General features: G+C 61.8%; 111 protein-coding genes and 5 tRNA genes (1 of these 116 running past the window's edge). 48 read left to right on the forward strand and 68 right to left on the reverse strand.

What is annotated here, in order from left to right:
• Positions 1–110: 110 nt before the first annotated feature.
• The 7 genes from rpoB to secE form a co-directional block, all read right to left on the reverse strand.
• Entirely contained in the window at positions 111–4,247 is a 4,137-nt protein-coding gene (gene rpoB / locus AC07UC_RS22725; protein WP_494907469.1) for a DNA-directed RNA polymerase subunit beta, read from the reverse strand.
• Between the two features lie 262 nt (positions 4,248–4,509).
• Positions 4,510–4,887 (reverse strand): 50S ribosomal protein L7/L12, encoded by a 378-nt coding sequence (gene rplL / locus AC07UC_RS22730; protein WP_006202136.1) that lies wholly within the window; start codon positions 4,885–4,887, stop codon positions 4,510–4,512.
• A 54-nt stretch (positions 4,888–4,941) separates the two neighbouring features.
• Entirely contained in the window at positions 4,942–5,460 is a 519-nt protein-coding gene (rplJ, locus tag AC07UC_RS22735; RefSeq protein WP_019857958.1) for a 50S ribosomal protein L10, read from the reverse strand.
• 374 nt (positions 5,461–5,834) lie between these two features.
• Positions 5,835–6,533 carry a 50S ribosomal protein L1 gene (gene rplA / locus AC07UC_RS22740; protein WP_056568375.1) on the reverse strand — a complete coding sequence of 233 codons (699 nt, stop codon included), beginning with the start codon at positions 6,531–6,533 and terminating at the stop codon, positions 5,835–5,837.
• Positions 6,534–6,537: 4 nt separating this feature from the next.
• A complete protein-coding gene (gene rplK / locus AC07UC_RS22745) occupies positions 6,538–6,966 on the reverse strand; it encodes a 50S ribosomal protein L11 (RefSeq protein ID WP_010909262.1) in 429 nt (142 codons plus the stop codon).
• 189 nt (positions 6,967–7,155) lie between these two features.
• Positions 7,156–7,683, reverse strand: coding sequence for a transcription termination/antitermination protein NusG (gene nusG, locus AC07UC_RS22750; RefSeq protein WP_010909261.1), 528 nt, complete (start codon positions 7,681–7,683; stop codon positions 7,156–7,158).
• 28 nt (positions 7,684–7,711) lie between these two features.
• Positions 7,712–7,915 (reverse strand): preprotein translocase subunit SecE, encoded by a 204-nt coding sequence (gene secE / locus AC07UC_RS22755; protein WP_010909260.1) that lies wholly within the window; start codon positions 7,913–7,915, stop codon positions 7,712–7,714.
• A gap of 794 nt (positions 7,916–8,709) precedes the next feature.
• On the opposite strand from secE, the gene AC07UC_RS22760 reads away from it, so the two are divergent.
• Both AC07UC_RS22760 and AC07UC_RS22765 read left to right on the forward strand, forming a co-directional pair.
• Positions 8,710–9,771 (forward strand): linear amide C-N hydrolase, encoded by a 1,062-nt coding sequence (locus AC07UC_RS22760; protein ID WP_494907470.1) that lies wholly within the window; start codon positions 8,710–8,712, stop codon positions 9,769–9,771.
• Positions 9,772–10,153: 382 nt separating this feature from the next.
• Complete coding sequence (locus tag AC07UC_RS22765; RefSeq protein WP_494907471.1) at positions 10,154–11,179, forward strand: helix-turn-helix domain-containing protein; 1,026 nt, start codon at positions 10,154–10,156, stop codon at positions 11,177–11,179.
• Positions 11,180–11,273: 94 nt separating this feature from the next.
• Here the strand turns inward: AC07UC_RS22765 and AC07UC_RS22770 are convergent, their stop codons facing one another.
• The 6 genes from AC07UC_RS22770 to tuf all read right to left on the reverse strand — a co-directional run bounded on the left by AC07UC_RS22770 (position 11,274) and on the right by tuf (position 20,191).
• Positions 11,274–12,758 carry an amidohydrolase gene (locus AC07UC_RS22770; RefSeq protein ID WP_494907472.1) on the reverse strand — a complete coding sequence of 495 codons (1,485 nt, stop codon included), beginning with the start codon at positions 12,756–12,758 and terminating at the stop codon, positions 11,274–11,276.
• Positions 12,759–12,942: 184 nt separating this feature from the next.
• Positions 12,943–15,849: an autotransporter outer membrane beta-barrel domain-containing protein gene (locus tag AC07UC_RS22775; RefSeq protein ID WP_494907473.1), complete on the reverse strand. Its 2,907-nt coding sequence runs from the start codon at positions 15,847–15,849 to the stop codon at positions 12,943–12,945.
• A gap of 543 nt (positions 15,850–16,392) precedes the next feature.
• Positions 16,393–16,468, reverse strand: a tRNA-Trp gene (locus AC07UC_RS22780).
• 152 nt (positions 16,469–16,620) lie between these two features.
• Entirely contained in the window at positions 16,621–17,106 is a 486-nt protein-coding gene (locus AC07UC_RS22785; protein ID WP_494907474.1) for a group II truncated hemoglobin, read from the reverse strand.
• Between the two features lie 185 nt (positions 17,107–17,291).
• Positions 17,292–18,851 (reverse strand): COG3904 family protein, encoded by a 1,560-nt coding sequence (locus tag AC07UC_RS22790; RefSeq protein WP_494907475.1) that lies wholly within the window; start codon positions 18,849–18,851, stop codon positions 17,292–17,294.
• A 164-nt stretch (positions 18,852–19,015) separates the two neighbouring features.
• A complete protein-coding gene (gene tuf, locus AC07UC_RS22795) occupies positions 19,016–20,191 on the reverse strand; it encodes an elongation factor Tu (RefSeq protein ID WP_010909256.1) in 1,176 nt (391 codons plus the stop codon).
• Between the two features lie 295 nt (positions 20,192–20,486).
• Here tuf and AC07UC_RS22800 point away from each other — a divergent pair, with 295 nt between their 5' ends.
• Both AC07UC_RS22800 and AC07UC_RS22805 read left to right on the forward strand, forming a co-directional pair.
• A complete protein-coding gene (locus AC07UC_RS22800; protein ID WP_494907476.1) occupies positions 20,487–21,374 on the forward strand; it encodes a DMT family transporter in 888 nt (295 codons plus the stop codon).
• A 118-nt stretch (positions 21,375–21,492) separates the two neighbouring features.
• On the forward strand, positions 21,493–21,630 hold the full coding sequence (locus AC07UC_RS22805; protein WP_181179429.1) for a hypothetical protein: 138 nt from the start codon (positions 21,493–21,495) through the stop codon (positions 21,628–21,630).
• A gap of 150 nt (positions 21,631–21,780) precedes the next feature.
• On the opposite strand, the gene AC07UC_RS22810 is transcribed toward AC07UC_RS22805, so the two are convergent.
• Entirely contained in the window at positions 21,781–22,038 is a 258-nt protein-coding gene (locus AC07UC_RS22810; protein WP_056566410.1) for a GlsB/YeaQ/YmgE family stress response membrane protein, read from the reverse strand.
• Between the two features lie 130 nt (positions 22,039–22,168).
• Here AC07UC_RS22810 and AC07UC_RS22815 point away from each other — a divergent pair, with 130 nt between their 5' ends.
• On the forward strand, positions 22,169–22,627 hold the full coding sequence (locus AC07UC_RS22815) for a YidB family protein (protein WP_202322794.1): 459 nt from the start codon (positions 22,169–22,171) through the stop codon (positions 22,625–22,627).
• Positions 22,628–22,707: 80 nt separating this feature from the next.
• Here AC07UC_RS22815 and AC07UC_RS22820 read toward each other — a convergent pair.
• Together AC07UC_RS22820 and AC07UC_RS22825 are read right to left on the reverse strand one after the other, a co-directional pair.
• Positions 22,708–22,781 (reverse strand) — tRNA-Gly (locus tag AC07UC_RS22820).
• A gap of 90 nt (positions 22,782–22,871) precedes the next feature.
• A tRNA-Tyr gene (locus AC07UC_RS22825) sits at positions 22,872–22,956 on the reverse strand.
• 202 nt (positions 22,957–23,158) lie between these two features.
• Between AC07UC_RS22825 and AC07UC_RS22830 the strand changes: the two genes are divergently transcribed.
• On the forward strand, positions 23,159–24,007 hold the full coding sequence (locus AC07UC_RS22830; RefSeq protein ID WP_494907477.1) for a TrmH family RNA methyltransferase: 849 nt from the start codon (positions 23,159–23,161) through the stop codon (positions 24,005–24,007).
• A gap of 121 nt (positions 24,008–24,128) precedes the next feature.
• On the opposite strand, the gene AC07UC_RS22835 is transcribed toward AC07UC_RS22830, so the two are convergent.
• Genes AC07UC_RS22835 through gcl form a run of 3 tightly spaced genes read right to left on the reverse strand, consistent with a single transcriptional unit; the run spans position 24,129 to position 27,746 of the window.
• Positions 24,129–25,235: a 2-hydroxy-3-oxopropionate reductase gene (locus AC07UC_RS22835; protein ID WP_494907478.1), complete on the reverse strand. Its 1,107-nt coding sequence runs from the start codon at positions 25,233–25,235 to the stop codon at positions 24,129–24,131.
• On the reverse strand, positions 25,150–25,947 hold the full coding sequence (gene otnI, locus AC07UC_RS22840) for a 2-oxo-tetronate isomerase (protein ID WP_202322797.1): 798 nt from the start codon (positions 25,945–25,947) through the stop codon (positions 25,150–25,152). Before otnI ends, AC07UC_RS22835 begins: the two co-directional genes overlap by 86 nt.
• A gap of 17 nt (positions 25,948–25,964) precedes the next feature.
• Positions 25,965–27,746 (reverse strand): glyoxylate carboligase, encoded by a 1,782-nt coding sequence (gene gcl / locus AC07UC_RS22845; protein ID WP_494907479.1) that lies wholly within the window; start codon positions 27,744–27,746, stop codon positions 25,965–25,967.
• A gap of 212 nt (positions 27,747–27,958) precedes the next feature.
• Between gcl and bhcR the strand changes: the two genes are divergently transcribed.
• A complete protein-coding gene (gene bhcR, locus AC07UC_RS22850; protein ID WP_494907480.1) occupies positions 27,959–28,780 on the forward strand; it encodes an HTH-type transcriptional regulator BhcR in 822 nt (273 codons plus the stop codon).
• A gap of 178 nt (positions 28,781–28,958) precedes the next feature.
• On the forward strand, positions 28,959–29,390 hold the full coding sequence (locus AC07UC_RS22855) for a hypothetical protein (protein WP_494907481.1): 432 nt from the start codon (positions 28,959–28,961) through the stop codon (positions 29,388–29,390).
• Positions 29,391–29,456: 66 nt separating this feature from the next.
• Here AC07UC_RS22855 and AC07UC_RS22860 read toward each other — a convergent pair whose 3' ends face one another.
• From AC07UC_RS22860 to AC07UC_RS22870, 3 genes are all read right to left on the reverse strand, one after another.
• On the reverse strand, positions 29,457–29,762 hold the full coding sequence (locus tag AC07UC_RS22860; protein WP_056566846.1) for a BA14K family protein: 306 nt from the start codon (positions 29,760–29,762) through the stop codon (positions 29,457–29,459).
• 220 nt (positions 29,763–29,982) lie between these two features.
• A complete protein-coding gene (locus AC07UC_RS22865; RefSeq protein WP_494907482.1) occupies positions 29,983–30,195 on the reverse strand; it encodes a hypothetical protein in 213 nt (70 codons plus the stop codon).
• A gap of 161 nt (positions 30,196–30,356) precedes the next feature.
• Positions 30,357–30,524: a hypothetical protein gene (locus tag AC07UC_RS22870; RefSeq protein ID WP_140747078.1), complete on the reverse strand. Its 168-nt coding sequence runs from the start codon at positions 30,522–30,524 to the stop codon at positions 30,357–30,359.
• Between the two features lie 134 nt (positions 30,525–30,658).
• Here AC07UC_RS22870 and AC07UC_RS22875 point away from each other — a divergent pair.
• Positions 30,659–30,734 (forward strand) — tRNA-Thr (locus AC07UC_RS22875).
• A 76-nt stretch (positions 30,735–30,810) separates the two neighbouring features.
• On the opposite strand, the gene AC07UC_RS22880 is transcribed toward AC07UC_RS22875, so the two are convergent.
• The 3 genes from AC07UC_RS22880 to AC07UC_RS22890 all read right to left on the reverse strand — a co-directional run bounded on the left by AC07UC_RS22880 (position 30,811) and on the right by AC07UC_RS22890 (position 34,804).
• Positions 30,811–31,779 (reverse strand): sugar ABC transporter substrate-binding protein, encoded by a 969-nt coding sequence (locus tag AC07UC_RS22880; protein ID WP_494907483.1) that lies wholly within the window; start codon positions 31,777–31,779, stop codon positions 30,811–30,813.
• Between the two features lie 288 nt (positions 31,780–32,067).
• A complete protein-coding gene (locus AC07UC_RS22885) occupies positions 32,068–33,423 on the reverse strand; it encodes a sensor histidine kinase (protein WP_140767698.1) in 1,356 nt (451 codons plus the stop codon).
• 766 nt (positions 33,424–34,189) lie between these two features.
• On the reverse strand, positions 34,190–34,804 hold the full coding sequence (locus AC07UC_RS22890) for a TetR/AcrR family transcriptional regulator (RefSeq protein ID WP_140767699.1): 615 nt from the start codon (positions 34,802–34,804) through the stop codon (positions 34,190–34,192).
• A 91-nt stretch (positions 34,805–34,895) separates the two neighbouring features.
• Between AC07UC_RS22890 and AC07UC_RS22895 the strand changes: the two genes are divergently transcribed.
• Genes AC07UC_RS22895 through AC07UC_RS22915 form a run of 5 tightly spaced genes read left to right on the forward strand, consistent with a single transcriptional unit; the run spans position 34,896 to position 39,497 of the window.
• The gene (locus AC07UC_RS22895) at positions 34,896–35,987 is read left to right on the forward strand and encodes a polyamine ABC transporter substrate-binding protein (RefSeq protein ID WP_494907484.1); all 1,092 of its coding nucleotides are present in this window, start codon (positions 34,896–34,898) and stop codon (positions 35,985–35,987) included.
• A gap of 13 nt (positions 35,988–36,000) precedes the next feature.
• Positions 36,001–36,888, forward strand: coding sequence for an ABC transporter permease (locus tag AC07UC_RS22900; RefSeq protein WP_494907485.1), 888 nt, complete (start codon positions 36,001–36,003; stop codon positions 36,886–36,888).
• 2 nt (positions 36,889–36,890) lie between these two features.
• On the forward strand, positions 36,891–37,673 hold the full coding sequence (locus AC07UC_RS22905; RefSeq protein WP_494907486.1) for an ABC transporter permease: 783 nt from the start codon (positions 36,891–36,893) through the stop codon (positions 37,671–37,673).
• Positions 37,670–38,734, forward strand: coding sequence for an ABC transporter ATP-binding protein (locus tag AC07UC_RS22910; RefSeq protein WP_494907487.1), 1,065 nt, complete (start codon positions 37,670–37,672; stop codon positions 38,732–38,734). The genes AC07UC_RS22905 and AC07UC_RS22910 overlap by 4 nt, the downstream gene beginning before the upstream one ends.
• Position 38,735: 1 nt before the next feature.
• Positions 38,736–39,497 carry an MBL fold metallo-hydrolase gene (locus AC07UC_RS22915; RefSeq protein ID WP_494907488.1) on the forward strand — a complete coding sequence of 254 codons (762 nt, stop codon included), beginning with the start codon at positions 38,736–38,738 and terminating at the stop codon, positions 39,495–39,497.
• A 6-nt stretch (positions 39,498–39,503) separates the two neighbouring features.
• Here the strand turns inward: AC07UC_RS22915 and AC07UC_RS22920 are convergent, their stop codons facing one another.
• The 4 genes from AC07UC_RS22920 to AC07UC_RS22935 form a co-directional block, all read right to left on the reverse strand.
• Complete coding sequence (locus AC07UC_RS22920) at positions 39,504–40,205, reverse strand: TetR/AcrR family transcriptional regulator (protein ID WP_172373935.1); 702 nt, start codon at positions 40,203–40,205, stop codon at positions 39,504–39,506.
• An 88-nt stretch (positions 40,206–40,293) separates the two neighbouring features.
• The gene (locus AC07UC_RS22925; protein WP_494907489.1) at positions 40,294–41,721 is read right to left on the reverse strand and encodes an amidase; all 1,428 of its coding nucleotides are present in this window, start codon (positions 41,719–41,721) and stop codon (positions 40,294–40,296) included.
• Positions 41,722–41,815: 94 nt separating this feature from the next.
• Positions 41,816–42,850 carry an extracellular solute-binding protein gene (locus AC07UC_RS22930; protein WP_494907491.1) on the reverse strand — a complete coding sequence of 345 codons (1,035 nt, stop codon included), beginning with the start codon at positions 42,848–42,850 and terminating at the stop codon, positions 41,816–41,818.
• Positions 42,851–43,134: 284 nt separating this feature from the next.
• The gene (locus AC07UC_RS22935; protein ID WP_140767708.1) at positions 43,135–44,061 is read right to left on the reverse strand and encodes a hypothetical protein; all 927 of its coding nucleotides are present in this window, start codon (positions 44,059–44,061) and stop codon (positions 43,135–43,137) included.
• 189 nt (positions 44,062–44,250) lie between these two features.
• Between AC07UC_RS22935 and AC07UC_RS22940 the strand changes: the two genes are divergently transcribed.
• Together AC07UC_RS22940 and glf are read left to right on the forward strand one after the other, a co-directional pair.
• A complete protein-coding gene (locus AC07UC_RS22940; protein ID WP_494907492.1) occupies positions 44,251–45,171 on the forward strand; it encodes a hypothetical protein in 921 nt (306 codons plus the stop codon).
• A 22-nt stretch (positions 45,172–45,193) separates the two neighbouring features.
• A complete protein-coding gene (gene glf / locus AC07UC_RS22945; protein WP_494907493.1) occupies positions 45,194–46,378 on the forward strand; it encodes a UDP-galactopyranose mutase in 1,185 nt (394 codons plus the stop codon).
• Between the two features lie 36 nt (positions 46,379–46,414).
• Here glf and AC07UC_RS22950 read toward each other — a convergent pair whose 3' ends face one another.
• Together AC07UC_RS22950 and AC07UC_RS22955 are read right to left on the reverse strand one after the other, a co-directional pair.
• Positions 46,415–47,386: an NAD-dependent epimerase/dehydratase family protein gene (locus AC07UC_RS22950; RefSeq protein WP_494907494.1), complete on the reverse strand. Its 972-nt coding sequence runs from the start codon at positions 47,384–47,386 to the stop codon at positions 46,415–46,417.
• Between the two features lie 225 nt (positions 47,387–47,611).
• Positions 47,612–47,857, reverse strand: coding sequence for a hypothetical protein (locus AC07UC_RS22955; RefSeq protein WP_494907495.1), 246 nt, complete (start codon positions 47,855–47,857; stop codon positions 47,612–47,614).
• 287 nt (positions 47,858–48,144) lie between these two features.
• Here AC07UC_RS22955 and AC07UC_RS22960 point away from each other — a divergent pair, with 287 nt between their 5' ends.
• Positions 48,145–48,918 carry an NAD kinase gene (locus tag AC07UC_RS22960; protein ID WP_056566482.1) on the forward strand — a complete coding sequence of 258 codons (774 nt, stop codon included), beginning with the start codon at positions 48,145–48,147 and terminating at the stop codon, positions 48,916–48,918.
• Between the two features lie 192 nt (positions 48,919–49,110).
• Positions 49,111–50,688: a DEAD/DEAH box helicase gene (locus AC07UC_RS22965; RefSeq protein WP_494907496.1), complete on the forward strand. Its 1,578-nt coding sequence runs from the start codon at positions 49,111–49,113 to the stop codon at positions 50,686–50,688.
• A gap of 160 nt (positions 50,689–50,848) precedes the next feature.
• Here AC07UC_RS22965 and AC07UC_RS22970 read toward each other — a convergent pair whose 3' ends face one another.
• The 4 genes from AC07UC_RS22970 to AC07UC_RS22985 all read right to left on the reverse strand — a co-directional run bounded on the left by AC07UC_RS22970 (position 50,849) and on the right by AC07UC_RS22985 (position 53,349).
• On the reverse strand, positions 50,849–51,457 hold the full coding sequence (locus AC07UC_RS22970) for a hypothetical protein (RefSeq protein WP_494907497.1): 609 nt from the start codon (positions 51,455–51,457) through the stop codon (positions 50,849–50,851).
• 242 nt (positions 51,458–51,699) lie between these two features.
• A complete protein-coding gene (locus AC07UC_RS22975; protein ID WP_140767714.1) occupies positions 51,700–52,350 on the reverse strand; it encodes a YiaD family glycine zipper/OmpA-like lipoprotein in 651 nt (216 codons plus the stop codon).
• Between the two features lie 151 nt (positions 52,351–52,501).
• Complete coding sequence (locus AC07UC_RS22980; protein WP_494907498.1) at positions 52,502–52,870, reverse strand: GFA family protein; 369 nt, start codon at positions 52,868–52,870, stop codon at positions 52,502–52,504.
• Between the two features lie 101 nt (positions 52,871–52,971).
• Entirely contained in the window at positions 52,972–53,349 is a 378-nt protein-coding gene (locus AC07UC_RS22985; protein ID WP_056566494.1) for a hypothetical protein, read from the reverse strand.
• Here AC07UC_RS22985 and AC07UC_RS22990 point away from each other — a divergent pair.
• Positions 53,321–53,524: a hypothetical protein gene (locus AC07UC_RS22990; protein ID WP_494907499.1), complete on the forward strand. Its 204-nt coding sequence runs from the start codon at positions 53,321–53,323 to the stop codon at positions 53,522–53,524. The two genes, AC07UC_RS22985 and AC07UC_RS22990, sit on opposite strands and share 29 nt — an antisense overlap.
• Positions 53,525–53,640: 116 nt before the next feature.
• On the opposite strand, the gene prfB is transcribed toward AC07UC_RS22990, so the two are convergent.
• From prfB to AC07UC_RS23005, 3 genes are all read right to left on the reverse strand, one after another.
• Positions 53,641–54,772 (reverse strand): peptide chain release factor 2 gene (gene prfB, locus AC07UC_RS22995; RefSeq protein ID WP_096445560.1). Its coding sequence is split into 2 segments (ribosomal slippage): positions 53,641–54,705 and positions 54,707–54,772, totalling 1,131 coding nucleotides; the frame shifts between segments, so codons are not numbered across the junction.
• 126 nt (positions 54,773–54,898) lie between these two features.
• Entirely contained in the window at positions 54,899–57,343 is a 2,445-nt protein-coding gene (locus AC07UC_RS23000) for a penicillin-binding protein 1A (protein ID WP_202322816.1), read from the reverse strand.
• A 212-nt stretch (positions 57,344–57,555) separates the two neighbouring features.
• Positions 57,556–58,818, reverse strand: coding sequence for an N-acetylmuramoyl-L-alanine amidase (locus AC07UC_RS23005; protein ID WP_202322817.1), 1,263 nt, complete (start codon positions 58,816–58,818; stop codon positions 57,556–57,558).
• Between the two features lie 653 nt (positions 58,819–59,471).
• On the opposite strand from AC07UC_RS23005, the gene AC07UC_RS23010 reads away from it, so the two are divergent.
• On the forward strand, positions 59,472–62,426 hold the full coding sequence (locus AC07UC_RS23010) for an Rne/Rng family ribonuclease (RefSeq protein WP_494907500.1): 2,955 nt from the start codon (positions 59,472–59,474) through the stop codon (positions 62,424–62,426).
• Positions 62,427–62,562: 136 nt separating this feature from the next.
• On the opposite strand, the gene AC07UC_RS23015 is transcribed toward AC07UC_RS23010, so the two are convergent.
• Both AC07UC_RS23015 and AC07UC_RS23020 read right to left on the reverse strand, forming a co-directional pair.
• Positions 62,563–63,510 carry a glutaminase gene (locus tag AC07UC_RS23015; RefSeq protein WP_140767719.1) on the reverse strand — a complete coding sequence of 316 codons (948 nt, stop codon included), beginning with the start codon at positions 63,508–63,510 and terminating at the stop codon, positions 62,563–62,565.
• Positions 63,511–63,514: 4 nt separating this feature from the next.
• Positions 63,515–64,663 (reverse strand): pyridoxal phosphate-dependent aminotransferase, encoded by a 1,149-nt coding sequence (locus AC07UC_RS23020; RefSeq protein ID WP_494907501.1) that lies wholly within the window; start codon positions 64,661–64,663, stop codon positions 63,515–63,517.
• A 147-nt stretch (positions 64,664–64,810) separates the two neighbouring features.
• On the opposite strand from AC07UC_RS23020, the gene AC07UC_RS23025 reads away from it, so the two are divergent.
• From AC07UC_RS23025 to aat, 6 genes are all read left to right on the forward strand, one after another.
• Positions 64,811–66,202, forward strand: a complete 1,392-nt coding sequence (locus AC07UC_RS23025) for a M48 family metalloprotease (RefSeq protein ID WP_494907502.1) — start codon at positions 64,811–64,813, stop codon at positions 66,200–66,202.
• Between the two features lie 64 nt (positions 66,203–66,266).
• Positions 66,267–67,103 carry a DsbA family protein gene (locus tag AC07UC_RS23030; protein WP_494907503.1) on the forward strand — a complete coding sequence of 279 codons (837 nt, stop codon included), beginning with the start codon at positions 66,267–66,269 and terminating at the stop codon, positions 67,101–67,103.
• Between the two features lie 145 nt (positions 67,104–67,248).
• Positions 67,249–67,683 (forward strand): type II 3-dehydroquinate dehydratase, encoded by a 435-nt coding sequence (gene aroQ, locus AC07UC_RS23035; protein WP_096445540.1) that lies wholly within the window; start codon positions 67,249–67,251, stop codon positions 67,681–67,683.
• Between the two features lie 26 nt (positions 67,684–67,709).
• On the forward strand, positions 67,710–68,171 hold the full coding sequence (gene accB / locus AC07UC_RS23040; RefSeq protein WP_140767723.1) for an acetyl-CoA carboxylase biotin carboxyl carrier protein: 462 nt from the start codon (positions 67,710–67,712) through the stop codon (positions 68,169–68,171).
• A gap of 10 nt (positions 68,172–68,181) precedes the next feature.
• Complete coding sequence (accC, locus tag AC07UC_RS23045) at positions 68,182–69,525, forward strand: acetyl-CoA carboxylase biotin carboxylase subunit (protein WP_140767724.1); 1,344 nt, start codon at positions 68,182–68,184, stop codon at positions 69,523–69,525.
• A 12-nt stretch (positions 69,526–69,537) separates the two neighbouring features.
• Complete coding sequence (gene aat, locus AC07UC_RS23050; RefSeq protein ID WP_494907504.1) at positions 69,538–70,155, forward strand: leucyl/phenylalanyl-tRNA--protein transferase; 618 nt, start codon at positions 69,538–69,540, stop codon at positions 70,153–70,155.
• Positions 70,156–70,166: 11 nt separating this feature from the next.
• Here aat and AC07UC_RS23055 read toward each other — a convergent pair whose 3' ends face one another.
• The 3 genes from AC07UC_RS23055 to AC07UC_RS23065 all read right to left on the reverse strand — a co-directional run bounded on the left by AC07UC_RS23055 (position 70,167) and on the right by AC07UC_RS23065 (position 71,760).
• Positions 70,167–70,550, reverse strand: a complete 384-nt coding sequence (locus tag AC07UC_RS23055; RefSeq protein ID WP_140767726.1) for a hypothetical protein — start codon at positions 70,548–70,550, stop codon at positions 70,167–70,169.
• 76 nt (positions 70,551–70,626) lie between these two features.
• A complete protein-coding gene (locus AC07UC_RS23060) occupies positions 70,627–71,220 on the reverse strand; it encodes a DUF2155 domain-containing protein (RefSeq protein ID WP_494907505.1) in 594 nt (197 codons plus the stop codon).
• Between the two features lie 141 nt (positions 71,221–71,361).
• Positions 71,362–71,760: an NADH:ubiquinone oxidoreductase subunit NDUFA12 gene (locus AC07UC_RS23065; protein ID WP_056566539.1), complete on the reverse strand. Its 399-nt coding sequence runs from the start codon at positions 71,758–71,760 to the stop codon at positions 71,362–71,364.
• Between the two features lie 228 nt (positions 71,761–71,988).
• Between AC07UC_RS23065 and panB the strand changes: the two genes are divergently transcribed.
• Together panB and panC are read left to right on the forward strand one after the other, a co-directional pair.
• On the forward strand, positions 71,989–72,837 hold the full coding sequence (gene panB / locus AC07UC_RS23070; RefSeq protein WP_494907506.1) for a 3-methyl-2-oxobutanoate hydroxymethyltransferase: 849 nt from the start codon (positions 71,989–71,991) through the stop codon (positions 72,835–72,837).
• Entirely contained in the window at positions 72,834–73,685 is an 852-nt protein-coding gene (gene panC / locus AC07UC_RS23075; protein WP_494907507.1) for a pantoate--beta-alanine ligase, read from the forward strand. The genes panB and panC overlap by 4 nt, the downstream gene beginning before the upstream one ends.
• Here panC and AC07UC_RS23080 read toward each other — a convergent pair.
• The 4 genes from AC07UC_RS23080 to gatB all read right to left on the reverse strand — a co-directional run bounded on the left by AC07UC_RS23080 (position 73,682) and on the right by gatB (position 77,097).
• Entirely contained in the window at positions 73,682–74,071 is a 390-nt protein-coding gene (locus tag AC07UC_RS23080) for a VanZ family protein (protein WP_494907508.1), read from the reverse strand. The genes panC and AC07UC_RS23080 overlap by 4 nt on opposite strands.
• A 176-nt stretch (positions 74,072–74,247) precedes the next feature.
• Entirely contained in the window at positions 74,248–74,946 is a 699-nt protein-coding gene (locus tag AC07UC_RS23085; protein ID WP_140767731.1) for an AIM24 family protein, read from the reverse strand.
• Between the two features lie 155 nt (positions 74,947–75,101).
• The gene (locus AC07UC_RS23090) at positions 75,102–75,593 is read right to left on the reverse strand and encodes a GNAT family N-acetyltransferase (RefSeq protein ID WP_494907509.1); all 492 of its coding nucleotides are present in this window, start codon (positions 75,591–75,593) and stop codon (positions 75,102–75,104) included.
• Between the two features lie 4 nt (positions 75,594–75,597).
• Positions 75,598–77,097: an Asp-tRNA(Asn)/Glu-tRNA(Gln) amidotransferase subunit GatB gene (gene gatB, locus AC07UC_RS23095; protein WP_494907510.1), complete on the reverse strand. Its 1,500-nt coding sequence runs from the start codon at positions 77,095–77,097 to the stop codon at positions 75,598–75,600.
• A gap of 292 nt (positions 77,098–77,389) precedes the next feature.
• Here gatB and AC07UC_RS23100 point away from each other — a divergent pair, with 292 nt between their 5' ends.
• On the forward strand, positions 77,390–77,647 hold the full coding sequence (locus AC07UC_RS23100) for a YjhX family toxin (protein WP_013895772.1): 258 nt from the start codon (positions 77,390–77,392) through the stop codon (positions 77,645–77,647).
• 48 nt (positions 77,648–77,695) lie between these two features.
• On the opposite strand, the gene AC07UC_RS23105 is transcribed toward AC07UC_RS23100, so the two are convergent.
• Positions 77,696–78,127: a CBS domain-containing protein gene (locus AC07UC_RS23105; RefSeq protein ID WP_027051720.1), complete on the reverse strand. Its 432-nt coding sequence runs from the start codon at positions 78,125–78,127 to the stop codon at positions 77,696–77,698.
• Between the two features lie 88 nt (positions 78,128–78,215).
• Positions 78,216–78,974: a rhomboid family intramembrane serine protease gene (locus AC07UC_RS23110; RefSeq protein ID WP_140767735.1), complete on the reverse strand. Its 759-nt coding sequence runs from the start codon at positions 78,972–78,974 to the stop codon at positions 78,216–78,218.
• 406 nt (positions 78,975–79,380) lie between these two features.
• On the opposite strand from AC07UC_RS23110, the gene AC07UC_RS23115 reads away from it, so the two are divergent.
• The 4 genes from AC07UC_RS23115 (at position 79,381) to AC07UC_RS23130 (ending at position 82,665) form a co-directional block, all read left to right on the forward strand.
• Positions 79,381–80,013 carry a PAS domain-containing protein gene (locus AC07UC_RS23115; protein WP_494907511.1) on the forward strand — a complete coding sequence of 211 codons (633 nt, stop codon included), beginning with the start codon at positions 79,381–79,383 and terminating at the stop codon, positions 80,011–80,013.
• A gap of 119 nt (positions 80,014–80,132) precedes the next feature.
• On the forward strand, positions 80,133–80,750 hold the full coding sequence (locus tag AC07UC_RS23120; protein WP_056566564.1) for a PilZ domain-containing protein: 618 nt from the start codon (positions 80,133–80,135) through the stop codon (positions 80,748–80,750).
• A gap of 294 nt (positions 80,751–81,044) precedes the next feature.
• Positions 81,045–81,653, forward strand: a complete 609-nt coding sequence (locus AC07UC_RS23125) for a transglutaminase-like cysteine peptidase (protein WP_494907512.1) — start codon at positions 81,045–81,047, stop codon at positions 81,651–81,653.
• 259 nt (positions 81,654–81,912) lie between these two features.
• Positions 81,913–82,665: an NYN domain-containing protein gene (locus AC07UC_RS23130; RefSeq protein ID WP_140767738.1), complete on the forward strand. Its 753-nt coding sequence runs from the start codon at positions 81,913–81,915 to the stop codon at positions 82,663–82,665.
• 46 nt (positions 82,666–82,711) lie between these two features.
• Here the strand turns inward: AC07UC_RS23130 and AC07UC_RS23135 are convergent, their stop codons facing one another.
• Both AC07UC_RS23135 and AC07UC_RS23140 read right to left on the reverse strand, forming a co-directional pair.
• Positions 82,712–83,239, reverse strand: coding sequence for a gamma carbonic anhydrase family protein (locus tag AC07UC_RS23135; RefSeq protein ID WP_202322829.1), 528 nt, complete (start codon positions 83,237–83,239; stop codon positions 82,712–82,714).
• Between the two features lie 19 nt (positions 83,240–83,258).
• Positions 83,259–83,594 (reverse strand): DUF6949 family protein, encoded by a 336-nt coding sequence (locus AC07UC_RS23140; RefSeq protein ID WP_494907513.1) that lies wholly within the window; start codon positions 83,592–83,594, stop codon positions 83,259–83,261.
• A gap of 125 nt (positions 83,595–83,719) precedes the next feature.
• Here AC07UC_RS23140 and AC07UC_RS23145 point away from each other — a divergent pair, with 125 nt between their 5' ends.
• A complete protein-coding gene (locus AC07UC_RS23145; protein ID WP_202327442.1) occupies positions 83,720–84,451 on the forward strand; it encodes a hypothetical protein in 732 nt (243 codons plus the stop codon).
• A 49-nt stretch (positions 84,452–84,500) separates the two neighbouring features.
• Here AC07UC_RS23145 and AC07UC_RS23150 read toward each other — a convergent pair whose 3' ends face one another.
• The 3 genes from AC07UC_RS23150 to AC07UC_RS23160 all read right to left on the reverse strand — a co-directional run bounded on the left by AC07UC_RS23150 (position 84,501) and on the right by AC07UC_RS23160 (position 86,616).
• Positions 84,501–84,704, reverse strand: coding sequence for a DUF3126 family protein (locus tag AC07UC_RS23150; RefSeq protein ID WP_019857879.1), 204 nt, complete (start codon positions 84,702–84,704; stop codon positions 84,501–84,503).
• Between the two features lie 151 nt (positions 84,705–84,855).
• A complete protein-coding gene (gene cysE / locus AC07UC_RS23155; protein ID WP_056566866.1) occupies positions 84,856–85,704 on the reverse strand; it encodes a serine O-acetyltransferase in 849 nt (282 codons plus the stop codon).
• 267 nt (positions 85,705–85,971) lie between these two features.
• Positions 85,972–86,616: a VOC family protein gene (locus tag AC07UC_RS23160; RefSeq protein ID WP_494907514.1), complete on the reverse strand. Its 645-nt coding sequence runs from the start codon at positions 86,614–86,616 to the stop codon at positions 85,972–85,974.
• Between the two features lie 109 nt (positions 86,617–86,725).
• Between AC07UC_RS23160 and AC07UC_RS23165 the strand changes: the two genes are divergently transcribed.
• Together AC07UC_RS23165 and speB are read left to right on the forward strand one after the other, a co-directional pair.
• Positions 86,726–87,340: an HD domain-containing protein gene (locus AC07UC_RS23165; RefSeq protein ID WP_494907515.1), complete on the forward strand. Its 615-nt coding sequence runs from the start codon at positions 86,726–86,728 to the stop codon at positions 87,338–87,340.
• Positions 87,341–87,440: 100 nt separating this feature from the next.
• The gene (gene speB, locus AC07UC_RS23170) at positions 87,441–88,406 is read left to right on the forward strand and encodes an agmatinase (RefSeq protein WP_494907516.1); all 966 of its coding nucleotides are present in this window, start codon (positions 87,441–87,443) and stop codon (positions 88,404–88,406) included.
• A 22-nt stretch (positions 88,407–88,428) separates the two neighbouring features.
• Here the strand turns inward: speB and AC07UC_RS23175 are convergent, their stop codons facing one another.
• The 3 genes from AC07UC_RS23175 to AC07UC_RS23185 are packed head-to-tail and all read right to left on the reverse strand — an operon-like array spanning position 88,429 to position 90,401.
• Positions 88,429–89,196 carry an alpha/beta fold hydrolase gene (locus tag AC07UC_RS23175; protein ID WP_494907517.1) on the reverse strand — a complete coding sequence of 256 codons (768 nt, stop codon included), beginning with the start codon at positions 89,194–89,196 and terminating at the stop codon, positions 88,429–88,431.
• A 20-nt stretch (positions 89,197–89,216) separates the two neighbouring features.
• A complete protein-coding gene (locus AC07UC_RS23180) occupies positions 89,217–89,780 on the reverse strand; it encodes a DUF192 domain-containing protein (RefSeq protein ID WP_494907518.1) in 564 nt (187 codons plus the stop codon).
• Positions 89,781–89,804: 24 nt separating this feature from the next.
• Positions 89,805–90,401, reverse strand: a complete 597-nt coding sequence (locus AC07UC_RS23185) for a cold-shock protein (RefSeq protein WP_140767746.1) — start codon at positions 90,399–90,401, stop codon at positions 89,805–89,807.
• A 218-nt stretch (positions 90,402–90,619) separates the two neighbouring features.
• On the opposite strand from AC07UC_RS23185, the gene gloA reads away from it, so the two are divergent.
• On the forward strand, positions 90,620–91,060 hold the full coding sequence (gene gloA, locus AC07UC_RS23190; protein ID WP_202322834.1) for a lactoylglutathione lyase: 441 nt from the start codon (positions 90,620–90,622) through the stop codon (positions 91,058–91,060).
• Between the two features lie 140 nt (positions 91,061–91,200).
• A complete protein-coding gene (locus AC07UC_RS23195) occupies positions 91,201–91,488 on the forward strand; it encodes a DUF2218 domain-containing protein (RefSeq protein WP_140767748.1) in 288 nt (95 codons plus the stop codon).
• A 1-nt stretch (position 91,489) separates the two neighbouring features.
• Here AC07UC_RS23195 and AC07UC_RS23200 read toward each other — a convergent pair whose 3' ends face one another.
• Together AC07UC_RS23200 and ilvA are read right to left on the reverse strand one after the other, a co-directional pair.
• Positions 91,490–92,044, reverse strand: a complete 555-nt coding sequence (locus AC07UC_RS23200) for a DUF1697 domain-containing protein (RefSeq protein ID WP_494907519.1) — start codon at positions 92,042–92,044, stop codon at positions 91,490–91,492.
• Positions 92,041–93,297 carry a threonine ammonia-lyase IlvA gene (gene ilvA, locus AC07UC_RS23205; protein ID WP_140767750.1) on the reverse strand — a complete coding sequence of 419 codons (1,257 nt, stop codon included), beginning with the start codon at positions 93,295–93,297 and terminating at the stop codon, positions 92,041–92,043. Before ilvA ends, AC07UC_RS23200 begins: the two co-directional genes overlap by 4 nt.
• Before the next feature lie 200 nt (positions 93,298–93,497).
• On the opposite strand from ilvA, the gene AC07UC_RS23210 reads away from it, so the two are divergent.
• The 3 genes from AC07UC_RS23210 (at position 93,498) to AC07UC_RS23220 (ending at position 97,380) form a co-directional block, all read left to right on the forward strand.
• The gene (locus tag AC07UC_RS23210; protein WP_494907520.1) at positions 93,498–94,901 is read left to right on the forward strand and encodes an aminopeptidase P family N-terminal domain-containing protein; all 1,404 of its coding nucleotides are present in this window, start codon (positions 93,498–93,500) and stop codon (positions 94,899–94,901) included.
• 99 nt (positions 94,902–95,000) lie between these two features.
• On the forward strand, positions 95,001–96,074 hold the full coding sequence (locus tag AC07UC_RS23215) for an alpha/beta hydrolase (protein ID WP_140767752.1): 1,074 nt from the start codon (positions 95,001–95,003) through the stop codon (positions 96,072–96,074).
• Between the two features lie 142 nt (positions 96,075–96,216).
• Entirely contained in the window at positions 96,217–97,380 is a 1,164-nt protein-coding gene (locus tag AC07UC_RS23220) for an alpha/beta hydrolase (RefSeq protein WP_494907521.1), read from the forward strand.
• Between the two features lie 21 nt (positions 97,381–97,401).
• Here the strand turns inward: AC07UC_RS23220 and ade are convergent, their stop codons facing one another.
• On the reverse strand, positions 97,402–99,219 hold the full coding sequence (gene ade / locus AC07UC_RS23225; RefSeq protein WP_494907522.1) for an adenine deaminase: 1,818 nt from the start codon (positions 99,217–99,219) through the stop codon (positions 97,402–97,404).
• Between the two features lie 170 nt (positions 99,220–99,389).
• Between ade and AC07UC_RS23230 the strand changes: the two genes are divergently transcribed.
• The gene (locus AC07UC_RS23230) at positions 99,390–100,055 is read left to right on the forward strand and encodes an outer membrane protein (RefSeq protein ID WP_494907523.1); all 666 of its coding nucleotides are present in this window, start codon (positions 99,390–99,392) and stop codon (positions 100,053–100,055) included.
• 281 nt (positions 100,056–100,336) lie between these two features.
• Positions 100,337–100,422: transfer RNA gene (locus AC07UC_RS23235), tRNA-Leu, on the forward strand.
• Positions 100,423–100,467: 45 nt separating this feature from the next.
• On the opposite strand, the gene AC07UC_RS23240 is transcribed toward AC07UC_RS23235, so the two are convergent.
• Entirely contained in the window at positions 100,468–100,779 is a 312-nt protein-coding gene (locus AC07UC_RS23240) for a hypothetical protein (RefSeq protein WP_494907524.1), read from the reverse strand.
• 163 nt (positions 100,780–100,942) lie between these two features.
• The gene (locus AC07UC_RS23245; RefSeq protein ID WP_140767757.1) at positions 100,943–101,521 is read right to left on the reverse strand and encodes an NUDIX domain-containing protein; all 579 of its coding nucleotides are present in this window, start codon (positions 101,519–101,521) and stop codon (positions 100,943–100,945) included.
• A 153-nt stretch (positions 101,522–101,674) separates the two neighbouring features.
• Between AC07UC_RS23245 and AC07UC_RS23250 the strand changes: the two genes are divergently transcribed.
• Positions 101,675–102,778 (forward strand): NADH:flavin oxidoreductase/NADH oxidase, encoded by a 1,104-nt coding sequence (locus tag AC07UC_RS23250; protein WP_494907525.1) that lies wholly within the window; start codon positions 101,675–101,677, stop codon positions 102,776–102,778.
• Between the two features lie 27 nt (positions 102,779–102,805).
• Here AC07UC_RS23250 and AC07UC_RS23255 read toward each other — a convergent pair whose 3' ends face one another.
• The 6 genes from AC07UC_RS23255 to AC07UC_RS23280 form a co-directional block, all read right to left on the reverse strand.
• Positions 102,806–103,975: an iron-containing alcohol dehydrogenase gene (locus AC07UC_RS23255; RefSeq protein ID WP_494907526.1), complete on the reverse strand. Its 1,170-nt coding sequence runs from the start codon at positions 103,973–103,975 to the stop codon at positions 102,806–102,808.
• Positions 103,976–104,015: 40 nt separating this feature from the next.
• Entirely contained in the window at positions 104,016–104,846 is an 831-nt protein-coding gene (locus AC07UC_RS23260) for an ABC transporter permease (protein WP_494907527.1), read from the reverse strand.
• Positions 104,843–105,721, reverse strand: a complete 879-nt coding sequence (locus tag AC07UC_RS23265; RefSeq protein WP_494907528.1) for an ABC transporter permease — start codon at positions 105,719–105,721, stop codon at positions 104,843–104,845. The genes AC07UC_RS23260 and AC07UC_RS23265 overlap by 4 nt, the downstream gene beginning before the upstream one ends.
• Positions 105,722–105,724: 3 nt before the next feature.
• Positions 105,725–106,834 (reverse strand): ABC transporter ATP-binding protein, encoded by a 1,110-nt coding sequence (locus tag AC07UC_RS23270; RefSeq protein WP_494907529.1) that lies wholly within the window; start codon positions 106,832–106,834, stop codon positions 105,725–105,727.
• 82 nt (positions 106,835–106,916) lie between these two features.
• Positions 106,917–108,056, reverse strand: coding sequence for an ABC transporter substrate-binding protein (locus AC07UC_RS23275; protein WP_140767763.1), 1,140 nt, complete (start codon positions 108,054–108,056; stop codon positions 106,917–106,919).
• Between the two features lie 43 nt (positions 108,057–108,099).
• On the reverse strand, positions 108,100–109,443 hold the full coding sequence (locus AC07UC_RS23280) for a glutamine synthetase family protein (RefSeq protein WP_494907530.1): 1,344 nt from the start codon (positions 109,441–109,443) through the stop codon (positions 108,100–108,102).
• On the opposite strand from AC07UC_RS23280, the gene AC07UC_RS23285 reads away from it, so the two are divergent.
• The 4 genes from AC07UC_RS23285 to AC07UC_RS23300 all read left to right on the forward strand — a co-directional run.
• Positions 109,372–110,373 carry a helix-turn-helix transcriptional regulator gene (locus AC07UC_RS23285; protein WP_494907531.1) on the forward strand — a complete coding sequence of 334 codons (1,002 nt, stop codon included), beginning with the start codon at positions 109,372–109,374 and terminating at the stop codon, positions 110,371–110,373. The genes AC07UC_RS23280 and AC07UC_RS23285 overlap by 72 nt on opposite strands.
• 220 nt (positions 110,374–110,593) lie before the next feature.
• Positions 110,594–110,911 carry an SH3 domain-containing protein gene (locus AC07UC_RS23290; protein ID WP_172350725.1) on the forward strand — a complete coding sequence of 106 codons (318 nt, stop codon included), beginning with the start codon at positions 110,594–110,596 and terminating at the stop codon, positions 110,909–110,911.
• 156 nt (positions 110,912–111,067) lie between these two features.
• Positions 111,068–111,346, forward strand: a complete 279-nt coding sequence (locus tag AC07UC_RS23295) for a DUF982 domain-containing protein (protein WP_446720338.1) — start codon at positions 111,068–111,070, stop codon at positions 111,344–111,346.
• Positions 111,347–111,375: 29 nt separating this feature from the next.
• Positions 111,376–111,545: the 5' portion of a DUF2188 domain-containing protein gene (locus tag AC07UC_RS23300; protein ID WP_019857848.1), read on the forward strand. It continues 70 nt past the right edge of the window; the window shows 170 of its 240 coding nt (coding positions 1–170); it begins with the start codon at positions 111,376–111,378; its stop codon lies off the right edge, out of view.

The raw sequence follows: 111,545 nt of genomic DNA on the forward strand, positions 1-111,545 counted from the left end.
TCCTCGAAAACCCCTTGCATCTAACGCGAGCCAAACGCCCGCCGTCTTTGTCGGCCACTGGCCGTCGAATTCGTCTGGCGCGCCGCGGCTTGCGCGGCGCGCCGTAACCTTTACTCGGCCGCGTCGGGCAACCGGACAGGGTTGTCGTCGAGCTTGGTGTTCTCCAGCTCGACATTGAGGCCGAGAGACCGCATTTCCTTGACGAGCACGTTGAAGCTCTCCGGAATGCCTGCCTCGAACGTGTCGTCGCCGCGCACGATCGCCTCGTAGACCTTGGTGCGGCCGGCGACGTCGTCCGACTTCACCGTCAGCATTTCCTGCAGCGTGTAGGCGGCGCCATAGGCTTCCAGCGCCCAGACCTCCATTTCGCCGAAGCGCTGGCCGCCGAACTGCGCCTTGCCGCCCAGCGGCTGCTGGGTGACGAGCGAGTACGGACCGATCGAACGCGCGTGGATCTTGTCGTCCACCAGGTGGTGAAGCTTGAGCATGTAGATATAGCCCATCGTCACCTTGCGATCGAACGGCTCGCCCGTGCGTCCGTCATAGAGTTGCGACTGACCTGATGTGTGCAGGCCCGCCTGCTCGAGCATGATGTTGATGTCAGCCTCGTGTGCGCCGTCGAACACCGGGGTCGCGATCGAGACGCCGCGGCGCATCTGCTCGCTGAGGCGAACAATGCTCTCGTCGTCATATTCGCGAACCGGCTCGTTGCGGTCGTTGGCCGGCATGAAGCTCTCGAGCGTCTTGCGCAGCGGCTTGATGTCGCCGGCCGCCTTGTACGTGTCGATCAGCTCGCCGATCTTCTTGCCCATGCCTGCGCAAGCCCAGCCCAGGTGCGTTTCCAGGATCTGGCCGACATTCATGCGGCTCGGCACACCCAGCGGGTTGAGCACGATATCGGCATGCGTGCCGTCCTCGAGGAAAGGCATGTCCTCGACCGGAACGATGCGCGACACGACACCCTTGTTGCCGTGACGGCCGGCCATCTTGTCGCCCGGCTGCATCTTGCGCTTCACCGCCACGAAGACCTTGACCATCTTCATGACGCCCGGAGGCATTTCGTCGCCGCGCTGCACCTTCTCGACCTTGTCCATGAAGCGCTGTTCGAGCGCCTTCTTGGAGTCGTCGTATTGGCCACGCAGGGCTTCCAGTTCGCTCTGGAGCTTTTCGTTCTCCACGGCAAACTGCCACCACTGCGAACGCGGATACTCGTCGAGCGTATCCTTGGACAGCGTCGAGCCCTTCTTGAAGCCCTTCGGTCCGGCAATCGCTTCCTTGCCGACGAGCACGTCGGAAAGACGCGCGTAGACGTTGCGGTCCAGGATGGCCTGCTCGTCGTCACGGTCCTTGGCGAGGCGTTCGATCTCCTCGCGCTCGATCGCCATGGCGCGCTCGTCCTTCTCCACACCGTGGCGATTGAACACGCGCACCTCGACGACGGTGCCGAAAGTGCCCGGAGGCATGCGCATCGAGGTGTCGCGCACGTCGGAAGCCTTTTCGCCGAAGATGGCGCGCAGAAGCTTCTCTTCCGGCGTCATCGGGCTTTCGCCCTTCGGCGTGATCTTGCCGACCAGGATGTCGCCCGGCTGCACTTCCGCGCCGATGTAGACAATGCCGGCTTCATCGAGGTTCTTCAGCGCTTCTTCCGAAACGTTCGGAATGTCGCGCGTGATTTCCTCCGGACCGAGCTTGGTATCGCGCGCCATGACCTCGAACTCCTCGATATGGATCGAGGTGAAGACGTCGTCGGCGACGATGCGCTCGGAGAGCAGGATCGAGTCCTCGTAGTTGTAGCCGTTCCACGGCATGAACGCGACCAGCACGTTGCGGCCGAGCGCCAGATCACCGAGCTCCGTCGACGGACCGTCGGCGATGATGTCACCCTTGTTGACCCGGTCACCCATACGCACCAGCGGACGCTGGTTGATGCAGGTGTTCTGGTTCGAACGCTGGAACTTCATCAGCCGGTAGATATCGACGCCGGACTTACCCGGATCGAGATCCTCGGTGGCGCGGATAACGATACGCGTCGCATCCACCTGGTCGACGATGCCGCCGCGGCGGGCGCCGATGGCGGCGCCCGAGTCACGGGCGACGATCGGCTCCATGCCGGTGCCGACGAACGGCGCCTCGGCACGCACCAGCGGCACGGCCTGACGCTGCATGTTCGAGCCCATCAGCGCGCGGTTGGCGTCGTCGTTCTCGAGGAACGGGATCAGGGCCGCGGCCACCGACACCATCTGCTTGGGCGAAACGTCCATCAGGTCGACGTTTTCGCGCGGCGCCATCATCACTTCACCGGCACTGCGGCAAATGACGAACTCGTCGACGAAGCCGCCATTCTTGTCGAGCTCGGCGTTGGCCTGCGCGACATGGTGCTTGGCTTCTTCCATCGCCGAGAGATAGACGACGTCATTGGTCAGCTTGCCGTCGACGATCTTGCGGTACGGGCTCTCGATGAAACCGTACTTGTTGACGCGTGCGAAGGTGGCCAGCGAGTTGATCAGGCCGATATTCGGGCCTTCCGGCGTCTCGATCGGGCAGATACGGCCGTAATGCGTCGGGTGCACGTCGCGCACCTCGAAGCCGGCGCGCTCGCGGGTCAGACCGCCCGGTCCAAGCGCCGACAGGCGGCGCTTGTGGGTGATCTCCGACAGCGGGTTGGTCTGGTCCATGAACTGCGACAGCTGCGAGGAGCCGAAGAACTCGCGCACGGCGGCGGCCGCCGGCTTGGCGTTGATCAGGTCCTGCGGCATGACCGTGTCGATCTCGATCGAGGACATACGCTCCTTGATCGCGCGCTCCATGCGCAGCAGGCCGACGCGGTACTGGTTCTCCATCAGCTCGCCGACAGAACGCACGCGGCGGTTGCCGAGATTGTCGATGTCGTCGATCTCGCCCTTGCCGTCGCGCAGTTCGACCAGCGTCTTGACCACCGCCAGGATGTCGTCCTTGCGCAGCACGCGCACGGTGTCCTCGGCCTTGAGTTCGAGGCGCATGTTCATCTTGACGCGGCCGACAGCCGACAGGTCATAGCGCTCGCTGTCGAAGAACAGCGAGTTGAACATGGCTTCGGCGGTCTCGAGCGTCGGCGGCTCGCCCGGGCGCATGACACGGTAGATGTCGAACAGTGCGTCCTGGCGGCTCTCGTTCTTGTCGACGGCGAGCGTGTTTCTGATATAGGCGCCGACATTGACGTGGTCGATGTCGAGGATCTTGATCTCCTGCTCGCCGGTGCCGAGCAGCACCTTGAGCGTCTTTTCGTCGATCTCGTCGCCGGCCTCGAGGAAAATCTCGCCGGTGGCGTAGTTGACGATGTCCTCAGCCAGATAGTTGCCGAGCAGATCCTCGTCGGTTGCCTTGATCGCCTTGAGGCCCTTTTCGCCAAGCGCCCTGGCCTGGCGGGCGGTGATCTTCTTGCCTTGCTCGACAACGATCTCGCCCGTGTCGGCATCGACCAGGTCGCCGACGGCCTTGAGGCCGCGGAAGCGCTCGACGTTGAACGGAATGCGCCAGTGGTCGCCGGCGCGCACATAGCTGATCTTGTTGTAGAAGGTCGACAGGATCTCTTCGCCGTCCATGCCGAGCGCCATCAGCAGCGACGTCACCGGAATCTTGCGGCGGCGGTCGATGCGGGCGTGCACGACGTCCTTGGAATCGAACTCGATGTCGAGCCAGGAGCCGCGATAAGGAATGACGCGCGCGGCGAACAGAAGCTTGCCCGACGAGTGCGACTTGCCCTTGTCGTGGTCGAAGAAGACGCCCGGCGAACGGTGCATCTGCGAGACGATGACGCGCTCGGTGCCGTTGACGATGAAGGTGCCGTTCAAGGTCATGAGCGGCATGTCGCCCATGTAGACGTCCTGCTCCTTGATGTCCTTGATCGACTTGGCGCCTGTATCCTCGTCAATATCGAACACGATGAGGCGCAGCGTCACCTTCAGCGGCGCAGCATAGGTCAGGTCGCGCTGACGGCATTCGTCAACGTCGAATTTCGGTCCTTCGAACTCGTACTTCACGAACTCCAGCATCGAGGAGCCGGAAAAATCGGAGATCGGGAAGACCGACTTGAAAACAGCCTGCAGTCCCTCGTCCGGACGTCCGCCCTTGGGCTCGTCCACCATCAGGAATTGGTCATAGGATGCCTTCTGAACCTCGATCAGGTTCGGCATCTCCGCAACTTCCGGAATCTTTCCGAAGAACTTGCGTACGCGTCTGCGGCCATTGAAAGTCTGGGTCTGGGCCATCGTCGCTCCTTAGCTCTAAACTCGGGGCGGACCTCGCCGCGGTCCGCCTTGCATACCGAGCCGCCTGGGCGGCGGCTCTCTGTCTGTTCTCCGTCCGCCCAACGAATTGCTTGTCGGCGGCCGGCTAAAACGGGAGAAAACCCGTTTCCTGAAGGCCGGTTGCGGCCCTCAGGAAAGAGGTTCTCGTACATCTCGCGCTACGCGTCCTCCCTCCATGCGAAGGGAGTGGCGGACGGCGCGAGGCCGCCCGCCGCTTTTACGCTTACTTCAGGTCGACCTTGGCGCCGGCTGCTTCCAGCTGGGCCTTGAACTTGTCAGCGTCGGCCTTGGAAACGCCTTCCTTGACCGGCTTCGGAGCCGCTTCGACCAGGTCCTTGGCTTCCTTGAGGCCAAGACCGGTGATGGCGCGGACTTCCTTGATGACGTTGATCTTCTGAGCGCCAGCGTCGGTGAGGACGACGTCGAATTCCGTCTTTTCCTCGACCGGAGCAGCAGCAGCGGCAGCGCCGCCGGCAGCGGCAACCGCCACCGGAGCAGCAGCCGAAACGCCCCACTTTTCTTCCAGAAGCTTCGACAGCTCGGCCGCCTCGAGGACGGTCAGCTTCGAAAGGTCGTCTACGATCTTTGCGAGATCAGCCATTGTTGTATTCCTTCGTTAGGTTCGAACGTGTGTTTTTGATAGCGAGGAACGGCCTCATGCCGCCTCGTCCTTCCGGGCGTAAGCGCCGATGACGCGCGCGACCGAGGCCGCTGGCGCATTGACGATCTGGGCGATCCGGGTTGCCGGCGTGGCGATCATGCCAACCAACCTGGCGCGCAGCTCATCGAGCGACGGAAGTGTGGCGAGTGCCTTCACACCGTCGGCGTTGAGCGAGGTGGTGCCCATAGCGCCTCCGAGAATGACAAGCTTGTCATTTCCCTTGGCGAAATCGGACGCGACCTTCGGCGCCGCAATCGGATCCTCCGAATAAGCAATCAGCGTCTGTCCCTTGAACAGATCGATGATCGATGCGGAGTCCGTGCCCTGAAGAGCGATTTTGGCGAGACGGTTCTTCGCGACTTTAACGGTGCCACCGGCAGCGCGCATTTTCGACCGAAGGTCGTTCATTTGCGCGACGGTGATACCGGCATAGTGGGCCACGACGACTGAACCTGCGTTTCCGAACGCTTCGTTCAGGCCCGTGACGAGTTCGCGTTTTTCCGCTCTGTCCACTGCCTATCTCCAGTTGACCCCTGCCCTATTTCGAGGACAGGCGTCGGGTTGCCTTTTGCCGGCCGGGCCATCCAGTAACGGATCTCCCGAACGACGCTCGAGGATCCTGCCCCCTTTCGCCACACCGCCGGCAAGCCGACGATGCGCAGACAAAAGGCAAACACGGTTCGAACCTTTCATTGGAGCACTTGCTCCGTTGTCGGGTCTTCACCCGTCTCATGCAGGCCCACATGAATTAAGGCTTTTGGGCCGCCTGCAATCTCGGACAGGATGTCCGGAAGCCTTTCGACTTCCGGCACCGGGCCCAGGATAAATCCGGGGCCCGGAATTCAGTCACGGATCGGCCTTCCAGCGGCCGATCCAAATGGTCTTAATCAGGACGCAGCGAGCGTCGCGACGTCGAGCTTGAGGCCCGGGCCCATCGTCGAGGTGACCGACACCTTCTTGACGTAGTTGCCCTTGGCGCCAGCCGGCTTTGCCTTGGTCACCGCATCGGCGAAGGCACGGATGTTCTCTTCGAGCGCCTTGACGTCGAACGAGACCTTGCCGACGCCGGCATGAACGATGCCGGCCTTCTCGACACGAAACTCGACCGCGCCGCCCTTCGATGCCTTGACGGCGGCGGCGACGTCGGTGGTGACGGTGCCGACCTTCGGGTTCGGCATCATGCCGCGCGGGCCGAGCACCTTGCCGAGACGGCCGACCAGCGGCATCATGTCCGGCGTGGCGATGCAGCGATCGAAATCGATCGTGCCCTTCTGGACGATGTCGACCAGGTCCTCAGCACCAACGATGTCGGCGCCGGCGGCCTTGGCTTCCTCGGCCTTGTCGCCACGGGCGAACACGGCGACACGAACCGAGCGGCCGGTGCCGTTCGGCAGATTGACCACGCCGCGGACCATCTGGTCGGCATGGCGCGGGTCGACGCCGAGGTTCATGGCGACTTCGACGGTCTCGTCGAACTTGACCGAGGAACGGTCCTTGAGCAGCTTCAGCGCTTCACCCAGGGCATAAGCCTTGTTGGGATCAATGCCTTCGCGGGTCTTTGATACACGCTTTGCAATCTTTGCCATGATCTCAGCCCACCACTTCCAGACCCATCGAGCGGGCGGAGCCCTCGACCATGCGCATGGCCGCCTCGACGTCGTTTGCGTTCAGATCCTTCATCTTGGCGGTCGCGATTTCGCGCACCTTGTCGCGCGAAACGGTGCCAGCCTTGACCTTGCCCGGCTCCTTCGAGCCCGACTTCAGGTTCGCGGCCTTCTTCAGGAAGTAGCTCACCGGCGGTGTCTTCATGACGAAGGTGAACGACTTGTCCTGGTAGTAGGTGATGACGACCGGAACCGGCGATCCCTTTTCCATTTCCTGGGTCTGCGCGTTGAACGCCTTGCAGAACTCCATGATGTTGATGCCACGCTGACCAAGCGCCGGGCCGATCGGGGGCGACGGCGTAGCCGAACCCGCGGAGACCTGGAGCTTGAGCTGGCCTGCAATTTTCTTAGCCATCTCTTTTCCTGCCTTTGTTTATGCCGGTCCCACCATCAGGGAAAACACCGGCGGTTGCAGTCTGGTGGTGCGGTTCGCGTGGCCGGCTAAAGCCACATTCGCCTCCCACCGTTCTCAGGCCGTGCGTTTCCGCACCGCCTCCCCCGATCGCCGAGCCGGCATCGCCGGCCCAACATCGGGGATTTCGGATCAGCCCTTTTCGACCTGTCCGAATTCCAGATCGACGGGCACGGCGCGCCCGAAGATCGAAACTTCCACCTTGAGCCGCGCCCGCTCCTCGTCCACTTCCTGGACGAAACCGTTGAACGACGCGAAAGGACCATCCGAAACGCGGATCGCCTCGCCGATCTCGAACGTGACCGAGGGCTTCGGCCGCTCGACGCCTTCCTGCACCTGGTTCAGGATGCGCTGCGCTTCCGCCTCGGTGATCGGCACCGGCTTGGAGTCACCGAGAAAGCCGGTGACCTTCGGCGTGTTCTTCACCAGGGAAAACACGGCATCGGTCAGGTTGGCCTTCAGGAGCACGTAGCCCGGGAAAAACTTGCGCTCGGCATCGACCTTGCGGCCACGACGAACCTCGACGACCTTCTCGGTCGGAACTACGATCTGCTCGATATCGGCGGACAGGCCCTTCTGCTTGGCCTTGTTCTCGATGTCCTCGGCGACCTTCTTTTCAAAGTTCGAATAAGCGTGGACGATGTACCAGCGCGCAGCCATTTTTTAGACTTCTCCGTAATCGCCGGACTTAGCGTCCAATGCCCAGAATCTGTTCGATCGCGAGGCCCATCAACTGATCGGCACTAAAGAAAAAGATCATCGCAATCACAGCGAAGGCCAGAACCATCACCGTCGAGATCATCGTTTCGCGCCGCGACGGCCAAGTCACCTTGGCGGTCTCCGAGCGAACCTGCTGGAGAAAGACGAAAGGATTTGTGGTTTTCGAAGCCATATGCCGCCTGTCTTCAAGACCCGTTGGCCGGGCCTCCTGGATGATCCCGCTGGCCGGGACGTGCCGCCTGAGCCCAGTCTCACGCCGAATCAGCGCAATCACTTCGCCCATGCAAATCAGACGCGTAAAGCCGGCTTCCCAGCTTCACGCGTCGCGTGCCTGTTCCGTCTACATAAAACCGATTCTTGATCCACGCAAGTGGCAAGTGTCCGCTTTATGACCAAACGCCGCCTCGGAACCATCCAGTCGTTCCGTCCCGGCTATGGCGCCCTTATGCCCCAATCGGGCTAATATGGCAAGCGTGTCGCCGATTTTCAAAGGGCGGCCCGCGGAAATATCGTTTCTGGCAGCCATTTCGGAAAATGGCACGGGCAGCCGGGCTGGAACATCCTGCTCGCGCTCGGCTTGTCGTTGCGCTCTCGCGCCCGGGCGGGCATGGCACTGGCGCTCATCCTGCCGGTGGGGAGCGGCCGCCCGCGAAATTCAGCATTGTACCGATGGACTCTCGCCCACTTCACGGTGTTGTCGGGTTGGTCCATCTAGCCGGCGGCGTGTCCATTCGCACGGTCGCGGCTTCCGAACCAATCGCGGCATTGGCATTGAGCTGCCATCCTCTCAACATCTTCCGCTCTCCGAAGAGACGCCTGATCTGCCTGAAATCCTGCGCGATATGGATAGTTGGCACGGCAGGGCTGCCATATCCTCTCGAACCGGGCGCATCCGCCGGCCGATAGGGGTCGGCGCCAGCCTCGCCTCGACCGAAATGCCTTCGCAGCAGGGAGAATTAAGGGACCATGGGAAAGAGAACTACAAAATATCTCGCCACCATCAGCGGCCTCGCTATGGCACTTAACTTCGTAGCGCCTGCCGCTTATGCGTGCAGCCGGGTTCTGTGGGCCGACGGAGATCAAGTTTTCGTCGGTCGGACTCAGGATTGGACTGAGAAGGTAAATTCCTCTTTTCGCAAGTTTCCTCGCGGTATCCAGCGTGTCGGCGCGGTTGCGGAGAATCCGCATAAATGGACGTCGAAATATGGCAGCCTGGTCATCACTGGCTATGACATGGGCACGCATGAAGGTGTGAATGAAAAAGGCCTTAGCGCCCACGTACTTTATCTTGCGGAAGATTCCAGCTTTGGCGAGCGGGACCCCAAGCGAGAAGCAATCGGCATCATGCAGTGGGCGCAATATTACCTCGATAACTTCGCCACGGTTGCCGAAGCTGTAGATGCGATCAACAAGGATGCGATCCAGATCGAGCCAATGATCCTGCCGAATGGCAAACCAACGCTCATGCATCTGTCGCTTGAAGACAGGACAGGCGATTCCGCCGTGATCGAATATGTGGACGGCAAGCCGAAAGTTTATCATGACAGGCGCTTCACTGTCATGACGAACGAGCCGACCTATGACAAGCAGATCGAGAATTTGAAACAATATCGCTCATTCGGTGGCGACAAGGCGTTGCCGGGCGAGCGTACCCCCAGCGATCGATTTGTCCGTGCTGCTTATTACACCAATGCTCTGCCGAAACCTGAGAACGCCGATGTGGGTGCGGCCTACATGTTCAGCGTCATTCGCAACATCTCCGTGCCTTTCGGGGCGGCTGATCCCGATAAACCGAACGTGTCCAATACGATCTTTCGCAGTGTGATCGATCTCAAGAACGATCGTTATTTCTTTGAGAGTTCGTACGCGCCAAATGTGGTGTGGGTGGACTATGGCAAGTTGGATTTCAGTGAGGGCAGCCCTGAAATGGCCTTGCCGGTCGAGAAGAAAATCTTCTCGCTCAACGGCAATGTCACTGGATTGCTGGAGAAGGCGGGGCCGCTCGTTTTCGGAGGGGGCAAGCACTAGCTGGCTTGTCAAGACACGGTGTCCATAGAACTCTCCTGAAACAAGCTTGTAAGGCCTGAGACTTAGTGAAAGGCCTATGTGTGCGGCGTCGCCACGATCGCGGCGCCGCAAAGCCCAGGACGGTGAATGAAGGAAGCCTTGGTTTTTATGTGAAGATCAACAGCTTCGCCCTCAACCAGACAGGACAGCCTCCGCTACAACCGTCGATCACACGCCACGGCCGCTTCGCATCTATCAGCGAACAGGCTTGGCATGATCGGATTGGGCCGAAGAGCGAACCCGCTGCGCGAGATGGGCGCGTGCGGCGAGGTAGAGATCGCCGGGCGCATGGTCATCATCAAGGTGTTTGCCTGCCGGCGACAGCCGCGAGGAGAGCGGGACAATGACCGATGATGAAGAGAAACGGTTCTCGCCGACCGTCTCTTTTTCCAAGGAGTTTTATGATCGCGAGGCTTTCGCCTCCAGCATACCAGGCGGGAAATTCGACATCGTGCCGATGGAAGCTCGGCAGTTTCATGGCGTGGCCGGGTTGGTCAACCTGGGCGGTGGTGTGTCCGTTCGTACATTCGCGGCTTCCGAACCGATCGCCCTACGGACGGAGTTCACGGGCGGCAGTACGCCAAACATCACCTATATGTTTACCTTGAGCAGCCAGCCGAAGGCGGCAGTCGACGGTATTCACTTGAACGAAGTCAGCGTCTTTTCGCGAGGCCCTGGCGATACGCCCAGCCTAAAAACAGGAGGGGCACTCGAGATCGCCGCAATTTGCGTTCTTCACGAGTCGCTACGACGTACATTCGCAGCACTGACGGGCAAAGAAAACGCCAAGATCCTTCTGACGCCCTCGGCAGTGAAACAGGTCGGGGCAAGTCAATTGGCCAAGTTGCAAAAACACTATTTTGACGTGAGCAGGATAGTCAATGCCCCCCACTGGCAAACCCTGTCGGACAATCCATTAAATATCGCCTTTATACGCGAAGAGATCGCGGCCTCTTTGGTTGACGTTCTGGATAGCGGTGTTCTCAAGGTCGATCATATGGCCCATCAGCTGCAAACAGCGTCGATGCGGCGCATCGACCGTCTAATTGACGAACATTCCGACAAATTGATCGGGCTACAGGATTTGTGCGAGAAAGCTAATCTCTCGCTGAGAACAATCGAGTCCATCATCCGCAGGCGCATGGACATGACGGCGCATTCCTATTTGCAACGCCGTCGGCTCACGTTCGTGCGTAGAACACTACTCAACCCTACCACAGGTACGACAGTCACCAACGCAGCCTTGGATCAGGGCTTTACCCATCTCGGCCGCTTTTCCGTATTCTATCGGCAGGTCTATGGAGAATCGCCGTCCGAGACACTTAAGAAAGTCATCGGACAGCGATGGGCTTTCCCACATGGACGTTAAAGGTCACGCGGCCAAGGCATTCTTGTAGATGCGGCCGTCCTTCATGATCACTTTCAGGTTCTTTTCCGCATCGACCAAAAACCTTGATATCGGCTTATGCCTTCGCCAGAAGCTCCATCACGGCTGTCGTCCCTACTTTGGCGCCAAGAGGGATTGCGTTCAGGTCCACCCGGAAATCCGGGTTGTGGGCCGAAAACGGTAATTGACCGCTTTTGATGAGTTCCGGTGTGAAAAGCTTCGGATCGGCGATGCCGACCGCCATGTAGGTGATCTGGACCTTGTCGTTGCCTCCTGCCAGCAAATGAAAGTCCTCCGAGCCGGTCGCGGGCGGAAATTCCGTCACGACATTCTTCTCGCCCATGAGCGTCATGAGAGCCGGATGCAGCCTGGCGACCAGATCGTCGTTGTTGGTCAGGGGCGGGGAAAACCCTTTCATGACAATGGACGGCAACTGATCCTGCGGCATCCCGTAGGTTGTCGCAATGCCGTTGTTGATGCTGGTGATGCCATCGATCATCTGCTGGCGGACCTTGAGGTCGAAGAACCTGAGATTGAGCTTCAGCAGCGAACTCTCGGGGATGACGTTGTTGTCCGATCCAGCCTGGAAGGAACCTACGGTCAGTACCGCCGCGTCAAGCGGATTGAGAATACGCGACAAGATCATCTGATATTCGACGACGGCCATCGCACCCATGATGACCGGGTCCTTGGTCATCTGCGGCATCGAGCCGTGGCCACCGACACCATGAAAGGTGACATCCATCTGGTCGGTACCGGCCATGATCGTGCCGCCGCGCAGCGCCATGATGCCAGTCGGGATGGGCGCGGTGTGGATGCCGAGAAGATGATCGGGCACCGGCACCCCGTGCTTTGTGTAAAGCCCATCATCGATCATTGCCTGCGCACCAAGGATCAGTTCCTCGGCGGGTTGGCCGACCAGGATCAGCGTTCCGCTCCATCTATCCTTTGAGCCAGCCATCACCTTGGCCAGGCCGAGCATCCACGTGACATGGGCATCGTGCCCGCACATATGCGCAGCCGGGGCCTCGGTGCCATCGTCCTTCTGTACACGCACCTTGCTGGCATAAGGGAGGCCGGTCGCCTCTGCCACGGCATTGGCATCCATGTCGGCACGATACATGACCGTCGGACCATTGCCATTGCGAATGATGCCGACCACGCCGGTCTTGCCGATGCCGGTCTTGACCTCGAAACCAAGGTCCGAAAGTTGTTTGGCGATGATTCCCGCAGTGCGGACTTCCATGAAACCCAGTTCGGCGTTCTGGTGGATATCCTTGTAGAGAGCGACGAGGCGGTCGTTGTCGCCGTCGACGGCAGCCTTGATCCTCTCGGCGAGATCGCCTGAAATCCTGCTTGCAGGGGCAGAATTATCTGATTCCTGCGCGGGAGCCGGAGACGTGCCTCCCGCCAGGATGATGGGGGCGGCGGCGACAGCCGCGCCGCTTCCCATCAGAAAGCCGCGTCGCGAAAGTATCCCGGCCCATTGATCTGAATTGCCGCAGAGGCAGCCATTAGAACAGACGTAGTCCTGATATTTCTTGCCAAGCCGAAAGACCACCGCCACCTCCAACAACTATTCCCAGACAGGCAGACTTCTAGCCCGCGTCCAAGTTTCACTTTGGGGAAGGTAGCGCGCTATCCAGATCTCGCACGTTTTCCTGAATTTGTTTGGAGACCGAATAGCCTTGCCGCATCTCGTTGCGCCATGGCGATGACGAGAGCTACTGCTACCGCCCTTGCGGTCAGAATTGCGTTCGGAGACCGAAATTGGCCTTGAGGATGTAGCTGTTGCCGAAACCACGGAACGGCGTGTTGCCCGAGAACTCGCCATAGAAGGTGAGATCCTTGCGCCAGCTTACGCTCGCACCGAGGCCAAGTTCGCCCCACAGCCGGTCGTCGGCATTGATGATGGGTGTCCCCGCGACCAGAGTGCGCGTGCCATCGAGCCATTCATAGCTGACATTGGCGATTCCGTAGATGTGGCTGCGGCCGCCTTCCCAGGCGCCCTGATGATCGAGCGCGACGCCCCAGCGCGTTTTCAGGCTGTCGTTCCTGCCGGCGGCCACGTCGGCACCCGACGGATCAACGAAGTGATCGAACCGCACATTGGAATAGACGATCTGGAATTGCGGCGTGATGCCAACGTGCTCGCCGAACAAAATCCGCTTGCCCGCTTCGATGCTGAACGCCTCGCCGCTGCCGCCATTGTCGTGGGTGAGCGAGCCGAGAAGTTCGGAATTGAGGTCGCTGCCATAGCGGTTGAGCTGCGCCTGACCGTCGACATAGAAGCCCGTGACACCATACCAGGTCAAAGTCGCGCCAAGGCCGTAGCCGTCGGTTTTCACCGCACCATTGCCGAACGCCGAGTTGATCCGGCTGTTGGCCTCGCCATAGGAGACGTTGACGCCTGCCACCAGACGCCCGCTCGTGTCGCTATCGACAAGCACCCGATCGGCACCCGCCTGCATCTTCCAGGTATCGACGTCCTGATCCAAACCAGTCGCCGACACGGCGGCACTGTTGAAGCGCCCGTGGGAGCCTTCCGCTCGGCCCCAAATTCCATTGCCGTCGCCATTGGCGCCGGGGCCCCAGACACGGTTGCCGACACGTTGCTGCAGCGTCGGGAGAGTGTTGAGCGACTGCAGATTGGAGCCATAGGCCTCGTAAACCGGCACGCCGGGCTGATAGAGCGGCGCGCCGGGACCGCCCAGGGAGGAACGCAGATACCAGTCGCCATCCAAGGGAGTAGAGACGCCGCCCTGATAGAGGCGATAGGCATAAGCGCCGGCTATCACCGCCGGTGCGCCCTGGAAGACATAGTTGCTGTCGAGCACGAAAGCACCGTTGGACGCACCCGTCACGTCGACGATCTTGATGCCTTCCACCGTCGGCGCGCCAGGGCCGCCACGGTTGATGATGCTGACATGCGTAACGCCTGAAGTCGTGCCGTTCACCGCCAGGCGGCTGGTCTGCGAGCTGTCGTCGCCCAGAACGGTCGCGATTTCGAGGCGTCCGCCAGTGCTGACATAGTCGCCTTGGACAGTGAGCGTGCCCATGGCATTGCCATAGCCCGGCGCGACGACGCCGGTATTGACGACATTGCCCACGCCGCCCGTGCCGATGAGCCGTCCGCCGGTGTCGACCAGCATGTTGCCGCCCAGCACGCCGTTCACGGCCAGCGTGCCGGCCGACACGGTCGATGCGCCGGTAAAGCCGGAACTGTCCCCGATCAGCGTCAGTTGACCGAGGCCAAGCTTGTTGAAGTTCGACGAACCGGAAAAATCCGTGCCGATGCCGATGTCGTGCCCGTTGGTATCGAACCAGGCTCCTCCGGCTGCCACACTCAGTGCCGTGAAGCCGTTCAGGAAATCGGCTTCATCCCGGTTCGCACGCAGAATGCCGCCGTTGAGGTCGAGGATAGCGGTGGCGCCGGCTCCCTTGATCACGGAGCCGGTTTCGACAACGCCGCGTCCGGTGGCGTCGCCGTCGAGATGGAGCGTTCCAGTGGCTGTGCTGCCGTTGGCTATATGAACATCGGTACCGACGCTTACGAAGCCACCTTTTCCAACGGTCATCGTGCCGTCGCCATCGTAGCCGACATCGATGCGGTCGGTCGCGGTCAAGCTTGAGACGCTGCCCGTGCTGCTCGAGACATTGACAGTGCCCGTGCCGCCGTTCGTGTAGCCGATATAGACAGAGGCAGCGCCGCCTCCAGTTGCACTCGTGGCCACCGCGGCGCCGTCCGCGACGTTGAGTGTGCCGCTGCCGGAGAAACCCACGTAAATATTGTTGGCGGCGTTCCAGGCCGAGGCATTGCCGTTGATGTCGCGACCCGAGACGGTGGCCGTGCCTTCGCTACCGCTCCCGTAGCCGATAGAAGCCTGTCCACTGTTCACCAGCCCGCCATCCAGGATGTCGAGCTTGTTGCCTATGCCGCCGCTACCAACATAAATCTGGTTGGTAATGTTCAGGGTCGAGGCATGTTGGTCTATGTCGCGGCCCGTGACCGCAACCATGCCAGTGCCGGTGCCATTGCCATCGCTATTGTTGCCGATGACGACCAATGCACTGTTAACGATCCCGCCATCCTGGATGGCGAGCGAGGCTTTGCCGTTGTCGCCGACATAAAGCGTGCCTGTATTGGTCCACGTCGAGGCGTGACCGCTACCGTCGTGGCCCGAGACAGTGACATCGCTTTGGCTGGCGGCCGCGACGCCGATATAGCCGTCAGCATTGCTCACCTGGCCGCCATTTCCGATATTGAGCGTGCCGTTGCCGTCCTGACCGACAACGAGGTCACCGTTATTGGTCCAGGTCGAGGCATTGCCGCTACCGTCGGTGCCCGAGACGGTGACCGTCCCTTGGGCACCATAGCCGATAAAGCCAGTGTCATTGGTGACCGCGCCGCCATTCTGGATGTCCAGCGTGCCTGTGGCGATATTACCGACAACGAGATCGGCCCCGACCGTCCAATCCGGCGTTTGAATTGTGCTTACGTCCGGCGATAGATCACCGGTGCCTGACACCGACTGCGCGGACGCCGGCCGCATGCCGGCAATCGCGGTGACGAGTGTGATGATTGCCGTGGTCAAAAAAAAGGATCGGCGGAAGCCGACCGTATTGGCGCCGTCCTTTGCCGTTCGTCTCATCCCTTGCGCCGCTCCCCGCCAAGCCCCGCTTCACCATAGAAGTGCGACGCACCCGGCAAAGCCCGAGTCAATGACCGCTCGAATCATTGCCATGCGCTGTATTCGAGTAGATCAAGGTTAACCTTTGGTTGTAAATTGAGTTGTCCTCCCTAAACGCATTCTCGCCATCGCCTCAACTGCAGCGCGTACGTGCGGCAATGCTACTCGATAGCCATCAAATACGGTCGAGTGGATTGGCGATCGCCGTGGCCGGCCCTCGTCATTCAGGTCGAAATACCAATCCTCGGCCCAATCCTTGGCCTGGCAAGACTTCTTCCTTGATGGTGACTCGGCGGTTCTTGGCTTCGACATACCTCGAACAGTGCCAAATCGGGCTGTCGTTACGCCTATGGACGTGGACCTTGCCTTCGAGAATCGAATGTTCTTCCGCTATCGCCAGGCACTCCCTGCGCGCGTTCAAGTTTGTGCAAGAGATGTGTAAGGCGGCTTGAGGCGTCCTTGCCAAGCAAGACGATCTCTAAATGCCTGATTTCCCTTGGGAAATGGCACGGGCAGCAGGGCTCGAACCTACGACCTGCGGTTTTGGAGACCGCCGCTCTACCAACTGAGCTATGCCCGTATCGTGCGCGCCTCGGCGCAGCAGGGGTTTCCTAAAAGCTTCCGAGCTCTCTGTAAAGAGTGGTTTGCACGCAAACGCGCCTTCATCCCCTTGCCGGAAATCCGGACCACCGATGACTGGCCGCCGCTTCGGCCTGTTCGCAACGGTTGCGACTAAGATTTCCCGGCCGGCGGCTTGTATGGCCCGCCAGGCACGCCCCAGCCCCAGGCCGGCATCGGTTCGGTTTCCGGATCGCAGGTCTCGCCGAGATTGGAGTTCATCTTCGCCAGCCGCGATCCCCATTCGACATAGCCCATGAAGGCCGAACGGAATTCGGGATCGTCGGGCAGACCAACGGCATCGGCTGCATCGGCGAGCAGGTTGATCCAGCGGCGGCGCTGCTCTTCGGTCAAATGCTTGCCCAGATGATGCATGACCATCTCCCGGTGGCCGCCGAACTTTTCGCTGTAGGTCTTCGGTCCGCCAAAGACCTCGCCGATGAACGCCGCGACATGGGCGGGATGGTCTGGCGACATGGCCTTGAACACCGGCCCGACGACCGGGTCCTTTGCCACCTTGTCATAAAAGGTCCGCGTCAGCCGGTTCAGCGCGTCGCTGCCGCCGGCCCATTCGTAAAGTGTCGGAACATCCTTGCGCATGGCGGTCGCCTTGTCCTCGATCGCCAGACGGTAGCGGAAAGACCCGACCGGCCTCAACCTGCCTCGATGGCCAGTCCAACACAGGCGGCGTTACAATTTGGCCGGCATGTCGGCTTCGGCGTTGGCTGACGGGACGAGCCGGCAATTGTCCGGCCTCGGAACCGACCGGCATATGGTGGCGCCCGTCAGTTCGTCGGCGGACTGAGCCCGGTCGCCAGCCCGAATTTCAGTATCGCCTGCTGATGGAGCTGCCGTTTGGATGAGGAGAGCTGCATGGCGGCGAACAGGCCGGGTCCGATCGCCATCTCCTCGAGATACGCCTTGACCTTGTCGCCAAGCCCAACTGAACTCACGCTGAGGCGCACGGCAGGCCCGATGAAACGCCTGACGCCACCGGCAACCATGATCGGACAGGCCGAAGCGCATTCGCTCTCGGATTCAATGGTCAGCCCGCTATGGACGCCATCCTTGGCCAGGCACTCCGCCGAGGGATCGCAATCCGCGAAATCCGTGTGGGCGACAACGACATCGAGCTTGCGTTCCCGGATCAGCCTGCCGGCGGCGAGCGCGCTCTCGACATCGCCGCCCTGCGAGTTGATGACGATAGGCAGCCGCCGGCCGGCGATGGCATCGAGGGCCTGTCTAAGCTTTTCCGGCGTCTGCGCGGTGATCGAGCCCTCCGCCGAGATCCATTCCGGACAGTCGGGATTGCAGAGCGGGTTGCTGCCGCGGACAAGCACGAAGCGCATGTCGGCCTCCTTCGGCGTCGTGGCCTCGACCGGCGCAGCGAGAGTGGGTTTTGCCTGGGCGGTCGGGAGATTGGCCGGCGTCGCCTCTTTGTCAGCCGGTATCTCCCGGCAATTCGCCGGCATCGGGTTTGCCTTGCAGATGGTTCCCCCGGTGAAAAGCTCGACGCTGTCGAGGGAGGTTACGAGGTTCATGCGGAGCATGTTTTCGAGAACCAGTTGATGGATTTCACTGGCCGGCGTGTTCTTCATCGTTGTGAAGACGCCTTCGCCTATCCCCATCCCCTGCAAATAGGCCGAAAGCCTCTTCTCGACCGCCTTGCTCATTTCGTAGGTCTTGTAGCTGCCCGCGTTCTTGCGGCTGACGACCTTGGTGCTGATGATCTTCTTCTTGCCGTTCACGATCCGATAGGTCGTCCGGTAGAGCAGCTTCTCGCGCCTGTAGGTGGTGGTGACCTGATGAACGCCGAGATAAGCGAAATCCCCGACAACGCGGCGGACACCGCCGGAAAACATCAGCGGGCAAGCGGAATTGCACATGGCGCCGCTGTCATAGGCCATGCCAAAATATTCGGCACCCTTGCCCTGGTTGTCCCTGCAATTCTTCATCTGCGGCTCGCAGCCGGAAAACACAGTCGTGCCGACGGCGATATCGAGCTTGTTCTTGCGGATCATCTGGCCGAGCGTCACCGCAGCATCGACGTTACCGCCAGGGGAATTGACGACCACCGGCAATTGCCGGCCCTTGAGCGCCTTGAGTGTGCGCTTGAGCAACGACGGCGTGCCCGCGTCGATGGTGCCTTCCGCCGATATCCATTCCGGGCAATTGGGCTCGCAGCCCGGCGCGTTGCTGCGCACGACGGCAAACCGCATCGGGGGGATATCCAGCGACTGCTCCTGCGCCAGCGCCGGCGGGACAGCAAAGACCACGGCCACCAACAGCACGAGACGGACCAGTGCCCGCCATGCCTTCCCATCGAAACAGCGCCCTGGAACCACTCTTCGGCAAGCTCCCGCAATGCAACCTATACTAGTTGGCGCGATGGCGCTTGCAACAGCTTTGAAATGACCACGGCTGGCGGCTGTCCCGGGCTGCCCGGAAACGAAAAAGGGCGGCCCGAAGACCGCCCTTTCCTTGTCGATCCGGCTAATGCCGGTGTCGATTATTCCTTGATGGTGACGACGATGCCGGCACCGACGGTGCGGCCGCCTTCACGGATAGCGAAGCGCAGCTTCTCTTCCATGGCGATCGGCACGATCAGCTCGACATCGACCGTGATGTTGTCGCCAGGCATAACCATCTCGGTGCCAGCCGGCAGCGACACGATGCCGGTCACGTCCGTCGTGCGGAAGTAGAACTGCGGGCGGTAGTTGGTGAAGAACGGCGTGTGACGGCCACCTTCGTCCTTGGTCAGGATGTAGGCTTCGGCCACGAACTTCTTGTGCGGCTTCACCGTGCCCGGCTTGGCCAGAACCTGGCCGCGCTCGACACCTTCACGATCAACGCCGCGCAGCAGCGCGCCGATGTTGTCGCCAGCCTGGCCCTGATCGAGCAGCTTGCGGAACATTTCCACGCCCGTGCAGGTCGTCTTGGTCGTCGGACGGATGCCGATGATCTCGAGTTCCTCGCCAACCTTGACCACGCCGCGCTCGACGCGGCCGGTCACGACCGTGCCACGGCCCGAGATCGAGAACACGTCCTCGATCGGCATCAGGAACGGCTTGTCGAGCGGACGAACCGGCGTCGGGATGTAGGCGTCGACCTGAGCCATCAGCTCGCGGATCGCGTCCTCGCCGATCGTCTTGTTCGAATCCTCAAGAGCGGCCAGCGCCGAACCCTTGACGATCGGAATGTCGTCGCCGGGGAACTCGTTCTTCGACAGAAGCTCGCGAACCTCGAGCTCGACCAGTTCGAGCAGCTCGGCGTCGTCGACCTGGTCGACCTTGTTCAGGAACACCACGATCGACGGCACGCCGACCTGACGGGCGAGCAGGATGTGCTCGCGGGTCTGCGGCATCGGGCCGTCAGCAGCGGAAACCACCAGGATCGCGCCGTCCATCTGCGCGGCACCGGTGATCATGTTCTTCACATAGTCGGCGTGGCCGGGGCAGTCGACATGGGCGTAGTGGCGGTTGGCCGTCTCGTATTCGACGTGAGCCGTCGAGATCGTGATGCCGCGCGCCTTCTCTTCCGGCGCCGCATCGATCTGGTCGTAGCGCTTGTACTCGCCAAAATACTTCGTGATCGCCGCCGTCAGCGACGTCTTGCCATGGTCAACGTGACCAATCGTGCCGATGTTCACATGAGGCTTAGTGCGCTCGAATTTACCTTTTGCCATAGTCTCTTTCCTTGGACGGCCTTGACCTTCAGTTCAGTCGAATGCGGGGCGATTAGCGACAAAGGCCAAAAAACACAAGCGTCTTTTGGCCGGGTGCCGTCTCACTCAGTCTGAACCTGGGATCCGATTGCGGGGATGTGGCGATGATATAGGTAGTCGATGGGTGAAATGAAATGGGCTGGCCGGCCGATCGACCACGGCCTGCATCCCATGCTCTTGTCCGTCAGTCCCTGTCTCGATCACGGCCAGTTGATGGCCCATTGCGGCGGCCATCGAGGTCTGATCTCCTGACCCCATGCATTTCATCCCTACCTCGATCCGAGGCCCGCTGTTCATGATCGTTTCGACCGGGTCGTACCTGGTCAACGACACGATGATGAAGCTCGCGACCGCGGGGCTGCCCTCCTACGAAGTGCTGTTCCTGCGCGGGGCGGCGGCAACGCTCTGGGGCTTCCCGCTGCTGTTCCTGCTCGGCTACGGCAAACAGATTCCACTGATCTTCGACGGCCATGTGCTGCGCCGAAACCTGCTCGAGCTGGCGGCGATCCTCTGCTATGTCGTTGCGCTCGCCAACATGCAGATCGCGGATTCCACCGCGCTCGGACAAATCACGCCGCTGCTGATGCTGGTCGGCTCGTCGATCCTGTTTGGCGAGCGCATCGGCGGCCAGCGCATGGCGCTGATCGGGCTTGGCTTCATCGGCGCCCTGATGGTGGCGCAGCCGACCATGCAAGGCATTTCGATCTATGCCCTGCTGGCGCTCGGCAACGCGGCGCTGTCGGCCGCGCGCGACCTGGCCGGCAGGCATGTCCCGGCGGAAGTGCCGGGGATGATCGTGGCGATTTCCGCCGTCTTGGTGGTGTTGGTCGGCGCGGGTGCCGCGCATCTGATATCCGAGCGCTGGGTCATGCCCGAGGGGCGCCATTTGCTGCTGATGGCCGGTGCCGGGTTTTTCCTGATCTTCGGCCATTTCTTCATCTTCATGGCCTATCGCGTCGGGCCGACCAGCGCGGTGGCGCCGTTCTACTACTGCTTCACCGTCTGGGCCGTCATTTCAGGCCTGCTGGTGTTCGGGCAGTTCCCCAACACGCTGGCGGTCTGCGGCATCCTGCTGGTGGTGGGCAGCGGACTGACCATCGTGTCGCTGGATCAGCGCAAACGGAGGCTGACTGTCGTCGCCTAGTATCGGCGCCATTGCGCCTGTCTTCCGCCGCTGTTGCAGAGGCCAGATTGATCGTCTATTCGGCTATGTATCGTCTATCCGGCGAAGACATGATCAATTCAGCCAAGGGAGGTTCCCCATGACCGATTTTGACCAGAAGAAGAATTCCGACGCCGAGCACAAGGCCGCCATTCGCAAATCGCTGGTCGGCTGGGTGGTATTCATCGCGGGAACGCTGATCTTCTTCGCCGCGGCCGATGCGGTGCTGATGCCATAGGCAAGCCCGAAGCTGGTCTTGCCTCGGCAAAAATTCAAAATGTCAGACGCTTGGAGCGTCCGCCGTTTCGCGGAAACGGCGACCCCTCCAAGCCTTTTGTTTTGACGCAATTCCGGACGGAAACTGTTTCACACTTTTCCTGGAACTACGCTAAAGCGTCCGGCGTCCGCTGAACTGATGGTAGGCCCACAGGACAACCACCGCGCCAACCACCGCGACGATCAGGCTGTAGATGTTGAGGCCGGTGACGCCCGATGCGCCGAAGGCACTGAAGATCAGGCCGCCGACAATGGCGCCGACGATACCAAGCACGATATCCATTATCATGCCCTGGCCGGTCTTGTTGACGATCTTGCTGCCCAGGAAGCCGGCGATGACGCCGAGTATGATCCAGCTGATGATTGACATTTTTTCCTCTCCATCCCCCGCCGCCCCGACATTTTCATATGATTGTCAAAACCTCAAGCCAGCTTGAAATTCCGCCCGGATGCGCCATTGTTGTAGATGGGCTGGGCTTGGTCGAGATGGAGGATCCACTATGGGACTTTTTGACAACGCCGTTCCCGGCGGCAACATCACCAAACCGCTGATGATCGCGCTCGGCGCGCTGCTGGTCGGAAAGATGCTGAGCGGCAGAAGTGCCGAACAGCCTGACCAGCCTCAAGCACCGGCGCCATCCGACCCGGCCGCAACCACCGCCAGCGACGGCGGCCTGCTCGGCGGACTGGGCGGCCTGCTGGACAAACTGAAAGATGCCGGCCACGGCAATGTCGCCGATTCCTGGGTCGGCACCGGGCAGAACCAGTCGATCAACGCCAATGATCTCGGAACAGCACTCGGGCCGCAAGTCATCCACGAGATCGCGCAACGCACCGGACTGGACGAGCAGGAACTGCTCAAGCAGCTGTCCACCGCCCTGCCCGGCATCGTCGACAAACTGACACCGAACGGCCAGGTGCCGCACCAGCACCAGGTGGCTTCGGCGTTCAACAGCTGACGCGGCGCACATTGATGCCCTGAAGCGCTGCGCGGATTGCCGCGCAGTGTCCGGGCTTACCGATCGCGGGGATGAAAATCTGGAGCGGGTAGCGGGAATCGAACCCGCATATTCAGCTTGGAAGGCTGCTGCTCTACCACTGAGCTATACCCGCGCCTTGCACTGAAGTATCGGATTCACCCGAAAAGCGCCATGCACTTTTCGGCCCGATGCTTTTCTCGTTTCAGGGCTTCCGGGCCGGCAGTGGTGGAGAGGGTTGGATTCGAACCAACGTAGGCTAAGCCAACGGATTTACAGTCCGTCCCCTTTAACCACTCGGGCACCTCTCCAGTCTGCCGCCGGAGCCATGCAACGAGGCATTCTTGCCGATCCCGGAGCCCGAGATAGATGTCTTCTCCGAAATCAGCGAAGCGCCTTATGGCGGCAAGGCCAGTGGGTGTCAACCGCGCAGGAAGGGTTTTTCGATGTTGTTCGCCGGCTGCGGCGACGGGCCATATCCTTGGCCGCGGCAGACGGCTATAGAAGCCGGCCATGAGCAACAAGACCAATACCCCCAAAGACACCCATTACGCCAAGCTGCGCCGCGCGCACCGCGACGAGAAAAGCGGCGGCGGGCCTGCGTTCCGGCCGCGCCAACCCGTTCCGCCCGGCGAAAACGCCACCGACGGCCTGGTGCGGCTTTATGGCCTGCACACGGTGCGCGCCGCACTCGACAATCCGCGCCGCAAGATTCGCAAAATGCTGGTGACACGCAATGCGGCCGAGCGTCTTGAGATTGCCGATCTTGCCGCCCTGCCCTTCAAGGCGGAACTGGTCGAACCCAGGGACATCGACAAGATAACCGGATCGGATGCCGTGCATCAGGGCGTGCTGATCGAGGCGGAACCGCTGAAACCCAAGCGCCTCGACGCGCTCGGCGACACCAAGCTGGTGCTGGTGCTCGACCAGGTCACCGATCCGCACAATGTCGGCGCCATCCTGCGCTCGGCGGTCGCCTTCGGGGCCGGCGCGCTGATCACCACGGCGCGCCACAGCCCGCAGGAATCGGGCGTGCTGGCGAAATCCGCCTCCGGCGCGCTGGAGCATATCGACCAGATCGAGGTGAAGAACCTGGCCGACGCGCTCGGGCAACTGCATGAGGCCGGCTTCCAGACGATCGGACTTGATTCGGACGGGCCGGCGGAACTCGAGACCAGCTTTGCCGGTGACAGGATCGCGCTGGTGCTCGGTGCCGAAGGCAAGGGCCTGCGCCAGAAGACGCGCGAGACGGTGACGACGCTGGCGCGGCTCGATATGCCCGGCGCCATCCGCTCGCTCAACGTGTCGAACGCGGCAGCGGTGAGCTTGTACGCGGCGCGGGCATTCTTGAAGCGCGGCTGAACCGGAAACAAGCAGACTATTTGTTCCAAACGAGAAACGGGTTCCGGCGACAGACGCCGAAACCCGTTCTTCGACGGGCAGGAGTTGGCGGCTTGGGAACGTTACGCCGCCTTCTCCCGACCTATGCCGCTTTGCCCTTGATCGCGGCCACTTCGCCGCCGACCTCGAAATTGGCCATCCGTTCCAGTGCCCTCACCAGCGCCGAATGATCCTCCTTCGCGCCGCCATTGGCGGCGCAGGAATTGAAGAGCTGCTGCGTTGTGGAAGTGTTGGGCAGCGAGACGCCGAGCGCCTTGGCGCCCTCCAGTGCCAGGTTGAGATCCTTCTGGTGCAGTTCGATGCGGAAGCCCGGCGCGAAGGTGCGCTTGACCATGCGCTCGCCATGCACTTCGAGAATGCGCGAGGCCGCCAGCCCGCCCATCAGCGCCTGCCTGACCTTGGCCGGATCGGCACCGGCTTTCGATGCAAAAACAAGCGCTTCGGCGACGGCTTCAATGGTCAGCGCGACGACGATCTGGTTGGCCACCTTGGTGGTCTGGCCAACGCCGTTCGGTCCGACCAAAGTGATGTTCTTGCCCATCTTCTCGAAGACGGGTTTTGCGCGCTCGAAGGGCTTGTCCTCGCCCCCAACCATGATGGTCAGCGACGCCGCCTTGGCGCCGACCTCGCCGCCGGAGACCGGCGCGTCGAGATAGTCGCAGCCGAGCTCGTTAATCTTGCGGGCGAACACCTTGGTCTCGATCGGCGAGATCGAGCTCATGTCGATGACCAGCTTGCCTTTGGACAGGCCGTCCGCGACGCCATTGTCGCCGAACAGCACATCGGCGACCTGCGGCGTATCCGGCACCATGGTGATGACGATGTCGGCCGCCTTGGCGACGGCGGCGTGGCCGGAGACTGACTTCAGGCCCTTGGCGACGAGATCCGCCGGCGGCTTGGAGCGATGGTCGCTGGCGATGACCTTGTACCCGGCATCCAGCAGATGCCCCGCCATCGGCGCGCCCATGATGCCGAGGCCGATAAAGCCTATGGTTTCCATTGTTTTTCTCCGTCTTTTGTTGGGCCGCGTTCCTTCGCGCCCCCTCTGGCCTGCCGGCCATCTCCCCGACAGGTGGGGAGATTGGCAGCTTCGGCGCCCGATCTTAAGCCGCAGCGCTTCCCTGCCCGGCCAGATCCCGGAACCATCCAAGCCCGGCGTCGGTGCCGGCCCTCGGCTTGTATTCCGCACCGATCCAGCCGGAATAGCCGATGCGGTCGATGTGGTCGTAGAGGAAGGGATAATTGATCTCGCCCGTTCCCGGCTCGTGACGGCCGGGATTGTCCGCAAGCTGGATATGCGCGATGCGGCCGAGGTTGGCCTCGATTTTACGGGCGAGATCCCCCTCCATGATCTGCATGTGATAGATGTCGTATTGCAGGAACAGGTTTTTCGAGCCGACGCGGTCGATGATCGCCAGCGCCTGATCCGAGTAATTCAGGAAAAAGCCCGGAATGTCGCGGGTGTTGATCGGCTCGATCAGCAACCGGATGCCGGCCTGCTCCAGTTTCTCCGCCGCGAAGGCAAGGTTCTCGGTGAAAACATCCTCCAGCACCTTGCGGTCGGCGCCGGCGGGCGCGATGCCGGCCAGGCAATTCACCTGCGGGCAGCCGAGCGCCTGTGCATAGGTGATCGCCTTGGCGATGCCCTGGCGGAATTCCGGAACGCGGTCCGGCAGTACGGCAATGCCGCGCTCGCCCTTGCCCCAGTCGCCGGCCGGCAGGTTGAACAGCACCTGGGTCAGGCCGTTCTTCTTCAGTCTCGCCGCCACCACCTCGGGCGCATGGTCGTAGGGCCCGATATATTCGACGCCTTTGAAGCCCGCGCGTGCGGCTGCGTCGAAGCGATCGAGGAAATCATGCTCACCGAAGAGCATCGATAGGTTGGCCGAAAAACGTGGCATTCTTCTTGTCCTTCTTATCAGTCGAGCATCACGATAGCGGTCGGGGCGTCTTCCTGATGTTCGGCAAGTTCCTCGAATTCGGTGATCTTGTCGATCTCGGTGCCCATCGAGATGTTGGTGACGCGCTCGAGGATGAATTCGAGCACGACGGGAACCTGGTGCTCCTTCATCAGCCGCTGCGCCTGCCTGAAGGCACCCGCAAACTCCTCGGGCGTGCGCACCCGGACCGCCTTGCAGCCCATCGCCTCGGCGACCGCCACGTGGTCGACGCCATAGCCGGCTTCTGGATCGCCTGACCGGTTGATGTTCTCGAAGGCAAGGCTCACCTCGTAGTCCATCGCAAAACCGCGCTGCGCCTGGCGGATCAGGCCGAGATAGGCGTTGTTCACGACGACGTGGATGTAGGGCAGCTTGTGCTGCGCGCCGACCGCCAGTTCCTCGATCATGAACTGGAAATCATAGTCGCCCGACAGCGCCACGATGGTGCGGTTCGGATCGGCAGCGCGAACACCAAGGGCAGCGGGCAGCGTCCAGCCGAGCGGCCCGGCCTGGCCGCAATTGATCCAGTTGCGCGGCTTGTAGACATGCAGGAACTGCGCGCCGGCGATCTGCGACAGGCCTATCGTGGTGACATAGGTGACGTCGCGGCCGAACGCCTTGTTCATCTCCTCATAGACGCGCTGCGGCTTCAGCGGCACCTGATCGAAATGCGTCTTGCGCTTCATCGTCTTCTTGCGGCCCTGGCACTCCTTTGCCCAGCCGGACCAGTCGCGCAGCTTGCCTGATGTCTTCCACTCGGTGGCGACGTCGAGCAGAATTTTCAGCGCGGCACCCGCATCCGAGACGACGCCGAGGTCCGGCGCGAAGACACGACCGATCTGCGTCGGCTCGATATCGACATGGATGAATTTCCTGCCCTTTGTGTAGACGTCGACCGAGCCGGTGTGGCGGTTGGCCCAGCGGTTGCCGATGCCGAAGACGAAGTCGGCCTCGAGCATCGTCGCATTGCCGTAGCGATGCGACGTCTGCAGTCCGCACATGCCGGCCATCAGCCGGTGGTCGTCGGGGATCGCGCCCCAGCCCATCAGCGTCGGGATGACCGGAACGCCTGATATTTCGGCAAACTCGATCAGCAGATCCGACGCGTCGGCGTTGATGATGCCGCCGCCGGCGACGATCAGCGGCCTTTCGGCCGCGTTCAGCATTGCCAGCGCCTTTTCCGCCTGGGCGCGCGTCATCGCCGGCTTGAACGGCGCCAGCGGCTCATAGGCGTCGATATCGAATTCGATCTCGGCCAGTTGCACGTCGACCGGCAGGTCGATCAGCACCGGGCCGGGCCGCGACGAGCGCATGAGGTGAAATGCCTTCTGCAGAGCCATCGGGACGAGATAAGGCTCCATGACGGTGACCGCCCATTTGGCGACGGGTGCCGCGATCGCGGCGATGTCGACGGCCTGGAAATCCTCCTTGTTCAGCCGTGCCCGCGGCGCCTGCCCGGTGATGCACAGGATTGGAATGGAATCGGCTGATGCCGAATAGAGCCCAGTGATCATGTCGGTGCCGGCCGGCCCCGAAGTGCCGATGCAGAGCCCGATATTGCCCGCCTTGGCGCGGGTGTAGCCTTCGGCCATATGCGAGGCGCCCTCGACGTGACGGGCCAGCACGTGGCGGATCGTGCCCCTCGCCTTCAGCGCCGAATAGAGCGGATTGATCGCCGCGCCCGGCACGCCGAAGGCGCAGGAAATACCTTCCTTTTCGAGAACGAGAACCGCCGCATCGACAGCGCGCATCCTGGCCATTTTCCGGCCCTCCACTAGGGTTGTCATTGTTGGATGGCCGAGGATGGCAGCAAGCCGGCTATTTTTCAATTTTTTCAGAATATTTTTTCATTTCTAGAAAATGGCTCCTGTGCCCTGATTTTATTTGTTTTTCGGTTTTCCAGGATTTTCTGCCTCGCCTAATTGAAAAACTTTTTCATTGCGTGTTCGGTGAAATTTGCGAGACTGGCGCCATGGAAACCACTGAGAAACGGCAGCGTGGTCGTCCGCGCGCTTTCAACGGACCATCCGAGGCCGGTTCGGTGCAATCGCTCGACCGGGCCTTGCGCATCCTGGCCATCGTCGCGGAGGGCAGCGGCCTGTCGTTGAGCGAGATTTCGGCGCAAAGCGGCCTTGCCGCCTCCACCGCCTACCGCATGCTGACGACGCTCGAAAACCACGGCATGGTCGAGTTCGACACATCAGACCAGTTGTGGTCGATCGGCGTCGAGACCTATCGCATGGGCGCGGCGTTCCTGCGCCGCCGCAAGCTGGTCGATCGCGCCCGCATCGTCATGCAGGAATTGATGGAAAGAACCGGCGAGACCGCCAATCTCGGCGTCGCCGAGGATGATTGCGTGGTGTTCGTCAGCCAGGTCGAGACGCACCAGGCTATCCGCGCCTTCTTCCGACCGGGTACGCGCAGCCCCTTCCACGCGTCCGGCATCGGCAAGGCGGTGCTGGCGCATCTCGAACCGGAGCGCGTCGGGACAATCCTGCGCAAGGCCGGCCTGCAGCGCTTCACCGACAAGACGCTGTCCGAGATTCCTGCCCTCGCCCACGACCTGGCTATCATCAAGCAGCGCGGCTGGTCGGTCGACGACGAGGAGCGGCATCCCGGCATGCGCTGCGTGGCCGCCGCCATCTTCAACGAATTCGGCGAACCGATCGGCGGCGTCTCCGTATCGGGGCCGACCGTGCGGGTGACGCCGGAACGGCTGGCCGAGATCGGCCCGATGGTGCGCAGTGCCGCGGCCGAAGTGACCAGGATGATCGGCGGCGCGCAAGCCGGTTGATCAGCGGCTTGACCAGGGCAACGCGCTCCTGGTCGCAGTCAGGGTCCTGCTCGTCCAAGGTCACTCTCCCCTCTGTTGGCGCTCGAATGGCCGATTGGACGTTCGCAAAATCGCTCGACATCGCCGGCAGCATGACGCCGCCTTGCCGCGGCATTCGAATGCATGCGAAAGGGCACGGATGCGGAAAACGGTTCAGCTCTTGCTTACGGCTTCACTTTGCGGATGCGTGGCGGCGGCACCTCGACCTGATGCCGGCGGCCAGCGGGTCGATCCCATTCCGATCCCGCTTACCCTGGAGGAGATCATAACCACCGGCATCCGTCAGCACTTGCCGGATCCTGCTTCCGCCAGGTTTGGAAGGATGCTTGCCGGCGAGCGGACGCTGAACGGCCGCAAGGAGATCGTCGTCTGCGGCTTCGTCAACGGCAAGGATTCTTCCGGCCGCTACGGCGGCGACCAAGCCTTCATTGCCAAGATCTACCCGGATTCGGGAAGCAGCCTCGAACTCGTCGCCATGGGCGACGCTTCGGAAACGAGGCATATCGTCAGCAGCACATGCAACGCAGCCGGACTGCCAATCTCTGATCCCAGCTCGAAAACGCAACTGTAAGCATTTGTGAAGCAACGGAAAAGGGGCTCACGCGAGCCCCCCTTTCTGTTGTTGAACAGTCCTCCCTCAGAGCCGGCAGTAGTGGCGATAGCCGTCGTAACCGACATAGGTGTCCGAGTCCGGATCGTAGCTGGAGTAACGATCGAAGCAGCGGCGGACGTGCCAGGAACCGCCGTCTTCGTCGACATAGACGGTACGTGGCGGCTGCTGGGCGAGCAGGCTGCCCAGCACGAACCCGCCGACGCCGGCGGCGATGCCGATGCCGAGGTCGTGGTGATGCGAATGAGCCGCCGAAGGCTGAACGGTACCGACAAGCATGGTGGTGGCAGCGGTGGTGGCGATGAGGCCGGAAACGAGTGTGCGCTTGAACATGATGATCTCCTTGCTTCGTTGACCGAGGCGATCCATCCGCCTCTTGATCATCTGTCGTTGCCGCGCAGGAAAAGGTTCGCATCTTTTTTCGATTTTTTGCAGAGCCGGCCGATATCCCCTCACCAGGTATCTCCCACTTCGCCAGACGATCGAAAGGTGGGCGTGGCGAACGAAAAAGGGCGGCCGAAGCCGCCCTTTTGAGGAGAAGTGGGTCCCTCCATCAAAGGAAAATGATCACCTTGCCGTGCTTGTGGTGATGATGGTTGTGGTGCCACCACCAATGCTTCTTGAAGTGCTTCTTGTGGTGATTGTGGTGATGGTTGTGATGATGATTATGCATGCCGTGGGCAGACGATGTGCCGACGGTGCCGGCGAGCGCGCCGATGGCGACGAAAATGGCAACGAGGCCTGATGTCAGAGTGCGCTTGAACACGATGATCTCCTGGATCCTTGATCGAGGCGACCCATTCGCCTCCGAACCTCAGTCGGCGTGGCGCGGGAAAAGGTTCGAAGGTCGAGGAGATTTTTCGGTGAGGCGGAGGAGTAGCGAGAGGCGGATCACATGGGGTCGCGGACCACTACTGGCTACCCCCTTCACCCCATGCCCGTGATGTGGCGCAGCCAGAAGGCGAGCGCGATGAAGCCCACGATCGTGGTCACGCCGGTCCAGTCGACATTGGCCTTCTTCACGTCGCTGATGAGCTTCACCAGCAGCATCCAGGCGATGACGACGATGGGGAGAATGATGACAAGCCTGATCATGCGACACTCCAGTCCGAAGCGATTGCACCTGACATCCATGTAGGAACTGTCTTCGTGGATTTCAGCACGCTGCGGGTAACTGAAAATGGAGTTTTGTCTTTACTGGCGCACGAAATATGCTAACGGGGCGCCATGCCCTTGTAGCTCAGCTGGTAGAGCAGCGGTTTTGTAAACCGAAGGTCGCGGGTTCGATTCCTGCCGGGGGCACCAGTTCACCCGAGACAGTTCGGCTTTTGTTGCTCACTCGCCTGCCAAGCAGCGAGGATAAGACCCCAGCAGCAATCGGCTACTTCTGCTCCGACGACCAAGGGAAGTTTACGTATCTGTCGCGGCTGTCGTAGCAGATGTTCCCGTACGTTTTCAGATAGGCGTCCCGTCGCACCGCGTCCGCATAAACCGAGGCTGGGTCCTTCAGGTCGGCCTCATACTGCGCAAGGTTGGCGCTCGTCAGCGCTATGGGAAGGATGTCCATCGCCTGGGGAATACTTTTGCCTCCAAGCCAGTCGGCTGCAAACTCTCCCATGGCATACCCGAAAACCGGCGAGGACAACGAGATACTCGCCTTGTAAGGGCTGTTTCCTTTCCTGATTTCAGCGACAGCCTCCGGCTCGCCGTCAATTCCGCCGAGGAATTGGTCGGGCCGATCTTTCCCCGCCGCACGCAACGCCTCCAGCGCACCAAGTACGACCGCGTCGCCGCCGAGCACCACGTCGATGTCGGGATTGGCAAGAAGGACGGTTTGCATGGTGGCGAACCCGCCTTCCTTGCTAACCGGCTTCGGCGCGATATCCGCCACGATCGTCACGCCGGGCATCGCATTCAGGCCGGCGCGCATTGCCTCGAACCGAGGCGCCAGAAACTCCATCGTATCCTGGGTCAGCAGAACGACCTTGGCCTTCCCGCCGAGCTTGGTTTTGATGTGATCGATCGCTGCGTCGGTCAGCACCTTGCCCGTTCGATATTGCGGTGCATTGAGCAGCAGTGTTGCCGGCGGAGGTACGATGGTGCCGACAAACGCACCCGACCAGATTGCCTGCTGAAGGGCGGGACTGAAAGCCGCCGGATCCGGAGAGGTGGCAACCATGGCGCCAACCTTTGCCGCCACCAAGGACTGAACCTGTGCTATCGCCTTTCCCACATCATTTTCCACCAGAACTCTTCGATATTCCAAGCCCCGATTCTTTGCGGCCATGGTCAGGCCATGGTCGACCCCCTGCAGGAAGTCGCGGTCGTTCTCCTGCACATAGGCCAGCACTTTTGTGAGACCAGCCGGGGCGTTGCATGAGGGCGCGTTTGGATCGAAGGCGGGGAATACTGTCCGCTGCGTAATGCCCGGGCCGCCTTCCCCGGCACTCGCGAAAGTCCCGCTCATCGTGGCAATTAGAAGCAGAGCTATCGCTGACCCGGTTGGCCATCGGCAGGCAATCTTCTTATGATCAAACACGTCTGCCCCCGTCGGCGTCAATTGCTGGCGCCATGATTATCACATCACACGCCCGGTGCTGCTGCAGTCAATTTTTCCACCTCGCGACGGCGCGGTCTACTATGCGGCGGTAGAGCGCCGTGGTTTCGTCGAAAACTGCAAATGAGCGGCTGTTCCTGGCTGAAGCGTTCGATACTCGATCTTGGCACCCAGGCTGATGCACATGGCATGGATGATCCTGCTGCCAACACCGGTCCCTTTGGCGGGCGTACCTTCAACCTTTCCGACCCCATCATCTTCAACCACCAATTCCGCTTGCTCGCCTGGCAGCTTGCTGAGCCGGACGCGGACTTCTCCGACACCATCCGGATAAGCGTATTTGAAGGCATTGGTGACCAGTTCGGTGATCACCACGCCAAGGTTGATGCTGATGTCGGTTTCGAGCTTGATCTGGTCGATGTTGTAAGACAGGCCCACACCATGGACTTGGCTGCGCAGCGAGGTTCGCAGGTGATCGAGCAGCCCGATGAGATATTCGTCCAAATCAACCGAGCGGACGTCGGATGAGCCGTAGAGCCGCTTGTGAACGAGCGAAATCGCAAAGATGCGATCCTGGGTTTCGGCGAGCGCATCCTTCGAAGCGCGGTCTCCGACGGCCTTCGATTGCAAGTTCACCAGCGACGAGACCAGAGCCAGGCTATTGGCCACGCGGTGATTGACCTCCGACAAGAGCACTTCGGCCCGATCGCGCGCCTTGGCCAGGTCCTCGGTACGGGTGGCGACCCGTTGCTCTAGCTCGCTGTTGAGCGCATTGACCTCGTCGCGCGTGTCGCGAAGTTCTCTGGTGTACCGAGCGGCACCATAGGCTGCTCCGCCAACCACCGCGACGATGACGAACCCGCCGATTGCCGAAACGAGCCGCAGCCATGCGCTGTTGGCACGCTGTTCGGCGACCCCTGACGTCAGCCGGTCATCGGCTCGTCCAATGATCCCCGAAAAGAACACGTTGGCTTCGTCGGTCAGAGCCTTGCCTCTGTTGGTGCGGAATATCGCCAGTATCTCGGCGTCGCGCTGATCACGCTTGAGAGCTATCGTTTGGTCGAGCTCATTAAACTTGGTGGTTATGATCGCGGATAGCCGTTGCAGCGTGGATTGCGAATTGGGGTAGGATGTCAGCGAGGTTTGCAAAGTCTGCAGATGACGCTGCGCTTGCGCCTTGGCGGTCTGGTAAGGCCCCAGATAGATCTCGTTCCCGGTGATGACGAAGCCGCGCTCACTCGCCTCCGCCGTCTGCATTGCATTTCTCAACTCGACGGCCGCGATACGCGTGTCGCGCGCCTCAATCGCATTGTCGAAATAGGATTGAGCTCTCTGCCCCAGCCAGAAGTTGGTGGCGACGATGGCCATAAGCGCCGCAAACCCTATGAGCAGGGACGCGGATGTGAGTCGGACAATTTTGCGGCTGGAAACTGGCATTTGGGCATTCCTGCCCGATTTTGAGTGGCCGCGCCATCATGTAGTGAGAGCTGATAAGCCGCACATGCAAAACTTGCTGCTGGGCGTTGATTTTGCGCCGACATCTTCCGGCCCTACGAACTGGTGGGAACGACACGGCAGCGCCGCTAACCGCCCAATGCCCTAGTTCGGGCATTTCTCGAAAAAAGCGGAGCGCTGGATTTCCGGCAGGCCTTCGAACTGAATCCGAACCACTTCGATCCTTGATCCAACCTTCTGAAAGACAAGATGCATGTTGTCGTAGTCGTGTCGGGATGCCGTTTTGCCATCTGAACGGGTGACCGTTAGGGGATGAAGGCCGATCCCGATTTCATCGCTGGCAACGAGTGCCGATCGAGTGACTTGATCGACAGTGGTAACCAACACCCCGCCGTGCTTGTCGAGGATGGTCGCCGTCGCCTCTCCGCCAGGCGGGGCCGCAAAGTAACTCTATCCATCGTCGGCTGGGAAACGTCCCTGCTGCAATCCGCCGACCACGCTCCAACGCGGCCGAATTGCTTCATGGGCCCTTCGATGTCAGCGCCAAATGCTGGAGCGGAAAACATACCGGATGCCAAGAGAGCGCCGAAAAAGCTGCGCATTGCCCCTTCTACAAGCTATTCACATGCCACATGCGCTAGCTGGGCACCGAACTTAGGCACCTCTATGACCGGCTCTCGAGTGGTTTTCGCACAGACTGCGCCAAAGACACCTGTCAACCGCTCAGCCGATCCGGCCGTAATCCCCATCACACCCCAATCGCCGCTACCAAGATCCGGTTCTGCCGGCGTATCGCCGCGCGCAATTCCGGTATCCTGGCCTCGTCGCGCTTCACGAATTCGATGAACATCATGTTCATGTTGTTGAAGATCAGTTCGCCGAGGGCTGCCCCGTCTATGTCCCGGCGCACCAGGCCTAGTTCCTGCAGCCGGGAGATCAGCGCTCGGATCTGCTCGGTGAGCGAGCGGTCGAGCGCGGTGTAGGCCTGGCCGAACGGGCTGTCGGGCAATTGCGTCGAGATCGCCATCGCCTGCCGCCACATCTCCTTGCTGAGATAGTGTAGCGAGTGCTCGATATAGATGCCGACCAGCGTGTCCAGCGCATCGCCGACATTGGCCGGCGGCCGGGCGACGACGCCGCGCCCGGCATTGAGCACCTCGTTGACCTCCAGCGAGACGATGGCGCCGAGGATATCGCCCTTGTTCTCATAGTAATTGTAGATCGTGCCGACCGAGACCTCAGCCTGGGCGGCGATCGCCTCGATCTTGGCACCCTCATAGCCGGCCTCGCGAAAAAGCGCCGCCGCCGCCTCGATGATGCGCCTGTGCCGGTCCGCCTTTTGCCTTGCCCGCAATCCGCTCATATCGGCCTCTTGCCATAAAAACAGAATTGACTCAATTTTAGAATTGGTTCAATTTTTTGCAAGAAGCCACAAAGGCAAGGGAGAACACTCGATGTCCATCAAATCCGCATCCGGGAATCCGCTGTCCGTCCTGAAGCGCCACCTGCACGCGGCATGCGCCGCCACGGCACTGCTGCTTGCCGCCGGCAGCCTCGCCGAGGCCGCCGATCTCAACGCGCTGATCTGGTGCGATCATTCCGATCCGGCGCTGCTGCAGCCCTTCGAGGAAGCCAACAACGTCAAGGTCAACGTCAAGGAATTCGAGGGCACCGGCGCCGGTCTGGCGATCGTCGAGCAGTCGCAGCCAGGCGACTGGGACGTGATGGTGATCGACTCGATCGACGTGCCGCGCGGTGTCGAAAAGGGCCTGTTCGAGCCGCTGCCGGAAGACAAGCTGCCCTTCGCCGACCTCTTCCCACAGGTGAAGATGGACGGCTCCACTGTGGTGGGCGGCAAGCGTTACGGCATCACCGAAAAGTTCGGCTACAACACGATCGGCTTCAACAAGACCAAGGTCGATCCGGCCGACATGCAGTCCCTGGCGTCGCTGACATCAGACAAATACAAGGGCAAGGTCGCCATCTACGATTATTACCTGCCCGTCATCGGCATGGCGGCGCTCGCCATCGGCAAGAAGACGGCGGATCTGACCGAAGCCGACCTGCCCGCCCTCAAGGAAGAGCTTCTCAAGATGAAGGCCAACGCCAAGCTGGTCGGTGAAGTGACCGCCAGCCAGACGGCACTCGCCACCGGCGAAGTCGATATTCTGGTCGGCGGCGGCGAATGGGTGACGGCGGGGCTGGCGAAGGAAAACCCGGCGCTGGATTTTTCGATCCCGAAAGAGGGCGCGGTGCTGTGGTCGCAATCGCTCGCCATGTTCAAGGATTCCAAGAACAAGGACATGGCGCTGAAGTTCATCCAGTACATATTGAGCCCGGAAGGCCAGGCGCGGCTTGCCACTTCCTCCTGCTATTGGGGCATGCCGTCGAACACCAAGGCAGCGCTGACCGACGAGCAGAAGAAGATCCTGCGTTTCGACGAGCAGCCGGGCTTCCTCGCCCGCGCGCAAGCCTATCCGGCGCCCAATGCCGATCTCGACAAGAAGATGCAGGACATGTGGACTGAAATGCTGCAGGCGAAGTGAGCGCCTGCCGCTGATGAGCGCTTCGGCAAACAGCGGACGTGCCCCGCCTCGGACGGACCGTGCCTTGCCCCGGGCGAGCGATGCTCTGCCCTGGGCGCTGGTCACGCCGGCGCTCGGCTGGACGCTGCTGTTCTTCGTGCTGCCGTTCATCGCCATGGGGTTTTCGAGTCTCACGGCGCATGAGGGCGGCGGCTTCACGCTCACAAATTACAGCCAGTTCTTCACCAACCCTTCCTACTGGCAGGCGATGGTGAACTCGTTGCAAGTGACGGCGATCGTCACCGTGGTCTCGGTGCTGCTTGCCTATCCCTTTGCCTGGATCCTAGCCGAACAGGTGCCGGAACGCTGGCAGCGGCTGGCGCTGATGCTGGCCGTGCTGCCGTTCTGGACGTCCTATGTGGTGCGCTCCTATTCCTGGCTGCTGGTGCTGGCGCAGAACGGCGTCATCAACCGCGTGCTGACCGGTTCAGGCCTTATCTCCGAGCCGCTGCAGCTGGCCAATACACGCCTGGCCACCGTCACCGGCTTCGTGCATTTCTTCGTCATGCTGTTGACGCTGACCATCTTCGCCAACCTCAAGCAGCTCAGCCCGAGTTACCGCAAGGCGGCCGCCGATCTCGGCGCAGGGCCGGTGCGAACCTTCCTGCATGTCATTCTGCCGCTGACCCTGCCCGGCATCATGGTCGGCGCCTTCCTCACCTTCGTGCTGTGCATCGGCGACTACATCACGCCGCAGATCCTTGGCGGCAACAACGAGCTTTTGATGCCGCAACTGGTGATGATGCAGATCGGCCGGCGCGGCGATTTTCCGCTGGCCTCGGCGCTGTCGATCATCCTGATGGCGGTGGTGACCATCGCCTATCTTGCCTGCGCGCGCTGGCTGAAGATCGAGCGGGCGTGACCATGCGCCAGATCGTCCGCGTTGCTTCCTGGGTCTACGCGCTTGCCGTCTACGGCTTCATCTTCCTGCCGGTTGTCGTGCTGGTGCTGTTCTCGCTGCAGGCGACGTCGTTTCCGATCCCGCCCTTCACCGGCCCGTCGCTGCGCTGGTATGAGGCGGTGCTCTCCGACGCGCGGCTGACTTCGGCGCTGGTCAATTCGCTGATGGTAGCGGTGCTTTCCTCGGCCACCGCCGTCACGCTGGGCTTCCTCTCCGCCTGGGGTTTCGCCCGCTTCGTGCTGCCGGGCTCGGGCCTGCTGCGCGGGCTGATTACACTGCCGCTGACCGTCAGCTACCTCATCATCGGCATGGGGCTTCTGGTGCTGTTTAACTGGGCCGGCGTGCCGAAATCGCTGCTTGCCGCCGGCATCGGCCATGTGGTGATCAACCTGCCGCTGTGCTTCGCCATCATCTACAGCCAGATGGGCAACCACCAGATCAACATCGAGCGCGCCGCGCGCGACCTCGGCGCGCCGGAATGGAAGGTACTGCTCCTCATCACCGTGCCGGTGATGGCGCCGGCCATCTTCGCCGGCTTCTTCCTGTCGATGACCTTCTCCTGGGATGAGTTCGTGATCTCCTTCCTGCTGACGCGCTTCGACACCACGCTGCCGGTGGAAATCTGGAACCTGCTGCGCTCCGGCCTCAACCCGAAAACCAACGCCGTCGGTTCGCTGGTCTTTGCCGTTTCCATCGTGCTGGTGGTGCTGTTCGAACTGACCCTGTTGCGGAGAAAGCCGGCATGAGCGCGCCCCTGGTCGACATCCGCAACGTCTCGCACCGTTTCGGGCAGCTGGCCGTACTGAAAGGCATCTCGCTGCGGATCGAGCCCGGCAGCTACACGATCCTGCTCGGGCCGTCGGGCTCCGGCAAGACGACGCTGTTGTCCATTCTCGGCGGCTTCGTCACCCCAAGCGAAGGCAAGGTATTCATCCGCGGCGAGGACTGCACCGCCTTGCCGCCGGCCAAGCGTCCAACGACGACCGTGTTCCAGGATTATGCGCTGTTTCCGCATATGAGCGTCGGCGGCAATGTCGGCTTTGGGCTACGCATGCAAGGTGTTGACGGGACGACACGCGCCGCCCGGGCGCGCGAAGCGCTGGCGCTGGTCGGGCTGGGCTCCGCCTTCGACAAGAAACCGCACCAGCTCTCCGGCGGGCAGCGGCAACGCGTGGCGCTGGCGCGGGCGCTGGTGATCGAGCCGGCGGTGCTGCTGCTCGACGAGCCGCTCGGCGCGCTCGACCTCAAACTGCGCCGCCAGATGCAGGACGAGTTGAAAGCGATCCAGAAGCGCGTCGGCACCGCCTTCATCCATGTCACCCACGACCAGGAAGAGGCAATGGCGCTGGCCGACCATTGCGTGGTGATGAATGACGGCCGCATCGAGGATGAAGGGCCGCCCGAGCGCGTCTATCACAGGCCGGCGACGCGTTTTTCCGCCACCTTCATGGGTGAAAGCACGATCCTTGCCGGCAAGGTGACGGAGGCCAAGGACAGGACGATCACCGTCGCGACGCCGGTTGGACCGGTTTTGGTGGCCGGCACTTTGCCTGCGGGTTCGGCCATTGCGCTGGCCATACGGCCGGAGCATCTCATTCTCGGCGGAGCCGCGGGCACCGCGGGTCTCGGCATGGCAAAAGTGAGCGACGTCGTTTTCCAGGGCAGTTTCAAGCGCGTGCTGGCCATTTCCGCCGAAGATCCCTCGCTGCAGTTCATCGCCAAGCTGCAAGCGTCAGCCACCGTCCAGCCCGGCGACACGGTTGCCGTTTCGTGCAATACCGACCAGATCATCGTTTTGGCGGACTGAAATGGGAAGTTTTCCGGCCATCGACGCCGCTGATTGGTACGAGACCATCCGCATGGCCGACGGCGTCACGCTGATCCACGAGCCATGGCTCAAGCCGTTCTTCCGCTGCAACATCTGGCATGTGCGCGGCCGCGACCGCGATCTTCTGTTCGACACCGGTCTTGGCCATTTCAGCCTGCGCACGCATGTGCCTCTGGTGAGCGAGCGAAAGCTGACCTGCGTCGCCAGCCACACGCATTTCGACCATATCGGCTGCCATCACGAATTTCCCGACCGTTGCGTGCACCGTGCCGAGGCGGAAATCCTCGCCGATCCGCGCAATGAATGGACAGTGGCCGACCGCTATGCGACCGACGATATGTTCGATCGATTGCCGCGGGGTTGGGAGTCGTCCCGCTACCGGATCCTGCCCGCCCCGGCCGACCGCTTGCTCGAACATGGCGACGTCGTCGATCTCGGCGACCGCGCCTTCGAGGTGATCCACACGCCCGGTCATTCACCCGGCGGCATAGCACTCTACGAGCGAAAGACCGGCATCCTGCTGTCCGGCGACATCATCTATGATGGCCCGCTGATCGACGACGCCTACCACTCGGATGTCCCGGACTATGCGGCGACCCTGCTCGCCATGCGCGACCTTGATGTCTCGGTCGTGCATGGCGGCCATTTTCCGAGCTTCGGCAAGGTGCGCTACCGCCAGCTTGTAGACGAATACCTGGCGCGGAAGCGGCAGGCCGGCTGCCATCTGCGGCGCACCCGTTAGATCGGATCAACGCATCAATTCGAAATGCCGTGGAAATGCCTGATGCAGCAGGAGCAGCATGGTCTTGCGCAGCACATCGGTGTCACGGCTGGAGGGGTTCAGATGATCCCAATACCATGCGCCGTGAACCAGATAATTCAGGCTCTCCGACAAGGTTTGTATGTCGACGCCGGCATAGCCGCCGCTGCGTGAAATCTCGACCAGCAGCTCGCGCGCTTCGGCGGTATAGGCCAAGTCGCTCGGCAGCCCGATTTCATTGTAAATCTGCATGCTCTTGCGGTCGCTGGAGAACACGACAAAGACCGACACCCATTTCGGATGCTGCCGGGCGAAGCGTTGCGCGCAATCGACCGCGCCCAATAACCGTTCAACCGGCGACAGGCCGGGTGCCCGCACCAGCGTGACCCAGAGCGCGTCATACTGATCGCTGAGATATTGCAGCACCGCCCGGAACAGATTCTCCTTGCTGCGGAAATGAAAGACGACCAGCGCGTTGGACGAGCCGACATGTTCGGCAATGCGCTGCATGGTGACGCTCGCCAGGCCCTCCTCCGCGATGAGCTCTATGGTGGCGTCAATGATGCGCTGCACGCTCGCTTCGCCACGCTCGCGCCGACGGTCCCTGGGAGGCGCGGCATCGTTTGCCGCGCCTTTCGTCGCCACAGCCTTGCGTTTCTCCGGCTTTGCGGTTGGCTTGCGTTGCGCCATTTTCGTCAGGCCTTTCGGACCCGCGGCGGAACTATCCGCCGCATAAGTTACTACGGCATATGGTACGCCGGCTCATCCCGGAAGTCGCTCAAAGCGCCGGACGTGTCTGCGCGTTTCCATACCATTGGCCCTGAGCCGTTTCATAGGCCAACCCTGCCCGGAAGACATCGGCATCGCTGTAGGTGCGGCCGACGATCTGCATGCCAGTCGGCACGCCATTGGCGGCGCGGCCCGACGGTATGGTCAGAACCGGGCAGCGGCTCAGCATGTTGAACGGCGTCGTCATCACCCAGCCCAGCGATGGGTTCACCTCTTTGCCGTTGATCTCGACCTTGTCCCTGGTCTGGTCGAACTCCGCCGGCACCGCGGGCAGCGCGTTCGTCGGGCAGATCAGCACATCGTAGGTCTCGAGCAACGGGCCAAGCGTCTGGTACATCCGTGCCGCCACATCGAGGGTCGCAACAAACTCCGTGGCCTTGGATTTCTGCCCGTCCTCGGCGAACTGCCTGGCATAGCTGGTCATGTCCTTGCCGTGCTTCTTGAGCAGTTGCGACAGGGAGGCGCCGAACAGGTGCTCGAGATAAGCAATGCCGGCCTTGAGCACTTCATCGCCCCAGCCGAGGTCGACCTTCTCGACAGTGGCACCCAGCGAGCGGAACACATCGCAGGCGGCAAGCGTGTTCTTCCGCACGTCGGGATGGACTTCAAAGGAACCGAGATCCATCGACAATGCGATCTTCCAGCCCTTGATCGGCTTGTAGTCGAGCGGCAGGCGCAGTTTGGGACGCAGCGTGGCGATGTCGAGCGGGCTCGGTCCGGCCATGACATTCTGCAGCAGGATCGCATCCCTCACGTTTCGCGCCAGCGGTCCGGTGTGGCAATAGAAATCGAGGTTGAAGGGCGGCTCGTCCGGATTGCGGCCGTAAGGCGGCTTGAAGCCGACAAGACCGCAGGCCGAGGCGGGAATGCGGATGGATCCGGCGATGTCAGAGCCGGTGGCGATCGACGATGTGCCGGAAGCGAGCGTTGCCGCCGAACCACCCGACGAGCCGCCTGGCGTGAAATCGCGATTCCATGGGTTGCGGGTGACACCCCACCGCTTCGACCAGGTATAGCCGGCGCAGCTGAATTCCGGTGTCGCCGTGCGGGCATGGACGATGCCGCCAGCCTTCATGATGCGTTCGTTCATGGTCGAGGTATGGCCACCAACGGCGTCCTTCGACAGCAGCGAGCCGTGCGAGGTCGGCTTGCCCTTGATGTAGCTCTCGTCCTTGATACCGATGGGCAGGCCTTCGAGCGCGCCGGTCCTGGCGCCCTTTGCATATTTCGCCTCGGCCTTGGCGGCCAATCCCATCGCTTCCTCGAAATGCGTGAAGGTGTGGCAGTTGATCGCCGATCTGGTGGCTTCGGCACGACTGATGGTGGCCCGCATCAATTCGACGGGCGACAGTTTCTTCGCCTTGAACAGCCGCAGCGCCTCATTGGCCGGCATGTAGCAAAGGTCGAGATCGGACATCGGAAGTCTCCCGCGATCGTGAGATCGCACTTGGCATGAAGGGTTGCCGGACCGCGTGTCGCGGCCCGGTGGCTGTTCGTTGGTGTTGGCGGCGCTATTTCTGGAGGTCGGTCCAGATCTTCGTGTAGAGCGCCTGCACATCCGGTGGACAGGCCGGCATGAACTGGCCCTTGGCGGCGAATTCAGCCGGAACCGCCACTTCAGGCGCCGTCTTCATGTCGTCCGGCATGAAAGCCTCGGAACCCTTGATGCCGTTGGCATAGCGGGCGAAAGCCGAAATCATGGCGGCATTCTTCGGGTCCATGATGAAGTTCTGGAAGAGCTTGGCGTTCTCGACATTCCTGGCGTCCTTGAGGACGGCAACATTGTCCATCCAGATCGGAAAACCTTCCTTGGGATAGCCGTAGACGATCTTGGCGTTCTCGAGCCGCTCGCGCAGCGATATGCCGTTCCAGTTGACGCCGGCTGCAATGTCGCCCCTGCCCAGGCCGTCGACAGCCGCATAGTCCAGCGAAAGCCACTTCGCCTTTGCCTCGACCAGCTTGTCATGCACCTTCTTCAGCACCTGCATGTCGTCGGTGCAGTATTTGCCGCCCTCATAGGCGATGGCGAGAAACATGATGTCACCCATTTCGGGCACGACATTGATCTTGCCGACGAGCTCAGGCGGCGGATCGAGGAAGATCGCTGACGTGTTCGGGTCGCCGGCATAGACCGACTTGTTCACCGAAATGCCTGTCGTGCCCCACTGCCATGGGACTGTGTATTTGCGGCCCGGATCGAAGGGAACATCGACCCATCGCGGATCGACATTCTTGAAGTTCTCCATCTTGTTGGGATCGGTTTCCAGGAGCAGACCTTCGCTGATCCAGATCGGCACGACACTGGCTGACGGCACCACGATGTCATAGCCGGATGCACCCTGGCGGACCTTGGCCAATGCGGTGTCGTTGGAATCGTAGTCCGTTACGGTGACCTTGATCTTGTAGATCTCCTCGAACTTCTTGATGAGGTCCGGGCTGGTGTAGTTGCCCCAGTTGTAGATGTTGAGTTCGCCATCGGCGCGGGCCACGCCTGTCACGGCAAGCAGCGACAGCCCCAGGGCCGCCGCGGTCAGTTTCCAGTTCATGCTAGTGCTCCCATTGTTGGGACCGGCCGCGTTGCCGCCTCGGTCCGTCTCCTGCTGATGAACAAGCCTGGCGATGCCTTTCGGCCCATGGCGAGCCGACTGGCTGTCAAAATTCCCCTCTTCGCGGCCATTCACTGCGGATACCAGCTGGCCAACTTGGTCGTTTGTTCAAAGCTAGATTATAACTAACTATACAGTCAATATCTTTTCATCAGCATTGCCGCGCCGCTGCCGGTCACCCGGCAGGGTCTACACAGTGAGGAGCGGACGAAGGCAGCGGGACTTCAGCCATCCCTGCTGGCGGGAAGTGAAATCCGATAGTCCGGACCGCGGTTCCTTGGCTTGCGCCATGGCCTCAGACGGTCCTTCAATCTCGTTTGGACAACCGGCTTCTCGTAAAGCGGAGCCGGCAGGCCGGCGAGCGCATAATAGTCGTCAAGGATGCTGGTCTGCAGCAGACGCTGCTCCTGGGTGAAGAAGCTGAAATGCGCGGCGACCAGATCGCCGAAAACCTTTCCCGGCCGATCGAGCTTCGTCGGCAAGGTCACTGACAGCCATTCCTCCTCGTCATTTCCCGGCGGGAAGAAAAGCTCGCCGATCTCCAGGATATCCGACCCGAAAAACCCGATCGCGTTGATGGAGAAGCGCCCCAGCCTGACTTCCCGGTCGGGCACACGGAAATCACCCAGCCGGTTCGTCCGGACAGCCTCGATGAAGACCGGATGAAGCGCCTCTGGAAAGCTTGCATGAGCCCAGGAATAAGGACACATCGCCTGGCAGGTGAGCGGTCCTTCGATCAGAACCCTGGAAAGATTCTTGATCAAGCTGTTGCAGACCGCGTTGTTGATGATGAGCGGCGCATACCAGAGGGCCGCTCCCTTTTCCGCCAAGGCCCGCGCCTTGAATCTGGGAAGGAAGCCCTCCTCCAGAAAAACCACATCATCGTCGAGGCGCAGATAGAGAGCGTCGGCGTCGTCACAGAAGCGAAAGAACCTGCCGATGACATCGATGCTGCCGTCGGCGCTCGGAAGCGTCTTTATCTTGCAGCGCGGATCGCTGGCAGCCAATCGCTGGAGATAGGCCCGGTCGGCTTCGTTGCGGCAATTGTCCCACAGATGCCATTCGTGCACCTCAGGACTTTTCAGAACATGGTGGCTGAGCAGGCGCAGATATTTCTCGCGGCCTGCCGGGGTCACAACAATCAGCTTCATGAGGTCCTGCCAGCAATGGGCGCGTGTTCTGATCAGCTTTACAGCCGATGGCGAGCCTAGAACCTATCGTATGACGAATCCAGATTCCCGCCGAGTGGCAAGATCGCGGCGCGTTCCGCTGCCGGACGGCCAATTCCCTCACAGCCCGCAGCTCTTCGCATTCATCCGGCTTTGGTGTAGGGGCTCGCCATGACAGTATTGGACCAAGGCATAAATGCCGACAGCGGGGCCATGACGAACGCTGCCTGCCGCAATCTCGTCGTCGTCAGGGCCGATGACAACTCTCTCCATCGCGGATGGGGGGCGGACGATCCCCGATGTGAATTCGATTTGATCGTCAGCTACTACGGCAGCGATCCGTCAGCTTTCCGTCTGCCCTGTGAAAACCGTGTCGATTACAAGGGCGGAAAATGGGACGGCATACACGCTCTGTTCTCAGAGCGGCCCGAACTGCTAGATCACTACCGATATATCTGGTTCCCGGACGACGATATCGAGGCCGACCGGGCGACCATCGAAGCTTTGTTCGTCAGTATGCGCCGGTTCGACCTGCACGTCGGCCAACCGGCACTGACGCTGGATAGCTACTATACCCACCTGCCGTTTCTTCGCTGCAAGAGTTTCGAATTTCGCCTGGTCGACAAGATCGAGGTCATGGCTCCCTGCATAAGGACCGACATCGTGGCCAAGATGCTACCGCTTTTCGAACACTCCATGGGCGGTTTCGGTCTCGACTCCTTGTGGACGCGGCTTGCCGTACGAAACCTTGGAAGATCAGCCGTATTCGACGCCCTACCTGTCCGCCACACGCGGCCAGTGGGAGTTCACTTGGCTACCACGATGCTCGGGTCCGGCCACACGGCGGAGTCGGAACTCCGCCAACTGGGGTTGCGATATGGATTTGGCGAGTTCTTTCCCCTGTCTTACGAGGCCGTTGACCTCAAAGGCAGGCGTTGGCGATCGCGGCCGATTATCGGCTTGCGCATGGTGGCTGACTATGTTCTGGGCCGAAGTGCCTTTCGTCAGGTGCACAAGTGGAAAAGGCGACTTTGGCACCTGCTGCGCAGGCAGTATTCCAAGCCGGTCGAACTGTCTCAGATCAAACTCTAACCATAAGTCGGCAGATCCGCGAATGGACAAGAACCTGCTCAGCGAAGCGGACATTCTCATTGTCGGCGCGGGCTTTTATGGCGCGACGCTCGCCGAGCGCATCGCCACGCAACTCGGCCGGCGCGTTCTGGTGATCGACCGGCGCCGGCATATTGGCGGCAATGCCTACACCGAACAGGATCCCGCCACCGGCGTCGAAATCCACCGGTACGGGCCGCATCTGTTCCACACATCCAACGAAGAGGTCTGGAATTACCTGCGCGCCTTCACCGGCTTCACGGCCTATCGCCATCGTGCGTTTTCGACCTATCGCGACAAGGTCTATCCGCTGCCGATCAACCTTGCCACGATCTGCCAGTTCTTCGGCAAGCGGCTGAGCCCGGACGAGGCGCGCAGCATGATCACCGGACAGGCGGCGGAGCTTGGCGATCGCCCGCCGGCCAATCTCGAGGAAAAGGCGATCTCCCTCGTCGGCCGTCCGCTCTACGAGGCTTTCATCAAAGGCTACACCGCCAAGCAATGGCAGACGGATCCGCGCGAACTGCCGGCGCAGATCATCGCCCGTCTGCCGGTCCGCTATACGTTCGAGGATGGCTACTTCAACGACCGCTTCCAGGGCCAACCGGTGGATGGCTATACGGCGATCTTCGAAAAAATGCTCGCGCACGAGCTCATCGAGACACGGCTTGGCGTCGATTTTTTCGATATCAAACCCTTGCTGCCGAAAGACCTGCCGGTCGTCTACACCGGTCCGATTGACCGCTATTTCGACTACTCGGAGGGCGAGCTCGGCTGGCGGACCATCGACATTGATCTCGAGGTCATGGACACGCCGGATCATCAGGGCACGGCCATCATGAACTATGCCGACGAAGCCGTGCCCTACACCCGCGTGGTCGAATTCCGGCATTTCAATCCGGAACGCCAACACAAGAGCGACAAGACACTCATCGGTCGCGAGTATTCCCGTTTTGCCGGCCGCGCCGACGAGCCCTACTATCCGATCGACACACGCCGGGATCAGGCGGTTTACCGTCGCTATCTCGAACGGGCGGCCGCCGAGAAAAACCTGCATCTCGGCGGACGGTTGGGCACCTACCGGTATCTCGACATGCACCAGGCGATCGGCGCGGCCTTGAAGGCCTTCGAAACCGTGCTTGAACCCTACTTTACCGGCAAGCTCGATTCAGTCTCACGGTCGCTATGATTGGTCGGGCCTGAACTCGTAAAAAGCGTCAGGCGCTCAGGCTGACGCCACCGATCTGGCGTCAGTCGCAATCTGCCGGCGGAACCATTCGAAGGTGCGCTGGATCCCCTCCTGGTAGCCGGTTTTTGCCTCCCAATCGGGAAGCACCTGTCTTGCCATCGTCAGGTCAGGGCACCGGTTTGTCGGATCCTGCGGGGCAGGCGCATGGTGTTCGATGCGGCTGCCCGGAACAAGCGAACTGACGAATTTCGCGGTCTCGAGAACTGAGACCTCGCGATTGTTGCCGATGTTCAAGGGCCCCCGGTGCGAGATGCCGTCGCGCCAGAAGAACCGCTCCAACCCGTCGACGATATCGTCGATGTAGCCCCAACTGCGCGATTGCGAGCCATCGCCATAGACGGTCAGGATTCCCGTGGTCAGCGCCTGGCAGACAAAATTCGAAACGGCGCGGCCATCATCGATGCGCGTTCGCGGCCCATAGGTGTTGAACAGCCTGACGACGCGCACATCGAGTCCGTTGACGCGTTGTTCTTCGAACAGCAGCGCCTCGGTGCAGCGCTTGCTCTCGTCATAGGAGGCCCGTGGCCCGGTGCAGTCCACGGATCCTCGATAGGTCTCCGGCTGCGGCGAGACCAGGGGATCGCCATAGACTTCCGAAGTCGAGGTGAAGCAGAAGCGACCGCCGGGCTTGAGCAGCGACAGAAGATTGAGCGCGCCGCCTATGTTGGCCCTGATCGTGCGCGCCGGCTCGCGCATATACCACACGGGCGAAGCCGGTGACGCCAGATGGATGATCTCGTCAAAATGCCGGCTGGCGGTGAAGCTTTCGGCATCGGCAATCCGCAGGCTGAACCGCGGGTCCGAGACATGGGCAATGTTATCTTGCAATCCGGTCCACAGATTGTCGACGACAACAAGCGTTTCCAGATCATCGCGCCGCAGCAGACGATCGACAAGATGGGAACCAATGAAGCCGCAGCCACCAGAAACCAACACGCTGCGTGGCATGCCCACCCCCCCTCCAGAAACTCTTCGTTCAACGCCCCGGATAGGCCCGTTCCCAGAAACTATGGGAACCATGTCCTATCCAGATCCGAGGGACTTCTAGCAGTGCTTTCATCGATACCGCAATTGCAACGATCAAACTTGTTCCGCGCCAATTGGTGGCCGGCTATCCGAGGATGAGACCATCGCCGGATATATGGTGCGGATGGGTAAGTGTATTTTCGCGGGTTACAGTGCCTTTTGCGGGCAAGGCATTCCCGCGGCATCGCCGCAGCGCGACGCCGTGGGCTGTGGTCTGATGCTCAATTCTTCAGACTGGCGCACAAGCTCGGCGAAGATCAGCGCGAAGCTACCCAGCATGACAAAGACGATGATCAGGCGTGTTACCGGCAATATGTCGGCCTCGTCTGGCTGGTGCGTGCCCCCAAGACCGGAATCATCCAGGAGATCTTGCGCACAAAACAAAAGTGCCACAGCGTCCTCTTGGTCTCCCGAAGGATACAGCGATGCTGCGGGCGCCCCACGCCACCCATGCCGGCTAACATGATCGATCGGGCTTTACGAGAGCTTAAGCCCCCTCTTAACCATCACATTCGCTCAAACCATGACATCAAGCGCGACCTGCCGGTCCGGGCGATGCCGTCGCGGCATGGCCTTGCCGGCTGGCACGACGGCTCCCTTTGCAGACCTACCCGCACCATGCTACCCCGGCGCTGGCGCGGCCAGACCCGCCGCCGCCAATCGGTCGCGATCGGGGAGCCATGAGCACAGCCGCCAACAGCATCGCCTTCGTCTCGTCCGACACAGCAGACGCCAAGGCTGCGCTGGAGAGCCTGTCGGCCCGTTATGGCCAATGTCCGGTCGCCGATGCCGGGGTAGTCGTGGCTCTGGGCGGCGACGGGTTCCTGCTGCAGACCCTGCGCGACACGATGGGGACGGGGAAGAAAGTCTACGGCATGAACCGTGGCACCATCGGTTTCCTGATGAACGAGTATCGTTCCGGCGGCCTCACCGAACGCATCGCGGCAGCCGTCGCCGAGACGATCCGCCCGCTGGAGATGCAAGCCGTCACCTCGGAGGGTGAAACGGTTTCCGCACTGGCGATCAACGAGGTGGCGCTTTGGCGCCAGTCCTACCAGACGGCAAAGATTCGCATTACCATCGATGAGCAGATACGGCTCGAAGAGCTGAACTGCGATGGCGTGATGATCGCGACGCCGGCCGGATCGACCGCCTACAATCTTTCCGCGCACGGGCCGATCCTGCCGCTCGACGCCCCACTGCTGGCGCTCACGCCGGTCAGCCCGTTTCGCCCGCGCCGCTGGCGTGGCGCATTGCTCTCCAACAAGGCGACCGTGCGCTTCGACATTCTGGAGCCGGAAAAGCGGCCGGTGAACGCCGCCGCCGACCATACGGAGGTCAAGGCGGTGACCTCCGTAACGGTTCGCGAGTCGCCGACAGCAACGGCGACCCTGCTGTTCGATCCCAATCATTCCTGGAACGAGCGCATCCTGGCCGAACAGTTCCGTTACTGAGCCGGCACACAGACAAGCGGCCGGATTAGGCATAGCGATTAAGGTTACAAGTTCACAATCGCACCAATCCCGCCCGTTTCTGTTGACAAATCGCGGACTTGCGCCTAATCGCAATGCCAATCTTGCAAGCGCGTGGCGCTTGCCGCGACGAATGACGTTGCGCCTCCCCGAACCAGCCAAAGACAACAACACTTGTCCTCAGACACCACGATCGCTCAAGAAGCGTTGACCTTTTCAGACCTCGGCCTGTCGCCGAAGGTGCTTTCCGCAGTTACCGATGCCGGCTATACGCAGCCGACTCCGATCCAGGCCGGTGCCATCCCGCACGCCTTGCTCGGCAAGGATGTGCTGGGCATAGCCCAGACCGGCACCGGCAAGACCGCCTCCTTTGTGCTGCCGATGCTGACCCGGCTGGAAAAGGGGCGCGCCCGCGCCCGTATGCCGCGCACCCTGATCCTGGAGCCGACGCGTGAGCTTGCCGCGCAGGTCGAGGAGAATTTCGTCAAATACGGCAAGAACCACAAGCTCAACATCGCGCTTCTGATCGGCGGCGTATCGTTCGACGAACAGGACAAGAAGCTGGAGCGCGGCGCCGACGTGCTGATCGCGACGCCCGGCCGCCTGCTCGACCACCGCGAGCGCGGCAAGCTTTTGCTCAATGGCGTCGAGATCCTCGTCATCGACGAGGCCGACCGCATGCTCGACATGGGCTTCATTCCCGATATCGAGCGCATCTGCGAGATGATCCCGTTCACCCGGCAGACGCTGTTCTTCTCGGCGACCATGCCGCCGGAAATCACCAAGCTGACGGAGAAATTCCTGCACGCGCCGGTGCGTGTCGAGGTCTCCAAGGCAGCCTCCACCGCCACCAGCATCACCCAGCGGCTGGTGAAGTCCGGTTCGAAGCCGTGGGACAAGCGCGAGACGCTGCGCAACCTGATACGGGCCGAGGACGCGGAGCTGAAGAACGCCATCATCTTCTGCAACCGCAAGGTCGAGGTGTCGGAACTGTTCCGCTCGCTGCTGAAATACGATTTCGATGCCGGCGCCCTGCATGGCGACATGGACCAGCGTGCCCGCATGCAGATGCTCGCCAATTTCCGTGACGGCAAGCTTCGCTATCTCGTGGCTTCGGACGTCGCCGCGCGCGGCCTCGACATCCCCGATGTCAGCCATGTGTTCAACTATGACGTGCCGATCCATGCAGAAGACTATGTCCACCGCATCGGCCGCACCGGACGCGCCGGACGCTCCGGCAAATCCTTCACCATCGCGACCAAGTCCGACACCAAGTATATCGACGCCATCGAACGGCTGATCGGCAACAAGATCGAGTGGCATGACGGTGACCTGTCGACCGTGGTCGCCAGCGAAGGTGAAGACGATGCGCCGCGCCGGGGCAAAGGCGCGCCGCGCCGCGCCGGCCGCAAGGACGATGACCGCAAGGACAGGGGCGAGCGCAAGAAGGGCGGCGAACGCCGCGCCAGACATGGCGAGGAAGAGGCCTCTCCGGTAGTCGCACAGCAGGAACAGCCCGATGTGGCTGAGACGGCCGTCGCCGATATCGGCGAGCGGCGCGCGCGCAAGGATGCGATCCGCTCGGAAAACAGCGAGCGCAAGGGCTCTGCGGATCGCGCGCCGGAACGGGGCGATACTAGGCCTCAGCGCGATGGCAACCGCCCTGCCCGCCACCGGCAGGAAGACAACGACGCCACCGTGGGCTTCGGCGACGACATGCCGGCCTTCATGCGCATCGTCGCCAAGGTATAATCCAGACCGCTTTCGAGGGCACGCCGGCCAGCCGGCATGCCCCTTGGGCGAACTCCAAACGTGCATCGGTTCGAACCGGCCTGGACGACGCGCTTCATGCATGTCGCCCTGCTGAAACCGGCGTCATTGCTGGACGCCATCGGTTGGCCTGGCTCGCCCGTTACATTGGCCCGGGCATCATCTTGGTCGGTTTCTCCAGCATCGGAAACTCGGCCTTGTTGCATTTCACGTTCGGGTTCGTCGGACTGAACATGCCGTTCGGATTATCCCTGAACAGCCAGGCGTGAAGATCGTAGTGGACGAACTCCCTCGGGATGAGCGGATAGTGTCCCTCCATCGGCCCCATGAAGGTCTGGCCAAACAGCTTCGGCGGCTCTTTGATATCCGGCGTCAGCGGCACCAGCCATTCCACACCGACCAATTTCAGGCCCTTCCTGGTCGGCTCGTAGATCAGGACGTTGGGCTTCATCGGGTCGAGTTTCTGGCCGACACTTGGGACGTTGACGAAATGGATGCCCATGGCCCCTTTCGGATAAAACATCGCGCCGGATATCTTTTCGCCGGCATAGTAGACGCACCCGACGGTCGACAGATAAAGGTCGCGGACAGCTGCGGTATAGTCTTCATACTTGGCCAATGATTTCTTCAAGGCTTCGATGTCGGCCTTGTTGGCTTCTTCGGCTTGGGCCGTGGCAGCGTCGAACGATACGCCGAGAAGGCCGGCCAATACGAGGACGCCGCAACGCCCAAGGCGAGCTGTTCTTGTCATGCATTCCTCCCAGATACTTCATCTGGCCGTGCAAGACCGAGGCGGGAAAATGTTTGATTGCGCGGCCAGTTGTACCGCCTCATCCCCTCTGGAACAGCAATGATGCTATTCCTTTCCAGGCCTGTGGGAAAGCTGTTATTTAGAACTAGCTAATTCTCAGGCACGCCAATCTGAGGAGCGTCGAAGTCCCCTCAAACAAAAACGGCCCCCGTGGGGCCGTTTCGCATTCCCTTGCCGAACAATCAGGTGAGCGGCGACAGCTGGATCTCGACGCGCCGGTTCTGGGCGCGGCCTTCGGCCGTCGCGTTGGATGCGATCGGACGCGTCTTGCCGAAGCCGGTGACGGCGAAGCGGCGCTGATCGACGCCCTGCCCAGACAGATAGTTGGCGACCGCCAGCGCACGGCGCTGCGACAGATCGAAATTGTGCTGCTCACCGCCCGTCGAATCGGTGTGGCCAAACACATCGACGGTCGTCTGGCGGAACCTCTTCAGCACCAGCGCGACGGAATTCAGCACCGGGTAGAAGCCGGGCTTCACCGCATCCTGATCGACATTGAAGGTGATGTCGGACGGCATGTTGAGGATGATCTGGTCGCCGCTGCGGGTGACGCTGACGCCGGTGCCCTGGAGCTGCCGGCGCAATTCCGCCTCGTTCTGATCCATCGTCGCGCCGATGGCGCCACCGGCCAGCGCACCGATGCCAGCGCCAATCAGCGCGTTGCGGCGGTCATTGCCACCGGCAAGCAGACCGAGGCTCGCACCTGCCAGGGCGCCGAGACCGGCACCAGCGGCCGTGTTGGAAATCTTCTGGTCGCCCGTATACGGATCGGTGGTGGTGCAGGCGCTCACGAGCAAAGCCGTCGCCATGACGACGAGCACGGTCTTCTTCATAAATGATCCCTCTCCAAGTCGCGCCTTTTTCGACGGCGCCAAATCAACCCTTCCCGCGACTTGTAACATGAATTGCGGCGAAAAGCGGAACAGGAAAAACGCCCGCGACGGCTTTTCCCGGGGTCAGTCACGTGACGACCGCCTTGGCCGGTCACCAGAGATTCTTGCCGTCAATGACCACCACTTCGACCTTGTCGAGATCGAAATCATCGAACAGCCGCGAATTGATGCTGATCTTGGGATTGTCGAAATCCGGCTCGCCGGTCGACCAATCCGGTGTTTCGGTGAACGTGCCGCAGCCGCAGGTGTTGCAAAAACCATGCTTTACGGTTTTCGAGCCCCACTGATAGAAGGCAACGTTTTTCAGTGGCGTGATGAGCTTGAACTGCGATGGGGTGTAGTAGGCCCAGAGCGAGCCGCGTTTCGAGCAGAACGAACAGGTGCACTGCGTCACCGTCCGCGGTGCCTCTGAAACCTCGAATGTCGTCGCCTTGCAGTGGCAGCTTCCCTTGATGGTCATCGACGTCACCTCTCCGTTGTCCGCCGCCCATGCGGCAGGGCACCATAAAGAAGCGATCCTGACAACTGTCCGTCAGCAGGCTCCACACCTGACGGGAAATCCTAGTAGGACGATGGCGGCACGAATAGGCAGATGGTCTTGCCGGCATCGAGCCCGGCCTCATGCGCGCACCAATGAAACTCGCCGTCGGGCGAATCCTTGATACGTCTGTCGCTGTAAGCCAGCACCTCCCCGGTGTCCTTGATGACATAGCCTTCCGGGCGCTCGCTGATCGAAGTCTGCGACACCTCATGGCAGTCGTAATTCGCGCAGCAGGCGAACGGATAGCTCCAGCCTTGCGGCTTGGCCGCGGTCGGCTTGGCGTCATGCGCCAAGGCAGGCACCGACAGAAGCGCGATCACACACGCCGCGCACAGGGGAATGACAAGCTGGCCAACCGATGGAACGGCGATGGCCGATCTGGAATTGGCGGCAAACATGGGAACGTTCCTTTCAAACGAGGTTCAAGCGTTTCTTGCTTGCCCGTTCCCGGAACGTGTCTTCCCAGCGGCCAAATCGTCAGCAGATATGCCGCGACCGGCCATAAATGCTTTTGTCTTCTCCCGCCTTGATGGTGAGCCGAAATGTGAGTCGGCGCAAGAAATCGCTGCGTGAGGCTCGTAAGCAGCAACAACTTGCCGCTGACAACCATGGCAGATCGCCATCTGAGATGGCCCGCTTCCTCCTGAAGAAGGTGCAAGCCATCGCAACCCAGGTTAGTGGCGGACGGGCTAGTCCAGATCCGCCACGGCCTCACCCGCGCCACCCTCGATGCGTTGCGACAGCGAGGCTTCCATGAAGTCGTCGAGATCGCCATCGAGTACGCTTGACGGGCTGGTGCTTTCGACGCCGGTGCGCAGATCCTTGACCAGCTGATAGGGCTGCAACACGTAGGAACGGATCTGGTGGCCCCAACCGATGTCGCTTTTCGAGGCTTCGGTAGCGTTGGCGACGGCCTCACGCTTCTTCAGCTCTTCCTCGTAGAGTCGCGAGCGCAGCATCTCCCAGGCCTTGGCCTTGTTCTTATGCTGTGAACGCTCAGCCTGGCAGGCGACCGCTATGCCGGTGGCGATATGGGTGATGCGCACGGCCGAATCGGTGGTGTTGACGTGCTGGCCGCCGGAACCCGACGAGCGATAGGTGTCGATACGCACATCCGATTCCGAAACATCGATCTCGATCCTGTCATCGACGACTGGGTAGACCCAGATGCTGGAGAAGGACGTATGGCGACGCGCATTGCTGTCATAGGGCGAAATGCGCACCAGGCGGTGGACGCCCGATTCCGTCTTCAGCCAGCCATAGGCATTGTGGCCCTTGATCAAGAGCGTAGCGGATTTGATGCCGGCCTCTTCGCCATCATGCACTTCCAGCACCTCGACCTTGAAGCGGCGGCGCTCGGCCCAGCGCGTGTACATGCGCAACAGCATCGAGGCCCAGTCCTGGCTCTCGGTGCCGCCGGCGCCGGCATGAACTTCGAGATAGGTGTCGTTGGCGTCGGCTTCACCCGACAGCAGCGTCTCGACCTGTCGGGCCTTCGCCTCGCCCTGCATCGATCGGATCGCCGCTTCGGCCTCGGCGATGACGCCCTCGTCGCCTTCTTCCTCGCCAAGCTCGATCAAGCCGATATTGTCTTCCAGCGCCTGCGTCAGGCCCTTGACCGCCGCGATGCCTTCCTCGAGGCCTTGGCGTTCGCGCATCAGCTTCTGGGCTTCCAGCGGTTCGTTCCAGAGGCTGGCGTCCTCGGCCCGCACATTCAGGTATTCAAGCCGCTTTATGGCCTGATCCCAGTCAAAGATGCCTCCTCAGCAGGGTTATCGCCTGCCTGATCTCGTCGACAATATTCTGCGTTTCCGCGCGCATGGCCTGGTATTTCGTCCTGTTGCTGAAGTGACGCTTGGGTCGGCGCGATACATAGGGACGGCGTCGCCATGTGTAAAGCGAAATGGGCCGGCCCCAGGCCAGCCCAACAGGCTGCATCGAGCCCCGTCAGTAGAGGCCGCCGCCGCCGTCCTGGATGGCCTGGTTCGCCTGCGGCGACAGTGCGCCGCCCGATGCGTTGGAGCCGTCGGCACCCATGCCGATCACCCAATAGCTGTCGGCAGGACCGGTGCCCGGCTTGAAGGCCTCGATGATGGTGCCCGGATCGCCCGACGTGGCACGCATGCCGGTCTTGCGGTTGATGGCGATCAGATTCATGCCATCCGGCACCTTGAAGTCGACATTGGGCGTGCCGTCCAGCGCCACGCGCATGAAGTCCTTGAAGATCGGGGCGGCGAGACCGCCACCGGTGGCGCCATGGCCAAGGCCGCGCGGCGTGTCGTAGCCCATGTACAGGCCGACCACGAGGTTCGGTGTATAGCCGATGAACCAGGCGTCCTTTTCGTCGTTGGTGGTACCGGTCTTGCCGGCGATGTGCCGTCCCAGTTCGCCGATGGTGGCGCCGGTGCCGCGTTGCACCACGCCTTCCATCATCGAGGTGATCTGGTAGGCAGTCATCGGATCGAGCACCTGCTCGGAATTGTCGACCAGTTCCGGTTCCGGCTGATTCTTCCATTCAGGCGCGTTGCAGCCCTCGCAGCCACGCTCATCCTGCTTGAACACGGTCTTGCCGTAGCGATCCTGGATGCGATCGATCAGTGATGGTTTGATCGACTTGCCGCCATTGGCCATGATCGAATAGGCCGAAACCATGCGCATGACGGTCGTCTCGCCGGAGCCCAGCGCCATCGGCAGATACGGCGCCAGATGATCGTAGACGCCGAAGCGCTCGGCATATTCGACGACCAGCTTCATGCCCATGTCGTTGGCAAGCCGCACGGTCATCAGGTTGCGCGACTTCTCGATACCGGAGCGCAGCGTTGCCGGCCCGGCGACGGTGCCGTCATAGTTCTTCGGTGTCCAGGTCGTGTTGCCGCTCTGGATGGTGATCGGTCCGTCCATGATCACCGAGGCCGGCGTATAGCCATTGTCCAGTGCCGCCGAATAGACGATCGGCTTGAACGAGGAGCCCGGCTGGCGCATCGCCTGGGTGGCGCGGTTGAATTCCGACTGCGAATAGGAGAAGCCGCCGACCATGGCCAGCACGCGGCCGGTATGCGGATCCATGGCGATCAGGCCGCCTTCCACCTCGGGAACTTGGCGCAGGCTGTAGGCAGTGTCGGAACCTTCGTTCTTTTGCACGAAGATCACGTCGCCCGGCTTCAGCACGTCGGCCGGCGACTTGGCCTTGACGGTCTTGCCGTCGACCAGATGGCGCATGGCAAAACCCATGTCGTCCTTGCTGACGGTGCCCTCGACGCGTTCCTTGACGATGTCGCCCGACGCCTGACGTGCGGGCTGCAGGCCGATCGACAAACCAGTCGCGGAGCTGTCGAGCACGACGGCCAGCGACCATTCGGGGACGTCTTCCAGGCCCTTGACGGCGCCCAGCGCCACGCCCCAGTCGCCGGATACGTCGATCGTCTTCACCGGCCCGCGATAACCGCGCAGCGTGTCGTATTTCATCAAGCCGTTCTGCATCGCCCTGCGGGCAATGAGCTGGACCTTGGGGTCGAGGGTGGTGCGAATGGAGAGGCCGCCCTCATAGAGCGCATTCTCGCCGTAGCGGGCGATGATCTGCCGACGGACCTCTTCGGTGAAATACTCGCCGGCGAAAAGATAGGAGCCGGCGCGCCGTGGCGAAACGCCAAGCGGCTCGGCCTTGGCCTTGGCCCCCTCTTCGGGCGTCACATAACCATTCTCGACCATCTGGCCGATGACCCAGTTGCGCCGCTCGATCGCCCGATCGGCGTGCTTGAAAGGATTGTAGTTGGCCGGACCTTTCGGCAGCGATGCCAGATACGCGGCCTCGGCCACGGTCAGTTCATTCACCGATTTGTCGAAATAGGTCAGCGCGGCGCCGGCCACGCCATAGGCGTTGAAGCCGAAGAAAATCTCGTTGAGATAGAGTTCGAGGATGCGGTCCTTCGGGTAAGCCTGTTCGATGCGGAAGGAAAGGATGGCCTCCTTGACCTTGCGTTCCAGGGAGCGCTCGTTGGTGAGCAGGAAGTTCTTGGCAACCTGCTGGGTGATCGTCGAACCACCCTGCATCGGTCCACCCGAAACGTAAGTGAGCACCGCTCTACCCAACCCCGTTATGTCGACACCAGGATGGCTGTAGAAGTTCTTGTCCTCAGCGGACAGAAAGGCCGCCTTGACGCGGTCCGGGATCGCCTGGATCGGCAGATACAGGCGCCGTTCGCGCGCATACTCCGCCATCAGCGAGCCGTCAGAGGCATGGATGCGGGTGGTGACCGGCGGCTCGTATTTGGCGAGCACTTCGTAGTCGGGCAGATCCTTTGCGACATGGCCGATGTACAGGGCAACGCCCGCCGCGACCAGAAGGGCCAGCGTCGTGCCGATGCCGAAGAAGTAGCCAATGAGACGAATCATACCCGCTCCAGTCCTTGGTCGGGAATTTCCTAAACGAAGCCGCCTTCCACGCAAGCTTTCGAACCGGTCCCAATCCGTAATCGAAAACCCATGTCGCCACCATGTGGACAAAATACGGCAAGGCTTGCTTTCATGACCTCGAGCCGGAAATAAAGGCACCGGGTGTTGTCATCCAGCAACGCCGCCTTAGGTTGCAGGCGCCGCCAGGCATGTCAACCTCCGGTCCCCGTTCCGGCACGAGCGGAAGCGAACAGCGCAACGGCGTTGGTGATGCTTTGTGCGGCCTTGCCGCGCCATTCGGCGTCGAGCAGTTGCGCCTCGTCCTTGGCATTCGAGAGATAGCCGAGTTCGACCAGCACGGATGGCACGTCCGGCGCCTTCAGCACCTTGAATCCCGCCGAACGCTGCGGATTGTTGATGAGGCCGACGCTGGTCGAAAGCTGGCCGACCAGCGTGTGCGCGAAACTCATCGAGAAGGTGTGCGTCTCGCGGCGGATCAGGTCGATCAGGATGTCGGTCACTTCCTTGTTATCGTCCTTGATAACCATACCGGCAAACTGGTCCGAGAGATTCTCGCGGTCGGCAAGCGCCTGCGCCTCGGGATCGGATGCCTTGTCGGAGACCGTATATACGGTGGCGCCGCGGATGCCCTTGACGCTGATCGTATCGGCATGGATCGAAATCAGCAGATCGGCCTCATGCTGGCGGGCAATGCGCACACGGTCGTCCAGACGCAGATACTCATCGGTGTCGCGCGTCATGAAGACATCGTATTTGCCGATCGCCGTGAGCTTGTCGCGCAGCTCCGTGGCGAAGGCCAGCGTCACATTCTTCTCGATCGTACCGTTCAGACCCTCGGCTCCGCCGTCGACGCCGCCATGGCCGGGATCGATGACGACGGTGAAGCGATGGCCCGGATTGGAGACCGGCCCGGTGCCGACCCGTCCGCCCTTGTCGGTCGAAACCGTCGAGCCGGTGGTCAGCGCCTGGTTGGCAAGGGCGGCGTCGAACTCACGTTCGGAGGCGGCCGACATGTCGATGGCAATGCGGTAGCCGGTTCCGTCTTCATTCTTGAGCACATCCAGCTTGTCGACCGCGAACGGTCCCTTGCCGGTGAGGATCAGCCGAGAAACGCCCTCGCCGAGCTCACCCAGGCGCACACTCTTGACCAGGCCGCGCGGCTTCAAGTCCTTGGCGTCGATCGCCAGCCTGGTATTCGCCAGGTCGATGACCAGGCGATTGGGTCCGCGCAGCAGGAACCACTTGATGTCCGGCTCGCGATCGAAATCCACGACGATGCGCATCTTGGTGGCATCGCCCGCCATCTTGTAGCCTTTGGCCACGAGCGGCGCGTCGGCGGCATTGGCAACGGAGGAAAGCGACTGGGAAATCACGACCAGCAGCAGGAGACAGAAGGCGCCGAGAATCCGGCCGCCAACACGACATCCCTTGTCTGTGAAGTCCGCCAGTCCCATCTCTCTTCCAGTCGCTCCCGGTTTGGCGCCAGGCGCCCGCTCGTTTCGTCGAAGTGCCGGTTAGGCCGCGAACTCGATTAACGATTGGTATCCAGAGAAGGTTAACCAAGCCTTTTCACGCAAGGATCAGAACCAGGCTTACGTTACGGAACTGCTTTTTGCCGGCATCGGAAATCGGGGTTGCCTTCCACCCCGCCAAATCATAAAAGCGATAGTGGATCACTGCAATCCTGGAACCGCCCTCCTCCGCAGCTTCCTGCTACAGGGTTAGATGAAAGGCGGCTCCTTTCGCTTCACGCGAAAAGGCTTCAAGTGATTGCGACGAATTTCGCAGGTGTGCTCCCGTGGCGGGGGAATCGCTTGCGTGAGGAAAACGGCCGGGTTTGTTCCCGTGCCGGCTCTGTACGAGCAAACAAGCTGGTCCGGTTTCCGGGCTTTGGTTCAAAAGGTTCTGCTGGTGACGATGGCTTCAAGCGCAATCATGGAAAGGTCCGCATCAAACCGCGCCAGTATGGCTGCGGGCGGCACCGCCATGACACGCAGGCACCGTCCGGCGGACATTCAATTATCCGGCACCCACTCTCATCCAGACACACAGCAGCGGGTTTTACCCCGCCAGCTGCGGCTGACGGCTGCCGGGGGGAAACGAAATAATGCCCAACAAAATGCTGATAGACGCCTCCCACCCGGAGGAAACACGAGTTGTCGTCGTACGCGGTAACCGTATCGAAGAATTCGACTTTGAATCCCAGGACAAGAAGCAGCTCAAAGGAAACATTTACCTCGCCCGCGTAACGCGCGTCGAACCCTCCCTTCAGGCAGCCTTTGTCGAATATGGCGGCAACCGTCACGGTTTTCTCGCCTTCAGTGAAATACACCCCGACTACTACCAGATCCCGGTCGCCGACCGTCAGGCACTGCTGCGCGCCGAAGCGCAGGAGGCCGAGGACGAAGAGGACGAGGACGGCGACGGCGATGACCGCCAGAGCCGCGATCGCGGCCGGCGCGGGCGACGGCGCGGCGGCAAGAGCCGTGACCGGGCCGAGCACAAGCGCGATGCGAGCGAGGCAGGCGAAGGCTCCGGCGAGCCGAGTGAAGGCGGCGACAATGGCGACATCGTTGTCGAAGAGATCTCCCACACCTCCCAGATCATCGAACACGCAGCCGACACGTCAGAACATCCAGATACGTCGGAGCATGCCGATACGTCCGGCCATGATGAAGGTTCCGCCGAGCAGGACGAAGCCGAAACCCGCGAGGGCGGCCCGACATCGATAGCCGCCGCTGTCGAAGGCGATGTGGTTTCCGAACCTGTCCCGCAGACGGAACAGGGCACTGAAGCAACGTCCGGCGACAATGACCGCGGCATGCTGGAGGAAGTACAGTCCTCGCATCCGGATGACCACGAGGTCGAATCGGTCGGCGCCGAGGATGCGCTGGAAGAAGTGCGCAATCGCCGCAAGCCCGTGCGCCGCCAGTACAAGATCCAGGAAGTGATCAAGCGCCGGCAGATCCTGCTGGTGCAGGTCGTCAAGGAAGAGCGCGGCAACAAGGGCGCCGCCCTCACCACCTATCTGTCTCTTGCCGGCCGCTATTCGGTGCTGATGCCCAATACGGCACGCGGCGGCGGCATTTCCCGCAAGATCACCAGCGCGGTCGACCGCAAGCGCCTGAAGGAGGTTGTCGCTGATCTCGAAGTGCCGCAAGGCATGGGCGTCATCCTGCGCACCGCTGGCGAGAGCCGCACCAAGGCCGAGATCAAGCGCGACTATGAATATCTGATGCGGCTGTGGGAGAACGTGCGCAATCTCACGCTCCAGTCCACTGCCCCTGCCCTCGTCTATGAGGAAGGCAGCCTGATCAAGCGTTCGGTACGCGACCTCTACAACAAGGACATCGACGAGATCCTTGTCTCGGGCGAGGAAGGCTATCGCGAGGCCAAGGACTTCATGCGCATGCTGATGCCGAGCCACGCCAAGGTGGTTCAGCCGTTCCGCGACACGACGCCGATCTTCGTGCGCAACGGTATCGAGGCGCAGCTCGACCGCATGCTGCAGCCGCAGGTGACGCTGAAGAGCGGCGGCTACATCATCATCAACCAGACCGAGGCGCTGGTTGCCATCGACGTCAATTCGGGGCGCTCCACCAAGGAGCACTCGATCGAGGACACGGCACTCCACACCAATCTGGAAGCGGCCGAAGAGGTTGCCCGCCAGCTCAGGCTTCGCGATCTCGCCGGCCTGATCGTCATCGACTTCATCGACATGGAGGAGAACCGCAACAACCGCTCCGTCGAGAAGCGGCTGAAGGATCACCTCAAGAACGATCGTGCGCGTATCCAGGTCGGCCGCATCTCGCATTTCGGCCTGATGGAGATGTCACGCCAGCGCATCCGCGCCAGCGTGCTCGAATCCACCATGAAGCCCTGCCCGCATTGCGGCGGCACCGGCCATGTCAGGTCCGATTCGTCGGTCGCGCTGATGGTGGTGCGGGCGATCGAGGAATTCCTGCTCAAGGATTCGCGCAGCCACATCACGGTCCGCACGCCGGCCGCGACCGCGCTCTACGTGCTCAACCACAAGCGCGGTACGTTGGTGGAACTGGAAAGCCGCTTCGGCCTGACCATCACCATCGAGGCCGACGACACGGTCGGCGCGCAGCACTATGCGATCTTCCGCGGCGCCCTGGCTGAAAAGCCCGAGGGCTTTGTAGAGGTGCGCAGCCTGCCGGCCTATGTCGAGCCGGAAGAGCCCGAGGACGAGATTGTCGTCGTCGAGGAAGATGACGAGGTATCGGTCCAGGCCGAGCAGCCACGCCAGCAGCCGCAGCAAAACCAGCAGCCGCGGCCTGTCGGTGGCGAGGACGGCGAAGGCCGCGACCGCAAGCGCCGCAAGCGCCGCAGACGTCGCGGCGGCCGGGATCGCGATCGCGAACATGGCGCTCCTACGGATGGCTCATCCACCTCGGCTCCGGCCGGCGATTTCGCCGAATCGGCAAACGCGGCGGACGATGACGACACCGAAACGGACGACGCCGCTCCGATCGCCGCCAGCGCCTCCGATGAGGCGGCGCAGGCTTCGGATGACGGCCAGGGCAAGAAGCGTCGGCGCGGCAAGCGCGGCGGCAAGCGCAACCGTCGCGAGGACGGCGAAGGCGAGGCCGAGGCAAGTGCCGGCGAAACGACCGAACCTTCCGAAGCTGATGCTTCGGAAAGCGAGCCTGCCTCGATCGAGCCGGTGGCTGTTGCTGCTGTGGCGGAAGAGCCGGTGGCTGCGGTGAGCGAAGAGGTGCCGAGCACCGAGAAGCCCAAGAAGCCGCGTCGCGCAGCCAAGCCGAAGAAGGCAGCCGCCGAGGCCGCCGTCGAGACGGCCGTTGTCGAAGCGGCTGTGGAAACGCCGGCCGAAGCTCCCGCGGCGGCCACCGAGGAAACAGTGGTTGCGGCCGTCAAGGAACAGCCCTCGAAGGCCCGGCCGTCACGACGCAAGCCAGCGGCGATCGATGCACCGGTCGTGCCTGTGGTTTCCTCGACCGTCGCCAGTGAGCCGGAAGCCAAGACCGAAGAAAAGCCGAAGCGTGCCGGCTGGTGGCAGCGGAAGGGCTTTTTCTAAGCCTTTCAACTGGTTGAAGTGATTTTTTGATAAGAAAATCCCGCGCCGATCGAAGGATGGCGCGGGATTTTTCATGTCATGTGTTCCCACAGTGCGAGAAATGGGGAAACCATCCCACACTTTTCCTGGAATTGCGCTAAGGCGCGAAAATCGACCAGTTCATCATCCTGGCCAGTTTCTCCAGGGCGATCGACCCCAGCTTGGAATTGCCATTGGCGTTGAGGCCGGGCGACCAGACGGCGAGCGAGGCGACACCCGGCACGATGCCCAATATGCCGCCGCCAACGCCGCTTTTTCCCGGAATGCCGACACGGAAGGCGAAATCGCCGGATCCGTCATAGTGGCCGCAGGTCAGCATCATGGCACCGATGCGCCGCGCGCGCTCCGCCGACACCACGGAATGGCCGGTCGCCGGATTCTTGCCGCCATTGGCAAGGAAGCGGCCGGACATCGCCAGTTGCCGGCAACTCATGGCAATGGCGCAATGGTGGAAATAGACGCCGAGCGCCAGTTCCGGTGCATGATGAAGATTGCCGAAGGATTTCATGTAGTTGGCCAGCGCGAAGTTGCGATAGCCGGTAGCGCGTTCGGACGCCGCCACCTCGCGGTCGATGATGATGGTCTCGTCGTCGGCGAGGAACTGGATGAAGCGCAGGATCTCGCCGATCGCCTCGCGCGGCTGATGGCCGGCAAGCAGGATATCGGAGATGACGATGGCGCCGGCATTGATGAACGGATTGCGCGGAATGCCGTTCTCGTGCTCGAGTTGGACGATCGAGTTGAACGGATTGCCCGACGGCTCGCGTCCAACCCGTTTCCATAGCGCGTCGCCGACATTGCCGAGCGCCAGCGTCAATGTGAACACCTTCGAGATGCTCTGGATGGAAAAAGGCTGGTCGGCATCGCCCGCCGTCAGCACACGACCGTCATTGGTGACGGCGGCAATGCCGAACTTCCTTGGATCGACCTTGCCCAATTGAGGAATGTAGGTCGCGACATCGCCGCGATCGGTGCGTTCAGCCATTTCGGCCGCGACCTCGGCCAATGCCTGATCAAGTTTGGGGGCCTGTTCGAGTTCCGGCATGGCGCTACCTCAACCAGCGTTCGATGCGCGACATCGCCTCGACCATGTCGTCGTGGCTGCCGGCATAGGAAAAACGCATCGTGCGATGCCCCGCCTGGGTGTCGAAGTCGTGGCCGGGCGTCGCCGCCACATGCGCCTCGGCCAGCATCTTGCGCGTGAAGGCCATGCTGTCGTTGGTGTGCCGGGTGACGTCGCAAAAAGCATAGAAAGCGCCATCCATCGGCGCGGCCAGCGGAAAGCCAAGCTCGGGCAGACGTTTCATCAAGAGCTCACGATTCCAGGCGTAGCGGCCCTTGACCACCTCCAGATCCTCGGTTGCGGCAAAGGCCTCGATCGCAGCGATCTGCGACAGTTCCGGCGGCGAGATGTAGAGGCTTTGGGCAATCCGCTCGACCGGCCGCACCAGCTCTTCCGGCAACACCATCCAGCCGATGCGCCAGCCGGTCATGCAATAGTATTTCGAGAAGGAATTGATCACGGTCACGCTGTTGCCGAAAGCGAGTGCCGTGGTGTCGGGCGCGCCATAGGCCAATCGATGATAGATCTCGTCGGAAATGACGGCGATCCCCAGCGTCTCCGCCATATTGACCAGCGCCGACAGTTCGTCGGCCGGTATGACCGCGCCGGTCGGATTGGCGGGGCTTGCGAAAAGAACCCCCTTCAGCGGCTTCTCGCGGTGCGCCGCCTCCAGATGACCGGCATGCAGATAGGCCGCGTCGCCGAGTTCGATCTCGACCACATCGATGCCGAGCGCCGCCATGATGTTGCGATAGGCGGGGTAGCCGGGGGCCGCGATGGCTACGCGGTCGCCCGGATCGAACATCGCCAAGAAGGCGAGATTGAAGGCCGCCGACGATCCTGTGGTCACCGCGATCCGGCCGGGCTCGACCTCAAGCCGATAGTGATCCGCGTAATGCTCGGCGATCGCCTTGCGCAGACCGGCCAGCCCCAGCGTGTCAGTGTAGCCTATGCGCCCGTCCTGCAAGGCCTTGGCAGCCGCGGCGCGAACCCTTGCGGGCGCGGGGTCGGAGGGCTGGCCGACCGCCATTGAGATCACTGGCACGCCCTGAGCCTTCAGCCTGTTCGCTTCGGCCAGGACATCCATGGCGTGGAACGGCTCGACATTGCCACGGCGTGAGAGCGAAACGACCATTTTATCCCTGTCCAGACAGTTGAGCACGCCATTCCCTTGATGCATGCGCCGCACAAATGCCCGATTGATGTGAGGATCACAAGTTGAGGAAGTTTTTCCGGTGCCGACTTTTCATCTTTCGCCCGCTCGTCTACCAGTTGACACGTCATGTTGAGCCGACCCAGATCGACGATTGCCCAGGCAGCACGCGTTTTCGCGACGTTTTCGCTCGGCGTCGCCGTTGCCGTGGCGAGTTCGGTCACCGCCTTCGCCCAGAACGTGCCTGTTATACGCGATGCCGAGATCGAGGCTCTGGTGCGCGATTACGCTCGGCCGATCTTCAAGGCCGCCGGGCTGGCGAATGACGGCATCGACATCGTTCTGGTCAACGATTCCAGCTTCAACGCCTTCGTCACCGGACGCCGGCTGTTCATCAACACAGGCGCGCTGATGACGGCTGAAACGCCGAACGAGATCATCGGCGTCATCGCGCACGAGGCCGGTCATATCGCCGGCGGCCACCAGCAGAAACTGCGTGACCAGCTTGAACGCGCCAAGACGATGGCCATCATCGCCACCTTGCTTGGCGCGGGCGCCATGGTCGCTGGCGCGACCACCAACAGCCGCGGTCTTGCCGGCGCCGGCATGGGCGTGGCGGCTGGCGGCGGTGAGATGGCGCAACGCAGCATCCTCGCCTACCAGCGCACCGAAGAAACGACCGCCGACCGCTCGGCGATCACCTATCTCAACGCCACCGGCCAGTCCGGCATGGGCATGCTGAAGACCTTCGCCCGCTTCCAGAGCGCGCTGTCCTTGTCGGGCACGCAGGTCGATCCCTATCGGATCAGCCATCCGATGCCGCAGGAGCGCATCGCCAATCTCGAAGTGCTGGTGAAGCAGAGCCCCAATGTCGACAAGGTCGACTCTCCGGCGCTGCAGCAGCGCCACGACATGATGCGGGTCAAGATCGCAGTCTATATGGACGGCCAGGCCGGGGCGGCGCGACTGATGCAAAAGATGCGGGGCAGCCTCGCCGCGCAGTATGGCGATGCCCAGTCCACCTATCTTTACGGCAACCTTGCCGCGGCGCTCGTCAAGACCAACGCCCTGATCAAGGCGCAACCCAAGAATGCCTACTTCCAGGAATTGCGCGGCGACATACTGATGAAGGCGAACAAGCCCAAGGATGCGGCCGAAGCCTACACCAAGGCGGTCAGCCTCGATCCGGTGCGGTCCGGCCTGCTGCCTGTCTCGCTCGGCCAGGCCCTGATGGCCGTAGGCACGCCCGACTCGCTGAAGAAGGCCGTCGTGCAGATCAACAACGGCCTGGGGCGCGACAAGGAAAATTCCGCTGGATATCGCTACCTGGCGCAGGCTTATGGCGAGTTGGGTGACATACCGGGCGCCGAGCTTGCCACGGCCGAGGGTCATTTCTATTCCGGCAACTACAAGGATGCGAAGATCTTCGCCATGCGGGCGCAGCAGCAGATGAAGCGGGGCGAGCCGCGCTGGATCCGCGCGCAGGACATCATAAACTACAAATCGTCAGGCAAAATCTAGTGAACCTTCCGGCCACGCGCTGCGACACAGCCGGACCGGGAAACAGGCAAAAGGAACGAGAACGATGAAAAAGGCACTGTTGCTGGGTACCACGGGGATCGCTGTAGCCCTTGCCATGCTGGCTTTCGGTTTCGTGGCCGGCAGCCCACAGATTGCCAAGGCCGGGACGGCGCAGCCCGTCGAGACGACACAGCCTGTCCAGACCGCGGCGGCCGATACCAAGGCGGCGGATACCAAGATCGATCGCACCGAGGTCGAAGGGATCATCCGCGACTACCTCTTGAAGAACCCCGAAGTGCTGCTGGAAGTGCAGGACGCGCTCGAGGCCAAGCAGAAGGACGAGCAGCGCCTCGCCGCGCTCGGCGTCATCAAGAACGCCAAGGAGCAGATCTTCAACTCCAGCTTCGACGGCATTGTCGGCAACCCGAACGGCAAGGTGACCATCGTCGAGTTCTACGATTACAATTGCGGCTTCTGCAAACGCGCCATCGAGGACATGCGGGCGCTGACCAAGGCCGATCCGGATTTGCGCTTCGTGCTCAAGGAATTTCCGATCCTCGGGCCGGACTCACAGAAGGCGAGCGTCGTCTCGATGGCGTTCCACCTGATGATGCCGGAAAAATACGGCGAGTTCCACAATGCTCTGCTCGGCGGCCAGGGACGCGCTACCGAAGCGGCCGCGATCAAGGTCGCGCTTTCGCTCGGCGCCGACGAGGCGAAGCTGCGCGAGAAGATGAAGGACCCGTCGATCACCGAAGCCTTCGCCAAGACCTATGATCTTGCCAACAAGCTCTCGATCACCGGAACACCGTCCTATGTGGTCGGCAACGAGGTCGTCTTCGGTGCTCTCGGGCAGGAAGTGCTGGCCGAAAAGATCGAGGCGGCGAAGGCCGCGCTTTGATCGGCCGGGAGTTTTCTTCACGGGCGGATTTCGGCCTGTTGTGGACAGTGAAAGAACGCACTTGCGCTCTTTCCGCGGGCGACTATGCCCATTATAGAGAGCCAGCGCGCCGGTTTGACACCGGCGCCGGTAAAGGTCGGCTTTTTTGAAAACGGTTTTCGTCCTGAACGGTCCCAATCTCAACGCGCTTGGCAAGCGCGAGCCGGGCATCTATGGCGGCAAGACGCTTGCCGCCATCGCCGACGACTGCAAGCAGGCGGGCACAGCGCTCGGGCTCGAGATCGATTTCCGCCAGTCGAACCACGAGGGCGATCTCGTCGACTGGATCCAGGAAGCAGGCGACAAGGCCGCCGGCATCGTCATCAATCCAGGCGCCTACAGCCATACCTCGATCGCGATCCACGACGCCATCCGCTCGGTCGCGCCGCTGCCGGTCGCCGAGGTTCATCTTTCCAACATCCATGCGCGGGAATCATTCCGCCACGTCTCCATGGTCGCGCCGGTCGCCGTCGGCATGATCTGTGGCTTTGGGCCGCTCGGCTACACGCTGGCGCTACAGGCGCTGGCCGCACGCCTATGACCGGCCAACAAACAGAAGGCTCGAAAATGTCGATAAAGAAGACCGGTGTTGACCAGCAGCTGATCCGCGATCTGGCGGGCATACTGAACGACACCAACCTGACCGAAATCGAGGTCGAACTGGGTGACCTGAAGGTGCGCGTGTCGCGGCAGGCACCCGCCGTCCATGCCATCGCCGCACCCCAGCCAGCCTATGCGCCCGCGGCTGCCGCACAGCCCGCGGCATCGGCCGCGCCGGCAGCGGCCGACGTATCGAAGAACGCGGTGGCCTCGCCGATGGTCGGCACCGCCTATCTGGCGCCCTCGCCCGACGCCAAGCCGTTCATCGAGATCGGCCAGAAGGTCAAGGAAGGCCAGACGTTGCTGATCATCGAGGCGATGAAGACGATGAACCAGATCCCCTCGCCGCGCGCCGGCACGGTGACGGCGATCCTGTTCGAGGACGCGACGCCGGTCGAGTACGGCATGCCGCTCGTCGTGATCGAGTAGAGCTGGCAGGATGTTCCAGAAGATCCTCATTGCCAATCGCGGCGAAATCGCGCTTCGGGTGCTGCGTGCCTGCAAGGAACTCGGCATCCAGACCGTGGTGGTGCATTCGACCGCCGACGCCGACGCCATGCATGTCAGGCTCGCCGACGAGAGCGTATGCATTGGGCCGCCGCCATCGCGCGACAGCTATCTCAATATCCATCAGATCGTCGCGGCCTGCGAGATCACCGGTGCCGACGCCGTGCATCCAGGCTACGGTTTCCTGTCGGAAAACGCCAAGTTCGCCGACATATTGGCCGCGCACAACATCACCTTCATCGGCCCGTCCGGCGACCATATCCGCATCATGGGCGACAAGATCGAGGCCAAGCGTACCGCCAAGCGCCTTGGCATTCCCGTGGTGCCCGGTTCCGACGGCGCGGTGACCGACGAGAAGGAAGCCAAGCGCATTGCCGCCGAGATCGGCTATCCCGTGATCATCAAGGCCTCGGCCGGTGGTGGCGGGCGCGGTATGAAGGTTGCACTCACCGAGGCGGACCTCGAGATCGCCTTGCAGACGGCGCGCACGGAAGCCGGTGCCGCCTTCGGCGACGACGCCGTCTATATCGAGAAATATCTGCAGAAGCCGCGCCACATCGAGGTGCAGGTGTTCGGTGACGGTTTTGGCCGTGGCGTGCATTTCGGCGAACGTGACTGTTCGCTGCAACGCCGCCACCAGAAAGTCTGGGAAGAGGCCAATTCGCCAGCGCTCAACGCCGAGGAGCGGTCCCGCATCGGCGGCATCTGCGCCAAGGCCATTGCCGATCTCGGCTATTCCGGCGCCGGCACGATCGAGTTCCTGTACGAGAATGGCGAGTTCTATTTCATCGAGATGAATACGCGCCTGCAGGTCGAGCATCCGGTGACGGAAGCGATCACCGGCATCGATCTCGTGCATGAACAGATCCGTGTCGCTTCCGGCGGCGGTCTTTCGGTCAAGCAGGAAGACATCAAGTTCAACGGCCATGCCATCGAATGCCGCATCAATGCCGAGGATCCCCGCACCTTCACCCCCTCGCCCGGCACGATCACGCATTTCCATACGCCGGGCGGCCTCGGCATTCGCGTCGATTCAGGCGTCTATTCAGGCTACAAGATCCCGCCCTATTACGACAGCCTGATCGGCAAGCTGATCGTTCACGGGCGCAACCGCGTCGAATGCATGATGCGGCTGCGGCGGGCACTGGATGAGTTCGTCGTCGATGGCATCAAGACGACCTTGCCGCTGTTTCGCGATCTCGTCGGCAACGCCGACATCGCCAATGGCGACTATGACATCCACTGGCTGGAAAAATACCTGGCCAAGGAAGAGTAGTCCGGGGACGCGATGACCCGTCCCTACGCGCCCGGCTATCGCATCCCGACCGACCTCCTGCTCAAGGCATACGCTTCGGGCGTCTTCCCGATGGCTGAAAGTGCTGGGGATCCGGAGGTTTTCTGGGTGCGGCCGGAGACGCGCGGCATCATTCCACTCGATGACTTTCACACGCCCAAAAGCCTGAAGAAGGCAATCCGCAAAAACCCATTCGACATCCGTTTCGACTTCGATTTCGAGGCGACGATCGATGGCTGCGCCGAGAAGCGCGAGGAGCGGCGCTCGACCTGGATCAACGCGCCGATCCGAGAGGCCTATGTGCAGTTGCACCGTATGGGCCATTGCCATTCGGTCGAGGCCTGGCGCGAGGACAACTTGGTCGGCGGCCTTTATGGCGTTTCGCTTGGACGGGTATTCTTCGGCGAAAGCATGTTTTCCAAACAAACGGATGCTTCGAAGATCTGCCTGGTCTACCTCGTCGAGCGCCTGAAGGCGCGCGGCTTCGCACTGCTCGACACGCAATTCACCACCGAGCATCTGAAACACTTCGGCGCCGTCGATGTGCCGCGCGGCAAATACGAAAAGATGCTGGCCGAAGCACTGAAAGGCGAGGCGACCTTTTTTCCGTAGGGGTCGAGACCCTACTTGGCCGCGGCCTCGATCGGCGTTTGCGAATGGAACATCATCTTCCAGCCGTTGACGCGATGGACATAGCCGGTGCTGACCAATGCCGCGTAGGGTTCGCCATTTTCCCGCGTCGCGTGCGCCTCGTAAGTCAGCATGATGATATCGCTGCCCGGCTCGATTATTCCCTTGAGTTCGATATCGAGATCGCGCCAGCGGTTGGGCTTGGTCGCGGTCTTGGCGAGGTCTGCATTGTCCATCGCCCGTGCCATCTGAGGAAACGCCACCAGGCATTCCGTGTCGGCATTGGCGGCGTAGTAGGCTGCGTCGCCGGTCCAGAACCCTCTTTCGAGCTCAAGCAGCTCTTTCTTGCTGGCCGTGATCCGCTTGCTGTCCGACATCGGTCTATCCTCCGGGCGCATCGATGCGCAATCGTTCGTGATCCAACGCATGATGGACACGACGGTTCCGGGGGGATCAGTTGGTGTCGGACGTATCCGGTTCTGTGGGAGCGGACTGTTCCACATCCGAGGTGGCGGCAGGCTTGGCTGCGGCTGGCTTGGTCGCGGCAGGTTTCGAAGCGTCGGCCTTGGTCGCGTCAGCCTTGGTGGCGCCGGGCGCAGGGACATCCGACTTCTGCTTGCATTCCTTCAGCCAAACGTCATAGACGGCATGTTCGACAGCATTGAGGCCCGGGCTTTCGGCGAACATCCAGCCGGTGAAGATGCGACGAATCTTGCGGTCGAGCGTGATCTCGTCGACCTCGACGAAAGAATCGGTCTTCGGTTCCTCTGTCTGCGGCCGGGAATAGCAGACGCGCGGCGTCACCTGCAAAGCGCCGAACTGCACCGTCTCGTCGATATAGACATCAAAGGTGATGATGCGGCCGGTGATCTTGTCGATGCCGGCGAACTCGGCGACCGGGTTGCTGATGCGATCCGATCCCGCAGGGGCCGCCGGCGCGGGTGCGGGCGCGGCAGGTGCGGGCGAAGCGGCAAACGCCGCGGTGCTGACGGCGAGGCCGGCGGCTAACGTCAGACCGCCCGTCGATATCAGGTTGAAAAAGCTCATATGGGGGTACCGGTGGTTCGCGCCCGGGTGATTCCGTCAACCACCAAGGCTAGTCGCCGTTTTCTGATCAGCAAGCAGCTAAACACCAATTGTGGCGATAAAGGACCCGCCTGCACTTTGCGCCGCTACAGACCGGGGCCGTTACGACCCGGGCGTCCAGGCGTCATAGTCACCCGTGACCTGCGGACGATGCTGGTTCGTCAGCACCGAGCCCTTCGGGCGATAGGCCGCCGGCGTGCCGGTCAGATTAGGCTGATGCGGCTTCTGCCAGTCGCGCGGCTTGTACTCGTCACTGGGCGGCGCGACGTCGACACGGTGATGGATCCAGCCGTGCCAGCCGGGCGGGATGGCCGAGGCTTCGGAATAGTTGCGATAGATGACCCAGCGGCGCGTGCGGCCTTCCGAATCGATACCGCCTTCGTAGTAGACATTGCCGGCCTCGTCCTGGCCGACCCTCTTGCCGTACCGCCAGGTGTGCAGGCGTGTTCCCAGCGTCTGGCTGTTCCACCAGGTGAAAAACTGCGTCAGGAAAGTCTTCATCTCAGAACCCTCGCGCCGGCGGCGACTGTTTCCTGCTTATGGCGTCAGGCCTTCGGGAAGGCAAGGGTTTTGCCGCGGGGAGCGCACAAATGGCGCGCCAGGGACGCGACACAAGCCTGTGATCTCCAGAGGTGACAGGATGCACGCTTGCCAAGCCTTTCCGCTCTTTCTAAAGCTCAGCGCGCCCATGCGGGTATCAATCCGGCCATGGGCCGAAGGAGGTGACGATTGGCCACGAAATTGCAGACCACCGACATTCGGATCGACGCCGAGCTGATTCGCCGCCGCAAGGGCGGCACGCCACTGGTCTGCCTCACGGCCTACACCTATCCCGTCGCTCGCCTGCTCGATCCCCATGTCGACCTGCTCCTCGTCGGCGACAGCGTCGCCATGGTCCTGCATGGTCACGAGACGACGCTGGGCGCGTCGCTCGAGATGATGATCGCACATGGGCAAGCCGTGATGCGCGGCTCGGCCAGGGCCTGTGTTGTCGTCGACATGCCGGCCGGCAGCTACGAGGACTCGGCGGCGCAGGCGGTGGCCTCGGCGCGGCGCATCGTTGGCGAGACCGGCTGCCAGGCGGTGAAGCTCGAAGGCGGCGTCGACATGGCCTTGCAGATCGCGGCGATCGTGGCCGCCGGCATTCCGGTCATGGGCCATATCGGCCTGCTGCCGCAATCGGTTGAGAAGGATGGCGGCTACAAGATCAAGGGCCGCACGGACGAGACGATCGCGGCGTTGATGGCTGATGCGCTTGCCGTAGAAAAGGCCGGCGCGTTCTCGGTGGTCATCGAAGGCACGATCGAGGCGGTCGCCGCCGACATTAGCCACCGCATCGCCATTCCAACCATCGGCATCGGCGCCAGTGGCGACTGCGATGGCCAGATTCTGGTCATCGACGACATGGTGGGGCTGACGGTCGACCGTGTGCCGAAATTCGTCAAGGAATACGCCGACCTGCGCAGCGTGATCGCGCATGCCGCCGAGCAGTACGCATCGGAGGTGCGAAACCGGACATTCCCCGGTCCGGCCCATGTTTTTTCCGGCTCAAACACCAATGGCGGAGACCGAGCATGAGCCGGCCCGATATCGTCGATAGCGTTGCCGCACTTCGCGCTAGGGTTCGCGACTGGCGGCGCGACGGCTTGCGCGTCGCCATGGTGCCAACCATGGGCGCGTTGCATGAGGGGCATCTCTCCCTGATCAGGATCGCGCGCGAAAAAGCAGAGCGCTGCGTGGTGTCGATCTTCGTCAACCCGACGCAGTTCGCACCGAGCGAGGATCTCGACAAGTACCCGCGCCAGCTTGCCCGCGACCTGGATCTGCTGGCGACGGTGAAGGCCGATCTTGCCTTCACGCCGACGGTTGGCGCGATGTATCCCGCCGGCTTTGCCACCAGGATCTCGGTCGGCGGCCCCTCCGCCGGGCTCGAATCGGACTTTCGCCCGACCTTTTTCGAAGGCGTGGCCACCGTGGTGGCCAAGCTCTTCCTCCAGGCCACGCCAGACTACGCGATCTTTGGCGAAAAGGATTATCAGCAGCTTTGCGTCGTCAGGCAGCTCTGCCGCGACCTTGACCTGCCCGTCGAGATCATCGGTGCCCCGACCATACGCGACGCGCATGGCCTCGCCATGTCGTCGCGCAATGCCTATCTCGACGGGGGTGAACTGGCGGTCGCTCGCCAACTCAACGTGATTCTGCGCAAGGCGGCAGCGGCGTTGGCGGCCGGCGTACATCGAGACGACGCAACCGGCGAAGCCGGTCGTGCCCTGATCGCCGCCGGTTTCCAGAAGATCGACTATGTCGAGGCCCGCGAAAGCCTGACGCTTGCGCCCTGGAGCCGCGACCATACGGGGCGCCTGCTCGCCGCTGCCTGGCTTGGCAAGACGCGGCTGATCGACAATGTGGAAGTTCCCACCGCCTAGGGCAAAGGGTCGACCGACTGCATTCGGCTTCCTGCCGCGCCTACCCTCACTCCTATTCGCCCGCTGGTCCTCACCAACAATTGCCCCACGACGACCCCAATAATCCCAGCTGATGCTTTCACGAGTGCATCGGCAAGGTGCGCGTGGCGGCCGGGATCGATGATCTGAAGCAATTCCAGTATGCCGGCAGTCGCAACCACAAGGATCAAGGTCTGATACACTCGGTTGGGGAAGCTGAGCGCCAGGGCGAAGCCCAACAGCACATAGGCCAGGGCACGCTCGATATTCGCCTGGGCTATGTGCGGCCTCATCTGGATCGGCGACAAGGTCGCGAAAATGATGATGATAAGCAGCACCAGCGCCGCGATGCGGAACAGTTTGATCATGTCCCTGCATATCCGTCGTGAGCCGGCACAGCAAATGCTGGAATGACGCAGGAGCGGATTGGGACCCGATCGGCCAGCCCCAGCCGAACGGGAATGCGCATAGCGAACAGCGATGCATGACTGGCACGACTGTTCGCCCAGAGTGAAACAATCCACAGCCTCTAGCCCTGTCGGAGTTACTCCTCTGTCGGCATGTGCAGATACATGGACTGGATGCCGACCCGGCCCGGGCCGGTGAAGCGATTGACGATGAAATTCATGTTGGCGCCGAAGAAGCCGCTCGACAGGCGGTCGATCTTGGTTTCCATCCTGACCGAGGCATCCTTGAACAGCCAGCCGCCGGGCTCGATGTCGATGGTCTCGCCCGATGCAAGCGTCTTTTCGAAGACATTGCCGTAGCCGTGCAGCCAGACGATACCGTCGCCGGTATCGCCGCGAAAACGGTCGATGAAGAAGCCACTCTGGCCAAACAGCATCGTCGCCAGGCCGCGTACCCGCTCGAATGTGTAGTCGACATTGCCGGTAGCGGCGAGAAACTGGTGTTCGCGCACCTGGATCTCCTCGCCGCGCCTGAGATGGATCGGCACGATGTGGCCGGGCCCGTCACGGCTGAAGGCGATGATGCCCGCCCCCGACGCCTCGGTGACGAAGATCTGCATACCGGCCATCATGCGCTTCAGCGCGCCTTTGAGCGATTTCAGGCCGATGGTGATGGTGGAATTTTTCCACAGCAGGATGTGGTGCTCGAAATAGACCGGCATCCGTGTCACGTCGACCGAAAGCACGGGCACCAGCTCGCCCGCTATGTGATAGGTGACGCCACCAAAAGTTTCGTCCGACACCTGCGTCGGCATCAGTTCCGGCAAGCTTGGCATGGTTCCCCCCTCGCCGCCTTGCGCGCCAGCCTATTCCGGCTCCCGCACGGTCAGCCGCAGCAGCTTTGGTGCGTGACCCTCGGACCGTCAAACGAAAACGGGGCGCATGCCGCGCCGCTCGCGAGAAGGTGATCTGGAGTGCCAGCAGATGGCGGTCAGCCGGCAAGCGGCCTGCGATAGACCAGTGTCGGTTCGCCGGACGCACCCGTGTGCTCGCCGGCATCGCCGGATCGCACGAAGCCGTTCGCCTCGTAGAAGGCAATGGCACGCTTGTTCTGTTCCTCCACTTCCAGACGGATGGCGCGAGCTTCAGGGAAACTCTCGATGATCTCGTCGAGCAGCATGCCGCCGATGCCCCTGCCCTGCAGGCTTGGAAGCACGTAGAGCTGTTTCAGCACAACCAGTTCTCCGCCATCGACGCCTTCGGCAAAAGCCACGCCGCCAATGCGCTTGCCGTCATCAGCGACGAGGAACTCGCTGTTCGGCCGTGTCAGTCTGGTTCTCAGAGAAGCAATCGAGTGCCATTGGTCGGTGATTTCGGTGACCTTGGCAGCGCCATAGATGGCGTCATAGGTCGCATGCCAGGTTTCAACCAGCAGCGCCCGGATGGCGGCGAGGTCGCGATCTCCGGCGGTGCGGACGAACATGGTTCTACTCTATGCCGAGCTTGGCCTTGACGAGGTCGTTGACCGCCTGCGGGTTAGCCTTGCCGCCTGTCGCCTTCATCACCTGGCCGACGAACCAGCCGGCCATGGTCGGCTTGGCGCGCGCCTGTTCGACCTTGTCCGGATTGGCCGCGATAACCTCGTCGACAGCCTTCTCGATGGCGCCGGTATCGGTGACCTGCTTCAAGCCACGGCTTTCGACCAGTTGACGTGGATCGCCACCTTCGTTCCAGACGATCTCGAACAGGTCCTTGGCGATCTTGCCGGAGATGGTGCCATCCTTGATCAGGTCGATGACGGCGCCAAGCTGGTCGGGCGAAACCGGCGCATTTTCAATGTCCTTGCCCGCCTTGTTCAATTGACCGAGCAGGTCGTTGATGACCCAGTTGGCGGCGAGCTTGCCGTCACGTCCGGCGGCCACCTTCTCGAAATAGTCGGCGACCGACTTTTCCGAGACCAGGATCGAAGCATCGTAAGTCGAGAGACCCAGCGAGGTGATCAGCCGCGCCTTCTTGTCGTCGGGCAGTTCCGGCAGTCCTTTGGCCAAAGCATCGACATAGGCCTGATCGAATTCCAGCGGCAGAAGATCGGGATCGGGGAAGTAGCGGTAGTCGTGCGCTTCTTCCTTCGAGCGCATTGAGCGCGTCTCGCCCTTGACAGCATCGTACAGCCGCGTTTCCTGGTCGATCTTGCCGCCATCCTCCAGGATGGCGATCTGGCGGCGCGCCTCATAGTCGATGGCCTGGCCGATGAAGCGGATCGAGTTCATGTTCTTGATCTCGCAGCGCGTGCCGAACTCGCCACCGGGCCGGCGTACCGAGACGTTGACGTCGGCGCGCAGCGAGCCTTCATCCATGTTGCCGTCGCAGGTGCCGAGATAGCGCATGATGGTGCGCAGCTTGGTGACATAGGCCTTGGCCTCATCGCCGGAACGCAGGTCAGGCTTGGAGACGATCTCCATCAGCGCCACGCCCGAGCGGTTGAGGTCGACATAGGACATGGTCGGATGCTGGTCGTGCATCGACTTGCCGGCGTCCTGCTCCAGATGCAGCCGCTCGATGCCGACCTCGATGTCCTCGAATTCGCCCTGGCGATCAGGCCCAACCGAAACGATCACCGTGCCCTCGCCGACGATCGGCTGCTTGAACTGTGAAATCTGGTAGCCTTGCGGCAGGTCGGGATAAAAATAGTTCTTCCGGTCGAAAACCGACTTGTGGTTGATCTGTGCCTTCAGGCCGAGACCGGTGCGGATCGCCTGCTTGACGCATTCCTCGTTGATGACGGGCAGCATGCCCGGCATTGCCGCATCGACCAGGCTGACATTGGCGTTGGGAGCGGCACCGAAAGCGGTCGAGGCGCCGGAAAACAATTTTGCTTCCGAGACGACCTGCGCGTGCACCTCGAGACCGATGATGATTTCCCAGTCGCCGGTGGCGCCGGGGATCAGGCGTTTCGCGTCGGGTGTGCGGGTATCGATGAGGGTCATGGTGGCCTGCGAATTACGGTGAGTGAACTCACGCTTGAACGTGACTTTCACGTCTAAAGTGAAAGTCATTCGCTAGTGCAAACCGCCAAAAGAGACAAGCGCAAAGCCGCAGGCTGGCCTTTTCAGCCGCCTTCGCCTATAGGACGCCCGTCCCAATGGAGAGTGGATGTCCACTTACGCTCAGTCCCGGTAGGGCCCTGACCTCCTAGCGAGGCAGGGCAGAAAACCTGAAACCCCGTGCCGCGAAGCTTCGCGGCGGCGGCATTTTTTGTTTTCCCGGAAAACTCTCCACATGGATATTTCGCGCACTGAACAGCGCATCCTGCACCTGCTTGCGCAGGGCGGACGCATTGAAATTGAAAAGAACCAGAAGAAACGGATCGCCTCCGTCAAATGCCTGACCCGCGACGGCTGGCACTATCCGGGCGTCGATCTCGACCTGTTTCGAAAGCTGAAACGCAAGAAGGCGGTTTCGTCGTCTGGCGGCGGTCCCTACCGCATCACAAGGCGCGGGCTCGAGCTCGTGCGCTCCGAACTCGACAACAGATAGCATATGGTTCCGCCGGTCCGGTTTCCGGCCGGCGGCTCCGTTCACCGTTCAGGCGGTGGCGATATAGGCCCTGATCTCGTCGGCCTCGCGCTCGACATCCTCGATGCGGCGCTTGACCACGTCGCCGATGGAGACGATGCCATCGAGCAGGCCGTCCTTTTCCACCGGCAGATGGCGGAAGCGGCCCCTGGTCATGATCTCCATCACCTCGTTGACGGTGTGGTTCTCATTGCAGATCTTCACCTTCGGCGTCATCGCCGAGCGCACCGCAATATCGAGCGCCGCGCCACCTTCCTTGGCGACAACCCGCACGATGTCGCGCTCCGACAGAATGCCGACGATCTTGCGATCGCCATTGGTGATGACCAGCGCGCCGATCTTGTGTTCGGCCAGGATGCGGATGGCTTCGCTGAGCTTTTCATTCGGCCCGAGCGTCAATACGTCGTGGCCTTTTCTTTCCAGAATTGCCTTAACCGTCATGGCGTCCTCCTCTGCTTCGCCTGCCGACCCCCTGCCCAGACCGGCTTTCACGTAAGAGTGAACATCGTGCGCCGTGATCGGCTGCATTTCAAGTGCCGCGGTCGGTGGCCTCCCATTCGGAGGGCTGCCATCGCCGGTCGAACCAGCGCAGGCCGAAGAAGCCGGCGACGAAGCCGCCAATATGGGCCTCCCAGGCGATCTGTCCGTCTACTCCAGGGGCAAAGCCGAGCAGGCCGGTGGCGAGATTGATGATCATCCACACGGCGAGAAAGATCACGACGCCGCGCAAGCGCAGGACAGTTGCGATCGGCAGCACGGGGCCAGCGAAGGCAGCCTTGCCGGCCGACCGGTCGGTGCGAAAACCAAAACGCGCCGCGGCCCCCATCATGCCTGATATGGCGCCGGATGCGCCGACCAGTGGTGCCTCGCCATAGGGGTGCATGGCCCAGAAAAGCGCCACGGAAGCCAGTCCGGTGGCCGCGAAGAACAGGGCGAACCAGAGCCCGCCGAGACGATTGGCCAATGGCGAGCCAAAGGCGGCGAGCCAGACCATATTGATGGCGATATGGGCAAAACCGCCATGCATGAAGGCATAGGTGAAAGGCCGCGTGAGCAGGAACCAGTCGAAGCCGTATTGGCCGGTGTAGAGAACCGGGATGAAGGCCCCGTCGTACAACAACGTCATCTGTTGCGCGTCGTTCAGCACATATTGCTGCAGCAGGAAAACGACCGCGCAAATGCCGATCACCGCCAGCACGACGGGCGGCAGATTGAACACCGGCTCGCGCCGGGGCTCCGGCATCGGTTCGGCGTGTTCGGCCTCGGAAGGATCTTGCGGTTCGCTCATCTGCAATCGCACTCTGCTGGGTTCGATCTGGGGGCTGGTTCGATCTGGCCAGCATCTAGATCATGGTCAATGGAACCGCAAACAGCGAATCGCCTTGGCGCGAATCAAAAAAGAAGCCGTCCAAGGTTTCCCTTGAACGGCCGGTCGAGCCCCCTGCTCCCCTAGAACTCTTGACTGAAGTGCTGCCGATCGTCGCGAAACGACCGCTTCTGGAGTGGTTTTGGTGTGCCACAGCGCCTGCCCGGGCGCAACGTAAACCAGTTGTTAACCTTAACGGTCCCGACCCGTGAACAAGTGCTAACGACGCTGGCACGCTTCCTGCTCCCCAACGCATGTAGGTCATCGGAGGGCGCCCTTCTGTTCACCGATGGGACATCAGACGACAGAATGCGCGGAGCAGCATAACATGAACCAAAACGGATCGATCACGCTGTTCCAATATTGGAACCGCCTGCGTGACGGACGCCCTGCCCCGAAGCGATCGGAAGTCGAACCGGCCGATATCAAGTCGCTGCTGGCCGATACGTTCATCCTGGAAAGGGACACCCGCGGGCAACCCGTGTTCCGCCTGGCCGGCACCAGGCTCTGCGCCTGCTATGGCCGCGAACTGAAGGGTTTCTCCTTCCCGTCACTGTGGCGCGAGAAGGATCAGCGCCTGGTTTCAAGGCTGATTCATGGGGTTTTCGATCAGAAATCGGTCGTGTTGATCATATTCGAGGGCTTCAGCCGCAACGGTCGCTCGAACAAATTCGAACTGCTTGCCTTGCCGCTTGACGGTGGCATCGAAAACCAGCGCTGCCTTGGCGTGGTCAGCGCCGTGGAGAAACCATTCTGGCTGGGTGCCGACCCGATCACGGACGCACTGATCGATTCGATCCGTGTCATCGATCCGGAGAAAGAGCTGCTCAACAACCGTCCGGCGATCGACGTCCCCTCGCTTGTTCCGGCCGAACTCGATGCGCCCGATACGATCTCGGCGCTTGGCCGGGCGCGCCGCATCCGCCATCTCGTCGTCTTCGACGGCGGGCGCGAGGAATAGTTGATCATCCCTCGGGTCCCGCAGGCTCGTTTTTCCCCTTTGTTAACCTGCTTTGTTGTAATTCTCCGATGAAGTCCTTCGCATCGACGCGCGGGATGCCAAACGGGGTGTAGGCAGTCATGAGGTCAGCGGCGGTCGACTATGCGCCGTCCCAAGCTGAAAGGCGTAACTTTCAGCGCGTCCGGGTCAAGATATACGGACGATTCATGCTGGAAGACCGCACCGAGCATCCTTGCCAGGTCGTCGACATGTCGCCCGGCAACGTCGCGCTCCGCACCGATCGCATCGGCATGCCCGGCGAAAAAGTGATCGCCTATATCGACCATATCGGCCGCATCGAAGGCGTCGTCACACGCACTCTGCAGGACGGCTTCGCGATGACGGTCATTGCTTCCGACCGCAAGAAGGACAAGCTGGCGGCGCAGCTGACCTGGCTGGCCAACAAGCATGAACTCGACCTGCCGGAAGACCGCCGGCACGAGCGCGTCGCGCCGCGCAACCCGACCAGCGTGTTGCAACTCACCGACGGCCGTCAGTACCAGTGCAGGATCATCGATCTGTCACTGTCGGGCGCGGCGATCGAGATCGACGTCAAGCCGGCGATCGGCGTCCAGGTCATGCTGGGCACCATGCGTGGGCAAGTCGTTCGTCATTTCGAGGATGGCGTCGCCATCGAATTCGCCGTCATCCAACGTCCCGAAACGCTCGATTCCGAATTCAACACGCCGCGCGCCTGACCGGCACGGACAGGCAATCAAACCGGCCCTTCGCGGCCGGTTTTTTGTTGCGGCAATCACCCAAGAAAATTTCCGGAAGCGGCTGAACCGCGCGGCAGCCCAAAGGTGGCCATCCGCCCCCATGGACAGCGAAGCCCTCACGCCTTTGACAAGCCGATAATCCAAACAATTAAATACTAAAATGATTCAAATTTTATGTTTATTCTACTGGCGTTTTACTTAAAGTCTGCTTCGCGCCTTTGCGTCAAATAAATCCACATGTGGCAATGTCTCCTTCGAACGGGGAGACTAGAAATGAAAGAAACGAGGGGCAAGCTGTTGCTGATGGCAATGGCGATGCAGCTTTCCGCCTGGGGATCAGCATATGCCGCGGGACCGGCCTATATGCACACCGGCGGCCGTACCACGCAGCCTGTTGGCCATTACGAATTCTGCCGGCGCATCCCTGGCGAATGCAACGAGAAGACGCCCAAGGGCGCGCCAGTCGACCTGAGCCGCAAACTCTGGGCGACGATCGTCAGCATCAACAATTCGGTCAATACCCGCATCAAGCCGCGCACCGACATGGAAAACTACGGTGTCGAGGAGTACTGGGCCTATCCCGACAACGGCTATGGCGATTGCGAGGACTACGCGCTGGAGAAGCGCCGCGAACTGATGGACGCAGGCGTGCCGGCGGGTGATCTGCTGATGACGGTTGCACGCCAGCCGAATGGCGACGGCCACGCCGTGCTGACCGTGCGCACCAGCCTCGGCGAGTTCATCCTCGACAATCTAGAAACCAAGGTGCTGTCCTGGACGGACACCGACTACACCTATCTCAAGCGTCAATCGACGGAAAATTCCGGCGTTTGGGTGACGATCAACGACGGCCGTTCCGACGCGGTCGCCAGCGTCCGCTAGAGCGCCAATGCATGCCGCCCAAAGGGGCAGCGGTTTGCGGCATGCATGCAACAGAGGTTAAGCGCATCGCGACGCGCTTAAGGAGAAACCCGGTCGAGTCCCCACCCTCCCCGTCCCCAACGACCGGGTCAAAGGAGCCGGCCCCGTCCCCGGGCCGGCTCCGCCATTTCCGGGATAGCTGCTAAAATTGATCCCAATTTCCATGGCATGTGCATTCGCGCCGCCATATCTCCAGAGGATATCAGCAGCAGGAGGCCTTATGCCGACCGAAGCTCGATCACCGCGTCTTGCGGTTCTTATCGACGCGGACAACACCTCCGCCAAGATCGCCGACGGTTTGTTCGAGGAGATCGCGAAGATCGGCGAGGCCAGCGTACGCCGTATATATGGCGACTTCTCCAGCACACGGTCCAAGAGTTGGGCAGACATATTGGCGAAGCACGCGATCATTCCGCAGCAGCAGTTCGCTTATACCACTGGCAAGAATGCTTCCGATATTACACTGGTGATCGACGCGATGGACCTGCTCCATAGCGGCCGTTTCGACGGTTTCTGCCTGGTTTCTTCCGACAGCGATTTCACGCGGCTTGCTGCGCGCATACGCGAACAGGGTGTCGATGTCTTTGGGTTCGGAGAGCAGAAAACCCCGGAGAGCTTTCGGCAGGCTTGCCGCCGGTTCATCTACACCGAAAACCTTCTACGTGGCCCGGCGAACATCCCGGACGCCGCGCCCGCATCGAAGCCGCTTCAATCATCCAGTGCCGCGCTGCCGATACTCAAGAAAGTCATTGGCCAGATGGACAGTGAAGACGGCTGGGTGCTGCTCGGCACGTTCGGAAAGCAGCTCTCGAACCTCTTCTCCGACTTTGACCCTCGCACCTATGGTTTCGGCAAACTGAGTGACCTGGTGAGGAATACAGCCGAATTCGAGATCGAAGCGCCCAAAGGGGGAGCCATGCGCATTCGAATCAAGCCTGCGACCGCGAGGAAAGGAAAAAACAAATCCGCCTGATCCATACGGGACCGCCGTCCTAGCAACTGCCGGCTGGATCGTGACCTCAGAGCTTCTTCAACCCCGCCTTGAAGCGTTTGCCGTTGGCGACGTAGTGCGCGGCCGAGCCGCGCAGCCTGGCGACGGCCGCGTCGTCCAGCACCCTGATCGCCTTGGCCGGCGAGCCGACGATCAGCGAATTGTCGGGAAATTCCTTGCCTTCGGTGACCAGCGCGCCGGCGCCAACGAGCGAATTGCTGCCGATCCTGGCGCCGTTCAGCACAATGGCGCCCATGCCGATCAGACTGTTGTCGCCGATGGTGCAGCCATGCAGCATGGCCCGGTGGCCGATCGTGCAACCTTCGCCGATGGTCAGCGGAAAGCCGGGATCGGTGTGCATGACCGTGTGTTCCTGCACATTGGTGTCGGCGCCGATCACAACAGGTTCGTTGTCGCCGCGAATGACGACGCCAAACCAGAAGCCGGCATTGCGGCCGACGCGCACATTGCCGATCAGCGTCGCATCGGGCGCGATCCAGTTTGAACCCGCATCCTCGAAGTTGGGCTCTGCTCCGTCGATCGCATAAAGCGGCATTGTCGGTCTCCGAATCGTCTCAGATGCCGGACCCTAGGAGACTGATCGTCCATGAGGCAATGGCGAGCGTGACAATGCCCAGCGCCAGGGACCAGGCAATCGCCGTGCAACCGCATGACAAGAGCGCGACGGTCGAAATGCGACCCTCCCGCCGGGCATCGAGGGCATCGTTGACCAGCATGAACGGCCCGGCGCCAGCCGTGGCTGCCAGCGAGCGCAGCACATGCGAGGGCGATACGTAGGGCTCGGTGAAGGCGACCTTGCGGCCTGACATCAGTTCCATCGTCGAGCCCGTCAGCCCGCAAACCGTCAGCCCGACGAGAAAAGCAAACAGGAAGAGTTCCATCTGGGCCATCTTAACCTTCCATTTACCATGAAATCGCACAGTCGTTTCAGGAAGGCTGCAAGAGCCGTGCCGTGCGATGTGTGCCGCCGAGGCACAGCTGGAACGGCGGACGGGCGGTTGGGATGAGGACCGAGATGAAGCAGGCAGCGATCGCCGACGGCCCGGAACTCACCGTGGTCGATTCCATGCTGATGAAGCGGGTGTTCTACGCCTTCGCCGCACTTGCCTTGCTGTCCGTGGCGATCAGCCTTGGCGGCAAATGGTTCGGCCATTCGATCGCCATGGCCGGATACACGGATGATCCGACCATCCGCCAGGTCGTGATCGGCAACAATGTCATCGCGGTGCCGGCCAATTTCATCCGTTTCGCCCAGGCACGGCGCGACGGCATCGCCTCGCGTCTCGACCTTTATCTGCGCTATCCCCAGATGGACGGCTACAGCGAGGCGGCTCGCGACGATTTCAACCACTCAGAAGCCAACAGGAACATCGTCTTCCTGTCCTTCGAACCACAGATGATGTCGCGCGACATGAGTGGCCGGTTCGCGCCGATCTACAGCGCGCTCATCGTCCAGCCCGGCATTCCGGGACCTGGCGGCACGACGGTCTACGGTTTCAACGAGAAATCAGGGTATCTGAACGAGGTGCTGGTGGTCGGCAAGCGCCCGGGCAAGGATCCCTTCGTCGCCCGCTGCCTGAGCGGGCCGAGTGCCGGTCAATCCCTGGCGCCTTGCGAGCGGGACGTCCATGTCGGCAACGATCTCAGCCTCACCTACCGTTTTCCCAAGGAATTCCTCGGTGACTGGCAGACGCTCGACGCGGCGATCACGGCCGAGACCGGGCGATTCCTGAAAACCGGACATTGACAGACAAAGACAGGCCACGCCCGGCGCGGCCTGTCTTTGGATTGCGGGCTCAGCCCAGATCGATGTCGAGGATCGCCATCGAGAAATTGTAGTCGCCGTCATCCTCGTCCTTGAAGACGATGCCGAGGAACTCGTCGCCGACATAGACTTCGGCCGAATCTTCCTTGCGCGGCCGTGCCTTGACCTCAAGCTTGGGGTTCTGGAAGACGCGCTTGAAATAGGCGTCCAGCTTTCTGATTTCGTCCGGCTTCAACAGTCTTCTCCGATCATCGGGCTTGCTGGTTTGAAGGGCGCTTCTGGCACGTCGACAATGGCGATGTAAAGGCAAGCCGGCCGTATTGCACCGGAAGCGGCGGCTACCGGGCACAATCGCAATCACGCCGGACAGCGCGCCGGCGCGGAAATCAGATGTCGAAACTGATCACCTGGTCCATCTTCTGCGACGGCAGGAGCTGGTCCATCTGGCGCGAAGGCTGATCGCAGCCGGTCTCGCCAACCACGCGGGCCGGCACGCCGGCAACCGTCTTGTTGTGCGGCACGGGCGACAGCACCACCGATCCGGCGGCGACCTTGGAGCAATGGCCGATCTCGATGTTGCCGAGAATCTTGGCGCCTGCGCCAATCAGCACGCCACGGCGGATCTTGGGGTGGCGGTCGCCACCGGCCTTGCCGGTGCCGCCCAGCGTCACGCCGTGCAGGATCGATACATCGTCCTCGATCACCGCGGTCTCGCCCACGACCAAGCCGGTGGCATGATCGATGAAGATGCCCTTGCCGATGCGTGCGGCCGGATTGATGTCGGTCTGGAAGACCGAGGACGAACGGCTCTGCAGGTAGAGCGCGAAGTCCTTGCGGCCCTGGTTCCACAGCCAGTGCGCCAGCCGATGGGTCTGGATGGCGTGAAAACCCTTGAAATACAGCACCGGCATGATGAACCGGTCGCAAGCCGGGTCGCGGTCATAGTAGGCCTGGATGTCGACGCGCACGGTGGTCGGCCAGTCCTTGTCGTCGGTCAGCATGGTCTTGAAGGTCTGGCGGATGAGGTCGGAGCCGATATCCTGATGGGCAAGCCGTTCGGCGATCCGGTGAATGACGGCCTCTTCCAGGCTCTCCTGGTTGAGGATCGTCGAATAGAGGAAGGCGGCGAGCAACGGATCGCGGTTGACCGCGTCCATCGCCTCGTCGCGGATCGAACGCCAGATCGGATCGACCGGCTGCAACGCGCTGTGGCGGGAAATGCTGATGCTGTTCATCGACGTCTCGTCCTGCGTCCTGCTGGCTTGCCTGCTGTCTGGCCGCACATATAGGCCAGATCATAGCACGATTGAACTCAATTTTCCTTAGTGCTTCGTCAAATGGATTTGGTTCGCAGGAATTCAAGCAGCCATGGAAAACGAACCCTTGATCGCCGAGCCCCCGGAAAGCGGCCGTCCGCGCCAGTTGCCGGCAAGGCGTAGGACGATCTGGTGGCGGGCACGGTCAGCGCGGCGCCGATGACGCCGCGCCGAGATCGACGCAGTTCAAGTCGGCAGCGACGTGCCGGCCTGTTCGGCCACCATGTATTCGGCATACCAGTCGGGCCAGTTCACATCATGCTGTCCGCCGGTCCGTTTCTCGTGTTCGCCGTGTGCTGCCGCCGCACGTCGCAGCGCCGCGGCGAGCTCGCCCGACGACGTGAACACGGTATCGCTGGGATCGACGCGTCCAGGCAATCGCTGGGTGATTTCCTGCAGGATGAAGCTGTTGCCGTCCGGATCACTGAACGTGACATAGGAGGAATAGCTGCGCCCTTCCGGATGCCGGCCACTGACCGGCGGCTGGCCAGGCCCTGTGCGGTGGAACACCTCGCTCGCCTCGACGCCGCGCGCCACGAGTTCGGCGTGCGCCGCCTCGATATCGGATACCACGAGATAAAGCCCCTTGGCCGAGCCTGGCGCGGCTGATGTCAGACCCTTGCCGAAATGGATCGAGCAGGGCGAACCCGGTGGCGTGAACTGCACAACTCGAAACACATCGCCGACGACGAAGTCCGCGTCGAGCCGCCAACCCAGGCCACTGTAAAAACGCTTGGACCGATCCGCATCCGCAACGGCAATGATGACGGCCTCGAGCTTCATGTCGATGGTCCCCGGTCCGGGGTTCTCGCTGCCAGGCGTATTGGTCATGTCAGCCTCCTGGTTGGATATTCCTGGATGGCAACATTCTCCAGAGCCCCGGCCCGTGCAAGGTTCGAAATGATTGGCTCGAAGAGGCCGAGATCGATTAACTGGCCGGATGACGAAAATGAAAGACCAGTCCTTGATCGCCGAACCGCTGAAACAGGAACTCTCGGCGCTCTACCGAGCCGAGGATCGCCACTACCACAACCTCGCCCATATCGAGGCCATGCTGGCGCTGGCCGGCGACTATCGAGCGTCGCTGCATGACCCCGAAGCTGTTGAAGCGGCAATCTGGTTCCACGACGCCATCTATGACAGCAGGGCCAAGGACAATGAGGCCAGAAGTGCCGCTCTTGCCGAGAAAAAGCTCGCGGGCAGCACCGATGCCGGGCGCCTGAACCGCATCAGCGCGATGATCCTCGCCACCGCCACACACCAATTGCCTTTGTTCGACAACGCGGCGGCAACACGCGACGCCAGCCTCTTCCTCGACATGGACCTGTCGATCCTGGGTAGCGCGCCTAGTGCTTTCGACGCCTATGAACGCGCGGTCCGCCGCGAATATGGCTGGGTGGAGGAGCCGATGTGGCGTGCCGGACGGGCTGCCGTGCTGAAGGATTTCCTTGCCCGCCCGCACATCTTCCACACGCAGGAATTTCGCCAGCGCTTCGAGCCTCAGGCCAGGCTGAACATGGCGCGCTCGCTGGAGACCCTGCAAAAGCCGTCGTGATTTTCGCTCTGGTTCTCCCGGCTTTCGCATCCGGCCCAACAAGGCAGAACTGCGAGACGCCGAAATCGTCAAACGTGAATTCTTCAGAGGTGCCGACATTATGAGCAGCAATTTCTTCCAGCCGGTCGACGCCTCGGCCGTTCCCCGTTTTGCCGGGCTGTCGACCTTCATGCGGCTGCCGGCGGTGGCGAGTGCCGAAGGACTCGATATCGCTCTCGTCGGCATACCGTGGGATGGCGGCACGACCAACCGCGCCGGCGCCCGCCACGGCCCGCGAGAGATCCGCAACCAGTCGAGCCTCATGCGGCGCGTCCACCACGTTTCGGGGACCGAACCGTTCAGCATCGCCAATGTCGCCGATGTCGGCGACCTCTCGGTCAATCCGATCAATCTCCTAGACGGGTTGAAGCGCATCGAGGAAGGCATCGCTGCGATCGTGACGGCAGGCGCCATTCCGCTTGCCGCCGGCGGCGACCACCTGACGACGCTGCCGGTGCTGCGCGCCGTCGCCAGGGAGCGTGCGGTCGGCATGATCCATTTCGATGCGCATTCCGACACCAACGACCGCTATTTCGGCGACAACCCTTATACGCACGGCACGCCATTCCGCCGTGCCATCGAGGAAGGCCTGCTCGACCCGAAACGGGTCGTTCAGATCGGCATTCGCGGCTCGATCTACGAGCCCGGCGAGCACGACTGGGCGGTCGCCCAGGGCATTCGCATCATCTACATGGAGGAATTCGTCAGGCGGGGTGCCGCCAGCGTCATGGAGGAAGCGCGCGCCATCTCCGGAACCGGCCCGACCTATGTGACTTTCGACATCGACTGCATCGACCCGTCGATGGCGCCGGGAACAGGCACGCCCGAGCTCGGTGGCTTCACCACCCGCGAGGCGCAGGAAATGGTGCGCCTGCTCGACGGGCTGAACATTGTCGGCGCCGACGTCGTGGAAGTGGCGCCGCCATTCGATCTCGCCGGCATGACGGCGCTGGCGGGTGCCACGATCATGTTCGAATTGCTGTGCGTACTGGCGAAGTCTGTCCAGGCAGCAAGGGCACCGGACTAGGCGAAAGCACCAGCGCGGCGGCTCAAAGCGGATTTTCGGCGTAGAACTCAAGCACGCGTTGCTTGAAGGTCTTGTCCCCGACCGCCAGCATGTGGTCGCGGCCTTCGATGTGAAAAGCCCTGGCGTTCGGCATCAAGGCGGCAAGCTCGTCGGGCGAGCCGCCGATATCGTCTGTCGTGCCGACGGCAACCAGCGTCGGCTGGGCGATGCGGGCAATGTCCGCCTCATCAAGCAATTCCCGGGATTTGGCGATGCAGGCGGCAAGCGCCCGGCGATCGCTGCGGGTCTGGTCGGCGAAGGCGCGAAAGGAGCGGCCGCGCGGATGGGTGGTCGCGGCTGGATCCTCGGCAAGCAGGGCCGCGGCAATCGGATCCCAGTCGCCGACGCCGTCGATCATGCCGATGCCAAGGCCGCCAAAAACCAGCGTCGCCACCTTGTCCGGATCGGACAGGGCCAGGAACGCCGCGATGCGCGCGCCCATCGAATAGCCCATGACATGGGCCCGTTCGATGCCGAGATGGTCAAGCAAGGCGGCGGCATCGGACGCCATCTTCGCGGGTGTATAATCGGCCTCGTCATAGCTCTTGGACGACGAGCCATGGCCGCGATTGTCGAAGGCGATGGCGCGATAGCCGGCATCGTTGAGCGTCTTGAACCAGCCGGGCGACACCCAGTTGACATAGTGGCTCGAAGCGAAGCCGTGGATCATGAGTACGGGATCGCCCTCGCCTGACGCCGGCTGGCGGTCGAGGAAGGCAAGATCGAACCCGTCATGGGGAAAAAACTGCATCGGAAGGCGATCCCCTGCTCTCAGTCGGAATCGACGTTCGGAGAATCGCCCTTGTCCGCCGGCGGCATGCCGGAACCCGGCGCGGTGCCGATCACGGGATGGCGCAACAGATCGCCGTCCACGATACCGTCCTTGGCGGCCGTGCCGGCCTTGAGCTCAAGTACGAAGCGGACCGGCTCGCCGGGCGACACAATCGCCTCGGATTGCGGCTCCCCTTGCTTGATCGCGCGGATCCTGCCGTCCTGGCCGACAAAGATCAGGTCGAGCGGCATCGGCGTGTTCTTCATCCAGAAACTGACATCACGTGTCTCGTCGAAGACGAACAGCATGCCATGATTGGCAGCCATGTCCTCACGAAACATCAGGCCGGCCTCACGCTCGGCCTCGGTGTCGGCGACTTCGATCGAGAAGGAGCGTTCACCTTGTTTCGTCACCGCGACCAGCGGCGTCGGGTCGACAGGAAGGATCATCGCCCGGCCGTCGGCCGCGCTGGGGACCTGGAAATAGAAGAAGGCGCCTGCGGCGATGATGACGGCAGCAGCGGCGCACAACACGCCCGCCGTCAGCCAGTTCTTGTGAGCCATATGAAATCCTCGGCCGGGATCGCCCTAGTGCGAGACCGGCAAGGTGCCCATATCGGGGTGAATTTCGGCGGCCATAAGGCCTTTGTCACCACGACCGAAACGGACAAGCACAACCTGCCCCGGCCGAAGCTCGGTGATGCCGTAGCGGCGCAAGGTCTCCATATGGACAAAGATGTCCTCGGTGCCCTCGCCACGCGTCAGGAATCCGAAACCCTTGGTGCGGTTGAACCACTTGACCAAAGCGCGTTCGAGCCCGCTCTCCGGCGTCACCGCGACATGGGTGCGCTGTTCCTGCATTTCCGCGGGATGGACGGCGGTGGTGACATCCATGGACAGCACGCGGAAGGCCTGCAGACCGCGATCGCCCTGTTTGACCAGGCAGACGACGCGCGCCCCTTCCAAGGCTGTCTGAAAGCCGTCTTTTCGAAGGCATGTCACATGGAGGAGGATATCGCCCGAGACACCGTCATCGGGAAGGATGAACCCGTAGCCCTTGGCCACATCGAACCACTTGATGGCGCCGGCAATTTCGGTCAGGTCGGCGGCATCGCCGCCTTCATCGCGCTTCAAGGCGTCGCCAAGGGTTCCGGCCCGCCCCGTCAAAGAGGCCTTTTCCCCCATAAGAATGCCCCCTTTTTTGCAAGAACACCGCAACTGATTCTTGACACCAGATTAACACTGCGGCTTCCGGTGTGTGCAAGACCTGCCGTGCCTTTTTTCACGGTTCATTGCGCGAATACCGGATTTGTTCTTTGCCGGCATTGCCCGCGGCCGGCAGATTGCCCTTTGAGCGGGTCGACCCTATGTTGCGCCGCATCCCAACAGAACGAGGAAAACACATGCGCTATCTGCACACCATGGTCCGCGTCGCCGATGTCGATGCCTCGCTCGATTTCTACTGCAACAAGCTCGGGCTTAAGGAAGTCCGCCGCTATGAAAACGAACAGGGCCGCTTCACGCTGATCTTCCTTGCCGCCTCCGAAGACGAGCAGAGCGGCATCGACGAGAAGGCGCCGCTGATCGAACTCACCTACAACTGGGACCCCGAAGACTACAAGGGCGGGCGCAATTTCGGCCACCTCGCCTATGAGGTCGACGACATCTACGCCACCTGCCAGCACCTGATGGACAGTGGCGTCATCATCAACCGGCCGCCGCGCGACGGCAACATGGCCTTCATCAGATCGCCGGACGGCATCTCGATCGAGCTTTTGCAGAAAGGCCCGGCCAAGGCCAAGGCCGAACCCTGGGCTTCGATGGCGAACACCGGAAGCTGGTAGGCGTTGACCCGGCACCGGGCGGACAGCGCCCGGCAACCCTTTGGCGCTCGGCGAGACAATGCCTATCTGTGAGATGTCGTGCCGGCACCAGCGCCGGCCCATTGTCATGCGAACGGGCACCCGCCCGCGGAGAATTCCCCATGCCGTCCAGCCATGCCGACGTCGCCACCGAACATGCCAGCCGTTACCTGCAGCAATTGTGCAAGCATTGGGCACACAAATTCCCGGTCGAGTTCGATCCGCACCATGGCGCGATCGATCTCTCGCTCGGCCGCACCGTCATGGATGCCGATGCGGCCGTGCTGCACATCACGGTGTCGACCGATGAGGCAGGATCGCTCGAGCGCCTGGAAAGCGTGGTCGCCGATCACATCAAGCGCTTCGCCTTCCGCGAGGAACTGACCTTCGACTGGAAGCCGGCGGCGTGATCTAGTTTTTGCCCGCCTGATCGGCCATCTCCAGCAACGCCAGCACCGAGCGCCAGTTGCGCGCGGTGCCCGGCACCTTCAGAACGCGCGGAATGAGGTTGGCAAACACGGATTTGCCGAGCCCATCGGGCGCGCTGAGGTATAGCACGTCGCCCTTTACCTCGAAGCGTTCGGGGCCGGTGCACTTCTCGGCCAGCCGCGCCACCTCGTCGACGGTCGGCTCACGCTCCAGCGCATAGGCATGGAGCTTGGTGTGGTCGGCGGCCGCTTCCGGGTAGGGATTTTCACGCACCAGACGTTCGAACCATGCGAGATCGCGCACCATGATGCGCGAATGAAAACCCCATTTCTTCTCGAAGGCCGCTTCGATCTGCTTGGTCAGCGCGGCCGCGTCGCCCTTGCCGGCCCGGAACACGGCATTGCCGCTTTGCACATAAGTGGCGACATCGGAAAAGCCGAGATCCTCGAAGAACGACCTGAGCTCCGCCATCTTGACGATGCGGTTGCCGCCGACATTGATGCCTGAAAACAGCGCGATGAAAACCTTACCGCTCATATGATGAATCCCGCCAATGTCTCATTGTCGGTGATATCCTGATACTGGACGCCTTCTGCCTCGAAGTTTGCCTTCAGCAGGTCGAAATTGCGGCGGTCCTTGGTTTCGATGCCGATCAGAACCGAGCCGAAATTTCGCGCCGACTTCTTCAGATATTCAAAGCGCGCGATGTCGTCGTCCGGACCCAGCATTTCGAGGAAGTCGCGCAGCGCGCCAGGGCGTTGCGGGAAGCGGATGATGAAGTACTTCTTCAGGCCCTCGAAGCGCAGCGCCCTTTCCTTGACATCCGGCAGCCGCTCGAAATCGAAATTGCCGCCCGAGACCACGGCGACGATGGTCTTGCCCCGGATCTCCTTCCTGGAAAAATCCTTCAGCGCATCGATCGCCAGCGCACCGGCCGGCTCGAGCACGACGCCTTCGATATTGAGCATCTCGATCATGGTCGCGCAGAGCCGGTTTTCCGGGATCAACCGCACCGTGTCGGCGGCGAATTCCTTGAGATGCCGCAAGGGTTCGCGACCGATTTCGGCTACCGCCGCGCCGTCGACGAAGTTGTCGACCTTGGCGAGCTTCAGCCGCTTTCCGGCCGCGAGGCTGTCGTGCAGGCTCGGCGCCCCGGCCGGCTCGCAGAAGACGAAGCGCGCCTCCCTGCCCTGATCGGCGAAATAGTGGGTGACGCCGGCGGCAAGCCCGCCGCCACCGACCGGCAGCATGATGATGTCAGGCATGCGCGCACCGGCCATCTGGTCCGCGATCTCATAGGCCACCGTCGCCTGCCCCTCGATGATGTCCTTGTGGTCGAAGGGCGGCACCATGTGGGCACCGGAGCTTTCGGTGAATTCGAAGGCGGCGCGATAGCAGTCGTCGAAAAAGTCGCCGACCAGCCTGATCTCGACGAAATCGCCGCCGAACAGCCTGGTCTTGTCGATCTTCTGTTGCGGCGTCGTCACCGGCATGAATACCACGCCTTTTTTTCCGAAATGACGGCAGACGAACGCGAAACCCTGTGCATGGTTGCCGGCCGACGCGCAGACGAACAAGTCAGCCTGGTTGCCGGCGGCAAGCGCCTTGCGGAAGAAGTTGAAGGCGCCGCGGATCTTGTAGGAGCGCACCGGGCTCAAATCCTCGCGCTTCAGCAGCACCCGAGCGCCGGTCTTTTTCGACAGGTAGTCGTTTTCCTGTAGCGGCGTTTCAGGAAAGATCTGGCGGATCGCGGCGGCAGCAACGGCGACGCGGGAGGAAAAACTGCTCATCGGAAAGCCACCTTGTGCCGCATGTTTCGTACAGACCTGTTATCGATCTAGCCGCACAGCGCCTATCTGTTGCACGCTGATCTGGCGCAGCCGATCCTGCCTATTGCATATCCGGCTCCGCAACGCCATTGTCCGGCCCTTCATGCCCTTGCGCAAAGGGCATTCGCAGAATCCTTGCAAGCACTTGGGGGCGTTTGTTCATGCCTGTTGCATCGGTCGGTCTGAAATCCATGTCGCTGCCGGAATTCGGCGAACCGACGGTGATGCCGCTGGTTGCCCGAAATACCCATGAAGCGCGCATCGATGCGCTGATGGCGCGCGGGGCCAAGGCCGGTTTCGATGCCTTCGCCGTCTATGGCGACCGCGAGCACGCCGCCAACGTCGCCTATCTCTCAGGCTACGATCCGCGCTTCGAGGAGACATTGCTGGTCATCGTTCCCGGCAAGCGGCCACGACTTCTCGTCGGCAATGAAGGCTGGGGCTACGCCGAAATCTGCGGTGGACCGTACGAGCGTGTTCTCTACCAGACCTTCTCACTGCCGGCGCAACCACGCGACCGCTCGGATGCGCTACCTGACATCCTCGCCGGCTGCGGCCTGAAGCCCGGCCACAGGATCGGCGCCATCGGCTGGAAGCCTTTCGGCGCCGGCGATGCCGGGTTCGACGAGACGACGCTCGACCTGCCCTCCTTCGTTGCCGACACGCTGCGCGCTTTCGTCGGCGACAAGGGCGCGGTTCTGAATGCCGCCAATCTGCTGATGAACCCCACCGACGGGCTGCGCGCCATCAACGAAGCCGACCAGTTGGCCAGCTTCGAATTTGCCGCGACCTTCACCTCGCAGGGATTGCGCAACGTCCTGCAAGGCATTGAACCCGGCATGACCGAACTGCAGGCGGCGAGGCTGATGGGCATGAACGGCCTGCCGCATGGCTGTCATCCCATGCTGTCGGCGGGAAAACGCGCCGCCTATGGCCTGCCAAGCCCTCGCCTCGACGTCATCCGGCGCGGTGACCCGATCACCATGGCCTATGGCATCCAGGGTGCGCTCAACGCCCGTGCCGGCTTTTTGGCCGAGGATGCCTCAGAGCTGCCTGCCGCTATCCGCGATTATGTCGAAAAGCTGGTCGCGCCCTATTTCGCGGCCGTCGTCGACTGGTACGAAGCGATCGGCATCGGCACGACGGGCGGCGCTCTGTGGAAGGCGGTGCATGATCGTATCGGCGACCCGTTCTTCGGCGTCTCCCTCAATCCCGGCCATCTGGTCCATATCGATGAGTGGATGCATTCGCCGGTTTTTTCCGGCTCCGACATCAAGCTGCGATCAGGCATGGCGCTACAGGTCGACATCATCCCGGCGACCGGCAGCGACTATTTCACCACCAACATCGAGGATGGCATCGCGCTCGCCGACGACGCGCTGCGCGAGGAGATCGCGGCGCGCTATCCCGAAGCCTGGAGCCGCATCGAAGCGCGGCGCGCCTTCATGTCGGATGTGCTCGGCATCCGCCTCAAGCCGGAGGTGCTGCCCTTCTCCAACATTCCGGCTTTCCTTCCGCCATTTTGGCTTTCGCGCAACAGTGCGATGGCCGTAGCCAGCCGCTGACCACATTTCGACTGGACACGACTTAGTTCTGCCGCACTCTCCCTGTCCGGGAGGTGTCGCGGGGGTAGATGGGCCTTTTGGCCGGAGTGGAATTCAGACGTGCCTTTGAAGAAGATACTTACCGTTGTTATCGCCTTGCTCGTCGCCGGCTGCGCCGGCCCGCAAACGCAGGAATTGCTTGGCAGCGCCATCGTCGCCGCGCCGGTGACAGAAATCGCCGGCAACCACTCCATCTTCATCGCCACGACACGCAAGAAATCCGATGATCCCAACAAGGTTTTCGACGGTGAGCGCTCGGCGACGCTGAACTATGCGCGCGTGAATGTCACCGTCCCAGGGCTTCACAAGACTGGCCAGATCGAACGGCGCTCACGCGGCAAGTCGGATGATCCGGCCAAATATTTCATGGCTTCCGAGGTCGTTGGCTACGACGCGCAGCCGAAATTTTCCAGCGCGCTCAACGCCGATATCGCGGCGCGCGGCGGCCGCGTCATGGTCTTCGTCCACGGCTACAACACCGGCTTCGACGACGCGGTCTATCGCTTGACCCAGATCGTCCACGATTCCGGCTATCCGGGCACGCCGGTGCTGTTTTCCTGGGCCTCGGGCGCAAGGACCACCGACTATGTCTATGACAAGGAAAGTGCCAGCGCCGCACGCGACCAGCTCGAAGTGACATTGCGCATGCTGGAGCAGTCCGGCGCGCGGCGCATCGACATTGTCGCGCATTCGATGGGAACCTGGGTGACCATGGAAACGCTGCGTCAGATGGCCATCAGCGGCGACCGTGATCTCGGCGGCAAGCTCGGCGACGTGGTGCTTGCCTCGCCCGACATCGATGTCGATGTGTTCAAGAGCCAGATGCGCCGCTATGGCAAGCCCGACAAGCCGTTCATCCTGCTGTTGTCCGACGACGACCGAGCGCTGAGACTCTCCGGCCTGATCGCCGGTTCGCGGCCGCGCGTCGGCGATTACAAGGATGCCGCCGATCTTGCCTCCTATGGCGTGACGGTCGTCGATCTCTCCAAGGTCAAGGGCAGCGACAGCTTCAACCACACGAAATTCGCCGACAATCCGGCCCTGGTGAAGATGATCGGCCAGCGGCTGCGCGAGGATGACGGCTTTGCCAGCGACCGGGACGTGACCGACCGTATCAGCCTGCTCGGGCAATAGATGCGGCACCACGGATTTCGCCGTGTCCGTTCACCCTTGCGGCAGTATCCGGTCACTTTGAACTGGACCGCGCCGACCTCTGGCTATATCGGAATGGTGTGCGACGTCATGCGTTTGACGTCCCCGTCGCGGGAGCCGGCGCTTGACCTTGCGCTTGAACAGTTTCGTCGTCGCCTTTGCGCTCGCCGTTGCCGGCTGTGCTGGCCAGAACACGCATGATCTGCTCAACAAGACGACGGTCGCGGTACCTGCCTACGACATAGCGGCCACCCACGAGATCTTTGTCGCCACCACCCGCCAGCAGGCGACCAAGGATCCGCGGCAGGTATTCGACGGCGATCGCTCGTTGACCACAAGCTACGCCCGCGTCGATGTCACCGTGCCGAAGGTCCACCAGGTCGGAGCTATCGAGCGGGCCAAGGGCTCGGCCAATTCGAACCCGGCCAAGCAATTCACCGCCACCAATGTCGTCCACTATGGCGATGCCCCACAATTCGCCAAGGCGGTCGGCGCCGACATCGCCATGCGCGGCGATCGCGCCCTGGTGTTCGTGCACGGCTTCAACAACGGCTTCGACGACGGCATCTATCGGCTGACGCAGATCGCCCACGATACGAAATATCCCGGCACGCCGGTTCTGTTCTCCTGGGCGTCGAGCGCCAAGACGACGGGCTATATCTACGACAAGGACAGCGCCAACGCCGCTCGCGACGATCTCGAGGCGACGCTGAGGATGCTCGCCAAGACGCGGGTCAAGAGCATCGACATCATCGCCCATTCAATGGGTACCTGGCTGACCATGGAGGCGCTGCGCCAGCTCGCCATCACCGGCGACCGCGATCTCAACGGCAAGCTCGGCTATGTCGTCCTGGCTTCGCCCGACATCGATGTCGACGTGTTCAAGAAGCAGATGATACGCTACGGCAAGCCGGACAAGCCGTTTGCCGTGCTGCTTTCGGGCGATGACCGGGCGCTCAAATTGTCTTCCCTTATCTCTGGCGACAAGCCGCGTGTCGGCGACTATGGCAATGCGGCCGATCTCGCCAGCTATGGCGTCTCCGTGGTCGACCTGACAAAGGCCAAGGGCGGCGACGGTGGCCTCAACCACGCAAAATTCGCCGACAATCCGATCCTGGTGCAGTTGCTTGGCGACCGGCTGCGCACCCCTGCCGGCCTGGCCTCCGACGAACCCGACCCGGCACAGCTCAACAATCTCGGCCAAGGCCTCGGCAAGGCCGTCGGTTCGGTCGCCGAGGTCGTCATCACCACGCCGTTCAAGGTGCTGACCATCGTCACCGGCGGGTGAGCGAGGCGCCGGTGCCTGGTCTCAGATGAACAGGTCGACCTTCTGGAAGGTCGTCACATCGATCAGGCCGACATCGGAAATCCTGAGTTCCGGGATGACCACCAGCGCCAAAAGCGAATGCTGCATGTAGGCGTTGTTCAGGGAACAGCCCATCTTTCGCATCGCCTCGGTCAGTTTCTCCGCCTTGGCGGCGACGATCTCAGCGCGCTCGTCCGACATCAGCCCGGCGATCGGCATTTCGACCAGCGCCAGTTCCTTGCCCTTGGAAAACAGCACGACGCCGCCGCCGACTTCGCCCAGCCGGTTGACCGCCAGCGCCATGTCCCGCTTGTTGGTGCCGACGCAGATGATGTGGTGGGCGTCATGCGCCACGCTCGAGGCCATGGCGCAATCGCTCATGTAGCCGAACCCGGAGACGAAGGCGTTGGTGACGCCGCCCGTTCCCCTGTGGCGCTCGACGAGCGCGATCTGGCAGACGTCGTTGCGGCGATCCATGGCGACCAGCCCGTCCTCGACCGGTAGATCCGCTTCCAGCGCCCGCGTCGGCGCCTGGTTCTCGATGACGCCGATGACCCGCACCCGCACCTCGTTGGCGCCCTTGGGGGCGGCGATATCGAAATCGCCGGCCTTCAGCTTCTTGCCCAACTTGACGGTGTTCTTCGCCGTCTTCGGGTAGTCGTAAGCCGGAATGTCGATGTCGAGCTTACCGCCCTTGGCCAGCCTGACGCCTCGCGCATAGACCTCGTCGATGGTCATTGCCGCGAGATCGGAGACAATCAGCAGGTCGCCCAACCGCCCCGGCGCGATCGAACCGATCTCGCGTTCCAGCCGGAAATGCTGGGCGGTGTTGATCGTGGCCATCTGGATCGCCGTCACCGGCTTCAGCCCTTGGCTGATGGCGTGGCGCACCACCCGATCCATGTGACCTTCGTGCACCAGCGTGCCTGAATGGCTGTCGTCGGTGCACAGGATGAAGTTACGCGGATCGATGCCGCTCTCCGTCACCGCCTTGATCTGCGAGGCGACGTCGTACCAGGCCGAGCCCAGCCGCAGCATGGCCTTCATGCCCTGGCGCACGCGGGCGATGGCGTCCTCGGCGCGCGTGCCTTCGTGATCGTCCTCGGGGCCGCCGGCGACATAGCCGTGGAACGGCAGGCCGAGATCGCGCGAAGCGTAGTGGCCGCCGACCGTCTTGCCCGCATGGACCGTCGCCGCGATCTCGCCCGACATGACCGGATCGTTGGCGGCGACGCCCGGAAAATTCATCACTTCGCCGAGCCCGATAATGTTTTCCCAGGTCATGGCTTCCGCGACATCGGCAACCGTCAACTCGGCGCCGGCATGTTCCAGCCCAGGCGCCGAAGGCACGCAGGACGGCATCTGCACATGCACGTTGATGGGCATCGCCACCGCCTCGTCATGCATCAGCCGCACACCGGGCAAGCCGAGCACATTGGCGATCTCGTGCGGATCGATGAACATCGACGTCGTGCCGTGCGGAATGACGGCGCGGCAGAATTCGGTGACCGTCACCATGCCGCTCTCGACATGCATGTGCGCGTCGCAGAGGCCTGGCACCAGATAGCGCCCGCCGGCATCGACCACCTTGGTGCCCTGGGCGATGGCGTGGCTGGCATTCGGCCCACAATAGGCGAAACGGCCGCCGGCAATGGCGATGTCGGTGCCGGCGATGATCTCACCCGAGTGAACATTCACCCAGCGGCCGTTGCGAATGACGAGGTCGGCGGGCTTGCGACCCATGGCGACGTCGACCAGATGCGTCGCCATCTCGGTCCAGGGCTTGGGTTTCGTCGCATGCGCCGCCGGCTTCTTTGCCATGAAGGGACTCCTGTTTGCACGACTGTGCCAAGCCTGCCTGGTTTTGACCAGCGCCAAACCGCGGGTCGGCGAGCGGCACAGGCCGCAACCAGAAATAGGATTCCGTTTTGTCGTAAATCGGTCTACCCTGCCTGCCAAGGATCTTTCTGGCTCTTCATCCGGGGAGTTCGATGCATCGCCTAGTGGTCGCAAGCGCCGGTCTTCTTGCCGCCCTGTCCATGCCGGCTTTCGCGGCCGACCCGACAGTCGACGTGCCGATGACCGCGCCAGGCTTTGACTGGACCGGATACTACGCCGGCCTGCAGGCAGGCTATGGCTGGGGCCAATCCGACATCTCAGGAACGGAGGGCGAACCGTTTTCCGTCTCGCCTGACGTCGATGGCGGTTTCGTCGGCGGGCACGTCGCCGGGCTTTGGCAGTTCGACCAGGCGGTGATCGGCGCGGAAGCCGACCTCAACTATTCCGCTGTAGACGGCACGACCGAGGCGGAGCCGGGAAACAATTTCGGCACCGACATCAAATGGTTCGGCTCGGTCAACGCCAAGGCCGGCTACGCCATGGACAGGGTGCTGGTCTACGGCATAGGCGGCATCGCCTTTGCCGGTATCGAAACCTCGCAAGCCTCGGGCTCCGCCTTCTCCCAGACACGCACGAATGTCGGTTGGACCGTAGGTGCCGGCGTCGACTATGCGCTGACCGACAAGTTCGTCGTCGGCGCGCAGTATCGCTATTATGATTTCGGCTCCGAGCACTATGATGGATCCGCCGATTTCGTCGGCCGCGACCAGGATACGAAGCTGAACACCGTCGGGATCAATCTCAGCTACAAGTTCTGATCCCTGCCGATATCGATCGGCGCGCGACGCCTGTAACGCAGTCGGCAATTCGACGAGAGGGGCGGCCGGCGCCCCCAGTGGGCGGGGGAATGGGTTGGGCCTGGTAGACGCCGGCCTCGGCGGAGCAAGTCCACCGCCCAAACACCTTACTCATTGCGCGCGGCGCGGATAATTCCGCGATCACACCAGTATCGCCACGCCTCCTCCTCTGGGGTGCGCGTTCAGACAGCTCAAGAACACGACTTGACGGCCTGTGTCTGACATCTGAAAAGGGCGGGCCTGCGGACGTGGCGGAATTGGTAGACGCAAGGGACTTAAAATCCCTCGATCTCTGATCGTACGGGTTCGATTCCCGTCGTCCGCACCACAATGAAAGCCATACGACCGTCACAGGTGACCTTCTTCCTGTTTGCTAGATGCGCGTGGTGCCACTCTCTTGGCCATCAGGACGTTGCACCGGCGACGGCTGATCGGCGCTTCGGCCATGGTCTGGCCCACAGCCCACCTCAATGATTCCGACCAGTGCGCGAACAAACTCAACCATGTCGTTTGCCGTTATGGCCGCCTGGTCAGGGCTCTGCCCAATGTGTTCGGCGGCCGCGCAACATGACAGACGGATGAGATCGTAGTGCGGATCCCTTTCATCCTCCGGCAACACAGACAATTTCATGGCTCGGCGATAAATCAACCGCAGCAATTGTTCGAGAGCTGCTCCGACACTCATGCGCTTGCTCCGCATTGGTCAGGCGTCCCGGCCCTCCAGGGCGCTGGGAACGTCGATGAGGAGGTGTCCCATTCTGTGCCAAAGGCTGCATCACAGCCATTAATATATCGTTTATTGCTAATATACGCCTCAATGAGGTCGCCCGGGAGTGCCAGACCACTGGTCAGGCAAGGATCGGGTTCAGCTTCAGATGCTGGATCAAAATAATCGTCTTGGCATCGACGATGCGGCCGTCGGCAATGCCGGCCAACGCCTCGTCGAGCGGCATTTCCAGAACCTCGATGTCCTCCCCCTCCTCCGGTGCGCCGCCGCCGGCCGAGATACGGTCGGCGGGCGAATAGCGCGCAACAAAGAACCAGAGCCGCTCGGTGACGCTGCCCGGGCTCATGTAAGGCGAGAACAGCCGTTCCACATGCTGCAGCCGGTAGCCGAGTTCTTCCTCGGCCTCCTTGCGGATGGCGGTCTCCGGATCGTTTTCGTCGAGCAGCCCGGCACAGGCCTCGATCAGCGGTTCGCGGTGACCGGTGACGTAGGCGGGATAGCGGAACTGGCGCACCAGCAGCACCGTCGAGCGCTGAGGGTCGTATGGCAAGATCACCGCGCCATCGCCGCGATCATAGGTCTGTCGGACCTGCGTCTCCCACTGGCCGTCGCGCCGGCGGTAATCGAGGACAGTCTTCTTCAGGACAGCCCAGTCGTCGGAGAGAATTTCTTCCGAACGGATGCGGATGCGGTCTTCCATCATGGTCTCCATGCTATGGGTCGAGGCGTAGCCGCCAACCGGTATTTGCGCAATGCAGGCGAATGGTTCAAAAATACGTTTCACCGTCTCGTGTCTGGCGCGCTCTCGATCCATTGCCTAGACAGCTGCTTACCTCTCCCGGAGCCCCTTTTCATGACAACATCGCTTTTCCAGCCGATCACGCTCGACGGCCTCGCCTTCCTCAACCGTATCGCTGTCGCTCCGATGTGCCAGTATTCCGCCGAGGACGGCTGCGCCAGCGACTGGCATCTTTACCACTGGATGAACCTGGCCATGTCTGGTGCCGGCATGGTCACGGTGGAGATGACCGATGTCGAGCGGCGCGGGCGCATTTCGCATGGTTGCCTGGGTCTCTATTCCGACGACAATGAAGCCGCCGCCCGTCGTGCCCTGGACGCCGCCAGGCGCGTGGCCGCCCCCGGCACGAAGTTCGGCACGCAGCTTGCCCATGCCGGCCGCAAGGCCTCGAACCGCAAGCCTTGGGAAGGTGGCGGGCCGCTGCAGCCAAACGAGGATCCGTGGCAGACCGTCTCGGCTTCGGCCATCGCCTACGACACCGGTTGGAATGTGCCGCGCGCGCTCGATGAGGAAGAGATCCTGCAGCTCATCGAACGGTTCGCTCAAGCCGCAAGGCGGGCCGAACGCGCCGGCTTCGACTTCATCGAACTGCATGCCGCGCATGGCTACCTGATCTTCCAGTTCCTCTCGCCATTGTCCAATCAACGCACCGACCGCTGGGGCGGCTCGCTGGAAAACCGGATGCGCCTTGTCGTCGAAATCGCCAAGGCAGTGAAGAAAGCGGTGCCGAAGCTGATGCTCGGCGCGCGGTTGTCGGTGAAAGACTGGGTCGATGGCGGCTTCGAAGTCGAGGATGCGATCGAGGTGGCGAAGGCACTGAAGGCCGAGGGCGTCGCCTATCTCTGCTGCTCCAGCGGCGGCAATTCGCCGCTGCAGAAATTGCCCACCGGCCCCGGCTATCAGGTGCACCTGGCGGAAGCGGTGCGCAAGGGTGCCGGCATCCCGACCCGCGCGGTCGGGCTGATCGACGATCCCAAGCAGGCCGAGGCAATTCTCGCCGAGGGCCGCGCCGACATGGTGGCGCTGGCGCGCGCCTTCCTTGCCGATCCGCGCTGGGGATGGCGTGCGGCCGCAACATTCAGCGAAACGATTCATCCGGCGCCGCAACTCGCCCGGTCGGTGACGACCATGGAACACTGGATGAAGGCAGCCGGCTGACCGGCCTTTGCCCAGGGCCTTTGCGGGTCAGCCTGAGATGGCGGCCCGCAGGATGGCTCGCAGTTTGTCGCGATCGAGTTTGATCGGGTTGCCGCCGGCGCAAGGGTCGCTCTCGCCCATCGTGGCGACGCGCTCCTCGTCGATGTCGGTCAGCCCGATCCCCGGCAACGTGGCGGGGATGTTCAATCGGACCCGCAGTTCGATGATCCAGTCCACGACCGCTCGAGCATCGTGCGTCGGAAGGTCGAGGAAGCGCGCAAGCAGGCTGAGCTTCTCTTCCACCACCGGGGCGTTGAATTCGACGACATAGGGCATCAGCACGGCGTTGAGCAGGCCGTGGTGGGTGTCGTAGAGAGCTCCGAGCGGATGGGCGAGCGCATGGATCGCGCCGAGGCCCTTCTGCAGGGCCACGCAGCCCATGCCCGACGCGATCAGCATCTGCGCGCGGGCTTCGATGTTCTGCCCATCCTCCACGGCGACCGGCAGCCAGGTCTTGATCAGCCTCAAGGCATTGAGCGCGATGCCTTCGGCCATGGGGTGATAGCTCGGCGCGCAATAGGCTTCCAACGCATGCGAGAGCGCGTCCATGCCGGTGGCCGCCGTGATATGGGCGGGCAGTCCGGTGGTCAGCTCGGGGTCCATGAGCACCACATCCGGCATCATGCGCGGATGGAAGACGATGACCTTGCGCTTCTCAGCCTCGTTGGTGATGACCGAGGCGCGGCCGAGCTCGGAGCCGGTGCCGGCGGTCGTCGGTATGGCGATGACAGGAACGAGGTGGGACGTGTCGGCACGCTTCCAGTTGTCACCGATATCCTCCAGATCCCACATCGGGATGGATTGCGTCGCCATCAGCGCGATCGCCTTGGCGGCATCGAGCGCGCTGCCGCCGCCGATGGCGACGACCAGGTCGTGCTGGCCCTGCTTCAGAACGGCCACGCCGTCGGCGACATTGCCGCCGGTCGGGTTCGGCTTGACGTTGTGGAAGAAGCCGGCATCCAGCCCGCTCGCCTTCAGCACTTCGAGCGTGCGCTGCACTGGAAAGAGCGTCTTCAGGCCATCATCGGTGACGACCAGCGGCCGCTTCGCGCCGAGTTCACGAACGATACCGGCCAGTTCGGCGATCCGGCCATTGCCGAAGCGCACAGAGGTCGGAAAGCTCCAGTTGCCGGAGACGGCCGGGGTGAAAGCGGTCATGGGATCATTACCTTGAATTGGCTTGGAAATTGGCTTGAGGTCAGGCTGTCGCCAGCTTCTGTCGTTTGAGCGCCCGGCGTCGCAGGAAATCGACCAGGAAAACCAGGATCAGGGCGGGGATGAAATTGAGCGTGGCGAGCGCCGGATAGATCGGCGAGGAGCCGACGGCGATGCCGCTGTAGACGAAGATCGGCAGCGTGCGCGCCGTACCTGCCAGCGAATAGGAGACGTAGAAATTTCCCCAGGAAAGGAGAAACGCGAAGGTCGCGGCGGAGAGGATGCCGGGCCACAGCAGCGGGAAAGTGATTTCGCGGAACACGTCCCAGCCGGTGGCGCCGGCATCGCGCGCGGCGTCCTCCAGCGTCTCGTCGAAGCCATAGACCTGCACGGCCACGATAACCAGCGCAAAGGGGGTGATGTAGACGATGTGGCCGATGATCACCGTCGCCAGCCCGGTCGAAAAACCCAGCCAGTTGCCGAGCACCGAGAACCACAGCAGCATCACCACGCCGAGCAGCAGTTGCGGGAACAGCAGCGGCAGGAAGCTGACGGTGCGGAAGATGTTCTGGAAGCGGAAGCGATAGCGGATCCACGCCACGGCTCCGGCCGAGCCGAGCACCGTGGCAAAGACCGTCGAGATCGCCGCGACGATCGCGGAATTCGCGACCGCCGGCAGGAAGTCGGGCTTGCGGAACAGTTCGCCATACCATTCGAGCGAGAAACCTTCGATCGGGAAGGTCAGCACGCGGCTGTCGGTGAAGGAAAACACCACCAGCGTGAGGATCGGCACGTAGAAGAACAGGATCAGCAGCGCCATGGTGCCGACGAGGAAAACGTCGACAACCCTGTTCTTCAGGCGTTCCGGGATCATCGGACAGACCTTTCGTGGTTGGCCGACCCGCGCATCAGGATAAAGGCAGCGAGCGACAGCGACAGAGCGCCGATGACGATCAGCACCAGCGTCAGCGCCGCACCGAGAGGCCAGTTGACCCGCGTCTCGAAGCTTTGGCGGATCAGCTCGGAAGCCAATGGCGCGGTGCCGCCGCCGAGCACCTTCGGTTCGAGGAATGCGCCGAGGCTGAGCACGAAGACCAGCACGGCGCCGCAATAGAGCCCCGGACGGGCAAGCGGCAGCGTCACTTCGAAGAATGCGCGCAGCCGCGATGCGCCGGAATCATAGGCGGCCAGCACCAGGTCCCGGTCGATGCGTGCCAGCGACAAATAGATGGTGAACATCGGATAGACGACGAGGCCATAGACCATGCCGATCATCGTGCCGGTCGGCGTGAACAGGAGATTGAGCGCTTCCGGGCCGAGGCCCAGATGCGCCAGCAGCCAGTTGGCGACGCCGCTCTTGTCGAGCACGAGGATCCAGCCGAAGGTTTTCAGCACCGCGTCGGTCAGGAAGGCGAAGATGATCAGGATCTGGATCTGCGCATTATAGGCCCTGAGCCGCGTCGCCAGCGCGTAGGCGGCGGGAAAGGCGATGAGCACGCAGACGACCACGCACACCAAGGCCATGGCGACGGTTCGCGCCATGATGGTCCAGTAATGCGGCTTGGAGAACACTTCGGTCCAGACCTTGAGGTCCGAGGTCCAGGACAGGCGATAGAATTGCGTCGTCTGGAACGACAGCACCACCGTCATCAGCAACGGAATGATGAAGAACAGCAGCATCACGACCGCGAGCGGCGCCACCGCCCCCACGAGAACCGGATCACCCCAGCGCTTGCTATCGGTCCGCACGGCTCACTCCGAAAGCAGGAAGCTGCGGGTCGGATGAAAGCCGATCCTGACGCTGTCGGAGACCTTGGCGGGCAGATCGAGCGAACCGGCGAGATCCATGACCACGGCCTTGTCCAGGCCGGGGACGCGCACGCGATACTGCGTGGACGAACCCTTGATGAAATACTCCTCGACGGTGCCGTTCAGCACCCATTCGCCGGGTTCAGCCGCGCCGGTGACGAAACGGATGGTCTCGGGACGAACCAGCAGGGCTGTCGCGCCGCTGCCCAGGAAGAGAGAAATCCGCTCCCCGGCGATCACGGCTGCGTTGTCGCCAACCAGCGGTGAAGTAACCTTTGCGTCGCAACCGTCGCGCGAGACGGACACCGGCAAGAAGTTGGTTTCGCCGATGAAGCCGGCGACGAACATGTTGGCCGGGCGGTAGTAGATATCCGACGGCGTGCCCAGTTGCACAACTTCGCCGGCACGCATGACGCAGATACGATCGGCAAGCATCATGGCTTCTTCCAAATCGTGGGTAACGAGGACGAAGCTGGTGCCGAGTTCGCGATGCAGCTTCTTCAGCTCGGCCTGCAGCGATTTCTTCAGCTTGGCGTCGAGCGCGCTCATCGGCTCGTCGAGCAGAAGCACGCTCGGGCGCGAGATCAGCGCGCGGGCGAGCGCCACGCGTTGCTGTTCGCCGCCGGAAAGCTGTACGGGATAGCGTGTCAGGTATTCGCGCTTAAGATGCATGAGGTCGAGCATGGCTGATATGCGCTGGTCCATCTCGGCCTTCGCCACCTTCTGCAGCTTGAGCGGAAAGCCGATATTGTCCGACACTGTCTTGTGCGGAAACAGGGCCAGCTTCTGGAAGACCATGCGCGTCGGCCGCTTCGCGGCCGGCATGCCCTGCATATTCTGGCCCTGGATTTCCAGCACGCCGGCGGTCGGGTCCTCGAAACCGGCAAGGATCTTCAGCAGCGTGGTCTTGCCGCAACCGGAAGGGCCGACAAGCGCCATGAATTCGCCCGCGCCGATGTCGAGGGACACGCCATGCAAGGCTCGCATGGAGCCATAGTCCTTGACTATGCCAGACGCATTGATGATCGGCGCGTTGATGATTGCGGTTGTCAAAACTCGCCCGCCCTGAATGTGGGTGAAAATATGATGGAGCCCGCGCGCCGGAACGCGCGGGCTTCAATTCAATAAATGACGTTCAACGCGCGGCCAGTTCTTCCTGCCAGATCGCCAGCATGTCGTCGATGTTCGGCGCGACCGTGTGGAAGTGGCTGTTGTCCCAGGCCGTCCACATGTAATCCATCTGCAGCGCCTTCTTCTCGGCGTCCGAGAACAGCGCTTCCGTCTTGGCGTTCGGAACGAGATTACAGGTCGCCTCGGTGATCGATAGCTGCTTGGCCACCTCCGGCGAGACGATGTATTTCAGGAAGTCGGCGGCGACCTTGGAGTCGCGGTCGTTTGCGATCAGGCCCGTTGCCTCCATCCAGATGATGCCCTGCTTGAGGCCATTCTTCGGCTCGGGCACGATCGATTGGATGTAGTCGTGGCCCTTCATGCGCAGCGACGAAGTGGCGTAGGTGCCGCCGCCGATCAGCGCCCGGAACGAGCCGTCGATCAGGCCTTTCTGGGCGATCGCCAGGTCGGCGACGATGGCACGGGTGTTCTTGAAGGCGGCGCGCAGCACCTTGCGCACTTCGTCGAGTGCTGCCTGGTCGAGTTCGACATAGGGATTGACGCCGGCGTAAAGGGCCAGCGGCATGATCGGCCAATCGCCCCAGTCCAGCAGGCAGATCTTGTCCTTGTAGGCGGCGTCGAAAACCGGCGCGTAGCTCGACCAGGTCTCGAGCTTGTCGAACTTGGTGTTGACCGTCGGTCCGACCCAGCCCCAGCGGGTCGGCAAGCCGGTTGCCTTGCCTTCGAATTGCAGCGGCGTGAAGGGCGCACGGAACTGCGGGTAGAATTCGGCGTATTGGTCGGCGAAATCCTTGTCGTCGATGTAGCGGCAGATGCCCGCCGGCCCCATGCGTGCGATCCAGGGGCTGTCTGATGAAACGAGGTCGAAATCCTTCGACGCACCGGCGGCGAGCTTGGCGAAGCCGCCCGCGGAGTCAGTGATCAGGTCGACGGAAATGGAGACGTCCTTCTGCTTCTGGAACGGGTCCAGGATGGACGGCGCGTTGTAGCCTTCCCAGCACATGTAGTTGAGGCTCTCGGCGGCGGATGCGCCTTTCGGCATGCCGAGTATGCCGGCGCCCGCGACCGCCAGCCCGAGGCCGCCCATGCCCTTCAGCACCGCGCGGCGATCGACGCCCTCGATGCCTGATGTTTCCTTTTTCATTTGCCTGTTCCCTTCCTTTGTTATCAGCCCAAAAAACTCCCGATCAGACGATGCCGAGGTACCGCCTGATCTCCCATTCGCTTACCTGTTTCTGGTACTCGCCATATTCAAAGCGTCGTCCGGTCACGAAGCTGTCGATGAAGTCCTCGCCGAAGATCTCGCGGGCGGTTGTGCTTGCGTTGAGCCGCTCCGCCGCCTGGCCGAGATCGGACGGGAAGACCGCCTCCGGTGAAGGCTTCGCGGCATAGAAATTCTCGCCGCTGCCGGCCGGCGGCTCGATCTCGTTGCGGATGCCGTAAAGGCCGGCGCCGACGCAGAGCGCCAGCGCCAGATAGGGATTGGCGTCGGCCGAGGGCACGCGAAACTCGACGCGGGTGGATTCGGGCTCGTCATTGATGACGCGCACCGCCGCCGTCCGGTTCTGGACACCCCAATTGGCCGCGGTCGGCGCCCAGGCGCCAGGCACCAGCCGCTTGTAGGCGTTGACGGTATGGGCGCACATAGCCAGCAATTCCGGCATAAGCCTGACCAAGCCGCCGATGAAATGACGCCCGAGTTTGCTGAGACCATCCTGCGCGCCGGCATCGGCGAACACCGGATTGCCCTGCCGGTCGCGCATGGAGACATGCAGGTGGCCGGACTGGCCAGGCAGCGCCGGCGAAAGCTTCGACATGAAGCCGGCGGTCAGGCCGTGGCGCGAGAAATAGGCCTTGGCGAAATTCTTGAACAGCGCCGCGTCATCGGGCGATTTCAAGCCTTTGGCGTAGGTGAGCGGTGCCTCGAAACAGCCCGGACCAAGCTCGGTGTGGATGGCGTCGAGGCCGATCCCCATCGTCGTCATCGTATCGTGCAGGCCCTGCAGGAGGTCGCCATGGATGGCCGATGTCTGCAGCGAATAGGTGCGGTTACCCTGCGCGAAATAGGTAAGGTCGCGATAATCCTTGGCGCGCAGGCTTTCGGGCGTCTCGTCGAACAGGAAGAACTCGTATTCGAAGGCCGAGAACACGTCGAAGCCAAGTTCAGCGGCCTCCCCCATCAGCCTTTGGCAAAGATTGCGCGGCGAGCGCTTGCCGAAATCGCCTGAGAAATCGGCGATGCAGAGCGCCGCATCCTCCGCGAACGGATATTTGCGCAGGCTCGCGGCATCGAGGAATGCCGGCCGGTCGACGAAAGCACCGTCAATGAAGGTTTTCTCGGCGATATCCCAGAAATAGAGAACCTCGCAGAACGGATAGCCCCTGGCGGCCAGCTTGACTGCCTTGTCGACAGAGACCAGCTTGTCGCGAAATTCGCCGGCCGGGTCCATCATGCCGATGTGCACGGCCCTGGCGCCAAGCTTTTCAACACCAGACGCGAAGGCCGCACCGGCTTCATTGACTGTCGACATATATGCCCGCCTCGATATTTTCGCCCCGAGGCTAGGGTCGACCTGCACGCAACTGAATATCCCGATAGGGATAGACGAGACGAAAATTCGGGCAGCCTCGAACAGGCCCTAGAAACCCGGCCAGAGGACAAGAAGATCGTGGTGATTGCAGGCTTTGCGCCGTGGAACCGAAAGATCGCCGCGGCGATCCAGGAGGTCGGCACGCCGGACTTCCCGCAGCGTATCGAAGAGGCGCTGAAGGCGGTCATCGACCTAGATATCGTGATGATCTTCGCCTATTCCGGCACGGAAAAGCCGATCTGCCTCTACCACAATATCGATCCCGTACGCGCGGCGACCGTGATCACCGCCTATGCAAACGGACCCTATCTGCTCGATCCCTTCTATCGCGCGGCGACGGACCCCAAGGTCATCGGGGTCAGGCAACTGAGAAGGATGGCGCCGGACCAGTTCTACAGTTCGGAATATTTCCGCCAGCATTACGGCCTGACAAAAATCCGCGACGAGGTTGGCATCGTCTGCCGGCCGGCGGGGAGCGCGGCCATCGTCATCAGTTTCACCCGCCCGATGGAATCACCCGCCTTCGGACGGCGCGACCTCAAGGCTATCCACGATGCCGAACCGGTGATCCGCCTTTTGATCGAACGGAACTGGAGCAACGCTCGCCTCAGTTCGAGGGAAACCGATGGCGAACCGGTCGATCCGATAAACGCGACTCTGAACCGGATGACAGGCGGCGTGCTGACGCCGCGCGAGATCGAGATCACCTCGCTGATCCTGCGTGGACATTCGAGCGCGGCTATCGCCGATGCGCTGAACATCGCCGAGGGGACGGTAAAAATCCACCGCAAGAATATTCACCAGAAGCTTGATATCTCTAGCCAATCCGAACTGTTCTCGATGTTTATCTTTCATCTGTCGAAGCAATAACGCCGCAATGGCGCGGAGCAGCGCTTCCAGCGAGCGTTGAGACAGGTCGAGCCAAGCCACCGCGTGTCAAAGATGGGCCGCATGCGAACCGGCTGGCGTTGAAAAGGTTCGGGATTTGCCTTCTTTGCCGAGAAGGTGCCGCAGCCCGGCTGCAATTTCGTTCGCAAACTGTTACGTTGGGTGAGGCTGCGGCGGGCGCGGCCGGGCTTGGGAGGAAATCATGTCGTTCAGGGCATTCTTGCCGGCTGCGATGCTTGTGGCGATGGCCGGGTTTTGGCTCGGCGCATCGACGCCGAGCGTCGCGCAATATTGCGAAGGTACGGTGCACGGCCTGTCCGGGCGCTACAATCTGGCGACCGGCAGTGGCTTTCTCGCCGTGCGGGCGCGACCGAACTCGTCGTCGCGGATGATCGGCCAGCTGTTCAACGGCGATCATACCGAAATATTCGACCGGCGCGGCAACTGGTACCAGGTCGAAATCGGCGGCACGACCGGTTGGGCAAACGCACGCTGGCTGCGCAACGATTGTGGCTACTGAGACGCCCGTGCATGTCGCCCAAAAGTGGATGCGGTTTTGGGACAACGACATGCATCGAACAAAGAGCTAAAGCGCGTCGCAGACGCGACGCGACTTTTGGGCGCAGGCCGAAAGCCACTTTTGCAACCAAATTGGCTGTTTTGCGTTGCGGCCATGATGGACAACAACAAACCCTTTGAAACGCCGGTCGTGGTCGAACTCGGCCATGTCGGCAAGTATCGCCATATCCGCAGCACCCAGGAAGCGGCGGAGTGTCTGATGACGGTGTGGCCGCTTAATCGCGGCCCGCGTCATCGTGATGCCCTCGACACTTGCCTCAAAGTGCTGGAAGGTTATCGTTCGACAGCGGATGCGCGACGGGCATTGATCGAGGCCGCCAGGGAGTCTGAAGTGCTGGTGCCCGAAGACAAGCTGTCCGACGACCGGCTGCATTGAGCAGGCGGACCTTTCAACCGGAGGTTTTGATGGCGAAGCTGACTTACAAGATCGTCGAGCATGACGGCGGCTGGGCCTACAAGGTCGGTTCGACCTTCTCGGAGACATTTCCCACCCATCAGGACGCACTGCGCGCCGCCGAGATCGCTTCGGCCGAGCAGCAGGTGGCAGGCGCTACGGACGGCATCCAGTATGAGGA

This window comes from Mesorhizobium sp. GW821-FHT04C10 (assembly GCF_059420305.1).

Coding starts and splice junctions, on each gene's coding strand:
- AC07UC_RS22810 (WP_056566410.1), bottom strand. CDS start 22,038: ATGTCAATCATCAGCTGGATCATACTCGGCGTCATCGCCGGCTTCCTG.
- AC07UC_RS22775 (WP_494907473.1), bottom strand. CDS start 15,849: ATGAGACGAACGGCAAAGGACGGCGCCAATACGGTCGGCTTCCGCCGA.
- AC07UC_RS23100 (WP_013895772.1), top strand. CDS start 77,390: ATGGATATTTCGCGCACTGAACAGCGCATCCTGCACCTGCTTGCGCAG.
- tuf (WP_010909256.1), bottom strand. CDS start 20,191: ATGGCAAAAGGTAAATTCGAGCGCACTAAGCCTCATGTGAACATCGGC.
- AC07UC_RS23180 (WP_494907518.1), bottom strand. CDS start 89,780: ATGGCTCACAAGAACTGGCTGACGGCGGGCGTGTTGTGCGCCGCTGCT.
- AC07UC_RS22855 (WP_494907481.1), top strand. CDS start 28,959: ATGCGGAAAACGGTTCAGCTCTTGCTTACGGCTTCACTTTGCGGATGC.
- AC07UC_RS23025 (WP_494907502.1), top strand. CDS start 64,811: ATGTTGAGCCGACCCAGATCGACGATTGCCCAGGCAGCACGCGTTTTC.
- AC07UC_RS22760 (WP_494907470.1), top strand. CDS start 8,710: ATGGGAAAGAGAACTACAAAATATCTCGCCACCATCAGCGGCCTCGCT.
- AC07UC_RS22950 (WP_494907494.1), bottom strand. CDS start 47,386: ATGCCACGCAGCGTGTTGGTTTCTGGTGGCTGCGGCTTCATTGGTTCC.
- accC (WP_140767724.1), top strand. CDS start 68,182: ATGTTCCAGAAGATCCTCATTGCCAATCGCGGCGAAATCGCGCTTCGG.
- secE (WP_010909260.1), bottom strand. CDS start 7,915: ATGGCTTCGAAAACCACAAATCCTTTCGTCTTTCTCCAGCAGGTTCGC.
- AC07UC_RS22960 (WP_056566482.1), top strand. CDS start 48,145: ATGAGCACAGCCGCCAACAGCATCGCCTTCGTCTCGTCCGACACAGCA.
- AC07UC_RS22895 (WP_494907484.1), top strand. CDS start 34,896: ATGTCCATCAAATCCGCATCCGGGAATCCGCTGTCCGTCCTGAAGCGC.
- AC07UC_RS22915 (WP_494907488.1), top strand. CDS start 38,736: ATGGGAAGTTTTCCGGCCATCGACGCCGCTGATTGGTACGAGACCATC.
- AC07UC_RS23000 (WP_202322816.1), bottom strand. CDS start 57,343: ATGATTCGTCTCATTGGCTACTTCTTCGGCATCGGCACGACGCTGGCC.
- AC07UC_RS23005 (WP_202322817.1), bottom strand. CDS start 58,818: ATGGGACTGGCGGACTTCACAGACAAGGGATGTCGTGTTGGCGGCCGG.
- AC07UC_RS23260 (WP_494907527.1), bottom strand. CDS start 104,846: ATGATCCCGGAACGCCTGAAGAACAGGGTTGTCGACGTTTTCCTCGTC.
- AC07UC_RS23125 (WP_494907512.1), top strand. CDS start 81,045: ATGAAAGAAACGAGGGGCAAGCTGTTGCTGATGGCAATGGCGATGCAG.
- AC07UC_RS22935 (WP_140767708.1), bottom strand. CDS start 44,061: ATGAAGCTGATTGTTGTGACCCCGGCAGGCCGCGAGAAATATCTGCGC.
- otnI (WP_202322797.1), bottom strand. CDS start 25,947: ATGCCACGTTTTTCGGCCAACCTATCGATGCTCTTCGGTGAGCATGAT.
- rplK (WP_010909262.1), bottom strand. CDS start 6,966: ATGGCTAAGAAAATTGCAGGCCAGCTCAAGCTCCAGGTCTCCGCGGGT.
- AC07UC_RS22920 (WP_172373935.1), bottom strand. CDS start 40,205: ATGGCGCAACGCAAGCCAACCGCAAAGCCGGAGAAACGCAAGGCTGTG.
- AC07UC_RS23175 (WP_494907517.1), bottom strand. CDS start 89,196: ATGCAGTTTTTTCCCCATGACGGGTTCGATCTTGCCTTCCTCGACCGC.
- rpoB (WP_494907469.1), bottom strand. CDS start 4,247: ATGGCCCAGACCCAGACTTTCAATGGCCGCAGACGCGTACGCAAGTTC.
- AC07UC_RS22970 (WP_494907497.1), bottom strand. CDS start 51,457: ATGACAAGAACAGCTCGCCTTGGGCGTTGCGGCGTCCTCGTATTGGCC.
- AC07UC_RS22830 (WP_494907477.1), top strand. CDS start 23,159: ATGAGCAACAAGACCAATACCCCCAAAGACACCCATTACGCCAAGCTG.
- accB (WP_140767723.1), top strand. CDS start 67,710: ATGTCGATAAAGAAGACCGGTGTTGACCAGCAGCTGATCCGCGATCTG.
- AC07UC_RS23250 (WP_494907525.1), top strand. CDS start 101,675: ATGACAACATCGCTTTTCCAGCCGATCACGCTCGACGGCCTCGCCTTC.
- AC07UC_RS22765 (WP_494907471.1), top strand. CDS start 10,154: ATGACCGATGATGAAGAGAAACGGTTCTCGCCGACCGTCTCTTTTTCC.
- AC07UC_RS23210 (WP_494907520.1), top strand. CDS start 93,498: ATGCCTGTTGCATCGGTCGGTCTGAAATCCATGTCGCTGCCGGAATTC.
- AC07UC_RS23120 (WP_056566564.1), top strand. CDS start 80,133: ATGAGGTCAGCGGCGGTCGACTATGCGCCGTCCCAAGCTGAAAGGCGT.
- AC07UC_RS23115 (WP_494907511.1), top strand. CDS start 79,381: ATGAACCAAAACGGATCGATCACGCTGTTCCAATATTGGAACCGCCTG.
- AC07UC_RS22990 (WP_494907499.1), top strand. CDS start 53,321: ATGGCCGATCTGGAATTGGCGGCAAACATGGGAACGTTCCTTTCAAAC.
- AC07UC_RS23230 (WP_494907523.1), top strand. CDS start 99,390: ATGCATCGCCTAGTGGTCGCAAGCGCCGGTCTTCTTGCCGCCCTGTCC.
- AC07UC_RS23280 (WP_494907530.1), bottom strand. CDS start 109,443: ATGTCGACAGTCAATGAAGCCGGTGCGGCCTTCGCGTCTGGTGTTGAA.
- AC07UC_RS23145 (WP_202327442.1), top strand. CDS start 83,720: ATGAAGCAGGCAGCGATCGCCGACGGCCCGGAACTCACCGTGGTCGAT.
- glf (WP_494907493.1), top strand. CDS start 45,194: ATGGACAAGAACCTGCTCAGCGAAGCGGACATTCTCATTGTCGGCGCG.
- AC07UC_RS22930 (WP_494907491.1), bottom strand. CDS start 42,850: ATGAACTGGAAACTGACCGCGGCGGCCCTGGGGCTGTCGCTGCTTGCC.
- gatB (WP_494907510.1), bottom strand. CDS start 77,097: ATGACCCTCATCGATACCCGCACACCCGACGCGAAACGCCTGATCCCC.
- AC07UC_RS23030 (WP_494907503.1), top strand. CDS start 66,267: ATGAAAAAGGCACTGTTGCTGGGTACCACGGGGATCGCTGTAGCCCTT.
- AC07UC_RS22815 (WP_202322794.1), top strand. CDS start 22,169: ATGGGACTTTTTGACAACGCCGTTCCCGGCGGCAACATCACCAAACCG.
- AC07UC_RS22975 (WP_140767714.1), bottom strand. CDS start 52,350: ATGAAGAAGACCGTGCTCGTCGTCATGGCGACGGCTTTGCTCGTGAGC.
- AC07UC_RS23200 (WP_494907519.1), bottom strand. CDS start 92,044: ATGAGCGGTAAGGTTTTCATCGCGCTGTTTTCAGGCATCAATGTCGGC.
- AC07UC_RS23140 (WP_494907513.1), bottom strand. CDS start 83,594: ATGGCCCAGATGGAACTCTTCCTGTTTGCTTTTCTCGTCGGGCTGACG.
- AC07UC_RS22925 (WP_494907489.1), bottom strand. CDS start 41,721: ATGTCCGATCTCGACCTTTGCTACATGCCGGCCAATGAGGCGCTGCGG.
- AC07UC_RS23015 (WP_140767719.1), bottom strand. CDS start 63,510: ATGCCGGAACTCGAACAGGCCCCCAAACTTGATCAGGCATTGGCCGAG.
- panC (WP_494907507.1), top strand. CDS start 72,834: ATGAGCCGGCCCGATATCGTCGATAGCGTTGCCGCACTTCGCGCTAGG.
- AC07UC_RS23020 (WP_494907501.1), bottom strand. CDS start 64,663: ATGGTCGTTTCGCTCTCACGCCGTGGCAATGTCGAGCCGTTCCACGCC.
- AC07UC_RS23290 (WP_172350725.1), top strand. CDS start 110,594: ATGTCGTTCAGGGCATTCTTGCCGGCTGCGATGCTTGTGGCGATGGCC.
- ilvA (WP_140767750.1), bottom strand. CDS start 93,297: ATGAGCAGTTTTTCCTCCCGCGTCGCCGTTGCTGCCGCCGCGATCCGC.
- ade (WP_494907522.1), bottom strand. CDS start 99,219: ATGGCAAAGAAGCCGGCGGCGCATGCGACGAAACCCAAGCCCTGGACC.
- AC07UC_RS23065 (WP_056566539.1), bottom strand. CDS start 71,760: ATGAAGACTTTCCTGACGCAGTTTTTCACCTGGTGGAACAGCCAGACG.
- AC07UC_RS23240 (WP_494907524.1), bottom strand. CDS start 100,779: ATGAGTGTCGGAGCAGCTCTCGAACAATTGCTGCGGTTGATTTATCGC.
- AC07UC_RS23195 (WP_140767748.1), top strand. CDS start 91,201: ATGCCGTCCAGCCATGCCGACGTCGCCACCGAACATGCCAGCCGTTAC.
- AC07UC_RS22890 (WP_140767699.1), bottom strand. CDS start 34,804: ATGAGCGGATTGCGGGCAAGGCAAAAGGCGGACCGGCACAGGCGCATC.
- AC07UC_RS22785 (WP_494907474.1), bottom strand. CDS start 17,106: ATGCGCAAGGATGTTCCGACACTTTACGAATGGGCCGGCGGCAGCGAC.
- AC07UC_RS23080 (WP_494907508.1), bottom strand. CDS start 74,071: ATGATCAAACTGTTCCGCATCGCGGCGCTGGTGCTGCTTATCATCATC.
- AC07UC_RS22940 (WP_494907492.1), top strand. CDS start 44,251: ATGACAGTATTGGACCAAGGCATAAATGCCGACAGCGGGGCCATGACG.
- AC07UC_RS23085 (WP_140767731.1), bottom strand. CDS start 74,946: ATGCCAAGCTTGCCGGAACTGATGCCGACGCAGGTGTCGGACGAAACT.
- AC07UC_RS23255 (WP_494907526.1), bottom strand. CDS start 103,975: ATGACCGCTTTCACCCCGGCCGTCTCCGGCAACTGGAGCTTTCCGACC.
- AC07UC_RS22900 (WP_494907485.1), top strand. CDS start 36,001: ATGAGCGCTTCGGCAAACAGCGGACGTGCCCCGCCTCGGACGGACCGT.
- AC07UC_RS23130 (WP_140767738.1), top strand. CDS start 81,913: ATGCCGACCGAAGCTCGATCACCGCGTCTTGCGGTTCTTATCGACGCG.
- AC07UC_RS23055 (WP_140767726.1), bottom strand. CDS start 70,550: ATGTCGGACAGCAAGCGGATCACGGCCAGCAAGAAAGAGCTGCTTGAG.
- rplA (WP_056568375.1), bottom strand. CDS start 6,533: ATGGCAAAGATTGCAAAGCGTGTATCAAAGACCCGCGAAGGCATTGAT.
- AC07UC_RS23060 (WP_494907505.1), bottom strand. CDS start 71,220: ATGAGCTTTTTCAACCTGATATCGACGGGCGGTCTGACGTTAGCCGCC.
- AC07UC_RS23090 (WP_494907509.1), bottom strand. CDS start 75,593: ATGTTCGTCCGCACCGCCGGAGATCGCGACCTCGCCGCCATCCGGGCG.
- AC07UC_RS23110 (WP_140767735.1), bottom strand. CDS start 78,974: ATGAGCGAACCGCAAGATCCTTCCGAGGCCGAACACGCCGAACCGATG.
- speB (WP_494907516.1), top strand. CDS start 87,441: ATGAGCAGCAATTTCTTCCAGCCGGTCGACGCCTCGGCCGTTCCCCGT.
- aat (WP_494907504.1), top strand. CDS start 69,538: ATGACCCGTCCCTACGCGCCCGGCTATCGCATCCCGACCGACCTCCTG.
- nusG (WP_010909261.1), bottom strand. CDS start 7,683: ATGGCTGCGCGCTGGTACATCGTCCACGCTTATTCGAACTTTGAAAAG.
- AC07UC_RS22805 (WP_181179429.1), top strand. CDS start 21,493: ATGACCGATTTTGACCAGAAGAAGAATTCCGACGCCGAGCACAAGGCC.
- AC07UC_RS23275 (WP_140767763.1), bottom strand. CDS start 108,056: ATGAAAAAGGAAACATCAGGCATCGAGGGCGTCGATCGCCGCGCGGTG.
- rplL (WP_006202136.1), bottom strand. CDS start 4,887: ATGGCTGATCTCGCAAAGATCGTAGACGACCTTTCGAAGCTGACCGTC.
- AC07UC_RS23165 (WP_494907515.1), top strand. CDS start 86,726: ATGACGAAAATGAAAGACCAGTCCTTGATCGCCGAACCGCTGAAACAG.
- AC07UC_RS22885 (WP_140767698.1), bottom strand. CDS start 33,423: ATGCCAGTTTCCAGCCGCAAAATTGTCCGACTCACATCCGCGTCCCTG.
- AC07UC_RS22910 (WP_494907487.1), top strand. CDS start 37,670: ATGAGCGCGCCCCTGGTCGACATCCGCAACGTCTCGCACCGTTTCGGG.
- AC07UC_RS23160 (WP_494907514.1), bottom strand. CDS start 86,616: ATGACCAATACGCCTGGCAGCGAGAACCCCGGACCGGGGACCATCGAC.
- AC07UC_RS22905 (WP_494907486.1), top strand. CDS start 36,891: ATGCGCCAGATCGTCCGCGTTGCTTCCTGGGTCTACGCGCTTGCCGTC.
- AC07UC_RS22985 (WP_056566494.1), bottom strand. CDS start 53,349: ATGTTTGCCGCCAATTCCAGATCGGCCATCGCCGTTCCATCGGTTGGC.
- AC07UC_RS23010 (WP_494907500.1), top strand. CDS start 59,472: ATGCCCAACAAAATGCTGATAGACGCCTCCCACCCGGAGGAAACACGA.
- gcl (WP_494907479.1), bottom strand. CDS start 27,746: ATGGCCAGGATGCGCGCTGTCGATGCGGCGGTTCTCGTTCTCGAAAAG.
- AC07UC_RS22980 (WP_494907498.1), bottom strand. CDS start 52,870: ATGACCATCAAGGGAAGCTGCCACTGCAAGGCGACGACATTCGAGGTT.
- AC07UC_RS23245 (WP_140767757.1), bottom strand. CDS start 101,521: ATGGAAGACCGCATCCGCATCCGTTCGGAAGAAATTCTCTCCGACGAC.
- AC07UC_RS22860 (WP_056566846.1), bottom strand. CDS start 29,762: ATGTTCAAGCGCACACTCGTTTCCGGCCTCATCGCCACCACCGCTGCC.
- gloA (WP_202322834.1), top strand. CDS start 90,620: ATGCGCTATCTGCACACCATGGTCCGCGTCGCCGATGTCGATGCCTCG.
- bhcR (WP_494907480.1), top strand. CDS start 27,959: ATGGAAACCACTGAGAAACGGCAGCGTGGTCGTCCGCGCGCTTTCAAC.
- AC07UC_RS23105 (WP_027051720.1), bottom strand. CDS start 78,127: ATGACGGTTAAGGCAATTCTGGAAAGAAAAGGCCACGACGTATTGACG.
- AC07UC_RS22800 (WP_494907476.1), top strand. CDS start 20,487: ATGCATTTCATCCCTACCTCGATCCGAGGCCCGCTGTTCATGATCGTT.
- AC07UC_RS23135 (WP_202322829.1), bottom strand. CDS start 83,239: ATGCCGCTTTATGCGATCGACGGAGCAGAGCCCAACTTCGAGGATGCG.
- AC07UC_RS23295 (WP_446720338.1), top strand. CDS start 111,068: ATGGACAACAACAAACCCTTTGAAACGCCGGTCGTGGTCGAACTCGGC.
- AC07UC_RS22870 (WP_140747078.1), bottom strand. CDS start 30,524: ATGATCAGGCTTGTCATCATTCTCCCCATCGTCGTCATCGCCTGGATG.
- cysE (WP_056566866.1), bottom strand. CDS start 85,704: ATGAACAGCATCAGCATTTCCCGCCACAGCGCGTTGCAGCCGGTCGAT.
- AC07UC_RS23185 (WP_140767746.1), bottom strand. CDS start 90,401: ATGGGGGAAAAGGCCTCTTTGACGGGGCGGGCCGGAACCCTTGGCGAC.